The organism is Billgrantia hypersalina (assembly GCF_052584175.1).
This window is the reverse complement of sequence record NZ_JBMIQI010000004.1, coordinates 1-112988: the sequence shown is the minus strand read 5'-3', so window position 1 is coordinate 112988 and position 112988 is coordinate 1. Positions and strand designations below refer to the sequence as shown.

Here is a 112988-nt window from a genome sequence, read left to right as displayed (position 1 = left end):
AGGAAGCCGCATTGCCCCCGGCACTGCCATCGCCACTGCAGGCGGACTACAAGCGCCGCATGAAGGCACTCAAGCGGGTAGTGCACGAGCGTGCCGAGACGCTGGGACTGGCCCCGGAAGTGTTGATGCGCCGGCGTGATCTCGAAGCCCTGATAACGGCCGACCTGGCCGCTGAGCCGCTGCCTCTACCCGGTGGCTGGCGTGGCGAACGGCTCGCGGCCCCCCTGCAACAAGCGTTGGATGAGGTGAATGTCGAATGACCGATAATCGCATGCAAGGCGACAAGCTGCTTTGCGAGATCTACAGAAGTCCGCGCAAGGACGAGATGTACCTGTATGTCGACAAGCGACAGGGTCTCGCCGACGTACCTGCCGCGCTGCTCGAGCGCTTCGGCAAGCCGGCACCGATCATGACCCTGGTCCTGACGCCGGAAAAGCCCCTGGCGCGCGCCAAGGCGAGCGATGTCATGGCGGCGATTCGTGACAAGGGCTTCTACTTGCAGATGCCGCCGGCCAAGGATGAGTACCTGCTCGATCTGTATCGAACACCCACTGAGGCGCGCTACTGATCATGCGTGAGCGGTTCTGGGAGCGCTTCGATCTCGAGGAGCTCACGGCCGAGGAGTGGGAGGCGCTGTGCGACGGTTGCGGCCAGTGCTGCCTGCTCAAGTTCCAGGACGAAGACAGCGGCGATCTGGCGGTACTCGGCGTGGCCTGCGAGCTGCTGGATATCGAGAGCTGCCAGTGCAGCGATTATCCCAATCGGCAGGCCCGGGTGCCGGATTGTGCTCGGCTCACACCGCAGCGCGTCGATGAATTCCGCTGGCTGCCGAAGTCCTGCGCCTATCGGCGCGTTGCGGAGGGGCGACGGCTGGCCGGCTGGCATCCGTTGATTTCCGGCGACGCGGCGCGAGTCCATCGCAAGGGAATCAGCGTGCGCAGTTTCGCCATTTCCCAACGGGACGTGCCCGAGGAGGAGCTGCAAGATCACATCATCGCCATCCTTCCGATCGATGGCTGAGTCCGGCGTGAGCGCGCCTGCACACGTAACCGAAGACTTGAGACCCGGCTCAGGCCGGGTCTTCCCGCCCTGGCCCTCAGGCCTCGTCGGCGAGGCCCAGCGCCCAGAGAATGAAGGCATCCTGTCGTGCGTTGTCATGCCATGCCTTGAAGCGGCCCGACGCCCCGCCGTGGCCTGCCGCCATGTCGGTGCGTAGCAGTATCGGGCCCCGGGCCGTCCCCATTTCGGTCAACCGGGCGTAGAGCTTGGCCGGCTCCCAGTAGGGGACCCGTGAATCGTGCCAGCTGCCCTGCAGGAACAGGGTGGGGTAGGGCTGGGGCGAGAGGTTGTCCAGCGGCGAGTAGGCGCGAATGCGCTTGCGCGCGTCCGGCTCGTCGGGGTTTCCCCATTCGGTATATTCGGCGGTAGTCAGCGGCAGGTCGGGGTTCTCCATGGTGCGCAGGACATCGACGAAGGGTACGTCGAGAACGGCGGCGCAGAAGGCCTCGGGCGCTAGGTTGAGGCTTGCCCCCACCAGGAGCCCCCCCGCACTGGCTCCATAGGCGGCGATGCGCTCGCCATCGCTGAAACGCTGCTCAACGAGCGCATTGCGTGCGGCAAGAAAGTCGCGAAAGCTGTTCTCCTTGTGTTCCAGCTTGCCGGCCAGATACCAGGGTTCGCCCCGGTCGCCGCCGCCTCGGACATGGGCGACGGCAAAGGCAACGCCCCGTGCGAGCAGTTCGAGCCGGGCGACCGAGAACCAGGGGTCGAGCACCTCGCCGTAGGCGCCGTAGCCATAGAGCAGGGTGGGGAGCGGCGTGCCCGCGAGGTCGGCGCGCATCACCACAGACACCGGTATCCGTTCGCCATCATGGGCGCGAGCCCAAAGGCGCTCGCAGCGAAGCTCCTGCGGCTGCAGATCGCCATAGATCGGCTGGGCCTTGAGCAAGACGCGCTTATCGCTGTCGAGGTCGTGCTCGAACCAGCGTACCGGCATGACAAACGACTCTTCGCGCAGACGCAGACACCGGCTGTCGAAATGCGGCACGTCACCGAGCATTACGCTGCAGGGCGATTCCGGCAGTGGCAACCGCTCGTCGCGCCCGATGTCATGCCCTGCGTCGAGTTCGACGATACGGATGCGAACCTGGGCCTCGTCATGGTCACGCTCCGTGATGGCCAGGCCCCACTCGAACGCCTCGACCCCTTCGAGCGTGGTATCGTCGCGGTGGTGGACCAACGGCTGCCACTCGCCTTCAAGGTCATGTTCATCGACCCTGTCCAGACGAAAGTGCGGTGCGTTGCGGTTGTGCAGCAAGTAGAAGTGTCCGGGGCGATGTTCCACTCCGTACTCCACGCCCTTCTCGCGCTGGCGGAAGCAGCGGGGCGGCTGCTCCGGTGCCAGGGCCGGGAGCAGATGGCACTCGCTGGTGTCCTTGGAGGCGCTCTCGAGTACCAGCCACTGGCGGGAGCGGGTCTTGCCGAGGCCGAGCCAGAACTCGGGGTCGTCCTCGCGCAGTATCATCGTTGGCTCGCCGGCCTGTCCCTCGTCGAGGGGCAGGCGCCAGATACTGTCCGGGCGCTGTGTGGCGTCGTACCGAGTAAAGAGAAGAGTGGCGTTATCCTCGGCCCAGGTCAGTTCGGGGCCGATCTCTTCCAGCAGCAGGTGCGGCTCGCCGTCCGGCAACGCCTTGAGATAGAGCGAGAAGCGTTCGTCGCCACTGGTATCTTCGGTCCAGGCCAGCCAGCGTTCATCCGGAGACAACGCCATGTCGCCAAGCTCCAGATAGTGCTGTGCCGCGGCGCGTGCCTCGAGATCGAGGAAAGGCGTTGCCTCGTCCGCATGGCCGTTACGGTGCCGCCACCAGACCGGATAATCGGCGTCGGCTGTCGTCTCGCTCCAGTAGGTGTAATGGTCCAGCGCGGTACGCAGGCCGTGAACAGCCAGTTCGCGGCGCGCGAGGTGGCCGTGGTACAGCCGTTCCACCAGGCCCTCGAGTGGCGCCATCCAGCGCTGGTACTCTGCGTTGGCCGCCTTGAGGAAAGCCGAGACCTGCGGATCGTCGCGATCCTCCAGCCAATGCCATTCGGGATCGTTGTCACGTCGAAATCGATCGACCGGGGAGAGGTGGAACTCGGCGTTGATCGTGGAGGGGGGCAAACGATGAGGCGGCTGTGCTTTCATTGGGTCGGGTGTACCATACTCAAGGTGACTTTCCATCCTGTACGATCCGTCAAGGAACGGGCGTAGCGCAAGAATGAGGTATCGATGCTGACATCCGATTCGATGTCCCTACTATGGCTGACCTATCTGGGTTTGTCGCTGATCGTCCTGGTGTCCGGCTATCTGGGATTGGCCTTTCTGCCACGGCTGCTGCGACTGCCGATTACCTGGGCGGTGGCGGGCATTCTCTGGATGCCGACCCGTTTTCGGTTGCCGCTGGTCGAGGAAGGGGAATTCTATACCGGCATGGCGCCGGCTGTGGTGGTGGCAGCCATCGCCGTGCTCGAGCGCAACGCCTCGGTGCTGATGTCGTCCGGTCTGCTGGTCGCTGCCGGGGCCCTGCTGGGCATGGCCCTCGGCATCCTCCAGGTATGGCTGCTGCGGGCCGGTGGTGCGCCGGAACAAGAGGCGAAGGAAAGGAACCGGGACGAGCGAAAGGGCAGGAAGCAGGACAATAACAGAAGGCGCGAGGGCCACGGCGGCGGGCAACCGCATGCGCCGCGCAAGCGCCGGGAGCCGAGAGTCGGCTAGGGAGCCCCGATGGGGAGGGAGTGCAACAAGGTGTGGCGCTGGCTGTTGGTATGGGCCGGATGCCTGGTCATGTCGAGCCATCTCAGTGCCGCGCCGGTCGAGGAGCATCCGGAGATCCGGGTCATCATTGACGTCTCGGGCAGCATGCGTCGCAACGATCCCGATCAGCTTGCCGCCGAGGCACTGGACCTCCTGGTGGCGCTGGTGCCAAGCGGGGCCAGGGCCGGCGTCTGGACCTTCGGCGAGCGGGCGGCCAATCCGCTGCCGCCGTCGCCGGTCAATCCGGAATGGCGTGGTCGCGCCAGAGCCTTGGCGCCGCTGCTGGTCGACTACCAGCAGTACACGGATATCGAATCCGCGATTCTCGAGGCGGCTGCGGGGGAGCCAGGCGAAGGTCAGCGCCATCTGGTTCTGCTCACGGATGGCATGATCGACCTGCCCGACTGGCGCGGCCGCAAGCCGGCCGTCGACCAGGCGTCGCGGGCCGCACTGCTCGACGACCACGGTCCGCGGCTGGTCGAGGACGGCGTGGTGGTGCATGCCATTGCTTTTTCGCAAGAAGCCGACCTCGAGCTGATCGAGCGCCTGGCGCAGATGACGGGCGGGCTCTCGGCAGCGGTGGTTGACCCCGGCGCTCTGCTGGGCGCCTTCACCGATATCGTCGACCGTATCTTTCCCAGTGACCGAGTGCCGGTCACCGACCAACGCTTTCTCATCGAGCCCGGTCTGCGTGGCTTTACTGCGTTGCTGTTCCGTGGCGAAGAGCCCGTGACGCTGGTGGCACCGGATGGCACACGCTACTCCGCCGATTCACCCCCGGAGGGGGCAGAGTGGCGCAGCGAGTCGCGCTACGACCTCGTCCATGTGCCCAATCCACAGCCAGGGCAGTGGCGACTGGAAGGCGCACCGAGTCAGGATAGCCGCATCACCGTCGAGTCGCCTCTGAGTCTGCAGATGACCGAATTGCCGGCCACTCTCTATCTGGGCTTCGAAATGCCGGTGGAGGCCTGGCTGGCGAGAGATGGAGAGGTGGTTGCCGCCGACGAGCTGCCTGCTCACCTGAGGCTGAACGCCGAACTGCATGACGCAGCGGGGTCGGTGCAGTCGGCCGTGGGGCTGAGACAGCAGGAGGAGCGCTTCGTCGGTATGCTGCCGGCCCCGGCCCTGACCGGCACGGCTCAGTTTGTGGTGCGTGCAGAAGGGCAGGGCTTTCGCCGACAGCGCGTCCAGCCGGTGAACACCTTGCCTGCGGTCTCGGCACGCCATGACGAGACCAATCAGCGCGTTCTTCTTGAAGCCGAGCATCCCGCGCTCGATCGCGACAACACGCGCCTCTACGGCCAGCTGCAAGGGGTCCATCTCGCTGCCGAGCCGGTGGCCGAGCGACGCTGGAGCATCCCCCTGCCCGAGTTGGATATGGCCCTCAGCGTGCCACTCATACTGCGCGGTGAGGTGACCCTGGAGGGCGAGACGCATGAGTTGCATCTGCCGCGCCTGATGCTGTTCCCTTCGGTGGATACGGCAATCGATCGGGTGGATGCCAGCCCGGCGCTCGAAGTGACCCGCTTTCACGAGGAGCTGGCGCCGGTGCGCGAGTCTCGCGGGGCCTCGCGGACACCGTTGCCGGAGCCGGTCGAGCGGATCATTCAGCAAATCCAGGAACTGCCTGCGGTGGCGCAGGAGCGCTGGCGGGAGTGGCACCCCCTGCTGGTCAACCCTCTCGAAGCCGCCATGCAGGATCCGAGAAAGGCCTGGTTGCTGGCCGCTGGGCTACTGTTGGTGCTGCTGATAGGGTGGCGTAAGTCATTGAGGCAGCGTCGCGCCCGGCCGCGGGAGGAGCCGCATGTGTGAGCTCCTGGGCATGAGCGCCAACGTGCCTACCGATATCTGCTTCAGCTTCACCGGCTTTCTACACCGCGGTGGGGGCACCGGGCCGCACCGTGACGGTTGGGGTATCGCCTTCTACGAAGCCGGAGGCTACCGCGACTTTCGCGACCCTCACCCTTCGGTGCGCTCGCCCATCGCACGGCTGATTACCGACTATCCCATCAAGTCGCATATCGTCATCAGCCATATTCGTCAGGCCAACGTCGGCCAGGTGCGTCTGGCCAATACCCACCCCTTTACCCGCGAAATGTGGGGCAGAACCTGGTGCTACGCCCATAATGGTCAGCTCCAGGACTGGCAGACCCTGCCGCTCAGCTTCTACCGCCCGGTGGGCGATACCGACAGCGAACATGCCTTCTGCTGGCTGCTCGCCAACCTGCGCGAGGACTTCCCCGAGGCGCCCGAGCTCGCGGCATGCGATGCCGTACTGGGCGAGCGGCACCAGGCGCTTTGGGAGCGACTCCATCGCCTGTGCGAAACGCTGAGAGCCAAGGGCGTATTCAACATGCTGCTGGCCGATGGCGAATTTCTCTACACGTACTGCTCGACCAAACTGGCGCATATTACGCGCCGAGCGCCGTTCGGCAGCGCAGAACTTTCCGACGCCGAACTCACGGTCAATTTCGCCGAGCACACCACCTGTCACGATATCGTCTCGGTGATCGCCACCGAGCCGTTGACCAGCAACGAGGCGTGGGTTCGCATGATACCGGGTGAACTTCTGGTGTGGCGGCAGGGCCGCATCGTGGCCCGGCTGGTTGAGGCATCCTCTCTCTCCCGAGTCTGAGGTACCTGTTGGTCAACTTGCCTTTCTTACTGTTTTTGCCCAGCTTTGTACCCAGAGATGTCAACTTCCGCTGGCTTGGTGCGGCATGAACAATCGTTTGAATCGTTCGTTTTACAGCTATGCGATGCGTGGTATATCGTTAGGGTTTAGCCAGAACAAGAACTGTCGAGCTCGAGGTGAGCGACCGAGTCGACGATGCTGTGGAGATAGCGCCAATGAGTGAGCAAGCCAACGCCGGTATTCTCAACGGTCCCGAGCTGCAAGGCATGGAGAAGTACCGTTCGCTGATGGACGTCTTCCACGAAGCGGTCACACGCTTTGCCGATAATCCGGCGTTCTCCTGCATGGGACAGACCCTCACCTTCAGCGAACTCGATCGCCTTTCGAGAGATTTTGCGGCCTGGCTGCAGAACGAAACCGGGCTGCAACCAGGCGATCGCATCGCCATACAGCTACCCAATGTGCTGCAGTTTCCCGTAGCGGTGTTCGGTGCCCTGCGTGCCGGGCTGGTGGTGGTCAATACCAATCCGCTCTATACCGAGCGAGAGATGGCTCACCAGTTCAAGGATTCGGGCGCAAAGGCGATTCTCATACTCGCCAACATGGCGAGCAAGCTCGAGAAAGTCCTCGATCGCACCGATATCGAGCACGTGCTGGTCACCGAACTCGGCGACATGCACGGCTTCCCCAAGCGCTTTCTGATCAATGCCGTGGTCAAGCACGTCAAGAAGATGGTGCCGGCCTACTCGCTGCCGATGGCGGTGCCGTTCCGCCAGGCGTTGAAGGACGGGGCCTCTCGCCAGCATCGCGCCGTCGAGCGCGAGCTGGACGATATCGCGGCGCTGCAGTACACCGGCGGGACTACCGGCATGCCCAAAGGGACCATGCTCACGCACTGCAACCTGGTGGCCAACATGCTCCAGGCAGATGCGGCCATCGGGCCGGGTCTCGAAGAGGGCAAGGAAGTGATCATCGCGCCGCTTCCGGTCTATCACATCTATACCTTCACCGTGAATTGCCTGTTCCTGATGAAGACCGGCAATCATTCGATCCTGATCACCAATCCGCGCGACCTGGACAATTTCGTCAAGGAATTGCAGAAGCTCAAGTTCACCGCCTTCATCGGGCTCAACACATTGTTCAATGCGCTGTGCAACCGGGAAGATTTTCGCAAGCTCGACTTCTCGCGCCTGCACTTGACCATTTCCGGCGGCATGGCGCTGACCAAGGCGGCGGCAAACCGCTGGAAAGAGGTAACCGGATGCTCCATCGCCGAAGGCTACGGGCTCACCGAAACCTCGCCGGTGGTGAGCTTCAACCCCGTCGACGGCATCCAGCTCGGCACTATCGGCAAGCCGGTGGCGGGCACCACGGTCAAGGTCGTGGATCACGAGGACAATGCCCTGCCGCTGGGCGAACCGGGTGAGCTCTGCGTCAAGGGGCCACAGGTGATGAAGGGCTACTGGAACCTGGACGACGAGACCGCCAAGGTGCTGACCGGGGATGGCTGGTTCCGCACCGGCGACATCGCCGTGCTGCAGGAAGACGGCTATATCAAGATCGTCGATCGCAAGAAGGACATGATCCTGGTCTCGGGGTTCAACGTCTATCCCAACGAGATCGAGGACGTGGTCGCGACGCACCCGGGCGTGGTCGAGTCGGCAGCGGTGGGGGTGCCCGACGAGAACAGCGGCGAAGCGGTCAAGCTGTTCGCGGTCAAGCGGGACGAGAGCCTGGACGAGAAGAGCCTGCGTGAATGGTGCAAGACGCAGCTGGCGGCCTACAAGGTACCCCGGTACGTCGAGTTCCGCGACGAGCTGCCGAAGACCAATGTCGGCAAGGTACTGCGGCGCCAGCTGCGCGACGAACAGAACGAAAAGTAGTACCGCGGGAAATTGGCCGACCCTCGACCCGCGGCGTTACAATGACCTGCCCGCTCCGGAACGCCGGAGCGGGCAGTCTTTCTTGGCGAGAGGATAGCCGTGAGTACCGCAACCCGAACTGGTTCCCCCAATGCCCAGGACAGGGCAGAGCTGGAGCGCCTGGAGGGTGCCCTGGAGGGGGTCATGCTACGTGACCGCGAGGCACTGGCGCGCAGGCTGAACGGCTTGAAGCGTCGCCTGCGGGAAGGCAAGCCGGCAGACCGCGGTTTGGCCGAGGTGGCACGCAGCGTCGAGCGTTCGGCGGCGCTTGCGGCAAGGCGGACGGCGCAACGGGTAGCCTTCAACTACCCGCCGGAGCTGCCGGTAGTCGAACGCCGCGATGACATTCTCGCCGCCTTGCGCGACCACCAGGTGGTGGTAGTGGCCGGCGAGACCGGCTCGGGCAAGACCACGCAGCTGCCCAAGTTGTGTCTCGAGCTCGGTCTGGGTCGCCGTGGCCTGGTCGGCCATACCCAGCCACGGCGCCTGGCGGCGCGCTCGGTGGCTGCGCGCCTGGCCGAGGAACTCGAAGTGCCGCTGGGCGAGCAGGTGGGCTATCAGGTGCGCTTCACCGATCAGACCGGCGACGATACGTTGGTCAAGCTGATGACCGACGGGATCCTGCTGGCCGAGACCCGCCACGATCCCGAGCTGCGTCGCTACGAGACGATCATCATCGACGAAGCCCACGAGCGCAGCCTCAACATCGATTTCCTGCTCGGCTACCTCAAGCGCCTGTTACCCCGACGGCCCGACCTGAAGGTGATCATCACCTCGGCCACGATCGACGTGGCACGCTTCGCCGAGCACTTCGCCTTGCCCGGCGCCGATGGCGAGCCGGTGCCCGCCCCGGTCGTCGAGGTCTCGGGACGCACCTATCCGGTGGAGGTGCGCTACCGTCCGCTGGTGCGGGAGGCCGATGACGAAGAAGACCGCACGTTGCAGGAGGGCATTCTCCACGCGGTGGAGGAAATCGAGCAGGTGGAGCGTGAAAAGCGCTGGTTTCATGGGCCGCGCGACATTCTGATATTCCTGCCCGGCGAGCGCGAGATACGCGAGACCGCCGATACCCTGCGGCGTGCCGATCTCAAGGGTACCGAGATCCTGCCGCTCTATGCGCGTCTCTCGAATGCCGAGCAGAACCGCGTGTTCGCTGCCCACGCCGGGCGACGCATCGTGCTGGCCACCAACGTTGCCGAGACCTCGCTCACCGTGCCGGGTATCCGCTATGTGATCGACCCCGGCCTGGTGCGTATCAGCCGCTACAGTTATCGCGCCAAGATACAGCGCCTGCCGGTGGAGCTTGTCAGCCAGGCCAGCGCCGACCAGCGCAAGGGCCGCTGCGGACGCGTGGCCGAGGGCGTGTGCGTCCGGCTGTATGATGAAGAGGATTTTCTCTCCCGTCCCGCGTTCACCGACCCCGAGATCCGCCGTACCAACCTGGCGTCGGTGATCCTGTCGATGCTGTCACTGGGACTCGGCGACATCGAACGTTTCCCCTTCGTCGACCCGCCCGACACGCGCTTCATCAAGGACGGTTTTCGCCTGCTGTACGAACTGGGGGCGGTGGACGAGGGCAACCGTCTGACCCCTTTGGGGCGCAAGCTCGCTCGGCTGCCGATCGACCCCCGCCTGGCCCGTATGGTGCTGGCCGGTGCCGAGCAGGGCGGGTTGCGCGAGGTACTGATCGTGGTTTCTGCCTTGGCCGTGCAGGACCCGCGCGACCGACCGGCGGAGAAACGCGAGGCCGCCGATCAGGCCCACCGCCGCTGGCACGACCCCGATTCCGACTTCGTGGCACTGCTCAATCTCTGGCAGGGCTTCGAGGCAGCCCGCGAGGAGCTCTCGGGCAACCGCCTGCGGCGCTGGTGCAAGGAGCACTACCTCAACTACCTGCGACTGCGCGAATGGCACGATACCTTCCGTCAGCTGCGCCAGTTGCTGCGCGACATGGAGATCGAGGTGCCGCCGCCCGTGGCGCTTCCCGAACCCCAGGCCGGAGGAAAAGAGGAGGACCCGGCGCGGCAGCAGGCACGCCGGCAGAACGCCGTGCAGTTGCACAAGGCACTGCTCACCGGACTGCTTTCGCACCTGGGCATGCTGACCGAAAACCGCGAATACCTGGGTGCGCGCAACCGCAAGTTCGTCATCCATCCCGGCTCCGGACTGGCGAAGAAAACGCCCAAGTGGCTGATGGCCTTCGAACTCGTGGAAACCACGCGACTCTACGCGCGCACGGTGGCGAAGATCGAACCGCAGTGGATCGAGCCCGTGGCCGGACATCTGGTCAAGCGCAGCTACAGCGAACCCCACTGGGAGATGAAGCGCGCCCAGGTCGTGGCCAAGGAGCAGGTTACGCTTTTCGGCCTACCCATCGTGACCGGCCGCAGCGTGCATTACGGTCCTATTGCGCTGCGCGAGGCGCGTGAGCTGTTCATTCGCCGGGCCCTGGTGGAAGGCGAATTTCGCACCAAGGGGGAGTTCTTCGACTACAATCGCGCTTTGGTGGAGGAGGTCGAGGACCTCGAGGATCGGGCTCGCAAGCGTGACATCCTGGTCGATGAAGAGACGCTGTTCGCGTTCTACGACGAGCGGATTCCCGAAGACATCGTCAACGGCAAGGGTTTCGAGGCGTGGCGCAGGAAGGCCGAGGCCGAGGAACCCGGTATTCTCAAGTTCGACCGCGCCGCACTGCTGGCACGCGAGGCGAAGGAGGTCACCGAGACGCAGTACCCCGACGAGCTGATGCTCGGTGGGGTGCGCTACCCGCTCGAGTACCGCTTCGAACCCGGCGCGCCGGATGATGGCGTGACCCTGACGGTACCCGCGGCGATGCTGCCGCAACTACCTCGGGCACGGCTCGAGTGGCTGGTACCGGGGCTATTGCGCGAGAAGTGCATCGCCCTGCTCAAGTCATTGCCCAAGGCGATTCGCCGCCAGGTTGTGCCGATCCCCGACTGGGTCGATGCAGCGCTCGAGACGCTCACGCCGGACGACGTGCCGCTCACCGAGGCCCTGGGCGAGTTCCTGCGCCGACGCACTGGCGTGCGGGTGCATCCCGACGACTGGCGTACCGCCCAGCTCGAGCCGCACCTGTTGATGAACCTGCGTGTGGTCGATCACGAGGGCAAGACGCTGGGCCTAGGCCGCGACGTGCGCGAGCTCGAGCGGCGTTTCGAGGCCGCCGCGAGCGAGGGCGCACGAGCGCTGGCCGCCGAGGTCAGCGACGCGCCCGACATCGAAGGCCTGCCGGACATGCCATTGCCGGAATCTCGGGTCACTACCCAGGCGGGCATCCGGGTCGAGGCCTATCCGGCGCTGGTACCCGAGGGCGGGGCTTTTCGCGTCGAGCTGTTCGACCACCCCGGCAAGGCCGAACAGGCCCATCGCCGTGGCGTGGTACGGCTGGCCATGGCCCGCCTGCCGGACCAGGTGCGCACTATCCAGCGGCTCAGGGGGCTTGAGGCCTGCGCGCTGTTGTTCACCAAGGTGGGCAGCAAGCGCGAGTTGATCGACGATGTGGTTGAAGCCGTCTTTGCTCGTGCAGTGGCCGCGTCACCGCTGCCGCGCTCGGCCGCCGAGCTCGAGGCGCGGCTCGAGGCGACCCGTGCCGAGCTGGTGCCCACTGCCGAAACGCTGGTGGCGACGCTCAAGCCGGCGCTCGAGGGCCACCTGGCCGTGACCAAGGCGCTCAAGGGCAACCTGAACCTGGCCCTGGCCCTGGTATACAGTGATCTAAAGGCGCAGATGCAAAGGCTGGTGCATCCCGGCTTCGTCAGCGAAGCGGGCAACTGGCTCGAGGAATATCCGCGCTACATGGAGGCGGCCCTGATTCGGCTGGAGAAGGCCCCGCGCGAGCGCATGCGCGATCAGATGTACATGCAGCAGGTCCAGGATTTCGAGGCGCGCCTGGCGGCACGGCGCGAGAGCCAGCGCCGCGGCGGCCACGAGGATCCCGAACTGGTCGAGTTCGGCTGGTGGATCGAGGAGTTGCGAGTGTCGCTGTTCGCCCAGCAGCTGGGTACCCGCATGCCGGTTTCGGCCAAGCGTCTCGAGCGGCGCTGGGCGGAGCTGACAGGGCACGGCCAAGGCTGAACCTGGCGTGCCGATAAACGAGACATGAGGCATCGGCTTGCCGATGTCGAGCCAGCGGCCAGGCGGCCGCATGAGGGAGATGATGATGACAGACGTCGTGATTACCGGTACGGGACTTTTTACGCCGGAGCACGCCATCGATAACGATGCCCTGGTCGCCTCGTTCAATGCATGGGTGGACAGCGAGAACGCACGTCACGCGGCCGCCATCGAAGCGGGCGAGCGCGAGCCGTTGCCTTATTCCAGCAGTGAATTCATCGTCAAGGCGTCCGGTATTCATAGTCGCTACGTGCTCGATGCCGAAGGTATCCTCGACCCCGAGCGCATGCGCCCGCGACTGCCGCAGCGCGGCAACGACGAACCCTCGCTCCAGTGCGAGATGGGCATGGCCGCGGCGCGCCAGGCGCTCGCGACTGCCGGCGTCGCGCCCGGCGAGATCGACATGGTGGTGGTGGCTTGTTCCAACCTGGAGCGAGCCTACCCGGCGGTGGCGGTGGAGCTCCAGGCTGCCCTGGGCACCTCGGGCCACGCCTTCGACATGAATGTGGCGTGCAGCTCGGCGACCTTCGCCATCGACCTGGCAGCAGGCGCCATACGCGGAGGCAACGTCAAGCGTGCCCTGGTGGTCAGTCCCGAGATCTGCTCGGCCCATCTTAACTTCCGTGACCGCGACAGCCACTTCATCTTCGGGGATGCCTGCACTGCCATCGTGCTGGAGGAGGCCGAGCTTGCCACTGCCGAGACCCGCTTGGAAATCCTCGGCACCCGCCTGGCCACGCGCTTTTCCAATGCCATCCGCAACAATGCCGGTTTCCTCAATCGGGTCACCGACAGCGACCCCCTGGCCAGCGACAAACTGTTCGTGCAGGAAGGGCGGCGGGTCTTCAAGGAAGTCTGTCCCATGGTGGCGGCGCTGATCAACGATCACCTGGCCAGCCTGGGGCTCTCCGGCAGCGACCTCACTCGCCTGTGGCTACACCAGGCCAATCGTCACATGAACGACCTGATCGCTCGGCGGGTCCTGGGTCACGAGCCCGAGCCCGAGCAGGCACCGATCATTCTCGACCGCTATGCCAATACCAGTTCGGCGGGGTCGATCATCGCCCTGCATTTACATCATGCCGACCTGGCCTCGGGCGATATCGGGGTGGTCTGCTCGTTCGGTGCCGGCTACAGTGCCGGCTGCGTGGTGGTGCGTCGCTTGTGACGTGTCGCTCTAGGAAAATCTTCAGGAGACCTGGCCGATGGTCATGAAGCAGACCGGCTTGTTCACTCGCACCCTCATCATGCTGGCCTCCCTGGCCATGCTGGCGGGCTGCGCCGGGAGGGTGGCCGTTGAGGATCGCCACCCCGACGATCCCTGGGAAGGCTTCAACCGCCGGGTCTTCGTCTTCAATGAAGCGGTCGACCGGGCGGTGCTCAAGCCGGTCGCGCGCGGCTATCGAACCGTTGCGCCGCAGCCGGTGCAGACCGGAGTCGGCAACTTCTTCTCCAACCTCGGTGAGATACGCACCACGCTCAACAGCCTGCTGCAGGGCAAGCCGGCCAATGCAGGGCTCGCCACGTCACGCTTCCTGATCAACTCCACCGTGGGGATCGCCGGCCTATGGGATTTCGCTACCCACATGGGCATCACCGCCGAGGAGGAGGATTTTGGCCAGACGCTGGGTGTCTGGGGGTTGAGCGAAGGGCCCTACCTGGTGCTGCCGCTGCTGGGGCCGAGCACCGTGAGGGATACCTCCGGCTTGCCGGTTGACATATATACCTACCCGCTGACCTACGTCGAGGACGAGACGGTGCGCCTCAGCCTGACCGCGCTGCGCATCATCGATGTGCGGGCCGGATTCCTCGAGCAGGAGGAGATGATCCGCGGGGATCGCTATTCTTTCATTCGCGATGCCTACCTGCAGCGCCGACGCTTCGAGGTCAGCGATGGCGAATTGGGTGACGACCCCTTTGCCAGCGACGAGTTCGACTTCGACGATGCCGAATTCGACGATGGCGATTTCGACGTCGACGCCTTGGACGATGACGCCTTCGAAGAAGAAGTCGAGAGTGACGATGCCGACTTCGCCGATTGAGGTCTGAGCCGATGGATGCTCCCAAACCGCTGATCGGTGTGCTCGACGAGCCCGGTGCCTATCGCGATGCCCTGGCAGATACCATCGCCCGTGATGGTCTCGCAGTGTTCGCGGCTGAACGCCTCGAGGACCTTCCTGCGGAGACGGCACTGGTGGTGGCTCATGCCCAGACGGTTCCCAGCCTGGCGTGGTCGAGCCTGACGGAACGATTGCCCACCGTCGTGGTCAGTGATTCACGTCTCGATGCCGATCTTCTTACGGCAGTCGACGTGGGGCTGGTGGACTATGTCGTCGAGCCGATGCGCCATGGTCAGTTGCTGCGCCGGATGATTCGCAAGGCGATCGAGCTGAAGCGGCTCGAGGATGAGCGCAACCGGGACCGGGAGCGTCTGGCACGCCTCAATTCGCACCTGGAAGAGCTCAACGAGAGCCTGGAAACGCACCTGGCGCTGCTGCGACTCGACCAGCAGGCGGGCGGACACATCCAACGCAAGCTGCTGCCGCCGCACCCGCAGACCATCAACGGCGTAACCTGCGACTACTGGCTGATTCCTTCGCTCTACCTGTCAGGGGATTTTCTCGATTTTCAACGCTTTGACGATCGCTACACGCTGTTCTATTTTGCCGACGTGTCCGGCCACGGGGCTTCTTCCGCCTTCGTCACCGTCCTGCTCAAGTACCTGTTCAATCGCTGGCTCGGCGAAAGTGAAACCTGCCAGCCCGAGGAGTTGCCGGCAAATTGGCTGGCAGCGCTCAACCGGGAATTGCTGGATACCGGTATCGGAAAACATGCCACCTTGTTGATCGGTGTAATTGACCGCCAGACTCGCGAGCTTCACTATTCGCTTGGCGCTCAGCTGCCCAAGCCCCTGTTGGTGGCCAACGGTACGGTGCTCGAGCTGCCGGGGGAAGGCATGCCGGTAGGCCTCTTCCCGAGCGTGGAGTATCCACGTTTGCGGTATACGCTACCGTCGAATTTCCGGTTATGGTTGTGTTCGGATGGAATTTTGGAGTGCCTGCCGGGCGACACGCTCGACGCGCGGCTCAGGGAACTCGAGCAACGTGTACTGACCTGTACTACGCTGGAGCGGCTTCGCGACAGCCTGAAGCTGGACACCCCCCGCGACATCGATGCCGAAGGGGATGGTGGTGACCAGGAACTGCCCGATGACCTGACGATCATGATGTTGAGCGGATTTGGCAATGACCACGAATGAAGGCCGCGTTCAGGCGGCGTTCGACTCCGGTGTCTTCGTGCTCAAGCTGTGCGGCGACGTACGCTTGACGCTATGCGCGACGCTGGATACCCAGGCCCAACAGCTCGCTCGTACCCCGGGGCTGCAATCGCTGATTATCGACTTGCGCGAGGCCACGAACGTGGACTCCACCGCCCTGGGTTTCCTGGCCAAGGTGGCCATGGCGGTCAAGGATCATATCCACTACAAGCCCACCATCGTGGTGGACAACCCCGACGTCAAGCGCATGCTCGAGGTCATGGGCTTCGCCCAGTTCTTCGCCATGGTCAACGCACCGCTCACCGAAACCTGTGAACTCTGCGACTTGCCCGAAATCCCGGCCGACATGGAGGCAATGCGCAAGCGGATACTCGAGGCGCACCGTATCCTGATGCGCATGAACGAGCATAACCGGGAGGAATTCCAGCCGCTGGTCGAAATGCTCGAGTCCCAGGAAACCTCACACAGCGACAGGGGCTAGGCTTATCTCGGCCGGGCAGGCATGGCGGCTTGCGCCATGCCTGCCGCCCGACCGTAGAGCGCCGCTCATGCCTGACGCAACTCACCCAGCAGTTTTTCCAGCTTGCGCTGATCCTCGGCGAACTTGCGTATGCCCTCGGCCAGCTTCTCGGTAGCCATGGCATCCTCGTTCATCTCCCAGCGGAATTCGGCTTCATCCTGGGGCTCCGGCGGCGAGGTCTCGGCGCCGGCCGGGTTCAATCGGCGTTCGAGTCGGTCGTGGCTTTCGGCCAGCTCACCGAGCAGGGCAGGGGAGATGGTCAGGCGGTCGCAGCCGGCCAGCGCCAGGATTTCGCCGGTGTTGCGAAAACTGGCGCCCATCACGATCGTCTTGTAGCCGTGGCCCTTGTAGTGCTCGTAGATACGCTTGACCGACTTGACGCCTGGATCGTTGTCGCCGGTGAAGTCGGCATCGGGCCACTTCGCCCGGTGCCAGTCGAGGATACGGCCGACGAAGGGCGAAACCAGCGTGACGCCGGCGTCGGCGCAGGCCTGGGCCTGGGCGAAGCTGAACAGCAGGGTGAGGTTGCAGTGAATGCCCTCCCGCTCCAGCTGGCGGGCGGCGCGAATGCCTTCCCAAGTCGAGGCGATCTTGATCAGGATGCGCTCGGGGCCGATGCCGTGGCGGTCGTAGCGCTCGATCAGCGCGCGAGCCCGGGCCAGGGTGGCTTCGGTGTCGAAGGAGAGGCGGGCGCTGACTTCGGTCGATACGTAGCCGGGTACGAGGCTGCTGATTTCGCTGCCGATGTCCACCGCCACGGCGTCCAGGGCGTCGTCGATGTCGGTGGCCTGACGAGCTATCTCACCCAACCGCTCGCGGCGACCTTCGTGCTGGGCGGCCTGCAGAATCAGCGAGGGGTTGGTGGTCGCATCGGTCGGCTGGAAACGACGGATGGCATCGATATCGCCGGTATCCGCCACCACGGTGCTCATCGTCTTGAGTTGGGAAAGCAAGTCCTCTGCCATGGCTTATGCTCCTCAGGGTGATAGGGCCACTTTAGCAACTGAGCAATAAGGGGAACAGGTGTAGGCAAGGTCGGGCAGGACATAAGGAGTTGCGCTATGATTAGCCTCCTAGCTTTCTCGTGGATGCCCGACAAGGAGTTGACTTGGTCCTTTCCCCTCGACGCCTGGCACTGCTCGTGGCCATCAACACGGCGTTGGCTCCCTTCGCCATCGATGCCTATCTGCCGGCGATGGCAGCGCTGGCCGACAGCATCGGCGCCAGCATCCACCATACGGAACTCTCCGTCAGCATGTTCATGGCCGGCTTCGCCATCGGCCAGCTGTTGTTCGGCCCGGTATCCGATCGGCTGGGGCGCAAGCCGGTGCTGCTCTCGGGGCTGGTAGTGTTCCTGCTTGCCAGCCTCATGCTGGCCACGGTCGGTTCGCTGACCGAGTTACTGGCCTGGCGCTTCGTGCAGGCATTAGGAGGGGGAGCCTGTGTGGTCAACTCGGCGGCCATCGTGCGCGACTGTTTCAGTGGACGCCAGGCGGCGAGCGTGATCTCAACCATGGCCATGATCATGATGCTGGCGCCGTTGGTGGCGCCCCTCGTTGGCAGTGGGCTGCTCTACCTGGCCGACTGGCGTCTCATCTTCGTGTTCCTGGCCGGCTACGCCGTCTTCCTGCTGTGGCTGATGTCCACCCGGCTACCCGAGACGCGCGATCCGAATCAGCCCGTGGCGTCGTTTCGCCAGGTGTTGCTCAACTACGCCAGCGTGCTGAAGCATCGTGAAGGCCTGGGCTACATCTGCGCGGTGGCGGCTTCCTTCGGCGGCTTGTTCGCCTTCGTTACCGCCTCGCCCTATGTCTATATGGGGTATTTCGGCTTGTCTCCCGCCACTTATCCCTTCGTACTGGGCGCCAATGTCATTTTCATCGCGCTCTCCAACCGGCTCAACATCTACCTGCTGAAAACCCGCGCGCCGCTGCGAAACCTCACCCTGGGTCTCGGCGTCCAGCTGGCCGCCGCCCTGGCCCTGGTGGCGGCGGCCGCATCCGGGCTGGCGTCGTTGCCGGTAGTCGTGGCGCTGGTCATGCTCTACTCGGGCATGATCGGGCTGATCTCGCCCAATGCCATGGCGCTGCTGCTGGACCAGTTCGGCCACATGAGCGCCACGGCAACGGCACTGATGGGGGCGGCCAAGTTCGGCGCTGCGGCGCTGGCCGGGATGATGGTCGGCGCCTTCGAGATCGAGAGCCTGTGGCCCATGGTGGCGACGATGCTTGCAGCTTCGCTGTTTGGCAATGTCATGCTGGCGCGATTGGCCGGTCGGGTCGTGCATGCCTGACGCCTGGTGGCAATGGCTCGACATGTCGCCGGTCGCCTGGTTCGGCTGCGCATCGGTGCTCGCCCTGGGGGCTTTCGTGCAGCGTGCTACCGGCTTCGGGCTGGCGGTGGTCGGGGCTCCCCTATTGCTGATGATCGAGGCGCGGCTGGTGCCGGTGACCCTGGTGCTGTTCGGCCTCACCGTGTCGTTGCTGATGGTGCGTCATTATCGCCATGAAATCCGTATTGGCGAGATCGGCTTCGCCCTGCTGGGGCGCTTGCCGGGAAACGGGCTGGGGCTGTGGCTGCTGCTCGCCGCCCCCATGGCGATACTGGAGAAGCTGATCGCCTTCAGCGTTCTGTTTGCCGTGGCGGTGACGCTGTTTCGCTTCAGCCTGCCGGTCAATCGCGTCAGCCTGTTCGGTGCCGGCGTGGCATCGGGCATCTTCGGTACCGTGGCGGCCATCGGGGGGCCGCCCATGGTGCTGCTGATGCACGGTCTTTCGCCGGATCGTCTGCGCGGCATGCTGTCCGCCTTCTTCGTCATTACCGCCAGCCTGACCTTCGCCACCCTGGCCCTGGCCGGCCAGGTTCGATTCTGGCACCTGGGCCTGACGCTTACCTTCCTTCCCGCCGTACTGGCCGGCAATGCGCTTGCCGACCGTATTGCCCACCGCCTCGACCGGCGCCTGCTCCAAGGGGCATCGCTCGCGCTGTGCACGCTGGCGGCGCTTGGTCTGTTGATGAGATGAAGCGATAAAGAACGGTCACATTGTCATGAAGCTGTCATGGAGCTGGGGCATCGTATGCCGTGCAAAGGCTAGATACCTTTCTCATCGACAGGAGTGACTCGCATGAACCGCACCATCAAGAGCCGTGTTTTCAAGACCACGATCGCCGCCGCCGCCATCATGGGCGTGGTGGGTGTCGCACAGGCCCGCGATCAGGTCCGCATCGTCGGCTCCAGTACGGTCTATCCGTTCTCCAGCTACGTAGCCGAGGAGTTCGGTGCCACTACCGACTATCCGACACCGGTCATCGAGTCGACCGGCTCTGGTGGTGGTGCTCGCCTGTTCTGTAACGGGGTTGGCGAGGGCACGCCGGACATCACCAACTCGTCACGTCGCATGAAGGCTTCCGAGTTCGAGCGTTGTGAGGAGAATGGCGTCACCGACATCACCGAGGCCTTCATTGGCTACGACGGTATCGCCTTCGCTCAGTCGGCCGACAACGAGCCGATGCCGGTAACCCTCGAGCAGATTTTCCTGGCCGTTGCCGCCCAGGTGCCGCAGGACGGCCAGCTGGTCGATAACCCCTACACCAACTGGAACCAGATCGACGACAGCCTGCCGGATCGCGACATCGTTATCGTCGGACCGCCCACCACTTCCGGTACTCGTGATGCCTTCGAGGAGCTGGTGCTCGAAAAAGCTTCCGAGGAGTTCGAGGAGTACGGCGGCGAGCACTACTCCGACGTTCGTACCGACGGCGCCTGGGTCGACGGCGGTGAGAACGACAACCTGATCGTCCAGCGGCTGACCCAGGATACCGATGCCTTCGGTGTCTTCGGCTACTCCTTCCTGGAAGAGAACCACGACGTATTGATCGGTTCGACTATTGACGGTGTTGAAGCCGGTCCGGAGACTATCGCCAGCGGCGAATATCCGGTGGCTCGCTCGATGTTCTTCTACCTCAAGAACCAGCATGGCGATGAAGTGCCGGCCATGTACGAATATGCCGACCTGTTCATGAGCGAGCAGATGATTGGTGATATGGGCTACCTGAAGGGCATCGGCCTGATCCCGGCAGCTGAGGATGCACGCGCCGAGGCTCGCGAGAAAGTGGCCAACCGCGCCAAGCTCGAGCTCTCCGACCTGCAGTGATCGGAGGCGCTTGAAACAACTTCGAGGCCGACAGCTAGCGCTGTCGGCCCTCGTCGTATCCGGTGATACGGTAACGAAAGGCTTCGAGAGACACTCAATGCAGACCAACCAAACCCTGCTGCTCTTTTGCGCCGCGCTTCTGGCGATGGGAGGGCTGGCTTTCTTCCTCGGCCGCACAAAGGCGGCCCGCACGCGAGCGGCAGGTACCGCCATGTACGCACAGCCTGGCCAGTACGCCTGGTTTGCGGCGCTTTCTACTGCCGGGCCGGCCTTGCTGCTGGGGGCCGTGGCCGCATTCCTGCTACAGCTTCTGGGGGCCGAAATTCCCACTGAAATGGTGATGGCGGCCAGCCTGGCGGTGGCTGCGGTGGGAGCAGTCGTGGGCATCGCCCTGGTGAAACCTGACTTTCATGCTCGGCAGGCCATCGAGAGAGTCATCGTCTGGCTATTGGCAGGCGCCGCGCTGATCTCGATATTCACCACCTTCGGCATCCTGCTCTCGATTATCTCCGAGGCACTGCGTTTTTTCCGCCTGCATGGCTTCTGGGAGTTCATTACCGGCACCGTATGGGCGCCGGGTAACAGCTTTCTGGCGGCAGCCGGTCGTGCTGAGGATGCCAGGAGTGCGGCCCAGTTCGGTTCGGTACCGCTGTTTGCCGGCACTTTCATGATCACTGCCATCGCCATGCTGGTGGCCATACCCGTGGGCTTGTTATCGGCCGTCTACATGGCTGAGTTCGCGCCCACTCGCGTGCGTACGGTGATGAAGCCGGTGCTGGAAGTGCTCGCCGGCATTCCTACCGTGGTCTATGGCTTCTTCGCGGCCATTACCGTGGCACCACTGATCGTGGCACTGGCTGCGGCGCTTGGCATGAAGGCTTCGTTCAACAACGCCCTGGCGCCGGGGATCGTCATGGGAATCATGATCATCCCCTTTATCTCATCGCTCTCCGATGACGTGATCAATGCCGTTCCCGACAGCATGCGCCAAGGCTCGCTGGCGCTGGGCATGACGCGAGGTGAAACCATTCGCCACGTGGTGATTCCCTCGGCGATGCCGGGGATCATCTCGGCCTCGCTGCTGGCGGTATCGCGTGCCCTGGGCGAGACCATGATCGTGGTGATGGCTGCGGGCATGCGCCCCAACCTGACGGCCAACCCGCTCGAAGAGATGACGACCGTGACGGTACGTATCGTGGCGGCCTTGACCGGCGATCTGGAGTTCGAGAGTGCCGAAACGCTTTCCGCGTTTGCTCTCGGGCTGGTGCTCTTCGTCGTGACGCTCACCCTCAACTTGGTCTCGGTGATCATGATTCGCCGTTTCCGCGCCAAGTATCGTGTGAATAACCTTTAAGTCCGGAGCCAAGAGATGAGTCAATCCTTCGACGAGATCAGTGCCCAGTTACGGCGAAGGCATCGCCGCTCGGCGCGCCTCAAGTGGCTATCGCTCGGTGCCCTGGGGCTGGCAGTCGCCTTTCTGGTGCTTTTCTTCGCCGACATGTTGAGTAAGGGGTTGCCGGCCTTCCAGCAGACGCAGCTGCTGGTCGAGATCGATTACAGCGAGCAGGCCAGCCAGATGCCGCCTGCGGCTCTCGACGAGGAGGTACGTGATCTTGTCAGTCGTGGCTGGCTGCGTACGCTGCCGCGCCAGATGCGAGACAACCCGGAACTGCTCGGCACCACACGCAGTGAGTGGGTGCTGGCCGACGGACAGGTGGACCAGTATCTCAAAGGGCACGCGAATCGTCTGCGCGACGATGCCCGCGAGCGCGTCGATCGCTTGGTCGCTGAAGGCAGGGCGGAGCTGAAGTTCAACACGACCTTCTTCAACCGCGGTGACTCCAAGATGCCGGAACTGGCAGGAATCATGGCGGCAGCGGTGGGCACGGTGATGACCATGCTGGTGACGTTAGCCGTCGCGTTCCCGATTGGCGTGATGACGGCGGTCTATCTCGAGGAGTTCGCGCCCGACAATCGCTTCACCCAGCTCATCGAGATCAACATCAACAACCTGGCGGCCATTCCGTCTATCCTTTTTGGCCTGTTGGGCCTGGCGATCTTCATACAGTTCTTCGGTATGCCGCGCTCGTCGCCGCTGGTGGGGGGCATGACACTGGCGCTGATGACGCTACCGGTGATCATCATCGCTACCCGGACGGCCCTGCGCAGCGTACCCGATTCGATTCGCCACGCCGCCTTCGGCGTCGGCTGCTCGCGCTGGCAGGTGGTGCGCGACCACGTGCTGCCGCTGGCCATGCCGGGCATCATGACCGGTTCCATCATCGGCTTGGCACAGGCCATGGGTGAGACGGCACCGCTGATCATCGTCGGCATGGTTGCGTTCATACCGGACGTGGGGGCGAGCTTCACCAACGCCGCGACCGTACTGCCGGCACAGATATTCACCTGGTCCGGCGAGCCCGACCGCGCCTTCATCGAAAGAACCGCGGGCGGGATTCTGGTGCTGCTTTCGGTATTGATCTTCCTTAACGCCACCGCTGTCGTATTGCGCAAGAAATTCGAGCGCCGCTGGTAGGGCTAACCGAGACAAACACACCGATGAACATCCAAGTTTCCGAGCGGAGTATCCCCCCCATGTCACAGTCCCAGACCGGTCAGCCGGTGACTCGCAACCGGGATGCCAACCACGACTTGAGCATACGCGTGCGGGATCTCAGCCTCTGGTATGGCGATACCCAGGCGTTGAAAAGCCTCAACATCGACCTGTACCAGAAGAACGTCACGGCCCTGATCGGCCCGTCGGGCTGCGGCAAGTCGACTTTCCTTCGTTGCCTCAATCGCATGAACGACTTGATTCCCGGCGTGCGCGTCGAAGGGCTGGTGGAGATGGACGGCCGCGACATCAATGCACGCAAGATGGACGAAGTGGCGCTGCGCCGTCGTGTGGGCATGGTGTTCCAGAAGCCCAACCCCTTTCCCAAGTCGATCTACGAGAACATCGCCTATGCGCCGCGCATGCACGACTTGGTAGGACGCAAGGCCGAGCAGGACGAGCTGGTGGAGCGCGCGCTGCGGGATGCGGGCCTGTGGCAAGAAGTCAAGGACAAGCTGCACCAGCCGGGGACCTCGCTCTCGGGCGGCCAGCAGCAGCGTCTGTGTATCGCCAGGGCCATCGCCGTGCAGCCCGACGTGATCCTGATGGACGAGCCGACCTCGGCGCTCGACCCGATCTCCACCGCCACCATCGAAGACCTGATGGACAAGCTCAAGAAGCAGTTCACCATCGTCACGGTGACGCACAACATGCAGCAGGCGGCGAGGGTGGCGGACTATACCGCCTTCTTCCACCTCGGCGAGATCATCGAATACAACGACACCAAGACGATGTTCTCCAACCCGGCCACCAAGAAGGCCGAGGACTACATCACAGGGCGCTACGGCTGAGGAACCGCTCATGACACGCAAGCGCGTGCTGTTTCTGTGCAATGCCAACTCGGCTCGCTCGCTGATGGGAGAGGCGCTTCTTCGCCATATGGCGGGGGAGCGTTTCGAGGCCTTCAGCGCCGGCACCGAGCCCGACCGCCCCCACGAGCTAACCTTGGCGGCGCTGCAGAAGCAGGGTATCGAGACACAGGGGTTGGCCAGCAAGCCTCTCGAGGCGTTCGAGGGCGAACACTTCGATACCGTAATCACACTGTGCGACAAGGCCCAGCAGGCCTGTCGCGACTGGCCGGGTGGTACCGAAGAGCGTCTCTTTTGGGATATTCGGGACCCGCGCCTTATCGGACGTGCGGATGCCTATGAACAAGCCCTGCTGGAGATCAGGCGTCGGCTCCAGCTGTGGCTGGCGGCCCAGGCGCGCGGTGACGCGCCGCACTAAGGAAACACCGGCCTGGGAGGCGGGCGTCTCGCCCGCGCCTGGCTTTGCTGCCTTCCGCCTTCCTCGAACTGTCATCTATACCTGTTACTAATGTTCCCCGCGGGGCGGCTGACTCTGGCCGTGCTGGAAATAACCAACGCGCGGGGAGCGTATGAAACGATTCCAAGACATGACGGTACGGCTCAGTTGGTCGCTGGTGCTGGTGGCCTTCGGCGTACTGATTCTGGGCGCCGGGGGGCTGGGCCTGGTCTCCAACCACATGAGCCGCGATGCCTTTGGCACGCTCAACCGTCTCAACGTGGAGCAGGCCGGCGCGCTCAACCGCACCTACACCAGCGTGCTGCAGGCGCGGCTCGACATGGACCGGGCCGCCGAACTGATGCGCACACCGGCCTTCGACCTGCCGGGCCCGGTACTCGAGCGTGCCAGGGGAAAACTCGCCGAGGCCGAACTCGCCTTTCGGACATTTCTGGACATACCCATGGCCGAGCAGCGCCAGGCGGACATTGAGGCGCTTTCGGGGCGCTATCAGTCGCTGGTGGGCAATAACCTGAAACTGCAGCTGCTGCTGCTCGAGGATGGCGACCATGCCGGTTATCGTTCCGGGCAGTCCCGCGTCAACGACAGCGGCCAGGCCTTCATCGAGACGGCCGATGCCTTCCTCGCCGCATCGGCTGCCCAAGGCGAGGCCCTGACGCAGCGCTTCGACCGGCTGGCCGACGGGATGACCTGGGCGATCCTGGGGGCATTACTTATTGCTGGCATGATGATGGCGGGTGTCATCTGGGGCGTTACGGTCAACGTGATCCGGCCGCTGCGTCGCATCGTCGAGCACTTCCAGCGCATTGCCAAGGGCGATCTGGCCGCCCCAATCGAAGTGAGGGGACGCAACGAGATCGGCCAACTGTATGCCGAACTCGCCACCATGCAGCGCTCTCTCATCGAGACCGTAGGTTTTCTGCGCAGCGGCAGCGACAGTGTCCACAGCGGAAGCCGGGAGATGGCCGGGCACAACCAGGCACTGGCGGCGCAGACCCGCCAGCAGGCCGTGGCACTCGAGCAGACCGCCGCCAGCCTGGAGCAGATGACAGCGACCGTCGCCAGCAATGCCGAGAGCGCACGGCAGGTAGGCGAATCGGCCGAGGCGGCGGCGCAACGTGCCCGGGAAGGCGAGGCGGTCATCACACGTTTCGTTGCCACCATGAACGAGATCCATCGCCGTTCCGATGAGATTGCCAGCATCGTTGAGGTCATCGAGGCGATTGCCTTCCAGACCAATATCCTGGCCCTCAATGCCTCGGTGGAAGCCGCCCGAGCGGGAGAGCAGGGCAGAGGGTTCGCCGTGGTGGCCAATGAGGTGCGTGCCCTGGCGTCGCGCAGCGCCGATGCGGCTCAGGACATCCGCCAGCGCATCCAGGCCTCCCAGGCGAGCGTGGCCGAGGGCAATGGCCTCTCGCTGCGCGCCGCCGAGCACACCCGAGGCATCATCGAAGCCATCGAGCGCGTGGATACGCTGATGGAGCAGGTCGTACACGCCTCTGCCGAGCAACGGCTCGGTATCGAGGAGGTGAATCGGGCCATGGCGCAGATGGAGGGTTCCACGCGCGACAGCAGATTGCTGGTGGAGCAGGCCGCAGCAGGAGCCAGGGAGCTCGAAGTTCAGTCGCTGCGCATGCAGGAGCAAGCCCAGCGCTTCATCCTGCCTGTTGCGCATGAAACGAGCCGGTGGGCCGGGTATGCCGTGGCGGCACGGATCGAAACCGAAGGTGATGCCGGAGCGTGGCGGGGTGGCGTTTTACCCACTATCACGGATCAGGACCGTCTGGCGCGGCGTGCCGAGGGCGTACTGGAGCCGGCCTGAGGTGGCCGCCGAGCGTGCAATGCAGATGGAAAGCCTGATCCAGCATGGACTGACATGAGTTTGACACATTTCCTCTATATATATGTAATGGCATATATATTGGGAGTCTGACAATGCCCAAGCCGAGAGTTCTCTTCTTGTGCAACGCCAACTCAGCGCGCTCATTGATGGGGGAGGCGCTGCTTCGCCACATGGCGGGCGACCGCTACGAAGCCTGCAGCGCCGGTACCGAGCCGGACAAACCCCAGGCGCGGGCTCTAGCCGCCCTGCAGAAGCAAGGCATTGCGACAGAGGGGCTTGCCAGCAAGCCCCTGTCCGATTTCGATGACGAGCACTTCGCCGCAGTGATCGTACTCTGTGACAAGGCGCAGCAGGCCTGCCGCCATTGGCAGGGGAGCAGTGACGAACAGCTGTATTGGGACATACGCGATCCCCGCCTGCTGGAGCGTGAGGATGCTTATGAGCAGGCCTTGGGAGAAATTCGCCAGCGCTTGTCGCTGTGGCTGGCGGTCAAGGAACGCGAGAACCTGCCGCAACGTTGACGGCAATCACAAGGCCTGTCACCACTTTTTTAACCGGAGGACGACATGACCATTCGTATCGGCATCAACGGCCTCGGCCGCATGGGGCGCCTCTCTCTGCGCTGCCTGTGGCCCCACGTGGAGCGCGGCGATGTCGCCATTACCCATCTCAACGATCCCGGCGGCGATGCGGCGACTTTCGCTCATCTTCTCGAGTTCGACTCGGTGCATGGCCGCTGGACCCCTGGTAAAGGTTTTCACGTTGAAGAAGAGGTGCTGGTGATCGATGGCCAGCGCATTTCGTTCAGCGGCAACCGTGAGCTGGGTGACAGCGACTGGTCGAACTGCGACGTGGTGATCGAGGCTTCCGGCAAGATGAAAAGCCGGGACAAGCTGCAGCCCTACCTGGACCAGGGCGTCTCCCGGGTGGTGGTGACTGCGCCCATGAAGGAGAAGGGTGTGCTTAACGTGGTGATGGGCGTCAATGACGACCTTTACGACTCTTCGGTGCATCGCATCGTCACCGCGGCGAGCTGCACCACCAACTGCCTGGCGCCAGTGGTCAAGGTAATACTCGACACCTTCGGCATCCGCCACGGCTCGATGACCACGGTGCATGACATCACCAACACCCAGTCGATCCTCGACACGCCGCACAAGGACTTGCGCCGGGCACGGGCCAACAGCCAAAGCCTGATTCCCACCACCACCGGTTCGGCGAAGGCGATCACCGCCATCTTTCCCGAGCTCGAGGGCAAACTCAATGGCCACGCCATCCGCGTGCCGTTGCTCAATGCCTCGCTCACCGACATGGTCTTCGAGCTGGAGCGCGAAGCGACGGTGGAGGAGGCCAACGCTGCGCTCAAGACCGCCGCCAAAGGCGAACTGGCGGGCATCCTGGGCTACGAGGAACGCCCGCTGGTCTCGGTCGACTACCGTACCGACCCGCGCAGCTCGATCATCGATGCCCTGTCGACCATGGTAGTGAACGGCACGCATCTCAAGCTCTACGCCTGGTACGACAACGAATGGGGTTACGCCAACCGCACCGCCGAGCTGGCCCTGAAGGTGGGCCGTGGCTGAGTCACTGGCCGCGCGACTGCGCGGGCTGCCCTTCGAGGTTCGCCAGTACCTGCTGATCACCGGCAACTACTGGGCCTTCACGCTCACCGACGGCGCACTGCGCATGCTGGTGGTACTGCACTTCCACCAGCTTGGCTACTCGCCGCTGCAGGTGGCGATGCTGTTCCTTTTCTACGAGGCCTTCGGCGTGGTCACCAATCTGGTGGGGGGCTGGCTGGGCGCACGCCTGGGTCTCAATCGCACCATGAACGTGGGCCTGGGGCTGCAGATCGTGGCCCTGGCCATGCTGACGGTACCCGCCGCGGCCCTGACCGTGCCCTGGGTGATGGCCGCCCAGGCGCTCTCGGGCATTGCCAAGGACCTCAACAAGATGAGCGCCAAGAGCGCGGTGAAGGTGCTGGTGCCCAAGGAGAGCGCCAGCGCCCAGAGCGCGCTCTATCGCTGGGTGGCACTGCTTACCGGCTCCAAGAATGCGCTCAAGGGGGCGGGGTTCTTCCTCGGCGGGCTGCTGTTGACGCTGATCGGCTTTCGCGGCGCGGTGATCGCCATGGCGCTGATGCTCGTCGCGGTGCTGGTCATGTCGCTGTTGCGCTTGAAAGCCGACCTGGGCCGCCAGAAGCGCAAGCCGAAGTTCAGCGAGGTATTCTCCAAGTCACGGGCGATCAATGTGCTCTCGGCTGCTCGGCTGTGTCTGTTTGCCTCGCGGGACGTGTGGTTCGTGGTGGCGCTGCCGGTCTTTCTCTACGACCAGCATGGCTGGAGTCACTGGACGGTCGGCGGGCTGCTGGCGGTCTGGGTGATCGGCTACGGCGGCGTACAAACCCAGGCGCCGCGCCTCACCGGCCTGATCCGGGGCGGTGCGCGCATGACCACCGCGTCCTGGGCCCTGGCGCTGGCCGGGCTGCCGGCGCTGCTGGCCTTGCTGCCGTTGGCCGAGGTCGGTTGGCTGGTGGCGGGGCTTCTCGCCTTCGGCGTGCTCTTTGCCATCAACTCGAGCTGGCATAGCTACCTGATCGTTCACTACGCGCGTGCCGATGGCGTCTCCATGGACGTCGGCTTCTATTACATGGCCAATGCCATGGGGCGGCTCGCCGGAACGGTACTCTCTGGGTGGCTTTACCAGTTCTTCGGGCTGGCTGCCTGCCTGTGGGTTTCGGCAGCGCTGGTGGCAGCCAGCGCGGCGTTGGCGCTGGCTCTGCCGCGTCAGCATGCATGACGTAGGAAGTGCGCTTCGGATATGCCGGGCAGATAGAGTAGAATACCTCTCATTGACATGCCGATCAGGATGGATAGTTGCCTTGAACCCTTTGGATGCCGTACGTGTCTGCAAGTGCCTGGCCGATGAGACACGCTTGATGCTGGTGCTGTTGCTGCTGCGTGAGGGCGAGTTGTGCGTCTGCGAGATGACCCATGCCCTGGAAGAGTCGCAACCCAAGGTCTCGCGGCACCTCGCCCAGCTACGTAACTGCGGGCTGCTCAATGACCGTCGCGACGGCCAGTGGGTCTACTACGGGCTGATGCCCGGCCTGCCCGATTGGGTCACGTCCATATTCGCTGCTGCCGCAGAGGGTGAGGCGAGTCGCTTGGCGTTGCTTCAGGCGCGCCTGGAGACGATGGGCAATCGTCCCGACCGACGCCTGGCCATGTGTTGAAGCGCTGCTACGTTTCCTTGTTTCCAGAAGGAGGCGGTGTTCTCCCGCTTCGTTCCCCTCGTTGATCTTTCCGTTCATGCCCGCGCTGCTGTTGCTTCTGGTAGCGCGCGATCGCATTGCCATTAGCCAATTGGACCAGGAGGTCGATTTCCTCGTCGCCTAACGGCTTACCTCGTTGGCAAGTCATTTTTGTCACTCCTATCTCTGGAGCAGAACTAGCCCAGCAGAGGGGCCGGGTACCAATGTGGCACCCGGCCGCCCTGGGGTTCGTCGTGATGCAGCAGTTCGCTGCAGGTCGTGTCGGGTCATATCAGGGCCTGGCGCACCCTCGCCGATATCCATTCGCTGACGATTACCGTCGCCAGGATGACGATCAGGATGGTGGCGACCTGGGACCAGGCCAGTGTGCTGATCGATGACTCCAGCTTGAGGCCGATGCCGCCGGCGCCGACCAGGCCAAGGATCGTGCTCTCGCGAATGTTGATGTCCCAACGGAACATGGAGATGCCCCAGAATGCCGGCAGCACCTGGGGCACGATGCCGTAATGGATTACCTGGGAGTGTCCGGCACCGGTTGCGGTGACGGCTTCGATCTGGTGCGCATCCGTCTCCTCGATGGCTTCGTAGAGAAGCTTGCCGACGAAACCTATCGAGCGCAGGGCAATCGCGACGATACCTGCCAGAATGCCGGGGCCGATGATGGCCACCAGCAGCAGCGCCCAGATGAGGGAATTGATAGAACGCGAGGCGACGATCACGAACAATGCCGCAGGGCGCAGAAAAAGCCGTGAGGGAGTGGTGTTGCGGGCCGCCAGGAACGCCACCGGGACGGCAAGGATGACCCCGCCTAGAGTGCCCAGCGTAGCGATGTTCAAGGTGTCCCACAGTGGCATGAGCAGCTCCGGCAGGTAGCTCAGGCGCGGCGGAAACATGCGGCCGCCGATATCGGCCGCCTGGGCGGGGGCATCGGCGACGAAGACCCACATGGTGCCTTCGTTCATCAGCTGCCAGCACCAGACGAACAGGGCAACCAGAGCCAGCCAGCCCATCCACAAGGCCAGACGGCTACGAGGGGTACGAAAGGTCCAGACCTGACCATAGTGGGTCGGTTCACCGGCGCTCGGCTTGAGTTGAATCATTGCAGGTACTTCCTTAGATGACTGGAGCTGTACTCGACCAGCATGACGATGGCGATCACGATCAGCAGGATGGCGCCGGCACTGTCGTATTCGTAGCGGTCGATGGCGGTGTTGAGCGTGGCCCCGATGCCGCCCGCCCCGACGATGCCGATCACGGCGCTCTCGCGAAAGTTGATATCCAGCCGGTAGAGCGACAGCCCGATCAGCCGCGGCATGACTTGCGGTTGAACCGCATAATGAACCAGCTGCCACCAGCTGGCGCCGGTGGCACGTATCGCCTCGGCCTGACTGGCGTCGATCTCTTCGATGTCATCGGCCAGCAACTTGGCCAGGAAGCCGATCGAGGCGAATGCCAATGTCACGAAACCGGCGAAGGGACCGAAACCGAACATGGCCACCAGAAAGATGGCAATGATGATCTCCTGAAGGGAGCGACTGACCGCTATGATCGAGCGGCACACCAAATAGACCGGCGGCGGCACCAGGTTGCGTGCCGCTCCGATGCCGATGGGCACCGAGACCAGAATGCCTACCACGGTGGCGGTCAGGGTCATGGTCAAACTTTCGATCAGACCCTGCTGGATGTCACGCCAACGGCTGGTGAAATCGGGTTGCAGAAAGCCCTGGACGAAACGGGCGCCTCGCTCGAGACCTTCTATCACGCGCACCCAATTGACCTCTACCGAGCCCAGGGCCAGCACCAGATAGGCGACGACTGCCAGTTGCAGGAACCATCGCCAGCGTCGGTCGGTGATGAGCTGGGGCGGACGTTTCCATTGGCGGGGATAGTACGCAGTGTGAGTCATCGGGCGACCCCAGCCAGGTGTAGCTGGGACTCGGTTTCTGCTGCCCGGTCCTCTTCGTGCTCCTGACGCATGGCGGTCCAGTCCTCGGTGCCATATATCGTCGTGAGTACGCTCTCGTCCATGGTGTCCGGGTGGCCATCGAACACCACCTGACCGGCCCGCAGCCCAATCAGGCGATTCATGAACTGCTGGGCCAGCGGCACGTCGTGGATATTGACGATGGCCGGCAAGTCGCGCTCGGCACATATTTCGATGAGCAGGCGCATGATCTGGCGGCTGGTCTTGGGATCGAGGCTCGCCGTCGGCTCGTCGACGAGCAGCAGTTCGGGCTCCTGGGCCAGGGCGCGGGCGATGCCGACGCGCTGGCGCTGTCCGCCGGAAAGCGCGTCGGCGCGCTTGTCGGCATGTTCGAGCAATCCCACCCGGTCGAGAAGGCGATACGCGTTTTCGACATCCCTGCCGGGAAAGCGGCGAGTGAAGCTGCGCCAGAAGGACACGTAGCCCAGCCGCCCGGAGAGCACGTTCTCCATCACGGTGAGACGTTCGACCAGGGCGTATTCCTGGAAGATCATGCCGATCCGTCGGCGTGCCTGGCGCAGTGGTGTTCTTCCCAGCGTGGTGAGTTCGAGCTCACCGAGGTGGATCTGCCCCGAGGAGGGCTCCACCAACCGGTTGATGCATCGAATCAGCGTGGATTTACCGGCGCCCGAGGGTCCGATGAGACCCACGACCTGGCCTCTCGGTACCTGTAGTGACACTTCGCGCAAGGCGGCATCGCCGGTGGCGTAGGTTTTCGAAAGCTCTGTAATCTTTAGCACGGAGGCACCTTCTCGAAGCACGGGGCGACCGGCTGACCGGTCGCCTCTTCGACCCGGCAGCAGGCCGGGTCAGGTTGGCCGTGGGCGGCTCAGTTACAGTCGTATTCCACGCCATTGGCCTCATCGATCTGGCGAATGACCGACCAGTGCTCCTGGAAGGTGATCGGGATGAACTGGTTTTCGCCGCTGCGACCGAACTCCTCGGCCAAGGCAGAGCCTTCCCAGTCGAAGCTGAAGAATGCCTCCTGGATCGACTCCTGCAGCTCCGGGGCAAGGTTATGGACGGTGCCGTAGCCGGTGGTGGGGAACGTATCGGACTGATAGAGCACTTCGACCTGATCGGCATTGATGACGCCGCGATCGATCATGCGATCCTTCACCGAATTGGCAATAGTCGCTACCTCGTAGTCCTGGTTGGCGACACCGAGAACCGAGTTGTCATGCTTGCCGGAAAAATCGACCTGGTAATCTTCGCCGGAGACCATGTCGAATTCCGATAGCATCAGGGCGGTGGGGGCCTTGAAGCCGGAGTTCGAGGTTTCCGAGGTATGGGTCAGGGTGCGGCCGCGAATATCCTCCACTTCGCGAATGTCCGAGCCCGGATGGGTGATGATCTCCATCTCGTAGCCGAACGAGCCATCCTCGGCGGCCATCATGGCGAAGGGGCGGAAGCCGGCACAGGCCACCGCCAAGGGATTGGAGCCGGTGTTGAAGCCGGCGACATGCAGGCGACCGGCTCGCATGGCTTCGATCTGGGCGGCGTTGGACTGGACCGGGAAGAACTGTACCTTTTTGCCGGTCACCGACTCCATGTGCTCGAGGAATCCGGCCCAGACTTCCGCATAGACGGCGGGGTCTTCGACCGGCGTATAAGCAAAGACCAGTGTGTCGGGATCGAGCCACTGCGAGCTGTCCTCGGGGATATCGGCGACCAGGTCGCCGTTGTTGTCTTCGAAACGCTCGCTGAGTTCGAAAGCGGCTTGTGCGGTGAAAGCGGCGGTCAAGGAAGCCAGCGCAACAGCAGTGGCTGCCATGTTACGGGTCTTGGTCTGCATGGAGGTTTCCTGCGTTGTGTCGTTGGTTGACGTGCGCAGGAATAGGGTGGACCAGGAAAATGACACGATGGTGTCGCCGTTGTTTCATGAAAATGACAAGCTCAGCGGCGATCATCCATGATGGAATCTTGGGCAACATTCGGGCAGATCAATGAACCAGACCGCTGTAACGGGACGCATCCGAGAAGTCTTCCAGGCCTTCCTGCTGCTGGGGCTGACGTCCTTCGGTGGGCCCATTGCTCATCTCGGCTACTTTCGCACCGAGTTCGTGGCGCGGCGCAAATGGCTGGACGAACAAGCCTATGCCGACCTGGTGGCGCTGTGTCAATTCCTGCCCGGCCCAGCCAGCAGCCAGGTGGGATTCGCCCTTGGATTGATGCGTGCCGGCCCCTGGGGCGCTGCCGCCGCATGGCTGGCCTTTACGTTGCCCTCGGCCCTGGTGCTCGTGCTGTTTGCCTATGGCGCTGCCGTCATGGAGGGGGCGGTTGGGCGTGGTGTCATCCATGGGCTCAAGATCGTCGCCGTTGCCATCGTGGCGCACGCCGTTTGGGGAATGGCGAGGAACCTGTGCCCCGATCGTCAGCGGGCTACCATTGCCTTGGCGGCAGTACTCATCGTGGTGCTGGTAAACGGCCCGCTGGGCCAGGTGGGAGCCATGATGGCCGGGGGGCTGGCCGGCATCTGGCTGTGTCGCGGCCAAGCCATGAGTGCTGCGAGCCATCTGCATCTCCCCATATCCCGCACTGCCGGTGGGGCCGCCTTCGTGCTGTTCGCTGCTCTATTGGCAGGGCTGCCGCTTCTTGCATGGAGTACGAGCGGCCAGACGCTGGAGGTAATGGACGCCTTCTATCGCGCCGGGGCACTGGTGTTCGGCGGTGGGCATGTCGTGTTGCCATTACTCGAAGCTGAAGTGGTGCAGTCCGGTTGGGTGAGCTCGGATGCCTTCTTGACGGGCTATGGTGCCGCGCAGGCGGTTCCCGGGCCGCTTTTCACCTTTGCCGCTTATCTTGGCAGCGTGTTGGAACCAGCCCCCAATGGTTGGGTTGGTGCGATCATTGCGCTATTGGCCATTTTCCTTCCCGGGATGCTGCTTCTGGTTGCGATACTGCCGTTCTGGTACACCTTTCGCCAATTGGCGGCCGCCCAGGCCTTGATGCGGGGTGCCAACGCCGCCGTTGTCGGCATTCTGGGCGCCGCGCTGTACCAACCCGTATGGACGAGCGCCGTTCTCGGTCCCTACGATTTCGCGCTGGCACTGACGGGCTTCGTGCTGCTGGGCGTATGGAAAATGCCGGCCTGGGCCGTGGTCCTCATCGTGGGCTCGGGAGGGCTGGCGATCAGCTTGCTATCGGCGGCAGCTGGTGGCTGATTGCCGGCTACGAAGGGGTTTAACCCGTTGGGTTACATTTCTGCTTGCACCCAGCGGATCGGCTGATAGTCCAGTTCACCCTGGGGAGGCTGGCCGTCGCGCACCGACAAGATACGCAGCGTCCAGGTCACTTGCTTGCCCGCCAAAGGATGGTTGCCGTCCAGCATGGCGCCGCGTTCGGTCAGCCCCACGACCTTTAGCGAGAATTTGCCACCCTGGCCGCCCGGTGTCAGCGTCATGCCTTCCCGAATTTCCCTATCCGGCGGCAGGTTCTCACGCACTGCCTCGAAGACCAGCTCCGGTCGATGGGGGCCATAGGCCTGCTCGGGCGTCAGCGTCATGCGGATCTCGTCGCCTGCCTGGCGCCCCTCCAGCGCCGCTTCCAGCGCTGGCAGCATCTGGCCTGTACCGTGGACGTAGCGTAGTGGATGGCTGGGTGTGGAGGTGGCGATGTTCTCGCCAGTCTCGTCCACCAAGCGGTACTCGGCCGTCACTTCGCTGAAGCTGCTGATGCGCATCATGTATTTCTCCTCTTCGGAGCAGAGCTCGAGTCGGCGGTGCCGACAGTACTCAATGGTTTCGACGATGCGAGGCACCGGGCGGCGTCAGTTGGGTGGGCTGGCTCTCCTTGTCGCGACAGGCGACACAGATTTCCAGATGGGCGGCACTGAGACCGGCGGCCTCGAGTCGCTGGCACATTTCGGCGACGGTGGTGTCAGGGGTAAAGACATTGCCGCAGATTCGGCACGTCAATGGCAGTAGCGCTATCTCACGTTTGCCATAGGCGTCCTCTCCGTGAGCTGCGTGATGCGTCCCCTCACTAGTGCCTTCCTGGTTCCTGCTCTCTATTCCAGTGGTTACATCGAGCGATGCCCACCAAGCCAGGTCATGCTGCAACTGGCGGTTCGTCAGGTCGATGAGTAGTTGCCAGAGCTTTTGTTCGGGCCGTGATGCACCGTTAGCCGTAGCAATTCCCTGTTGCATCCTGCCAATCGCGGGAAGAGTGATCTCACGTACCATGGCGTGAAGGTCTCGCAGCATCTCGAGTGCCGCGTACGGCGGCGCGCTGCCGGAAGCAAGCGCATCGTGGGGCTGCGCCTCCTGCCAACGACTCAGCACCCAGGCCAACCACTGCAAGTTCAACCCCAGGTGATCGGGAGAGTCATGAAAGTCCGATGACTTTATGAGCTGATGGCGATGATAGAACGCTTCGATCCTGTGGCAACCGCGTCCTGCGTCGTTCTCATCAATATACGTCATCAGGTTGAGGGGGGCCGGTGCCGGGGGCATCAGGAACAACCTGCTGTAGCCGAGCAGTAATTGCTGTGACGAGGCGATCCCGGACAGGGCCTCGTCGAAGCGGTTCAGCCAAGCCTCGCTCAGCGAGGGAAGCTGAACGGCGAGTTCGTGGAGATCGGGTACGAAAGCCTCGTGCAGGTCCTCGAGGCTCAACCGGTGAGTCGGCATCATGAAGGCTTTCGACAGGCACAGGTAGAGTTCTGCCGAGGCCAGCGGGTCGGTGGCGTTCAACATTGCCCCTCCAGGTGGAGGGCCCGCCCGGTGGGCGGGCCGTGGGTACGTGACTAACCTCGAGGGTTCAAGTCGCCAGGGTTGGCTGTTCCCCACTGCTGCTTTCACGCATGGTGTGGGGCATGTCCCCGAGATTGAGGAACTTCTCGCCGAGCAAAAACAGCACCAGGCACAGCGATACGCCGATGAGGGTCAGCGACCACTCGGTGGCGGAGGGGGTGTAGCCGATCAGATCGGGAGACCAGGTACCCTTGAACAGCGGTACTACCTGGCCACCGACCACGAAAAAGAAACGCTCGGCAAACATCGCCAGGCTGACAAGGAGTGCAGCCGCGACCTGCACCCCAGTGCGGTTACGCAGCCCACCGAGGAGCAGCGCGAAGGGCAACAGCAGGCCGACGATCAGTACCGTCAGGTAGAGCCCGGAATCGAGCAGGTAATCGGTCCACACCAAATTGATCTCCGGGTTGTTGCTGTAGAGCCCGGTGATGGCGCGCACCGCGACAAAGAGCAGCGTGGCACCGATCAGCGCGGCGAACAGTTTGGGCAGGGCGCCTGTCAGCAGGCTCTGCAGTGCCTGTGGCATGGTGCCCCGTCGGAAACCGTAGACCAGGTAGGTGAAGAACAGCAGCATTGCCAGGCCACTGGTCACGCCGGTCACGTAGAAGTAGACCGGCATCAGCGCATCGAACCAGAAGGGCCGCATACTCATCATGCCGAAGATCAGCGCCAGGTTCCCGCTGGCCAGCAGCACGCCGATGAACGAGGCGATGCCCACCTGTCTGGCGGTTCGACTGTCCCAGTGGCCGCCCTGTAACTTGCTGAATTTCCATAGCAGGAACAGCAGGTCGAGGGAGTAGAAGACCCCCATCCAGAACATCGCCGACTGTACCTGCAGGTTCAGCGGGATGGCCCACAGCATGCGGAACACATTGCCGAGTTCGAGGGCCAGTACGCCCATGCCCGAGATCAGCGTGACGAAGGCCAGGAAGATGCATCGCTTGGCCACGGGGTAGTATTGCTTGAAGCCGAATACGAGGGGCAGTGAAGCGATCAGGCCCAGTCCCGACGATGCCAATGCGAAGTAGACGTAGGTCGCGATGGGCTGGCCCCACGGCAGGGTGGAGCTGGTATTGAAGGCGGTGTGGCCGTTGGCCATGAGCTGAGCCAGGGCAAAGCCCAAGCTGGCCAGCAGGACCACGCCGGCGATCACCAGCAGCCCCGAGCCTAGCGGCCCCTGAACGCTATTGGCCTGAGACAGGCGCTTCATGCGGGTCATCGACACGTTCATGCTTCGTTCTCCCTATCGGCAGGGGTGAAAGCCGGTACGCCGGCGCCGGCGCCGAGATAATAGACCTGAGGTCGGTTACCGGTGTGGTCCTTGAGACGCACCCCGTGCTTGTCTCCAATCAGCTGGTTGACCCGGCTCTCGGGATTGTCCAGGTCACCGAAGTAGCGTGCCTTGGGGGCACAGGTGCGGACGCAGGCGGGCACGTACTCCTTGAGTTCGGGATCGTCTTCGTCGAGATCGACCACGCCTTCCGGCGCATGGCGCACCTTGTGGTAGCAAAAGGTACACTTGGAGACCACGCCGGGAGGCTGGATGCCGATGCCGCGCTGCCAGTCTTCCTCCGGGTTCTGGTAAGGCGGGCTCCATAGTTGGCCGTTTTCGCTCGGAAACGTCTCGCGGATGTCGGGTTCGATCAGCGGTTTCTCGTCGGCATAGAACCGAACGCCGTAGGGGCAGGCGATCATGCAGTACTTGCAGCCGATGCACTTGTTCCAGTCGACGAAGACGATGCCGCCGGCATCGGGGTCCTTGTAGGTGGCCCGGGTCGGGCAGACGTGCACACAGGAGGGGTTCTCGCACTGCATGCAGGGGCGCGGTAACCATTTCATCTGTCCGCTGGGGTTCTCGCCCGCATTGTAAAAAAGCACATCCTGCCAGCTCTCACCCGGCAGGGTATTGTTCTCCATCGAGCAGGCGGTGGTGCAGGCCTGACAGCCGGTACACTTGTCCAGGTCGATGACCATTCCCCATTTTGCCATTTCGTATCCTCCAGCCTCGCTAGGTCAGGTATCCAGGTTCAGGCGCGTTCCAGCCTGACCTTGCCGGTGTAGTAGCTCGCAAGCCCCGATATCGGGTCCGACACGTTGGTGGTGATTTCGCTGGAATTGCCTGGTCCACGCCCCTTGGCCCAGCGGCCCTGAGCCCAGTGGCCGAACTCGAAGGGCAATACCAGGGTGTCGGGACGGTGCGAGGCCACAAAGCGGCACTCCGCCTCGATGCTGCCGATATCGGACACGATGCGGACGCGGTCGCCGTTGCTGATGCCGCGCTCACGAGCCGTCTGCGGATGGACTTCCAGATAGACGGTGCCTCGGCCACCGACGATGGGCTGGTGAACCATCATTTGCTGGGGGATGTTGGCGCCACGGCCCTCGGCGTGGAGCGGCGTCTTGGGGGTGACGAAGTAGAGGTCGCCATCGCCACCACTGTGTACCGGCTCGACCCACTGCACCAGGCCGGCTCGCTCGCGGGGGATACCCAGCTCTCGCTCGATGTACTCGGCATGCTGCTCCAGATACCCGGAGCGCACTTCGAACTTGCCGGAGGGGGTCTTGAAGAGGTGCTCCTTGACCTCCTCCGCGCTCATCCGGCGTGAATAGCGCTGGCCATCCCACTCGTAGAATTCGCCGCGGATCTGACGCCAGCGATAGGGCTTCTTGTACCAGACGCCCTTCTCCTTCCAGCTTTCGAAGTCGTTGACCCCGTTGTCGCCCGGGTCGTCGGCGAAGCCGGCGGCCAGATGGCGAATGTAGTTCTCGAGATTACCGAGCTCGCGGTAGTAGTCGCCCATGGGGCCCTCGATGCGCTTGCCCAACTCGATGATCACGTCACCGTACATCTTGGTGTCATGGATCGGTTCCACGGCCGGCGTGCGCAGTTCGGCCATGGGCCAGCCCTCGAAGGGGTAGGTGGGAACGTCCTGAGTGCGCTCCAGATAGGTGCAATCGGGCAGCACGATATCGGCGTTCATGGCCGTCTCGCCGGGGAAGGGCGAGGTATCGATGACGAAGACGTCCTTGAGTGCCTCTTCCCAGACTTGCGGGTTGGGTGCGCTCCAGATGGGGTTGGTGTAATAGAACATCGCCGTATCGAGGGTATAGGGATCGGCATCGAGATGGTTGCGGGCGCACTCCTGCATCATGTTGCCGACCATCGGCCAGCGATCGGTGCCTTTCATGTCGATGCGCGGCTGCTGCTTCCAGGCGCCGTTGCGCGCATAATCGTCCTGGTAATCCTCCACCTCGACCGGCAACTTGCCGTAGGAAGGCCCCACCTGGTAACCCAGCCCGCCTTCGGCGAACAGCGAACCGACCAGGGCATTGAGGCTGTGAATCGCCATGCCGTTGTAGGTACCGTTGGAGTGGCCGGTAGCACCGCGCTCGAACAGCGCCACTGCGGGACGGGTGGAGCCGAACTCCATGGCGGTACGACGGATGTCGGCGGCGCTGATGCCGGTGACGGACTCTGCCCACTCCGGCGTGCGGTCCTTGAGTTCCTGATTCCACCAGTCGGTGAGCCCATGGACCCACTTTTCCTCGAACGAGCCAGGACGAATCCGACGGCCCTCCACGAAGCGCATCGCAGAGTCGCTGAAGTCGCCGACGAAGTCTCGCTCCCACAGCCCCTCGGTGAGAATGACATGGGCGACGGCCAGGGCAAAGGCGCCGTCGGCACCGGGCTTGATGTAGAGCGCGCGGTCCGAGGCAGCCATGGTCGGGTTCATGCGCACGTCCACCGTGGTCACCCGCGTCTTGGGGCTCTTGGTGCGCATGTGGCCCCACATCTGCATCACGTTGTTGTAGGGGCGGAAGGCCTCGAGGAAGCTGGCCCCTATGATCAGCAGATAGTTGGTGTTGCGATAGTCGTAGGAGCTGTAGGAATTGTTGCCGTCAGTAGCATGCTTGGCTTTCTTGGAACCGTCGGCGCACATGGACGAGTGGCCGATGGCGGCGTTCGGCGTGCCGTAGAGCTCGCCGAAGGGATACTGGATGCCGGCATCCGAGGCTCCCCAGCCTCGTCCGTAGAACATCGCGAAGCGGTGCGACTCCTCGCGTCGGCGCAGGTCGTTCAAGCGCTCGGCCACGGTGTCCAGGGCCTCTTCCCAGGTGATCGGTACGAAACCGGGATCCTCGTCGCGGCCCTTGTTGGGGTTGGTACGCTTCATCGGCCCCTTGAAACGGTCCGGATCGTAGAGAAAGTAGCTACCAAGGTGCCCCTTGGGGCAGAGCTTGCCGTTGGAGATGGGGTTGTCGCTGGTGCCGTAGATGGCATGCACGCGGCCATCGGTGGTGTAGACGTCGATGCCGCAGCGCGCTGGGCACTGGGCACAGACGTTCTTGGTCACCACTGTTTCGCCCCTGGGTGCCTGGGCACGCGCTTCCTTGACCTGGGTAAGTCCCGTCAGGCCGCTAATGCCTGCCGTTACGGCACCGGCTGATGCGCCCACGGCTGCGGAAGATTGCAGGAAGCGTCGTCTATTGATCAGTGTCTGGAACAGTCTCATCGGTTCTCCCTCGGAGTGCTCATCGTGTCGGTCGTGGATCATCCCGATCCGTCGTTGTTATCTGGGCTTAGTCGCAGGCGTTGCGGGCGGGTCATCCGAACAGGTCATGGAAGCTCTCCTTCATCAAGGCGTCCTCTCGCCGGCAGGCGGGGCACCGGGGTGAGTCGCTGTCGAGCGAATGCGCCATGGCGGCATAGCGACGGCCGCATTCGAAGCACTTGGCGTAGCTTCCTTCACGCAGGATTCGAGGGAGGGAATCGACACCGCTTGAGTTGGTAAGGGCATGACTCGGACAGGCCGAGATACAGTGTCCACAATCGAGGCAGGCAGCGGGGTCGAAGCGCAGCTCACCCCTTTCGGTTTCCTCGAGTGCCTGGGTAGGGCAGACACGGGCGCAGACACCATGACCAAGGCAGGCATCCGGATCCAAACTGATCTCCGTTAGTGCTGGAGGCGATAGTTCGGCGAGTTCGCCAGTGGTGGTCAGATGACGTTGTAGCCGGCGTGCCCTGGGTGCATTGTCATGGGCCTCGATGGCGGGTGGTGATGGTGGGGGAGACCCCATCAACAGCGCACGACGGCTAACGGCGTAAACGGGGCTCTGATAATCGCCGTCAGCTGGCGCAGTGATGACACGGCACAGTATTTTGGCGTGTTCCAGCCACATGTCGCTTTCAGCCACAGGAGCCGCCAGGCAGCCCTGGCAGCCTTCGGGCAGATGCAGCTCCATCTCTTTGGGCATTGCCCTCACCCTCAGCCAGGCGAGCTGGTCCGGACCCAGGCTGCGCAGACAATGCAGGCGCTTCAGGCTGTGCTCGCTGCGGGCGCGGTGGCAACCCAGCCGTAGGGGTTGGCCTGCTGGCTGGGCATCGGTGAGCTGAGACACTTCCGTGCTGACCAGCGCTTCGGTGGGACAGGCCGCGACACATTGGGTACAGCCGTGGCAGGCGTCGCTTGCCTGTAGCAGGGAATCGCCCCCGTCTTCTTGAAAAAATAGCGCTTCGGTCGGGCAGGCATCCCGGCAGCGATGGCAGTCGAGAGGGTGAGGTGGCGCCTGCAGGCAGCGAGATGCGACCCAGTAAAAGCCGGATACCGAGTAGCGGAGCATCTTCGGTGTAGTGTACGAGGGGTTGGGCGTCTGTGGCATAGTGGTCTTGCCGTGTGCATTGTTATATTTATATGCGAATCAGCATATGTCTATTCGGTAGCTTGGCAAAGGCTAGGACGATTTGCCACATCGCTTAGCCCAAAGTGTAACCAGATCTTTATGCAGGTTTGTCCTGGATCAATTTATTGGAACAGCCCGGAGTGACGCATGGCAGTACTGGTAGAGGCGACGACAGTGATTCTGAGGGCGACGGCAGTCGAGGAACGCATCGCTGGGGGTTGGGATGCCCTGAGGACTTGTCTACCCGAGCGGGGCGTCTGCGCCGATGATGAGTTGGTCAGTATCAGCCTGCTCGAGCCAGTCGAGGTACGGTGCCTGGTGGAGCGACTGGTATCGCTGGGCTTGAGCTTCGACTGGGAGGGTGATTTCGAGGATATCGCTTTCGCCGACCAGAAGCGTGGACTGATCACCCCTTGCGACTGGCTGGTCTTCGAGACGGTGAATATCGGCATCGGTGGCACGCCACCCAGCGTGGCGATCTGCCGCCTGGCCGGCAGCCACAGCCACGAGTTGCGGGTGCCGGACGGCTGGCGCTATCAGGGCTCTTTCAGCGAGACGTTCGGCGCAGAGGGTATCGGCAGGGAGTGGGAGGCCTCAAAAGGGTAGCCTCCCCTACCCCACACCGCAGAGGAGTTATTATGGCAGCAGCATGGCTTCGATCTTGCCGCGGTCCGGCACGCTGCCGCTGTGAACGAGCTTGCCGTCGATGGCCACGCCCGGGGTCGACATGACCTTGTAGCCCATGATCGCGGCCGGGTCGGTGACCTTTTCCACATCGACCTCTATGCCCAGTTCACCGGCGACGGCCTGGATCTGCTCGGCGGTGTTGACGCATTTCTTACAGCCGGTGCCCAGCACTTCGATCTTTTTCATGATGATGCTCCTCTCAGGTCAGTATTCCGCTGAACAGCCAAGGGCTCAGCAGGTTGATCAGCCAGCCCACGACCATGAAGTTGGCCAGCAGGATGACGAAGATGATGCCCAGCAGGCGCCACTGCATGACCTGCTTGAGCATGATGAACTCGGGGAAGCTGGCGGCCACGGTACTCATGCAGAACGCCAGGGTAGTGCCTACCGGTAGCCCCTTGAGGATCAGGCTCTCCATCACCGGGATCACCCCGGTGGCATTGGAGTAGAGCGGCAGGCCCGCCAATACCGCAGCGGGGACGTTCCACCACTGGCCGCTGCCCAGGTTGTCGGCGAACCAGCCGTCGGGCACGAAGCCGTGAAGGGAGGCCCCCAGGCCGACGCCGATGATCACCCACTTCCAGATCCGTCCGACGATCTCCTTGAGCTCGTCGCGGGCGAAGACGTGTCGAACCTTCAGGGTGAGCGTGGATGTTTCGGGGGCAGGCTCGTCCTGATGAGGTGTCTCGGCGGCCTGTCGGTAGGCCTTGGCGGCGAACTCCTTGAGCCAGCGCTCTGCCTTGAGAAGGTCCAGGATCATGCCGCCGCCGATGCCCACAATCATGCCGATGGCGATATAGACCAGGGTGAACTCCCAGCCGAGCAGGCTCCAAAGCATGATCACCGCTACCTCGTTGATGATCGGCGAGGTGAACAGGAAGGCCATGGTGATGCCCAGCGGAATCCCGGCGCTGGTGAAGCCCAGGAAGAGCGGGATGCTCGAGCAGGAGCAGAAGGGGGTGATGGCGCCGAAGCCGGCGCCCAGGCCGTAGCCGGCGAAACGGTTCTTCTGCTGGATATAGTGCCGGACCCACTCGAGATTCAGCGACGCGCGCGCCAGGGCGAGGACGTAGATCATCACGACTAGCAGAGCGAAGATCTTGGTGGTGTCCTCGACGAAGAAGTGCAGCGAGCTGCCAAGCTTGCTGGCCGGATCCAGGCCTGCGAGGTGATAGATCAGCCAGTCGGCCAGCCAGGTAAAGACATCCAGCATGTCAGTGACTCCCGTGTCAGTTGCGTCTCTCCTTAGAAGACGCAGGTCCGGGCAAAAGGATGCTGGAGATCTCGTTTCTATCTGAGCCCCATATTTCTCTGAGACTTGGGGGCTGAGCTTTATGGCTCGAGGGCGCGATGGCAGCAGAGTCGGCCGCTGTCGTCGAAGACGATCCCGCACTGCTCGATCAGCCGCTCGCGCAGTCGCTGCCTGGCGCGACGCAGCCTGGCCTTGGTGGCCGGCAGGCCAAGATCATGGAGAGAGGCGTAATCGGCCTGTCGCAGGCCCTCGAGGTCGCACCGTTTCAGAATGTCGCCATCCTCAGTGGAGAGGTGGGGCAGGGCGAGGGCGATGCAGTCGGCTAGGCTGTCCACGGGATCGGTCGGCTCGACATCGACCGCGACGTCGAGCGGCTCTCCCGCCAGCAGGCGCCCCGAACGACGCTGCTGGTCGATCCACTGATGGCGGGCAACCTTCAACAGCCAGGCCCGTGGCGACTCGAGCTCGCAGAAGCGCTCGCGGTGCGTCAGCGCCTTGGCATATACGCCCTGCAGGAGGTCATCGGCGGCTTCCCGGTCGCCGCAGTGCCTGAGCAGGAAGCGCCTGAGCGCCCGATGATGGGCCTCCCAGGCGGATTCGATGCAGGGCGCAGCCGCCATGGCTACAGCGCCTCCAGTGCCAGGGCGATGCCCTGCCCGCCGCCGATGCACAGGGTAACGATGCCGCGGCGTTCGCCGTTGCGCTGCATGGCATGCAGCAGGCGGGTGGTCAGCACCGCGCCGCTGGCGCCGATAGGGTGGCCGTGGGCAATAGCGCCGCCCTCTGGGTTGACAATCTCTTGCGGCAGCCCCAGTTCGCGCTGGCAGGCCAGGGCGATGGCGGCGAAGGCCTCGTTGATCTCCACCCGCTCCAAGTCGCTCACCGACCAGCCGGCCCGCGCCAGCGCCTGCTTCACCGCTGGCACCGGACCGATGCCGAAGTAGTCGGGCTCCACGGCACCGACGCCGAAGGCCACCAGCCGGGCCATGGGGGCGAGGCCCTGCTTCTCGGCCCAGTCGCGCTCGGCGACGATCATCGCCGCCGCGCCGCTGTTGAGCCCCGGGGCGTTGCCGGCGGTGATGGTACCCTCCTTGCGGAAGGCGGGCTTGAGCCTCGCCAAGGACTCGGCGGTGGTATCGCCGCGGTTGTGTTCGTCGCGGGCGAAGGTGGTGGTGCCCTTGCGGCTGGTAAGCTCCACGCCGGCGATCTCGGCGTCGAAAAGGCCGGCCTCCTGAGCCCTGGAGAAGTTCAGCTGGGAGCGCAGCGCCCAGGCGTCCTGGTCGTCGCGGGAGATGGCGTAGCGGCTGACCAGATCCTCGGTGTGCCAGCCGGAGTGCTTGCCGCTGAAGGCATCGTTGAGACCGTCGAGCAGCATGGTGTCGTGCATGGTCACATCGCCCATGCGCGCCCCCCAGCGGCCCTGGGGCAGCACATAGGGCGCGCGATCCATGTTCTCCATGCCGCCGGCAATGGCGCAGTCGGCCATGCCGCTCCAGATTTCCATGGCGGCGCTGGCGATAGCCTGGGCGCCGGAACCGCAGACACGGTTGACGGTGAGCGCCGGTACCTCGACGGGCAAGCCGCCGGCGATGCCGGCCTGGCGTGCCGAGTTCATCTTGCAGCCGGCCTGGATGACATGCCCCATCACCAGCGACTGCACCTTGTCGGCGGCGAGCCCCGAGCGGGAGAGGGTCTCCTGGATGACCCGCGCGCCCAGGTCCGGGGCGGGTGTGTCCTTGAGGCTGCCGCCATAGGTACCGATGGCAGTGCGGACGGGGTTACAGATGACGACATCGCGGGCTGACATGGGCGCTTTCCTCGTGGCGTGGAAGAATGGGTCTTGCTCGGCCATGCAATCAGCTATAGCACCGCCTCGTCCGCCGGGCTATGACCCATATCAAGCCAACTCAGTGGGCATCACGAGGGACTATCAGTACGGGACATTGGGCGCCCCGCGCCATGGCCTCGGCAGTGCTGCCGAGCAGCAATTCCTGGATACGGTTGCGCCCTCGCTTGCCGATCACGATCAGGTCGGCGTGTTCGCGTTTGGCCTCCTCGATGATGGCGCGTCGTGGGTCGCCGTCCAGCACACGAGTCTCGAGGCTCTCGATGCGTTCGGCGATACTGTCCAGGTGGCGCTGGGCGTCGGCGATCTCGCGATCGCAGCCCTCGGACGCGCAGGTGGCGGTCACTGCCAGGCGGCGCTGGAACTGCGGGGCGAGCCGTGCCGCCAGGGCCTCTGCGCCACCCACGGCATCGGAACCGTCGGTGGCAAGCATCAGCAGCCGGGAGTCGGCACCGACCAGCTCGTCGGCCACCGGCTCGAGCCACAGCGGCTGTGCGGTCAGGCGGGCGGCATCGAGCGCCGTGCTGCCGAGGAAGAACTCGTGCAGGCGGTTGTGGCCGCGGCAGCCCATCAGCAGCAGGTCTGCGCCCCGCTCGCGGGCGGCCTCGGTCAGGGCAGCGCCGGGTTCTCCGCTGCGTACCTCGGTGTCGATGGTGAGCCCCGGAGCAGCGAGATCGCCGGCCAGCTCGGCCAGCTTCGCCTCATAGTGGGGGCGATGGGTCTCCTCGGGGGTGGCGGGGTAGCGCGAGCTGAGCACGTGGACCAGCGTCACCCGCTCGGCCCCCCAGGCGCTCAGCGCCTTCAGGCGCGCCTGCAGCAGCGGCCAGGCGGGGGAGAAGTCCACGGCGACCAGGATGTACTTGAACATGGTGTTACTCCTTGGAACGGGTGGGGGAGGCCCCATCCACGAAGAGATGCCTGAGGCCCAGGAAACCTTCCACGTCGACCCGCAGGCCCTGGTCGATCAGCGTCGGATCGATGTACAGCGTCAGCCCCTCGAGCTCGAGGCGCGTATAGCGCGCCGGCGCATCCGGCGGCCCGGCCTCGGCCACCGCGATATCGGCCCCGCCGCCACAGCAGCCGTGGCGGGGCGAGAGGCGCAGCGTGGCCACACCCCCTTGCTGTTGCAGCCACTCGCGGGCCCGGGCGGTGACCTCGATGGCCATGGCTCAGCCTCGCGCCTCCGAGGTGGTCGCAGCGTCGCCCGCCGGAGCGCCGGCCGCCGGGAAGTGGCTGCGGGTATTGTTGGCGATGCGCACCAGGGCCAGCATCAGTGGCACCTCCACCAGCACGCCCACCACCGTGGCCAGGGCGGCGCCGGACTGCAGGCCGAACAGGGCGATGGCGGCCGCCACGGCCAGCTCGAAGAAGTTGCTGGCGCCGATCATCGCTCCGGGGGCGGCCACGTTGTGGGGCACTTTCCAGGCCTTGGCCCAGCCGTAGGCGATGAAGAAGATCAGGAAGGTCTGGATGATCAGCGGGATGGCAATCAGCACGATATGCAGCGGCGCCTCGAGGATCACCTCGCCCTGGAAGGCGAACAGCAGCACGAGGGTGATGATCAGCCCGATGGGCGTGATCGGTCCTACCTTCTTCATGAAGACGTTGTCGTACCACTCGATGCCGCGGCGGGCGATCAGGGTGCGCCGGGTCAGGTAGCCGGCCGCCAGCGGAATCACGATGTAGAGGAAGACCGACAGGGCCACGGTGTCCCAGGGCACCTGGATATTGGAGACACCGAGCAGGAACACCACGATGGGGGCGAAGGCGAACAGCATGATCAGGTCGTTGAGGGCGACCTGCACCAGGGTGTAGGCGGCATCGCCACGGGTCAGGTAGCTCCAGACAAATACCATGGCGGTGCAGGGGGCGGCGCCGAGCAGGATGGCGCCGGCCAGGTACTGGCTGGCCAGGTGCTCCGGAATCAGTGGGCGGAACACCACCATCAGGAAGAACCAGGCGATGGCGAACATGGTGAAGGGCTTGATCAGCCAGTTGACCGTGGTGGTGATCACCAGCCCCTTGGGCTGGCGGCGCACGCCGAGTACGGCCGAGAAGTCGATCTGCGCCATCATCGGGAATATCATCGCCCAGATCAGGATGGCCACCGGAATCGATACCTGGGCATATTCGAAGCGCGAGAGCGTCTCGGGCACCGTCGGAGCAAACTGGCCCAGTAGCACGCCGGCGACGATGGCCAGCGCCACCCACACGGTAAGGAAGCGTTCGAATAGGCCCATACCCGCTGTAGCGCTGGGCGCCTGAGTGTCCTGGTTTGCAGTCATGGCAACATCCGCAGAGAAGGAGCGAAGAGGTCGTTTGGCTCTCTTGGCGTACGCCAAGTTTGCCAAGCATTATATGTGGATTACCGTATATCCTCAATCCGTCCCGATACTCAGTCAGCGCTCGGCGCATTGCGCTGTGAAGGATCGCGAGCGAAGGCAGGAGAAACCCGGTTGGGATCCTTCAGCTCCCGCTGGCGTGCCGCTGCTTCGCTCCACCACTCGAGCTGGCCCAAGGTGCGGCCGAAATAGCCGTTCCAGCGCTCGGCATCGTCAGGGAAGTTGCCGTCCGCATCGAGTGCGTCTTGGGCGCGGGGGACGTGAACCATTGCTGACACGGGTAGGCAACCCAGCTCAGCGAGAAAGGTTCGCATGGCTACGGCGGCACGGGCGCCCCCCCACTGACCGGCCGAGTAGGTAACGATGGCGCTGGGCTTGAAGGCGAACAGCGAACTGCCGAAGTGGTTGAGCAGATGGGAGAGTGCGGGGCTCATCGAGTGATTGTACTCGGGGCTCACCATCACATAGCCGTCCGCCCGCTCGATCTTCTCCGCCAGGACAGCCAACTGCTGCGGAACCTTGGACTTGCCATAGGCAAAATGCGGCTTGAAGGTCGGGGCCAACTCGATGTCGAGCGGGTCGATCAATTCCACCTCATGACCGCTCTCGCGCAGCAATGCCACACAGGCAAGGGCGACACGAAGACCGAGCCTGGCGGGTGCGGGTGGGGTGCTGTCACGTGCCGAGCCGAGGAAAACCAGGAAATGCGGCATGCGGAACTCCTTGTATTTTCATAATCGGATGCTTGTCACTCTACCGGGTTCGCGCCAATGTACCCTCTTTGCTTGTAGCAGGAGAGGCTCTTGTCTGTTGCGCATTTGCGGCTCGATGGCGTTGGCATTGGCACGCTGAATGAGATCGAACTCCATATCGAGCCCGGCGAGGTCGTTTGTCTCTCTGGCGCCAGCGGTTCGGGCAAGAGCCGGTTGCTTCGTGCAGTGGCCGATCTTGAGCCCCATGAGGGCGAGGTGTGGCTGGGGGGGGAGGCGCAATCACAGGTGCCCGGCCATGCCTGGCGGCGCCGGGTAATGATGGTGCCGGCCGAGAGCCAGTGGTGGGCCGAACGCGTCGGTGAGCATCTGCCGCGCCCGAATGACGCGGACCTCGCGGCACTCGGCTTCGAGCGTGACGTGCTCGACTGGGAGGTGGCGCGACTCTCCACCGGCGAGAAGCAGCGTCTCGGGCTGCTGCGCGTCGTCAGCCGTGAACCTCGTGCGCTATTGCTCGACGAGCCCACGGCCAACCTCGATACGGAAACCGGCGAGCGCGTGGAAGCCTGGCTGACCGCGCGCCTTCGCAAGCGCGGCTGGCCAGCGCTGTGGGTCGCCCACGATCACGGACAGATCGCACGTGTGGCCAGCCTCCACTGGCGAATCTCGAACGGTTGCCTGGAGCGGGTGGGGGTCGTATGAGCGTGATCGAACTTTCCTGGTGGCAACTGGCGCTGGCGGCACTGATGGTCGTGCTGCTTGCCGGCTGCACGGCCGCCATGCGGCTGGGCATGAGCCGCAGCCTGCTGGTCGCGGCACTGCGTACCGTTGTGCAGCTGGCGCTGGTCGGCCTGGTGCTGGAGGCATTGTTCTCCGCCGAGCGATTGCTCTGGGTCGTGATGATGGCGCTGGCGATGCTGCTGGTCGCCGGACGCGAAGTAATGGCGCGGCAGAAGCGTCGCCTGCTGGGTGGCTGGTCCTTTGGCATCGGTACGTTGTCGATGTTTCTCTCGTCCTTCACCGTCGCCGTCCTGACACTGACCGTGATCATCGGCCCCGAGCCGTGGTATCGCCCCCAGTACGCCATTCCGCTGCTGGGCATGATGCTCGGCAATACCATGACCGGCGTGGCCCTGGCGCTGGATCGCCTGACCGACACGGCTTGGCGCCAGCGCGCCGTGATCGAGAACCGCCTGATGCTCGGCGAGCCCTGGCAGGTGGCCATCGGTGACATCCGGCGCGAGGCGATGCGCAGTGGGCTGATGCCGATGATCAACGCCATGGCGGCCGCGGGCGTGGTCAGCCTGCCAGGCATGATGACCGGCCAGATACTTGCCGGTACCGCGCCGGGCCTGGCGGTGAAGTATCAGATCCTGATCATGTTCGCGATCACGCTGGGTACCGGTTTTGGCACCCTGGCGGCAGTGGCGGTGGGCAGTCGACGCTTGTTCGACAAGCGCGAGCGGCTTCGGCTCGACCGGCTTTCGATGCCCCGATAACGAATAAAGCCCGCTTCGGTACCGAAGCGGGCTTGGTTCGCGCTGGGACGCCGCTCAGTCGATCAGCTCGATCGCCACGGCGGTGGCCTCACCGCCGCCGATGCACAGGCTGGCGATGCCGCGCTTGCCGCCCTTGGTGCGCAGGGCGTGGATCAGGGTAGCGATGATGCGCGAGCCGGTAGAGCCGATGGGGTGGCCCTGGGCACAGGCACCGCCGAAGACGTTGACCTTGCCATGGGGAATGTCGAGTCCATCCATGGCCAGCAGGGTAACCACGGCGAAGGCTTCGTTGATCTCGAACAGGTCAACGTCGGAAACGCTCCAGTCGAGCTTCTTCAGCAGTTTCTCGATGGCGCCTACCGGGGCGATGGTGAACTCGCTGGGGTGCTGGGAGTGGGTGCTGTGACCCAGCATGCGAGCCAGCGGCTTGGCGCCGAGCCGGTCCGCCGCCGCCTGGCTCGACAGGATCAGCGCCGAGGCGCCGTCGGAGATCGAGCTGGAGTTGGCCGCGGTGATCGTGCCGTCCTTGGCGAAGGCGGGGCGCAGTGTGCGGATCTTGTCGAGCTTGGCCTGGAACGGCTGCTCGTCGTGCTCGACGACACTCTCCCCCTGGCGGCTGGTGACGGTGACAGGCGCCATCTCGGCGTTCAGGTGGCCGGCGTTGGTGGCCTCCATGGCGCGCTCGAGCGAGGCGATGGCGAAGTCATCCAGGCGCTCTCGCGAATAGCCGCGCTCGGTGGCGATGTCCTGGGCGAACACGCCCATCAGCTTGCCGGTCTCGGCGTCCTCGAGGCCGTCGAGAAACATGTGATCCTTGAGCTCGCCGTGGCCCAGGCGATAACCGGTGCGGGCCCGCGTCAGCACGTGCGGGGCGTTGGACATCGACTCCATGCCGCCGGCGAGTATCACCTCGCCGCTGCCGGCACGAATCAGGTCGTGGGCCAGCATGGTCGCCTTCATCCCCGAGCCGCACAGCTTGTTGATGGTAGTGGCGCCGATGCCGTCGGGAATGCCGGCCTGGCGCATGGCCTGGCGGGCCGGGCCCTGCTTGACACCGCCTGGCAACACGCAGCCCATGATGCCTTCGTCGATGGCGCTGGATTCGATGCCGGCGCGCTCGATAGCGGCGCGAATGGCGGTGGCGGCAAGCTCAGGGGCCGTGAGGCTTGCCAGGCTGCCCAGCATGCCACCCATCGGCGTGCGGGCAGCAGAAAGAAAAACGATATCGTTGGGGCTGCTCATGGTGACGGTCTCCTGTCGAATCTTGCGTTGTGCTTGTCGTCATCGAGAGCCGGCCATGACAGGGCTCTCGGTCATCTCGTGGGCATGCTCTGCAGTCTGTTGCGTTGACCTGCTAGCGCCGCTGTGCTTTTCTCAAGATCAACCAAGCAAGCGCTAGTGTAAACCCGATGAATGTCGTTAACGAGTCCCCTCGCCGTAAGGAATTGACCCGCCTGGCTGCCCAATTGTTCGTTCAGGAGGGCTTCGACCGCACGACGGTGCGAATGCTCGCCCAGGAGATGGGCATCAAGTCCGGTAGTTTGTTCCATCACTTTCGCGATAAGCAGGAGATTCTGGCGGCCGTCATCGAGGAGGGCACCCAGAATGCCCTCACGCTGGCTCGACAGGCCCTTGAGGAGTGCGGCGATTCGGCCAGCGAGCGCCTGCATGCCATGGCACGTGCACATCTGGAGACGCTACTGACCGACCGTAACGCTCACGTAGTGGCGCTCTACGAGTGGCGACGGCTGGACGCTGCGGCGCGCGACCATCTGAGCCACCTGCGCGATGCCTACGAGGCGCTGTGGGAACGGGTCATCGACGAAGCCCTGGAGGCCGGGCTGGTCCATGGTGACCGCTTTCTGGTATCGCGTTTCGTCATGGGTGCCTTGAACTGGACGGTGCGCTGGTACGACCCTGAAGGACCGCGCAAGCCCGAGGACCTGGCCCACGAGCTGGTTGCCATGATTGCCCCTTCCACCCACGTCCCGCCTGGGCAGTCGACCAAGGTCTAGCCCAGCTCCCTCCTCTCGGGGGTTGCCCTGCCCACGCTTTGCTTCTAGCTTGTACCGAGCGCTTGCTAGGTTGACGCTTACGTCAACTGCATCTAAAGCAGAAGGAACGACCGAGAGCCAGCCCGGCGACCTGCCAAAGTCTGGCGGGTCCCAACAACAAGCACAAACCGGTACAAGAGGGCAGTCCATGAGCACCCAACAGCTTCCCGAGTATTCCGCGTATCTGGAGCGTTTCTCCATCGATGAGGTCATCGCCCGGCTCGATGACCATGGCGATGGCAAGTTCAACGCCTTCGAGTCGTGCTGCGGTCGTCACCTGCGCGCCGGTCGCGGCGAGGTAATGGCGCTAATCCACGAGGACACCCAGGGCAACGTGAACCGGCTCACCTATGCCGAGCTCGAGGAAAGGAGCGCCAGGCTTGCGGGCTGGTTCGCCGAACGCGGACTTGGTGTGGGGGATCGCATCGCCTGCATGCTGCCGCGCTCGCCGGAACTGCTGGTCGCGGTCCTGGCCACTTGGCGCATCGGCGCGGTCTACCAGCCGCTCTTCACCGCCTTTGGCCCCGATGCCGTCGATTATCGCCTGGGGCGTGCCGATACCAGGCTGGTGATCACCGACCATGCCAACCGCTTCAAGTTCGACGGCCTTTCCCAATGCCCGCCGGTGCTGGCTGTGGGCGGCCCGAGCGAGGGGCACGCTGCGGACCTCGACTGGAGCGGAGCGTTGTCGCACTCGCCGGTACAGGCCAATCCGCCGCGGCTCCCACCCGAGGCGCCCTTCCTGCAGATGTTCACCTCGGGCACCGTGGGCAAGCCCAAGGGGGTCGCGGTGCCGCTCTCCGGCATGCCCGCCTTCGCGCTCTACATGGAGCTCGCCATCGACCTGCGCGAGACTGACCGTTTCTGGAACATGGCCGACCCCGGCTGGGCCTACGGCCTTTACTACGCCATCGCCGGGCCGCTGCTGCTGGGCGTGACCACGCATTTCTGCGAGGCGGGTTTCAGCGCCGAAGGTGCGCTCGCGTTCATGCACCGACATCGCATCACCAACTTCGCCGCCGCCCCCACCGCCTACCGCCTGATGAAGGCCTCGGGGCTGTTCGACGATGCCCACCGGAGCCTCGAGTTGCGTGTGGCCAGCTCGGCCGGCGAGCCGCTCAATACCGAGGTGGTGACCTGGGTCGAGCGCTCCCTGGGCTGCCCGGTCATGGACCACTACGGCCAGACCGAAACCGGCATGACCTGTTGCAACCACCATGCTCTAGAGCATCCCAAGCACGTCGGCGCCATGGGGGTTCCGATGCCGGGCTATCGCCTGGCTATCCTCGATGCCGAGTACAATGAACTGCCCCCGGGGGAGCCGGGCGTACTGGCGGTGGATATCGAGCGCTCCCCGGCCCACTTCTTTGCCGGCTATACCTGGCAGGAAAAGCATCCCTTCGCCAACGGCTACTACCTGACCGGCGACGTGGTGATCCGCAACGAGGACGGCACCTTCCAGTTCGCCGGTCGCGACGACGACATCATTACCACTGCCGGCTATCGGGTGGGGCCCACCGACGTGGAAAATACCGTCATGACCCATCCGGCGGTAGCCGAATCCGCCGCGGTGGGGCAGCCCGACGAGATTCGCGGCGAGATCATCAAATCCTATATCGTGCTGCGCGAAGGCTTCGAGGCGAGCGACGAACTGGCCGATGAGATCCGCCAGCGTGTGCGTGAGCGGCTCTCGACACATGCCTTCCCGCGGGTGATCGAGTTCGTTGACACCCTGCCCAAGACCCCCAGCGGCAAGATTCAGCGCTTCAAGCTGCGTGCCGATGCCGCCGACAAGGCGGAAGCCGGTGCGCCGGCAGCGAAATGAACCGGGAGATACCTGAATGCAAGTGAAGGACCGTACGTTTCTGATCACCGGCGCCGCCTCCGGACTGGGGGCGGCCACCGCCGAGCGCCTTGTCGCAGGCGGTGGCCGAGTCGTGCTCTGCGACCTCAGCGATGCCGTCGAGACCCATGCGGAAACACTCGGCCAAGCCGCCCGCGCGGTGCGCGGCGACGTGACATCGGCCGAGGACATGCAGGCGGCGGTGGACGCCGCCGTCGCGCTCGGCGGGGAGAGTGGGCTGGCCGGGGTCGTGCACTGTGCCGGCGTGGTCAGCGTGGCCAAGCTGGTCGATCGCGAGGGTAACCCCGCCGACCTCGAGGCCTATGCCCGCACCGTGCAGATCAACCTGGTGGGAACCTTCAACGTGATGCGCCTGGCCGCTGCTGCCATGGCAGAGAATCCTCCCGGCGCGGACGGCGAGCGCGGCGTAATCGTCAATACCGCCTCAATCGCCGCATTCGATGGCCAGGTGGGCCAGTGCGCCTATAGCGCCTCGAAGGCCGGCGTGGTGGGCATGAGCCTGCCGGCGGCGCGTGAACTGTCGCGTCATGGCGTTCGCGTGATGGCGATTGCGCCCGGCGTGTTCCAGACGCCCATGATGAGCGAGATCCCCGACGAGGCCGCCAAGGCGCTGGCGGCATCGGTGCCTTTTCCCAAGCGCCTGGGCCATCCCGACGAATTCGCCCGCCTGGCCGAGCAGATCATCACCAACACGATGCTCAACGGCGAAGTGGTGCGTCTGGATGGCGGTATTCGCATGCAGTAAGCGTTGGCGGCAGTGCCTTGGCAGGTCCTGGTCGGCAAGATAGCGTAGGGCCCATCATGAGACGCAGGACAAGAACAGGGGAACGTCCAAGATGGCCCGCCAGGAAACCGGCTCCGACCTACAGCTCGACAGCCAGCTCTGCTTTACGCTGTACTCCACCTCGCTGCTGATGATCAAATTCTACAAGCCCCTGCTCAAGGGGCTCGGTCTCACTTACCCCCAGTACCTGGTGCTGCTTACCCTGTGGCAAGAGGACGGCCAGGGTGCCGGCGCCATCAGTCGTCGCCTGAAAACCGACACCGGCTCATTGACTCCCGTCTTCAAGCGCCTGGAGGCCGAGGGTCTCCTCCAGCGGGTGCGTAGCCGGCGTGACGAACGCGTCGTCGAGCTGTTTCTCACCGAGCAAGGCAGGGCGCTGCAGGCCCAGGCGCAGGAGATACCCGATTGCGTGGTCATGGCCAGCGGCCAGTCCCCCCAAGAGCTGGCCGAGCTCCAGGTGAGGCTAGAGGCGCTGCGCACGCGCCTGGAGGAGGCTATGCCTTGACCGGCACGCCAGCCAGTCATCGCGGCTGTATTCAGGTTTGCCTGGCGCGCAAGAAATAGCCGCGCTGTTTGTTGGTCCCGTTGTAAATAGGGCGCCATTACATTGACCTAACCTGTTTGAAAAACAGGATTCCTTCTGCTTTCTCTTCTCCTGCACACTGGCTTGGAAGTCTTGTCAGGGTACGTTTTTCGCGAATTCCAGCGGGTACGTTATCGCGAGGAGCTGCGTCGGGTTGGGACGGCGTGAGTTCCTGAAACGAGCGCTTGACTCTCAGTCGCTTGCAGGCTAGTTTCAAACACATGTTTGAAAGCGGTCTCGCCGCCTTCTCGTAACCGGCTTCAGGCGACCTTTTGACTAGGCGACCTTTTGGAGAGTAGAGATGCCCGATTATCAGGCCCCCCTGCGCGACCTTCGTTTCGTGATGGATGAGATGCTGGACTATCCCGCCCATTATGCCCGCCTGCCGGGCGGCGAGGAGGCGACGCCCGACGTGGTGGCCGCCATTCTCGAGGAGGGTGCGCGTTTCGCTCGCGAGGTGTTGTTGCCGTTGAACCAGAGCGGCGATCAGGAGGGCTGCCTGCTGGAAGGCGGAGAGGTCAAGGCGCCCAAGGGTTTCAGGGAGGCCTACCAGCAATTCGTCGAAGGCGGCTGGCCGAGCCTTGCCGCGGACCCCGCGCACGGCGGGCAGGGGTTGCCCCATTCGCTGGCCATGGCGCTCAACGAGATGATCTGCTCCACCAACCTGGCCTGGGGAATGTATCCTGGGCTATCCCACGGTGCCGCCGATGCCCTGCGCCATCATGGTACCGAGGAGCAGCAAGCCACCTATCTCACCAAGCTGGTGGAAGGCGTGTGGACTGGCACCATGTGCCTGACCGAACCGCACTGCGGTACCGACCTGGGCTTGATCAAGACTCGCGCCATGCCCACTGCCGACGGCGCCTACGAGATTACCGGCACCAAGATCTTCATTTCCGCCGGCGAGCATGACATGGCGGAGAACATCGTGCATCTGGTCCTGGCCAAGCTGCCGGACGCGCCGGAAGGTTCCAAGGGAATTTCGCTGTTCGTGGTTCCCAAGTTCATGCCCGACGCCGAGGGCAACCCTGGCGAGCGCAACGGGGTCAGCTGTGGGGCGCTGGAGCACAAGATGGGGATTCACGGCAATGCAACCTGCGTGATGAACTTCGATGCCGCTCGTGGTTTTCTGGTCGGACCGCACAACAAGGGGCTGGCGTGCATGTTCACCATGATGAACGCCGCGCGCCTGGGCGTCGGCATTCAGGGGCTGGGCCTGACCGAGGCGAGTTTCCAGAATGCTCTGGCCTATGCCCGGGACCGGCTGCAGATGCGTGCGCTTTCCGGCCCCAAGGCCCCGGAGAAACCGGCCGACCCGATCATCGTGCACCCCGATGTGCGCCGCATGCTGCTGACCCAGAAAGCCTTCGCCGAGGGCGGGCGCATGCTGGTGCTGTACACCGCCCAGATGCTCGATATCGTCGAGCACGGCCAGGACGCCGCCGAGCGCGAGCGCGCCGAGACCCTGCTCAGCCTGCTGACGCCAATCGTCAAGGCGTTCCTCACCGAGGTGGGCTTCGAGGCGACTAACGAGGGCGTCCAAGTCTTCGGTGGCCACGGCTTCATCCAGGAGTGGGGTATGGAGCAGTTGGTGCGAGACTCCCGCATCACGCGTCTTTACGAGGGAACGACCGGCATCCAGGCACTCGACCTGTTAGGTCGTAAGGTGCTGATGAGCCAGGGCGAGAGTCTGAAGGTGTTCACCAAGGAGATCCACAAGTTCTGCAAAGCCGAAGAGGGCAACGGCGAGCTTGCCGAATTCGTCGGCCCGCTGGCCAAGCTCAACGCCGAGTGGGGCGAGCTCACCATGGGCATCGGCATGAAGGCGATGAGTGATCGCGAGGAAGTGGGCGCGGCCAGCGTCGACTACCTGATGTACTCCGGTTACGTGACGTTGGCCTATCTCTTCGCTCGCGCGGCGAAGCAGGCGCGGGCGGCGCTGGCTGCTGGCAGCGATGACGCCGCTTTCTATGAGGCCAAGATCCATACGGCGCGCTTCTATTTCCAGCGCCTGCTGCCGCGCACCCTGGCTCATGCGCGCATGGTCCAGGCCGGTGCCGAGCCGCTGATGGCGCTGTCACCGGAGGCGTTCGGCCTCGGCTTCGAGATCTGACACAGGGCATCTCTCTCGGTCAGTGCGACTGATCGGTGTCTTGCGGCGGGCAAAAGCCCGCCGCTTTTTTGTTTCCACGAAAAGCGATAGGCGTCAGGCCGGCCGCTGACGGCCGGCCGTGATCGTTTCATTCACAAAGCGTAGAGAGCGGTATATTTCGGTCGACCTCGAAGCCCGAAGGAAGCTCGGCTGCGGGGTCGTGCAGCCAGGCTAGCAGGTCCATTTCGGTACGTTCGCGTCGCGTATAGCGCGTCAGCATGTGATAGCCGTCGGCATAGAGTGCCAGCCGGATGTCCTCATCCAAGGGCAGGCGCTGCAGCAGTGCGCAGTAGGCCTCCATGGGAATGATGTGGTCTTCATCGCCATAGAGAATCAGCGAGGGAGAAGGGAGCTCGGCTGCGGCGTCGAGTGCCAGCCCCATGGTGCGCGTCAGGCCATAGAGGGTATCGACCCGGGCGCTGCGCAATATCAGCGGGTCGTTGGCCAGCCGTCGCTTGATCTCCTCATCGTCGGTGGGCTCGATGCCGAGGTGACGGGTGGTGCGTACCGAGAAGCTGGCCTGGGGCATCAGGCGCACGCCCAACCATAGTCCGAGGCGCTGGTACCAGGGCATGGTCTCCTCGCTCCAGACGGCGGGGGAGATCAGGACGCTGCCGTTCACCGGAGCCGGTTCGTCGGCGGTCATCGCCAGTAGGGTCACGGCAGCTCCCATGCTCTTGCCGAGCAAGTAGAGCGGTGTGTCGGGATAGCGCTCGCGCAGCAGTTGCGCGAGTAGAATGACGTCATCACGCAAGCGCTCGTGGCCGGGCCATAGCCGGCGCTGTTCGGTGGTGCCGAAGCCACGCTGGTCGTGGGCATAGATTTCGATGCCGTGTGCCGTGAGGGCATCGGCCAGGAGCTCGAAGCTGCCGGCATGATCATTGAAGCCGTGAACCGCCAGCACTACCGCCGCAGCTTCGCCCCGGGCTGGCCAGTGGCGCAGCGGCAGACGGTAACCATCCTCGGCAATGACCTGGAAGGGCGTCAGCTGTGGCGCAGTGTGGCCTGGGCCTGGAGACTGCAGTACCGGGGTGGCGCAACCAACCAGCAGGAGTGCCAGCGCGAGGGAAAGCCAGCAGATATCGCCAGGCCGCCTCATGCTGGTGCGGGATAGCCCAGAGAGTGGCGCAGGCGTTCGGCGTGGTTTGCCACCCAGGTTCGGTCGATGGGCCCCCAGTCGGTGATAGCGTACTGTCCGCTGTTGTGGCGTAGGCCCGGGGTGGCCTTGAACTCGCATCGTACGTCCAGCTCCTCGAGTGCCTTGAGCGTATCCTGGGCGGTACGCCGGGGCATACCGGTAGCCGCGACGATCGCCGGCACGCTGGCGATGCCCTGCTCGATCAAGTGGGCGAGATAAAGACGACGATAAAAGCTGGATTGGGTCTTGCTGAGTGCCATGGTATGCCTGCGGTGGATGGCCAGAGGAATGCTTCCGGTTCCTAGCATACGTACGGCGCTGGCTTCCCTCCAGCTGTGGCAGGGTGCCGGAAACGAAAGTGTCTCCTACAGTGAGGGGCAGATGGAGCCAAATGCTATCCCGGCGGAAACCGACCCGTCAGGGTGGAACAGGGAGGAGGCAATGACCGTTAGACAGGTGGACAAAACAGCACTGCTGGCCCAGGTGGGGCGTTGCATGTTCGGCGAGCGCGTGGTGGTCGAGAGCGAGGGCAAGCGCTTCTCGGCCCGCATTCAGCATGTGGGAGCCACAGGCGTGAAAGTCGTACCCGAAACGACCCTGCTGGAACACGAAGGGGAGCCTGGCGACCTCAACGGTGTCACCGTCGCCTATGACGACATCCGCGAAGTGGAGGTAGACGGCATTACCTATCGCTTGGAATAAGGGAGCCGCCCCATGAGGGGCTAGTCGTCTCGCTCCGCATGCGAGGCGAGCCGCTCCAGCGCGCTCTTGAGCCGCGGGTCGTCGACATCGGCGGCACAGGCCGATATCTCGTCGGCGGCAGGTGAGGTGAGTGTGCGAACCTGCCTCGGCGGTACCTTGAGCGGCTTCACGGGCCGTACTTTCAGGCTGAACCCGGTGACTGCGCCGAACGCCGGCAACTGATGCAGGAGCTCGAGCAGGCGCGGCTGCTCGTAACGCAGCCAGGTCAGCCAGACGGCTCGGTCCGTGAGCAGCGTCAGCTTGCCGTCGCGGTAGCCACCCACGTACACGTGCTCACGTACTTCTTCCGGCAAGTGCTCGCGCAGGTGCTGTTGCGCCTGGGCGATCAGTCTCGCCGTACGCATCAGCGGTGCCAGCTCGCCGTTGCCTCCCAAGAGACGAGACATGGGCTGGGCTCGTGAGCGCTTAACCTTTATACTCATGGGCTTGTTTCTCATCCGAACCAACACGCCAAGCCTAGCACGCTCGGAGAACAGCGACAGCATGCCCGCCGCCCAGCCCCAGGAACATAGCGTCGCCAGCCCGTCGGCTGCGACGACGCGCTGCCGACAGCGTTCACGCTGGTGGCTGGCGGGGCTGCTGGTCAGCTGCCTGCTACCGGCAGGCCTGAGCCAGGCCGAAACGTTGCGCCTGGCCGAGCGGGTAGTGCACACCTGCATCCTCGCCCCGACGCTGATGCGCGCCCGCTGCCGCTTCGTGGCTCGCCGGCGTGCCTTGCCCTCCTGGCCGCGTCGCCGCCCTCTGGCCCGGGTGCATCGCGTCGCTCCGCCGCGCGCGACACAGCCGTCGCCTCGTTGGGCAGCCGCCCATGACGTCCTGACCCGCCGTGGTCCGCCTCGCGTTAAACGTTTCTCCGTTGCCACCACAAGCTGCCGGTGACGGCTGGTTCCCGCCAGTCCTGCATAGCGCCGGCTGAACGCGACACGCAGATATGGACGATCCATGATCAATTCATTGTTACGCAAGGTCGTCGGCTCCAAGAACGACCGCGAAGTCAAGCGCATGCAGCGCCAGGTGCTGCAGATCAACGCGTTGGAGCCACAGTTCGAAGCGCTCGACGATGCCGCGCTCCAGGCGCGAACCGAAGAGTTCCGTGAGCGTCTTGCCAAGGGCGAGAGTCTCGATACCTTGTTGCCCGAAGCCTTTGCCACAGTGCGCGAGGCCGGCAAGCGCGTGATGGGCATGCGTCATTTCGACGTACAGATGATCGGCGGCATGACGCTGCATCGCGGACGCATCGCCGAGATGAAGACCGGCGAGGGCAAGACGCTCGTGGCCACGCTGGCGGTCTATCTCAACGCTCTCCCGGGCAAGGGCGTGCATGTCGTGACGGTGAACGATTACCTGGCGCGCCGCGACGCCGAGTGGATGCGCCCGTTGTACGAATATCTCGGTCTCACCGTGGGCGTCATCTACTCGGGGCAGACCTCCGAGGAGAAGCGCGCCGCCTACGCCTGCGACATCACCTACGGCACCAACAACGAGTACGGCTTCGATTATCTGCGCGACAACATGGCGTTTTCGCTGGAGGACAAGGTTCAGCGGGGGTTGAACTTCGCCATCGTCGACGAAGTGGACTCGATCCTGATCGACGAGGCGCGTACGCCCCTGATCATCTCCGGCGCCGTGGATGAAAACACCGAGCTCTACAATGTGGTCGATCGCCTGGCGGCCCAGTTGGAGAAGGGCGAGGTCTCCGAGGATGCCGACGCTCCCGTCAGCGGGGATTTCGTGCTCGAGGAGAAGCACAAGCAGGTCGAGATTACCGAGGCCGGCCACAGCAAGGTTGAAGAGCTGATGCGTGCCGAGGGGCTGCTTGGCGAGGACGACTCGCTTTACGCCGCGCAGAACCTCAACTTGCTGCACCATATGCACTCCGCCCTGCGCGCGCGCCACCTTTACCACCGCGACGTCGATTACATCGTGGCCAACAACCAGGTGGTGATCGTCGACGAGCACACCGGCCGTACCATGCCGGGGCGCCGCTGGTCCGAGGGGTTGCATCAGGCGGTAGAGGCCAAGGAGGGGGTGCCGGTACAGCGCGAGAGCCAGACGCTCGCTTCCACGACCTTCCAGAACTACTTCCGCCTCTACGACAAGCTGGCCGGCATGACCGGGACCGCCGATACCGAAGCCTTCGAATTCCGCCAGATCTACGGCCTGGACGTGATCGTCATCCCCACCAACCGGCCCCTGGTCCGTCGCGATCTCAACGACCTGGTCTACCTGACGGCGGAAGAGAAGTTCGAGGCGATCATCGACGACGTCAAGACCGAAACCGAGGCTGGCCGGCCGGTCCTGGTGGGTACCGCCTCCATCGAAACCTCCGAGTACCTGGCGGGGCTGATGAAGCAGGCGGGGCTCAGCTTCAACGTGCTCAACGCCAAGCAGCACCAGAGCGAAGCCGAGATCATTGCCCAGGCCGGGCGCCCCGGTGCCATCACCATCGCCACCAACATGGCCGGCCGCGGCACCGATATCGTGCTGGGCGGCAATTGGGAAGCCGAGGCGGCCAAGCTCGAGAACCCCACCGAAGAGCAGATCGACAGGTTGCGCGAGGAGTGGCGCGCGCGCCATGAGTCGGTGCTGGAGGCAGGGGGCCTGCACGTGATCGGCTCGGAGCGCCACGAGTCGCGGCGTATCGACAATCAGCTGCGTGGGCGTGCCGGCCGTCAGGGCGACCCGGGTTCGACGCGCTTCTTCCTCTCGATGGAAGACAGCCTGATGCGCCTGTTCGGCTCCGATCGCGTACAGCGCATGATGAAGGCGCTGGGGCTGGAACGTGGCGAGGCCATCGAACACAAGATGGTCACCAACGCCGTGGAGCGGGCGCAGAAGAAGGTCGAGAGTCGCAACTTCGACATTCGCAAGCAACTACTGGAATACGATGACGTGGCCAACGACCAGCGCCGCGTGATCTACGAACAGCGCAACGAGATCCTGGCCGCCGAGGACGTATCCGAGAACGTGTCGGGCATTCGCGACGAGGTGCTCGACCTTGCCGTCAGCGATTTCGTGCCACCGCAGAGCCTGCCGGAGCAATGGGATCTGGCCGGCCTGCAAGAGCATCTTAAAACCGAGTTCAATCTTGATGCTCCGGTGGTGGAATGGTCCGAGCAGGACGAGCGTTTCCACGAGGAGCAGCTGCGTGAACGCCTGCACGAGATGCATCGCCGTATCTACCAGGAAAAGATCGATACCGCAGGCGTCGAGCTGATGCGTCGCTTCGAGAAGCAGATCATGCTGCAAGTGCTCGATACGCGCTGGAAGGAGCACTTGCAGTCGATGGACCATTTGCGTCGTGGCATCCACCTGCGCGGCTATGCTCAGAAAAACCCCAAGCAGGAGTACAAGCGCGAGGCCTTCGAACTGTTCCAGGCCCTGCTGACCAACATCAAGGCCGACATAACGCGCGTCACCAGCCATGTGAAGGTGCGCAGGCCGGAAGAGGTCGACGAGCTCGAGCGGCAGCGTCGCGAGGCGCTGGAGCGCGAGAAAGCCGCCGCGGCGAGTCGTCACGATGCGCTGGAGCTTGCCGAGGGCGAGGCCCAGAGTGCTCCCGCAGCGGCTTTGGCTGCCGATAGCCGGCCCGTGCGCCGCGAAGGGCCCAAGGTAGGACGCAACGATCCTTGCCCGTGTGGCTCGGGGAAGAAGTACAAGCAGTGCTGCGGCCAGCTGAGCTGATATGACCACTGGCGCGAGCGTATGGCTTCGCTCCGTGCGCCTTGCGCTTCATCTCGCTCGACGATTGGGTTGTACCGATTAATTGAGGAGTAGCTTTCCATGGCAGTGGGTGAGACAGACTTTCCGGCCATGCCGGCCATCGAGGGGCTGCGCCTGGGTACCGCCATGGCCGGCATCAAGAAGCCGGGGCGGCGCGATCTCGTGGTGATCGAGATCGCCGAGGGAGCTCGGGTGTCGGGCAGCTTCACCCGCAATGCCTTCTGTGCTGCACCGGTCACGGTGGCCAGAGAAAACCTGGCAGAGTGCCATTCGCGCAGTGAGGGTGCGCGCCTGCTGGTGATCAACACCGGCAACGCCAATGCCGGCACCGGCGAGGTCGGCCTGCGTGATGCCCGTGCCACTTGTGCCGAGCTCGCCAGGCTCGGTGGCGTGGCGGAGAACGCCGTGCTGCCATTCTCCACCGGTGTCATTGGCGAGCCGCTGCCCATGCAGCGTTTGCTCGGCGGGCTGCCGGCGGCGCTGGAGTCGCTGGGCTCTGGCAGCGAGGCCTGGCGACAAGCCGGCGAGGGGATCCTGACCACCGATACACGGCCCAAGGGGGCCAGCGTGACCCTGGCGCTGGGCGATGACACGGTGACCATCAACGGCATCAGCAAGGGGTCGGGCATGATCAAGCCCAACATGGCCACCATGCTGGCCTTCGTCGCTACCGATGCCGCCATTGAACAGCCGTTGCTCGATTCGCTGCTGCGCGAAACGGTGGAACGCTCGTTCAACTGCATTACCGTGGATGGCGATACCTCGACCAACGACGCCTGCGTGCTGATTGCCACCGGGCGTGGTGCCACGGTCGCCAGCGACGAGCAGGTCGCCGTGTTCCGCAACGGCTTGCAGCGGGTCATGACCGAGCTGGCCCAGGCCATCGTGCGCGACGGCGAGGGCGCCACCAAGTTCGTCACGCTGCAGGTGGCGGAGGCGGCGAGCCGCCAGGAGGCGCTGGAGGTGGCCTTTACCGTGGCTCACTCGCCGCTGGTCAAGACGGCGCTGTTCGCTTCCGACGCCAACTGGGGGCGTATCTTGGCGGCGGTGGGCCGTGCCCCGGTAAGCGATTTCGACGTCAATCGCGTGACCATCGACCTTGGAGACGTCCGCCTGGTGGAGCATGGCGGCCGCGCCTCGAGCTATACCGAGGAGGACGGCAGCCGGGTGATGCGCGAGGCGGAAATTACCATCCATATTGCCCTGGGGCGGGGTGGGGAGGGCGCCACGGTCTGGACCTCCGACCTGTCCCACGACTACGTCAGCATCAACGCCGACTATCGCAGCTAGGCGCGTGCCGCGACGGCAGAACCATACTCCCGCGCCGATCGGTCGGTGCGGGCCAAGCGGGTAGGAGCCAATGAACGTAATGGTGAAGAGAAGGGTGCACGTGGCGGCTGCTGCCATCATCAGCGCCGATGGCAAGAAGGCGCTCATCGCTCGCCGTCCCTCCAATGTCGATCATGGTGGTCTTTGGGAATTTCCCGGCGGCAAGCTGGCGCCCTACGAGACCGGGCTTGAAGGCCTCAAGCGTGAGCTCCACGAGGAGTTGGGCGTGGAGATCAAGCGGGCCCAGCCGCTGATTCGCATCCACCATGAGTACCCGGACAAGCATATCCTGCTTGACGTTTGGCAAGTGCACGAGTTCAGCGGTGAGCCGTTCGGACGAGAAGGGCAGGCGGTACGCTGGGTGCCGCTCGATGAGCTGGTCAACTATCCGTTCCCGGCGGCCAACCTGCCGATCCTGCAGGCCGTGATGCTGCCAACCGAGTTTCTGATCACCGCCGAGGAGTCTGATGAGGGCGTCTTCGACGCCTGCCTGGAGCGGGCCTTGGTCGAGGATGGCGTCCGCCTCGTGCAGCTGCGTGCCAAGACCCTCGACGAGGCGGCCTACCTGGCGCGTGCGGAACGGGCCCTGGCGTTATGTTGCCAATATGGCGCCCGTTTGCTTCTGAACGCCGAGCCCGAGCTGATGGAACGGGTCGATGCCCACGGCATTCACCTCACCAGCGAGCGGCTCATGCGTCTTGAGCGTCGTCCCATCGCCGAGGACAAGTGGTTGTCGGCGTCGACGCATGATCGCAAGCAGCTGAACCAAGCTGCCCGGATCGGCTGCGATTTCGTCACGCTATCGCCGCTGCGCACCACGCCGTCGCACCCTGAGGTGGCGCCGATGGGCTGGCACGACTTCCAGCAACTGGTGGAGCGCGCCGCCATGCCGGTCTTCGCCCTGGGCGGCATGACCCGCTTCGATGCCAATCATGCCCGCGCCGTTGGTGCCCAGGGTATCGCCTCGATTCGAGATTTCTGGAAAGCTCCTGGCGCCTGAGCTTGATCGTAACGCTATAAACCCACCGTATGCCAAGCTGCTGCGGTGGGTTTTTCATTACCGTCCGACCAAGCGATAAGCCCTTTTAGGCCTGATGCCTGGATACATCAATCCCGATAACGCCGGGTCAGGTCGCCATAGGCGTCGATGCGGCGGTCGCGCAGGTAGGGCCAGATGCGCCGCACGTCCTCACCGCGTCGCATGTCCAGCGTGACCAGCAGGCGCTCGGCTTCGGTACCGCCGTGAGCCAACAGCTCGCCCTGGGGGCCGGCGACGAAGCTGCCACCCCAGAAGTCGATACCATCGCCGACGCCGGAGTGGTCCGGCTCGTGGCCGACGCGATTGGCCACGATCACCGGCACCCCGTTGGCCACGGCATGGCTGCGTTGGATCAGGGTCCAAGCATCCTTCTGACGCGCTTTCTCGGCGTCATCGTCGGACGGGCTCCAGCCGATAGCGGTGGGATAGAGCAAGACTTCGGCGCCGGCCAGCGCCATCAATCGTGCCGCTTCCGGATACCACTGGTCCCAGCACACCAGCAGCCCCAGTCGACCCACCGAGGTGTCAATGGGCTGGAAGCCCTGCTTGCGGCTGTCGTCCTGGTCGCCGGGAGCGAAGTAGAACTTCTCGTAGAATCCAGGATCGTCCGGGATGTGCATCTTGCGGTAGACGCCCACCTGGCCGCGGTCACAGTCGTAGACCACGGCAGTGTTGTGATAGAGCCCGGGGGTACGGCGCTCGAACAGCGAGCCGACCAGCACGATGCCGAGTTCGGCCGCCAGGGCGGCAAGCCGCTGCCCGGTGGGGCCGTCCAGCGGCTCGGCCAGGTCGAACAGCTCGGTAGCCTCGTACTGACAGAAATAGTGCGTGGCATGCAGCTCCTGGAGCAGCACCAGCTGGGCACCGGCGGCCGCCAGCTCGCGAATGCCGGCTTCGCTCTCCGCCAGGCTGCGCTCCTTGTCCGGCCAGGCAGATTGCTGGACCAGGCCGACCTTGAGGGTGCGGGTCATGATGTTTCTCCTTGCTGTGTAGCGGCGCTCACGCTGCCCCGTGGGAGCTGCATGGTGAGGCAGTGCAGGCTGCCGTGCTGGCGGATCACGCTCAGGCAATCGATCGGCACGATGTCGCGGCCCGGAAACGCCTTGGCCAGGGTGGCAAGTGCCCGGCTGTCGGCGGCATCGCCATAGACAGGTACAAGTACCGCAGAGTTCACGATAAGAAAGTTGGCGTAGGTGGCCGGCAGCCGGTGGCCGTCCTCCGGGTCGAAGCAGGGGCGCGGCCAGGGTAGCGGCACCAGGCGATAGGGCTCGCCATTGGCGCGGCGAAACGCCCTTAGCTCGGCTTCCATGGCGGCCAGGGCCGGGTAGTGCGGATCGGTTTCGTCGTCGCAGCGAACATAGGCGATGGTGGCGGGATCGCAGAAGCGCGCCAGGGTATCCACGTGGCTATCGGTGTCGTCACCCTCGAGGTGACCGTTGGCCAGCCACAGCACCCGTTCGATGCCGAAGTCCGCCTTGAGCATGGCCTCCATCGTGTCGCGGTCGAGGTGCGGGTTGCGGTTGGGGTTGAGCAGGCAGGCCTCGGTGGTGAGCAGGGTGCCTTCGCCATCGGTGTCGATGGCGCCGCCCTCGAGAATGATGTCGTGGCTTTCTACCGGGCAGGCGTAGACCCCGGCCTCGGCCAGGCGACGGGTCAGCCGGTTGTCGCGTCCGGCCTCGAACTTGCCGCCCCAACCGGTGAACACGTAGTCGAGAAGGACGGGCCTGCCGTCGCGTTCGATGGCGATGGGCCCGTGGTCGCGCGCCCAGGTATCGTCGGCCTCGACCACTGCCAGCTGCAGGCGCGAGGCGTCGACCCCGAGATTGCTGAATCGCTGTTCGAGGTGGGCTTGGGTGGCGACATCGGGAACGGCGATCAGCACGCTCTGGTAGCGCGCGATGGCCACCGCCAGTGCTTCCATGGTGGCCTCGATGCGTTCGAGCAGCGATGCCCAGTCGCTGGTCGGGCTGGGCCAGGTGAGCTGGACGGCATCCTGCGGATGCCATTCGGGAAGCAGGCGGTTGGCCATGGTCGTAAGCCTCGTGAGTCGCGTCATGGGCGGTGTGGGCACCGAGTCGCGCAATGTAGGGTCGTACCGCCAATGTTGCAAGCCTCAGGCAACCCACACGCACCCGATGCAGCGCAGCGCAAAAAAACGTACCATGGCCACCTCTGACAAGGAACGCGATGATGCTCGACCGTCTGCCACTGCTGATCGGGTTGCGCTATGTGCGCGCCAAGCGCCGCAACCACTTTATCTCCTTCATATCCCTGACCTCCATGCTGGGCCTGATGCTGGGCGTGGCGGTACTGATCCTGGTGCTCTCGGTAATGAATGGCTTCGATCACGAATTGCGCACGCGCATTCTCGGGATGGTGCCGCATACCAAGATCGAGTCGCGCAGCGGCCTGGTCGAATGGGAGGCCTTGGCCGAACGACTGATGCAGCGTGAGCGAGTGATCGGCGCCGCCCCCTACGTCGAGCAGCAGGGCATGTTTTCGGTCTCCGGACGCAACGAGGGCGCCATGGTCAACGGCATACATCCCGAATGGGAGGATCGTGTGTCGATCATTGACGAGCACATGCGCCAGGGCAGCCTCGACGATCTCCAGCCAGGCGAGTGGAACGTCGTGCTGGGCTCCCTGCTGGCCCGCCACCTGGGGGTCGGCGTCGGCGACCGTGTCACACTGCTGGTGCCCGAGGCCTCGATTACCCCGGCCGGCGTCTTTCCTCGGCTCAAGCGCTTCACTGTGAGCGGTATATTCAGCGTCGGCGCCGATCTCGACGCCAACCTGGCCTATGCCAACATAGAGGACATGCAGACCCTGGCGCGCCTGGGCGACGCCGTTGGCGGACTGCGCCTCGAGCTTGACGACTTGTTCGTCGCCGGTGCCGAGACGCGTGCGATCGTCAACGAACTCGGTTCCGCCTACCGCGGTATCGACTGGACCTTTTCGCATGGCAACCTGTTCCAGGCGATCCAGATGGAAAAGCGCATGATCGCGCTTCTGCTCACGGTGATCATTGCCGTGGCCGCCTTCAACATCGTTTCGACCCTGGTGATGGTCGTGACCGACAAGCACGCCGACATCGCTATTCTGCGCACCATCGGTGCGACGCCGCGTTCGATCATGGGAATCTTCGTGGTCCAGGGCCTGGCGATCGGGGTGATCGGCATCGCCATCGGCGTGGGGCTCGGCGTCCTGCTGGCGTTGACCGTCTCGGACCTGATCGGCTGGGTCGAGTCGGCGCTCGGCATCCAGTTCCTTGACGCCGGGGTTTATTTCATCAGCGATTTGCCGTCACGCCTGCATTGGGATGATGTGCGCGATATCGTTGCCGCCGCCTTCGGCCTGACCTTCCTGTCCACGCTCTATCCGGCCTGGCGCGCCTCGCGCGTGCAGCCCGCGGAGGTGCTGCGCTATGAGTGATTCGGCTCTCGACAACCAGGCAAGCCCCGTGCAGCGAACTGCCAGCGGCAAAGTGATGCTGGCGTGCCGCGACCTGACCCGCATTTATCGCGAAGGCCCTCAGGACGTCACGGTCCTCGATGGCTTGTCACTCGAGGTTCGAGCGGGGGAGCGCATTGCCGTGGTGGGCAGCTCGGGTTCGGGCAAGACCACGCTGCTGAATCTGCTGGGAGGGTTGGATCGCCCCACGCGCGGTGAAGTGAGTATCGCCGGGGAGTCGCTGCTCGACCTGGGCGAGGCTGCCTTGGGACGCTTTCGCAACCGCCACATCGGCTTCGTCTACCAGTTCCACCATCTACTGGCCGAGTTCACGGCGCTGGAGAATGCCGCGCTGCCGCTGATCATACGTGGCCAGCGCAAGAAGGCCGCCGAGGCGCGGGCCCGGGAGCTGCTGGAGAAGGTGGGTATCGCGCATCGGGCGGACCACAAGCCGGGTGAGCTGTCGGGGGGGGAGCGACAGCGCGTGGCTATCGCCCGGGCGCTGGTCACCGACCCCAGCCTGGTGCTGATGGATGAGCCGACGGGCAACCTGGATCAGAGTACCGCCGCCAGCATCCTGGCGCTGATGGACGAACTGGCCCGCACCACCGATTGTGCCTTCGTCGTGGTGACCCATGACCTCTCGCTTGCCGCTCATCAGGATCGGGTCTTGAAGCTGGACGGGGGGCGGCTCAGCGAGCAGCCGTGATGGTTGGTCGGCAGGTTGGCGGGACACCTCCGATCACCGACGTCAGAGGTGCAAATCGTCCCTTTCCGCTCTTCGCAGGCGGCGCTTCAGGGCTCGCCGCTTCCAGTTGCGCGAGATGTGCCAGCGCCAGATCAGACGCACCATCAGGTTTCCCAGCACGGCCAGCACCACCGCCGTCACCATCGAACCCAACGCCAGGGCCGGCAGGATGTCGGCCATGCGCTCGGCGATCCAGCGGGTCGAAACGCGGGTGGGCGCCTCCCGTGCCGGCGTGTCCATCAACCAGGTGCCGATCCAGTAGTTACCGTAGAAAACCAGCGGCATGGTCAACGGATTGGTGATCCACACCAGTCCCACCGAGAGCGGTAGATTGCAGCGCAGTACCCAGGCGCCAAGCGCTGCGACCACCATCTGGAAGGGAATCGGCAGCATGGCGCTGAACAGGCCCACGGAGAATGCATTGGCCACGGTACGCCGGGTGAGCACCCATAGCCCGGGATCGCCGATCATGCGGCCCAAGAAGCGCAGCGAGGGCTGGCGTCTGAGCGTTTCGGGATTGGGCATGTAGCGCTGCAGGAATCGGCGCGGCATGACGAATGGCTCGCTGCTTCGGGACCCGGGTATTATCCATGGTTGGGTAGCGACCCGCCATGATGCGCTGAAAACGGCTTGATAACCGAGGCGGGCCACGGCCGGAGGAAGGGACCAAGGGAATGCGAGTGGGTGTGGCGATGCCGCTGGCGCTGGCGGCGCTACTCGGTGTGGTGCTGGGGCGTTGGGCACCGGCCGGGCTGTTCGAGGGATGGGCGCTGGGCCTCTTGCTCCTGCTCGGGTATGGGCAGTGGCGCGGTATCGGACTGGGTGCGCTGGTTGCCGTGACGGCGATCCAGGTGCTGCTGGCCCAGGGAGCCGTGCTGCCCAGCGGTTTGCTGGGAGCCGATCTCGCGCTGGAGGGACGCATCGAATCCGTCGAGGATGAGGGTCGCCTCAGTCGACTGACGGTGCGCGTGGACAGCTGCGCTCCGCGGGATCCCGACCGACTGTCGTGCAATGCCCTGCGCCGGGTGCGGCTGAGCTTCTTCGAGGCGCCGGCCATCGCCCCCGGCGAGCGCTGGGCCATGACCGTGCGGCTGCGGCCCCCCGCGGGTTTCGCCAATCCCGGTACCTTCGACTATGGGGCCTGGTTGTGGCGCGAAGGGATCCAGGCGACCGGCTATGTGCGCAGCGAGCCTGTCGCCGAGCGGTTGGCAGCGGCGCCGCCGTCGCTGCGTGCGCGAGCGCTCGACCACCTCGATGGACAGGAGCTTTCGCCGCTGGCCCGCCGCTGGTTGGCTGCGCTCACCCTCGGCGCAGGCGAACGGCTCGAGCGCGCCGACTGGGACCTGCTCAACGCGTCAGGCACCACCCATCTGGTCGTGATTTCGGGGCTTCATGTGGGGCTGGCAGCGGCCTTCACGCTGATGCTGGCTCGTGGCCTGGCTTGGCTGCTCACGCCTCGCCGGTGGCGTTTGGCGGTATGGCCGTGGTGGTTGGCGGCGGCGGCTGCCGTCGGTTATGCCTGGCTGGCAGGGCTTCAGCCGCCAGCCATGCGCGCCATGATCATGACCCTGGTTGGGCTATGGGTGGCCAGCGGGCGGCATGCGCCCGGTCCATGGCAGGCCTGGTGGCTGGCGTTGGGTCTGGTCGTGCTCGTCGATCCCCTTTCGGTCTGGCGGCCTGGGCTATGGTTGTCGTTCGTCGCCGTGGCGTTGCTGGTCCTGATCTGGCAGGGCCGACCCCGGCCGCGGGGAGCGATCGGCTGGGGCTGGGCGGTGCTGCGTACCCAGGCGCTGCTGGCACCGCTGATGGCCGCAGCAGTGCTTCTGGCATTCGCACGGCTGGCGCCGGCAGCGCCGCTGGTCAATCTGGTGGCGGTGCCGCTGGTGAGCAGCCTGCTGGTGCCGCTTGGCCTGTTGGGATGGCTGCTTGCTCCGTTGGCCTTGATCGGCGATCTGTCCTGGTGGCTGTTCGAGCGCATCACTTGGCTGCTGGTGAGTCTACTCGAGCTTGCCGTGGCGTACCTGCCCCTTTGGTGGCCCTCTGCCGAGAGCGTCCTGCCCTTGGCGCTGATGCTGGCCCTGATGGCATTGCTTTGGGCGCTTCCCGGCCTGACGAGGGTGCTGCGGGTGGGAGCGACCCTGCTGCTGCTGCCAGCCATGCTGGGGCTCGCGCCTGGTCTACCCCAGCAAGGGATGCTGCAGGTCAGGGTGCAGGATGTCGGTCAGGGCCAACTCATCGAGCTTCGTAGCACCCGCTACCGTCTGCTCTACGATAGCGGCCCGCGTTTTGCCTCGGGCTTTGCTCCGTTAAGTTCGCTTTGGCCGATAGGCCAGCATTTCGATGAGGTCATGGTCAGTCACGACGATATGGATCATGCCGGCGGCGTCGAGGTGCTTGCCGGGCAGCATACGGTGGGCAGATTTCTGGCCCCGCGCGGGGTCTCGATCGGCGTACCCTTCGAGCCTTGTCGGCGTGGGCAGGCCTGGCAGCGCGATGGCGTCTCCTACCGCGTTTTATGGCCGCCCGAGGCAACGCGAGATCTTTCCAGCAACGACCGTTCCTGCGTGCTGGAGGTAACCGCTGGTGAGGATAGATTGCTCATCACGGGAGATGTCGGCCGCGAAGTCGAGCGCCGGTTCCTGCGCGATGCCGAGCTGCCGCTGACGCTCCTGATAGCCGGCCATCACGGCAGCCATACCAGTTCCGGCCCCCAGCTGGTGCAGACGCTGGCACCGTTGCATGTCGTATACAGTGCAGGGCGTCACAACGCCTTCGGGCATCCCCATGACGACGTGGTGCGACGCTTTCGGCGTATCGGGAGCTGCCAATGGAGTACGGCGCTGGACGGCGCCGTGACTTTTTGGCTTGGTGGTGAGGAAGGTGTTTCATATCGCTCCGCCCGCCGCTTGCCCTGGCGCCGTGGCGGTGTCGAAGGGCGCTGCCATGCGGTAGAATCGCGCCATTGATCGCAGCGGCCGTTGCGAGAAGAGGGGAAGCCGATGGACATGATGGACGCGCTCATCGCCGGTGGCTGGCTGATGATTCCGCTGCTGGGGTGTTCACTGCTGGCGACGGTGATCATCATCGAACGCCTCTGGACCCTGCGCGCCAAGCGCATCGCTCCCTTCGGCCTGGGGCAGGAGGTGTGCTCGCTGGTGGCACGTGGCCAGATCAACCTTTACTGGCTGGAGGGACACTCGCCGCTGGGCGGTGTACTGGCCGCTGGATTGCGCAACGCCAGGCTGGGGCACGAGCAGGTCAGGGCGCGGCTGCAGGAGGCCGCCACCGCCGTCATACATGACATGGAGCGCTTCCTGAGCCCGCTGGGCACCATCGCCGCCATCACTCCGTTGATCGGGCTGCTGGGTACCGTGGTGGGCATGATCGAGGTGTTCGCGGTCATCGTCTCCGCGGACGGTGCCAGCCGCACTGCCGACCTGGCCGGCGGCATCTCGCGTGCCCTGGTCACCACCGCGGCGGGACTCACCGTGGCGATACCGGCCCTCATGTTCCATCGCTACTTCCTGCGGCGCGTCGAGGACATTACCGTGCGCATGGAGGAGCAGGCCGGCCAGGTGGTGGAGTTCCTTGCCCATTACCGCGGCGAGGTGGGGTTCAGCGAGCAGCATGATACCAAGCGCCACGTCTCGGGGGCACGCAGCCCGTGAAGTTCGCACGTCGGCGTCGCGATCCGGTAGAGGTCAACCTCACGCCGCTGATCGACGTGGTCTTTCTGCTGCTGATCTTCTTCATGGTATCGACGACATTCGAGACGCGACAGGCGCTGGAGCTCACGCTTCCCGAGAGTGTCGCCGGGGTCGAACTGGAAAGATCGCCCGTGACTCTGGTCGTAACTGCGCAAGGGCACTACCGCCTGGGCGAGCGCGAGCTAGGCGCCGCCGAAATGAAGCAGGCACTCGCTGCCGAAGCCGACCAGGCCAGGCAGCACGGCCTTGTGCTCGAAGCCGATGCACGAGCGGTACACGCCGACGTGGTGCGGGCACTGGACCAGGCAGGCGCACTCGGTATTCGCCAGGTACGCATCGCGACACGAGAAACTCAGGTAACTTCCATGCAAGCGGAGACACCGTGACTCAAGACCGGACCCAATATTCGGGCTGGGCCCTCTACAAGCAGCTGCTGGGGTATGTCAAGCCTCACTGGATCTCCTTCGCCCTGGCTATCGTCGGCTATGCGCTGTATGCCGCATCGAGCACCGCCCTGGCGGAAATGATGAAGCGGCTGATCGATGGCATACAGGATCCGGATGCGGCCTTTCGCCTGTTCCTGCCGCTGTTCGTGGTGTTCATGTTTGCCGCCAGGGGGCTGGGGACTTTCCTCGGCACCTATTTCATGAGCAACGTGGCGCGCAACGTGGTGCATGCGCTGCGCTGCAACGTTTTCAACCACATGCTGCACTTGCCGGGGCGTTTCTTCGACTCCCATTCCAGCGGGCACCTGGTGTCGCGGGTGACCTACCATGTGGAGCAGGTCACCGGGGCCGCGACCAACGCCATCACCATTCTGTTGCGAGAAGGGTTGTTCGTGCTCGGCCTGCTGGGCTACCTGCTGTGGACGAACTGGATGCTGACGCTGTTGTTCCTGGCAGTGACGCCTCTGATCGGGGGCGTCGTGAGCTATGCCAGCAAGCGCTTTCGCCGCATTTCACTGCGTATACAGGACTCCATGGGGGACGTGACCCATGTGGCCTCGGAGGCCCTCACGGGGTATCGCGTCGTACGTACCCATGGCGCCGAAGCCTATGAAAAGGCGCGCTTCGCCCAAGCCAGCGATTACAACCGCCAGCAGAAGATGAAAGAAGCCTTGACCAAGGCGATCAGCACGCCGGTCATTCAACTGTTGATCGCCGTGTCGCTGGCCGTGCTGGTTTGGCTGGCGATGTCACCGGCGCTGCTGGCCGACATGACGCCCGGTGAGTTCGTCGCTTTCATCACCGCCGCATCGCTGATGGCCAAGCCGGTGAGACAGCTCACCGAGATCAACAGCGAGATCCAGAAGGGCATTGCCGCGGCAGGCGAGTTGTTCGGCTTGATGCAGGTACCGACCGAACCCGACGAGGGAACCCGTGAGCCGGGCCGGCTCGAGGGGCGAATCGAACTGCGCAACGTCCGCTTCCGCTATGGCGACGACCAGCCCGACGTGCTCAAGGACATCGATGTCGCCATTGCGCCTGGCGAGATGATCGCCATCGTGGGGCGCTCGGGAAGCGGCAAATCGACCCTGGCCGGCCTCCTGCCGCGCTTCTACCGCCCCACCTCGGGCCAGGTGCTGATCGACGGCGTCCCCATCGACGAGTACCGCCTGGCACCGCTGCGCCGCCAGATCGCACTGGTGTCGCAGCAGGTCACCCTGTTCAACGCCAACGTGGCCGACAACATCGCCTACGGCGTGCCGGAAGCGGACCGCGCTGCCATCGAGACGGCGGCGAAGGCAGCCTATGCCCATGAATTCATCGAGCGCCTGCCGCAGGGCTACGACACCCTCATTGGTGACAACGGCGTGATGCTCTCCGGTGGCCAGCGCCAGCGTCTGGCTATCGCCCGGGCGATCTTCAAGGACGCACCGCTGCTGATTCTCGATGAAGCGACCTCTGCGCTGGATACCGAGTCGGAGCGCTATATTCAGCAGGCGCTCGAGGTGGTCTGCCGAGGCCGTACCACGCTGGTCATCGCGCATCGACTCTCTACCATCGAGCGGGCCGACCGCATACTGGTGATGGAGCAGGGGCGGATCGTCGAGCAGGGCAGCCATGCCGAGCTGCTGGCCAGCGACGGCGCCTACGCCGCGCTACACCGGCTTCAGTTCCAGGAAACCGCGGCGACATGAAGCTGGGGCTGGGCGAGCGCTGGCTGCACGCAGCCTACGACGGGGCGGCCTGGCTCGCGTTGTTCAGGCCTCTCGAGGCCCTCTACCGGTGGGCGGTGGCGCGTCGCGCTGCGGCTTATCGTGAGGGGCGTCGTGAGATCTGGCGGGCGACGGTACCGGTCATTGTGGTCGGCAACGTGACCTTGGGCGGCACGGGCAAGTCGCCGCTGGTGGCGTGGCTGGGCCGCTATCTCGCGAAGCGGGGCTGGCGGCCGGGCATCGTGTCGCGTGGCTATGGAGGCAAGGCAGGGCGGCACGAGGGCTACCCGCTGCATGTCACCCCGGAGACGCCCAGCACCGAGAGCGGCGACGAGCCGCGCATGCTGGCGCGTCTGACGGGGCTTCCGGTCGTGGTCGATCCCGATCGCCCGCGTGGCGCACAGGCACTGCTCGAGCAGGGCTGCGACATCCTGCTCAGTGATGACGGCCTGCAGCACCTGGCGCTGGGGCGTGACCTCGAGCTGGTCGTGGTGGATGGCCGTCGCGGCTTCGGCAACCGGCGCTGTCTTCCGGCTGGCCCGCTGCGTGAACCCCTGTCACGCCTGGCCGAGGTGGATGCGGTGTTGATCAATGGGGCTCCGGCCTTTGCACCGCCGGCGGGTGCCTGGACCTTTCAGCTGGTACCGGCGCGTTGGCGTAACCTGAAAGATGGCGAGACGTGGCCCCTGGAACCGCCGCCTTTCCCGGGGCCTGTGCATGCCGTGGCGGGGATCGGCAATCCTGGGCGCTTCTTCACGACCCTGGCGGCCTTGGGCGTGGAGGCACAGCCGCACGCCTTTCCCGATCACCATCGTTTCTCGGCTGAGGAGCTGGATTTCGGCGACGACCTGCCGCTGGTGATGACGTCCAAGGATGCCGAAAAGTGCGACGGCCTGGCACTCGTTAATGCCTGGGTGCTGGAGGTGGAAGCCGCGCCGCCTGCAGACTTCGTGGCCTGGCTGGACAGACGCCTGGCAGGGCTGCGATAACCTGATGATGGTGGGCATGATATGCGGCGAGGCATCAGCCAGCTTTGCTCGACTCAGCCCCGACACGATCGTGACGATAGAGGTGAAACGATGGACAAGGAACTGCTGGCCATGCTGGTCTGCCCGCTGTGCAAGGGCAAGCTCAAGTACGATCGCGAAGCCCAGGAGCTGCGCTGTCACTTCGATGGACTGGCCTATCCGGTGCGCGACGGCATTCCCGTCATGTTGCCGGAAGAGGCGCGCCGTATGGACGTCGACGAGAAACTGCCGGCCTCGCCGGGGCGTACCGGAGAGACATGATGGCGCGGGATAATGCCTTCATCGCGGTCATTCCGGCACGCTTCGGCTCCTCGCGCCTGCCGGGCAAACCCCTGCTCGACATTGCCGGTGAGCCCATGGTGGCGCATGTCTGGCGACGGGCGAGCGAGAGTCGTGCCAGTCGCGTGGTGGTCGCAACCGACGATGAGCGCATCCGCGACGCCTTGCAGCCGCTGGGTGCCGAGGTGGTAATGACCCGTGCCGAGCATCCCTCTGGCACCGATCGGCTGGCCGAGGTGGCCGAGCTGCTCGGGCTTGGCGAAGATGCCGTGCTGGTCAATGTTCAAGGTGATGAACCGCTGATTCCGCCGCGATTGATCGACCAGGTCGCAACGCGTCTCCTCGACGATCCCGGCGCCTCGATCGCTACCCTGGCCGAGCCTATCGCCGACGTCGAGGTGTTGCTTAACCCGAACGTGGTCAAGGTGGTACGTTCACTCTCCGGGCGTGCCCTGTACTTTTCCCGTGCCCCTATCCCCTGGGACCGTGCAACCTTCGCCACGCGCCCCGAGTGGCTCGAAACCGATGCCTGGCTGCGCCACATCGGGCTCTATGCCTACCGCGCCGGATTTCTTGCCGAATACCGCAACTGGGCGCCATCGCAACTGGAGCAACTGGAGCAACTCGAGCAGCTTCGAGCACTGCACTACGGCCATGCCATCCAGGTGGCGCTGGCGGCTGAGCCCAATCCGGCCGGGGTCGATACGCAAGAGGATCTGGAGCGCGTCAGGTCACTACTGAACGGCAAGTCGTAAGGAGGGAGGATGCGCGTTCTATTCGTCTGTCTTGGCAACATCTGTCGTTCACCCACCGCCGAAGGCGTGTTTCGACGTGAACTGGAGGTGGCAGGGCTGGCGCATCGTGTCGAGATCGACTCTTGCGGTATCGGTGGCTGGCATGTCGGCGAGACACCGGATTCGCGTGCCGCCGCCGCCGCACGCCAGCGTGGCATCGACCTGAGCGAACTGCGCGCGCGCCAGCTGTCAGCCGAGGATTTCCAGCGTTTCGACTACCTGCTGGCCATGGATCACGACAACCTGGCAGCGCTGGAGGCCCAGTGCCCTGATGGTTGCCGGGCTCACATTGGCCTGTTACTCGACTTTGCCGGTCACCATGACCGTGCCGTACCTGACCCCTATTATGGCGGCGAGCGGGGCTTCGAGGAGGTCCTGGATCTCATCGAGTCCGCTTCTCGCGGACTGGTCGAGGAGATCGCCCGGCGGCTCGAGGGGCAGCGACCTTGAGCGATGCCATACGAATCGACCATGATCTGGCGGCGTCCAATACCCTGGGGCTGCCGTGCCGTGCCGAACGGTTCGCCGCACCGGAGGCGCTCGGCCCGCTGCGCCGGCTGCTGCGCCAGTCGGCCGAGCGTGGCTGGCCGCTGACCCTGTTGGGCGGGGGCAGCAATCTGATCCTGCCCGAGCGTTTGCCGGGGCTCGTGTTGCAGCCAGCGCTGCGTTACTGGTGGCTGGAACGGCGCAGTAGCGACGTACTGGCCCATGTCGGGGCGGGTGTCGAGTGGCATTCGCTGGTCATGGAACTGGCCAGTCGAGGCTTATGGGGCATCGAGAACCTGGCGTTGATACCGGGTTCCTGTGGCGCTGCACCGATTCAGAATATCGGCGCCTACGGCGTCGAGCTGTGCGATGTCATCGAGGCCGTCCACGTGCTTAACGCGGAGAGCGGACATGGCGCGGTGCTGACGCCCGAGGAGTGCGCCTTCGGTTATCGAGACAGCATCTTTAAAAGGGAGTTGGCGGGCAAGGCAGTCATTACCGGCATTGTCCTTCGCCTTTCGCCGCAGCCTTCGCCCCGGCTGAATTACGGCGACCTGGCCCAGCGGGTAGGGGCGCGGCCGGGTCCGCTCGAGGTGGCCCAGGCGGTCGGCGCCATTCGGCGCGAAAAGCTGCCCGACCCGGCCAGACTGGGCAATGCCGGAAGCTTCTTCAAGAACCCTGTCGTCGATCGGGAGCAGGCCGCCGAATTGCTGTCGTCATGGCCCGACATGCCGCATTTCGAACTGTCCGACGGAAGAGTCAAGCTGGCGGCCGGTTGGTTGATAGACCGCTGTGGGCTCAAAGGTTGGCGTTCGGGACACTTTGGCGTTCACGACCGCCAGGCCCTGGTACTGGTGCATTTCGGTGGCGGTGATGCCCGGGAGCTGCTGACCTTCGCCGACCGTGTGGCCGAGGAGGTCCACTCACGCTTCGGTGTGGTGCTGGAGCGTGAGCCCAGGCAGGCTGGGTTCATCCGATAAACGATACAGAAGGGACGAAAAGGCCCGCGCATTGCGCGGGCCTTTTGCTTGCGGCATAGGGCCTAGCCCTGATTGCCTTTGTGCGCCTCTTGTTCGCGCCGACGAATCTCACGCGGGTCGTTGTGCGCGCGACGGCGTCGCCGTGCAGCGGCTGGTGTCTCTTCGGTCGCTCCTTCCAACGGCTTGGGCGCATCGGCCTTGGCCTGTTCCGGCTGCGACGGCTCGCCACCGGGTTGCTGGGCCTTGACCGGCTCGGCAGGCTTCTCCACCGGCTTGGGTGCGTCGGCCTTGGCCTGTTCCGGCTGCGGCGGCTCGCCACCGGGTTGCTGGACCTCGGCCGGCTCGGTGGGCTTCTCCACCGGCTTGGGCGTGTCGGCCTTGGCCTGTTCCGACTTCGACGGCTCGGCGGGCTTCTCCACCGGCTTGGGCGCGTCGGCCTTGGCCTTTTCCGACTTCGACGGCTCGGCGGGCTTCTCCACCGGCTTGGGCGCGTCGGCCTTGGCCTGATCCGGCTTCGGCGGCTCGGCGACCGGCTCGGCGGGCTTCTCCACCGGCTTGGGCGCGTCGGCCTTGGCCTGTTCCGGCTTCGGCGGCTCGGCGGGCTTCTCCACCGGCTTGGGCGCGTCGGCCTTGGCCTGTTCCGGCTTCGGCGGCTCGGTACCGGGTTGCTGGGCCTCGACCGGCTCGGCGGGCTTCTTCTCGGTCTTGGGCGCGTCGGCCTTGGCCTGTTCCGGCTTCGGCGGCTCGGCACCGGGTTGCTGGGCCTCCACCGGCTCGGCGGGCTTCTTCTCGGTCTTGGGCGCGTCGGCCTTGGCTTGCTCAGCACCGGGTTGCTTGGTCTCACTCGGCCTGGCTGTCTCGGCCGCGGCCTGTTCCGGTCCGGCCTCTACCTCCTGCTGGGCCGCCTCGGCCTGTAGGCGCTTCTGCTCGGTTTCGGCCTGGGGATTGATGGCGTGCTGGCGCGAACGGTTACGAGGATTGTTGCGGGTCCGCTTGGGCTTGCCATCATCGGCTTTGGTCGGTTCGGCTGCCTGTTGCTCGGCAGGCTTCTCCTGAGGCTCGGCCTTCTGGCGACGGGGAGCTTCATCTCGGCTGCGCGGCTTGCCCTGTCGACCTTCATCGGCGGTTTGTGGCTTCTCGGCACGTGTCTGGCCGCGGCCGCGGCCGCCACGGCTCTCGCTGCGGCTACCTGTACCATCCTGACGAGCGTCCTGACGCGTGTCGGAGCGGCTATTCTCCTGCTGGGACTGCTGACGAGACTGTCCGCGTTGGCTGCGGCCTTCTTCCTGGGCCTCGCTGCGCGGACGCCGACGCTGGCGACCACCGTTGCGTTCGCCACGATCTTCATCGCTGGTGCGAGCCTGTGGCGGGCGAGTCGTCGGCTTGCGCGGTTCCGCTGGCGCCGGGGGCTCGCTTTCGGCACCGCCGAGCAGTCTGCTGACCCCCTTGAACAATCGGCCGAGCACGCCGGCAGCGGCCGGGGCAGGGGCGGGGGCGGGAGCGGGAGGAGACGGCGGCTGGGGCACAGGCTCCTGCTGGAGGGAGGCCGGTGCCGGCTCGTTGTGTATCACCGTCTTGACGGCCGCCTCGGTGCGGATGACCGGCTTGGTGATGCTCATGTCCGGTTCCTTGCCAATCTCGGTGTCTACCGAGAGCTCGAAACTGGACTTGTCCTGGTCGCCTTCCTCTTCGACATGGTCGTCCCGAAGTCGCTGCACGTCGTAGTGCGGCGTATCCATGTCGGGGTTGGGCAGCACCAGCACGCGCACGCCTTGTCGCTTCTCGATGTCGGCAAGTACCGCGCGCTTCTCGTTGAGCAGGTAGGTGGCTACCGGCACCGGCAGGATGGCACGGATCTGGGCGCTGCGCTCCTTCATGGCCTCTTCTTCGATCAGGCGCATGATCGAGAGCGACAGCGAGCGCACGTCGCGAATGGTGCCTTGACCGTTACAGCGCGGGCAGACGACACCACTGGTCTCGCCCAGCGATGGACGCAGGCGCTGGCGCGACATTTCCATCAGCCCGAAGCGGGAGATGCGGCCGATCTGAACCCGCGCGCGATCCAGCTTGAGCGCATCGCGCATGCGATTCTCGACTTCGCGCTGGTTGCGCGCCGGGCTCATGTCGATGAAGTCGATGACCACCAAGCCACCGATGTCGCGCAGGCGCAGCTGGCGGGCGATCTCGTCGGCTGCCTCGAGGTTGGTCTGCAGCGCAGTTTCCTCGATGTCGCTGCCGCGCGTCGCGCGTGCCGAGTTGATGTCGATCGAAACCAGTGCCTCGGTGTGGTCGATGACGATGGACCCACCGGAGGGCAGCTTCACTTCCCGCTCGTAGGCGGTCTCGATCTGCGATTCGATCTGGAAGCGCGAGAACAGCGGGACTTCGTCGGCGTAGAGCTTGATCTTCTGCTGGTACGAAGGCATGACCTGGCGTATGAAGGTCAGTGCTTCTTGGTGCACCTCGGGGTGGTCGATCAGTACCTCGCCGATATCCTGGCGCAGGTAATCGCGCATGGCGCGAATGATGACGTTCGATTCGCGGTAGATCAGGAAGGGAGCGGGACGCTTACCGGCTTCTTCGGTGATCGACTCCCATACTTGAACCAGATAGTCGAGGTCCCACTGCAACTCTTCGCTGCTACGACCGATGCCGGCGGTGCGCACGATCACACCCATCTTTTCCGGCACCGTGAGCAGGCCCATGGCTTCCTTGAGCTGGGTACGCTCGTCTCCCTCGATGCGACGCGAGATCCCGCCGGCACGCGGGTTGTTGGGCATCAGTACGAGAAAACGGCCGGCCAGGCTGATGAAGGTGGTCAGCGCCGCACCCTTGTTGCCGCGCTCCTCCTTGTCGACCTGGACGATGACTTCCTGGCCTTCCTTGAGGACTTCCTTGATGCTGGGACGTCCCGAAGCCTCTTTTAGAAAATATTCACGGGAGATTTCCTTGAGAGGCAGGAAGCCGTGGCGATCGGCACCGAAGTCGACGAAGGCGGCTTCGAGAGAAGGTTCGACGCGGGTGATCTTGCCGCGGTAGATATTGGCTTTCTTTTGTTCCCTGGCACCGGATTCGATGTCCAGGTCGTACAGCCGTTGTCCATCGACCAGCGCGACGCGCAGCTCTTCCGGCTGGGTCGCATTGATGAGCATCCGTTTCATGTTGTCTCGCAATCTGGACGCGCCGGTGGGCATCGAAGAAGGCGAACCTCTGGGTGCTGCGTGCTTGTGCTCAGCGCATGTCGCGGATGCACAGTGGCTCCCGATCGTGCCGGCACCCGAAGGGGGCCCAGCACGACATGATCATGTTGAGTACGCGGCGGAGGCAGGACATGTCTCGGTGGGGCTACTCCCATCCGGCCCTGCGGTCACCGCCAGACACCTGGCATTCATCGATTCGCCAACGCCGGCCACCGGCACGATGTTGAACGATTCCCGTGGCCACCGCTCGCCTTCGCTGGGCGAGCCGGGATCCGGGCGTGGCGTCACTACTTGTCTTAACTTGTCACTCTTTCACTCGACGGCGGCGGGACCCATGTTCGGGGTCGTCGCGGCCCGATTTCGTCGCTCCGGCCTGCGTGTCTGACGTGCAGGCGCCATGGGACCGAAGGGATCCATCCGAGCGAGCTGGCAATATAGCAGTATTGGCTTTCGCCAGCAATTGGCGCAGTGGGCCTTCGAGTGCGTTAGAATGCTGGCTCACAACAGTTTTTCAGCAGGAGTGTCATGGCCGAGGGGCGCGACGTACAGTGGGTGGAAGTGGGTGAAGGCCAGTCGGGCCAGCGGGTGGACAACTTCCTGATAACACGCCTGAAAGGGGTGCCGCGAACACTGGTCTACCGCATTGTGCGCAAAGGCGAGGTGCGGGTGAACAAGAAGCGGGTAAAGGCCGACTACCGTCTGCAGGTAGGCGACTTGGTGCGTATACCGCCGCTCAAGCTGGCCCCCCGCGAGGCGGTCAGGCAGGTCAGCGAGGGGCTGCGCAACCTGCTGGCCGGCAGCGTCCTGGTGGAGGGGCCGGGCTGGCTGGTGCTCAACAAGCCGGCGGGGCTGCCCGTGCACGGCGGCAGCGGCGTAAAGATCGGCCTCATCGAGGCGCTGCGCCAGGTGCGCGAGGATCTCGATTTCCTCGAGCTGGTGCATCGCCTCGACCGCGACACCTCGGGCTGCCTCCTGCTGGCCAAGTCACGCCCGGCGCTGCTCGCGCTCAACGAGGCGCTCAAGCACCACCAAATGGACAAGCGCTACCTGGCGCTGGTGGCGGGACGCTGGCCCACACGGCGGGAGTTCGTCAGCGCCCGGCTCGACCGCTATGACGCCGGCAACGGCGAACGCCGGGTACGCGTGGATGCGGCGGGCAAGGTGGCGCGCACCCGTTTCGCCGTACGCGAGGCACTGCCCAGGGCTTCTCTGATCGAGGCCGAGCCGGTCACCGGACGCACCCACCAGATCCGGGTGCATGCCGCCCATGCCGGTCATCCTCTGCTCGGCGACGACAAGTACGGCTCTCGAGAAGGTGAATCACTGGCGAAGGCTTTGGGCCTGTCGCGCCTGTTCCTGCACGCCGAGGCGCTGACCTTTCCCGAGCCGAGCAGCGGCCGGCCGGTGCAGATTCGTGCGCCTTTGCCCGACGAGCTCGAGGCGGTACTCGCTCGTGCCCGTGAGGCCCGCTGAGCCTACCTCTTCACGATACTTCGACCGGAGCTGCAATGCGCTACCGACTGGTGATATTCGACTGGGACGGGACCCTGATGGATTCCGTGGCCCGTATCGTGGCGTGCATGCAGGCTGCGGCGCGCGAGGCCGGCTGGGGGTATCTGGAGGAAGCTGCCGTGCGCGACATTATCGGGCTGGGACTGCCCGAGGCCATCGACCGGCTCTGCCCGGGTATCGATGCTAAACGCTTCGAGCTGCTGCGCAGCCGCTACGCCCATCATTTCGTCGAGGGCAACAGCACTCCCATGTCGTTCTTTGACGGTGTCGAGGCCGGCGTCGCGAGACTCCGCGAACTGCAGCCGCGTCGCCTGGCGGTGGCAACCGGCAAGAGCCGGCGTGGGCTGGACCGTATCTTTCGGGAAACCGGCAGTGCGGACTGGTTCCACGCCAGCCGTACCGCCGACGAGACGCGCTCGAAGCCCCACCCCCAGATGCTCGAGGAATTGTTGATCGAGCTCGACGTGCCGGTCGCAGAGGCGGTGATGGTGGGCGATACCGAATATGACCTGGAGATGGCGCGTGCCCTGGGCATGGATCGTGTGGCGGTGACCTGGGGCGTCCATGCTCCCGAAAGGCTGGCGGCGAGCCATCCTGTCTATACTGCCGAGGCGGTGACGGAGCTGTTTGACTGGCTGAATCAATAGCGGGTGAGAGGGAAGACGAGCCGATGAGCGACGACAAGCGTCAAGAGGACGACACGCGGGAAGAGGGAAGCGAGCATGAGGACCGTTGGACCCAGGGGCCGGAACTGACGCCCGAGCAGGCCCGCGAGGCGCGCCGACCGAAGCGCGAGAAGCCCGAGCCCTCGGCGGAGAGTGCCGAAGCGCTGCGCGAACGGCGGCATCTGGCGCAGCAGGAAATGCTCGACCGCTGGATCAATGGGGTGCTGGTCGAGCAGCGTCGTTCGCGGCGCTGGAAGCTGTTCTTCCGCTTCCTCTTTGCCGCCCTGATCCTGGCCGCGTTGGCGGCCACCTTTTATAGCCTGTTCGGCGATCCGACTCGTGAGCCGGAGCGACAGCACCTGGGCGTGGTCACGGTGCGCGGCGTGATAGACAGTGAGTCGCCGGCCAGCGCCGAGCGCATCATCGAGGGGCTGAATCGCGCCTGGGAGGCGGCCAATGCCGCCGCCGTGGTGCTGCATATCGATAGCCCCGGAGGCAGTCCGGTGCAGTCCCAGCGCGTTTACAACGAGATCCTGCGACTGCGCGAGGAGGGCGACAAGCCCATCATCGCGGTCATCGAGGATGTCGGCGCCAGCGGTGCCTATTACATGGCCGCAGCAGCCGACGAAATCATCGCAGCGCCGGCCAGTCTGGTGGGGTCGATCGGCGTGATCTTCGCCAGCTTCGGTTTCGAGGAGGCGATTGATCGCCTCGGCATCGAACGGCGCGTCTACGTCAGCGGCGAGAACAAGGGCTTCCTCGATCCTTTCTCGGAAGTGGCGCCGGAAGAGCGCGAGTTCTGGCAGACGGTCATGGATACCACCCATCGACAGTTCATTGAGGCCGTGCGCCTCGGCCGCGGCGAGCGTCTGGTCGAAGACGAGCAGCTCTTCACCGGCCTGATCTGGAGCGGCGAGCAAGCGCTGGAACTGGGTCTGATCGACGGTATCAGCAGCCTCGATGCCCTGAGCCGCGATCTGTTCGGCGATGTACGACTGCACGACTACACGCCGCAGCTGGATCCCTTCGAGCGGCTGAGTCGGCAGTTCGGTCGTGTGGCGGCGGAGTGGGTTGGTGTGCCCTCGAGCCGCTCGCCGGTACGCTACCAGTTGCCCTGATCGCCCAGCGGATCGAGGCCGCGCTTCATAGCAACGTGTAGACGCTCTTGTAAAGTTGTCGTTGGCCAGGGGGCAGGACCCTCTGGCTGTTGCTATTGCCTACGTTGTATTAGTCAACAGGAAGGCGTGTCCACGAGGCGGGCAGTTTCGTTAGGTGGGTGTTCTCCTGACATAGCGTACCTGAAGTTTGCCCGCGCAAGCGGATAAAACCCAACCTGAGAGATGAGAAAAACACTCTTTTCATTCACATAAACATATCTCATATTATGCAATATTAACGTTTTGCTACATTTCTACACTTATCATTCGGGGGTGTATGTGGCGCCTTATCTTCGCAATGCCGCCATGGGTTCCTTATTGTCGAGTATCGGGCGGCTTTACTCTTTATTAAGCCTGGAGCAACGGCGGCGACTGGCGCGCCTGCAAATACTTGTCATCTTGATGGCCTTTGCAGAACTCGTCGGTATTGCTGCCATTGGGCCTTTCATGGCGGTGGTGGGCGACACGAGCCATTTGGAAGGAGAGGGAGTCCTGTCGGCAGTCTATGTTTGGTCAGGTGCTGGTGACCCAACAACGTTTTTATTCTGGTTGGGGGTCGGTGTAATGGGTGTGCTTGCCCTCGCTTCAACAGTTTCAATCTTCACTACATGGAAGTTATCTCTTTATTCGCAGCAGGTGGGTGCTGAGCTCAGTACTCGACTTTTCAAGCATTATATGCAGCAGGATTGGCTTTTTCATTCTGGTGGAAGCAGTAGCGAGCTAACCAATAAGCTCGCTCAAGAGTGTCGCCGCATCAGTGATAACGTTCTTACTCCGCTTATGCAAATGAATGCCAAGTTAGTGATGGCCTTGTTCATAGTGGTTGCCATATTTTTTTTCAATCCTTGGGTGGCCATGTCGGGGTTGGTATTGTTTGGACTGGTATATTGGGGCTTGTATCATATTGTTAGGCGAAGATTGGTGGCTAACGATCGATTGATCAGTTCAACCAATCGTTTGCGCTTCAAGCTGATGAATGAGGGGTTTGGCGGTATCAAGGATACGCTTCTATTATCACGCCAGGCTGAATTCAATCGTCGATTTGAAAAAACCAGTCGTGAACTGGGGCGCGCGAAAGGCGTTACCAAGGCACTTAGCCATTCTCCTCGATATTTCATGGAGCTTGTTGCCTTTGGAGCAGTTATAATGCTGGTGCTTTATCTCCTGCTGACCCACCAAGGCGATCTCGGGGCCATACTTCCGATCCTCTCGGTTTATGCCATGGCGGGTTTCAAGTTGTTACCTGCCTTCCAGCAAATTTACAGCGGGTTGGCTACGGTCCGCGGCAATATCGCCTCATTTGAAGCCTTGAGCGAAGACCTGGAGGCAAGCCAGGCGGTATGCAAGAAGGAGCCGGCAGAGGAACTGGCGAAATGGGTGCCGCGAAAGGCCATACGGCTGGAAGAGGTGACTTTCCGATATCCAGGTAAAGAAGAGGCAGCCCTCGATAGAGTCGACCTGACAATACCGGTCAATAGTGTGGTAGGCCTGGTGGGCGCCTCCGGTTCCGGTAAAAGCACTGCCATCGATGTGCTCCTGGGCTTGATCCAGCCCGAACAAGGTCGGCTTACGCTTGATGGGGTACCTGTTTCAGCGGAGCGTTGCCGAGCTTGGCAGAAGAGTGTCGGTTTCGTTCCGCAAAGCATATTTCTAGCGGACGCCAGCATTAGAGAAAACATCGGTTTCGGATTACCTCCTGAGCAAATCGACGATGCAAAGATTGCTCGCGCCGCTCACATGGCCCATCTCGATGAACTGGTGAGCCGATTGCCCGATGGTATGGAGACACGTGTGGGGGAGCGAGGTGTTCAGCTATCCGGCGGTCAACGGCAACGTATCGGCATTGCACGGGCGCTCTACGACGATGCTGAAGTTCTCATACTGGACGAGGCGACGAGTGCTCTTGATGGTATCACAGAGCGCCTGGTTATGGATGCTATCCATGATTTCTCTGTCAAGAAAACGATTATAATGATCGCCCACCGTCTCGCAACGGTAAGATCCTGCCGTCGTATATACCTTATGGACTCGGGGCGTATCATCGATAGCGGTACATACGAAGAGCTCGTGAGGAGAAACAAGACGTTTCGGAAGATGGCTGAACACGCCTGATTGTATATCGAGAAGTGTCGATAGAAATACTGTTCAAGCTTTTATAATAATTATATTCATGTCGCTTGGTTGAGTTCGCTCAACGCTGTATGGCGGCATCTTCGATAGACGCAGGAGGGGTGGGATGAAGAAAACTAAAAGAATAATCAGGTCTGTCCTGGGCAAGGCAGGAGTCGAAGTGAGGCGAGTGGTTGGTAATCGATTATACGACCTTGCTGAAACTGAAGGGCACCCCATTGAAGCGGTTTATGCCTCGCGTGGAAAGCCTTGCTTGGTGAGGGTTCCCCTGACGCGCATCGTAACGTTTGGCTACAGTGCATTTTCCTTGGGCTCCGGAGGGGGACACCCCTTCCTCAAGGCGCTGGAGGAGTATGAAAATGGTAACCTCGTCCCTGGCATTGGCTGTAGCTTGCGCCGTTTCTATGAGCTGTATCGTCCTTCGTCAGCAAGCGAGTTGATGGGGCTGGACGATCCTAGCTACACCAGGTTCAACGAGTTGCCGGCGCTTTCCGCGCCGCCACTTTGGGAATGGCAATCTCCTGATGAATATTGCACCTATATAAAGAGCATCCACGAGAAGGAGGATGTGGAGCAAGGGGCTAGGTTCGGTGCCTTTGCCGGAGGAAGCCAGTTTGGCCCCGTGGAGGAAAGAAAGCTTTTTGTCGAATACCGCCGATTGGTAAGGCTGTACGAGTCGATAAAGAGCAGGGGCTTTAGCAAAGCTGATGGTGATCCCATCGCAGGAGTGGCCCTGGTCAACGAAAATGACTGGTTGATAGCCCTCTCAACGGGGCAGCATCGCATTGCCTGTCTCGCTGCCCTAGGCTACGAATCCGTCATCGTAAAATTACTGGTGACCAAGGCGCCGGCGGGGCTGATGTTGAGGTCGTGCTATCGACATTTTCCCACCGTCGTCAACGGTTACCATGCTGGTGAAGAGGCTCTCGACATTTTCGATCGGATCATGGCGAGGCGGCCGCCGAAGGCGGCGCAACCCTGGCTGGAGTATTGCCGTCAGCATGAGGCGGCAATCCCTGAAAACAGAACAGAACTCATGAAGGTGTGAAGCCGCCAGGTACCGTTTCGTCCTTGGGGTTGCGTCTCGTCCCGTGAGTCCTCATGGTGACGTGCGGCGTCTGTTGCGCAGCGACCTTATGTTTGCAACGGGTCGAGACCTGCCTCGCGCAGCATTTCACACAGTCGGATCAGCGGCAGGCCAATGAGGGTGTTAGGGTCATCTCCCTCCAGTTTCGAGAACAGGGTGATGCCCAGCCCCTCCATGCGAAAGCTGCCGGCGCAGTCCAATGGCTGCTCGCGCTCGATGTAGCGGGCAATCTCCTGCTCGGCGAGCCGGCGAAAGACCACCTCGTAGCGTTCATGGCAGACCCGGTGGCTCGCAGCGTCGGTATCGATTAGCGCCAGCCCGGTGAGGAAGGTCACGCGGCGTCCGGAAAAGCGAGCCAGCTGGGCTCGGGCCTGGGCATCGTCGCCGGGCTTGCCGAGTACCTCGCCGTCGAAGACGGCAACCTGGTCGGAGCCGATGATCAAGTGGTTCGGGTAGTGCTTGGCAACCTGGCTGGCCTTGGCCAGCGCGAGGCGATGCACCAGCGCTTCCGGTGTCTCCCCGAAGTGTGGTGTTTCATCGATATCGGGGCTCTCCCAGGCGTAAGGCAGGCCTAGCCGGTCGAGGAGTTGGCGGCGCCAGCGGGAGCCGGAAGCGAGAACGAGTCGAGGCATGGAACGCTCCTGCAGTCATGAGGGGAGTACTCGGACACTGAAGTATTGTAACCTGCTGAGATAGCGACTTTGACAGGAACAGGGCGAGTGCCTATCATTGCGCGCCTATGTTGACCTCACGACTTCCCTACAGGGTCGAGCCCTACCGGCTCGCGGCCCGCGCCGAAAGCCTCTCCGGCCTGATGGCGCTCGACCGGTTCGAGCGCCTGGCCGCGCAGGTCGGTGCACAGACGGGCGACTGCCAGGTATGGTTCGATTTCGGTATCGATGCCCAGGGACGTCGCGAGATACGCGGCCGTCTCGAAGCCGAGTTGCAACTGCCGTGTCGGCGTTGCCTCGAGCCGATGGCGCAGCATGTCGAAAGCGAATTCCTGCTGGGCATGGTGTCGAGCGACACGCTGGCGGCGGAGCTGCCGAGCACCCACGAGCCGGTGCTAGTGGAAAACGAACAGCTGAACCTGCTGGAAGTGGTCGAGGATGAGCTGATCCTCAGTCTGCCCCAGGTGGTTTACCACGACGAGGCGCATTGTCGCGTCTCGCGCGACCAGCTGAGCAGCGGCGAGGAGGCCGTAACCAACGAGCCGACTCCCGCGAGTCCTTTCGAGGTGCTGCGGCGCCTCAAGGACAAACCCTGATTGTTTTATCGTCTCACTTCGGAGTGACACCCATGGCAGTTCAACAGAACCGTAAGACCCGTTCCAAGCGCGGCATGCGTCGCAGCCACGACGCGCTGAGCGCGCCGACCCTGTCCCAGGACAAGGAAACCGGTACTACCCACCTGCGCCACCACGTCTCCCCGGACGGCTTCTACCGCGGCCGCAAGGTCGTCGACGCCTGAGTCGACTCGTTTCGGTGACCATCGGCACCTGAACGTGCGGATTGCCATCGACGCGATGGGCGGCGACGCCGGTCCCGGCGCTGCCGTTCACGGAGCGGCAGTTGCCATACAGGCATGGCCGGGGCTGGAAGTCGATCTGTTCGGCCCTGGCGATCAGCTGTCTGTCGAGCTCGAGAACCTGCCGCGGCATCTCGCCGCGGCCGGTTCGCATTTGTCTGTCCGTCATGCGCCTGGCCAGATCCGGCAGGACCAGCGTCCCACCGATGCGCTCCGGCGCGGCGGGGATACGAGCATGGCATTGATGCTGGCACACGTGGCCAACCAAGGCGCCATGGCGGGTGTCAGTGCCGGCAATACCGGGGCATTGATGGCCCTGGCCCGACGTGCCTTGGGCACGGTGGCGGATATTCCGCGTCCGGCGATCTGTACTGCCATTCCCACGCGCGGGGATGGGCGCTGCTACTTGCTCGACCTGGGGGCCAATGTTGATGTCGCTGCCGGGCGGCTGGTCGACTTTGCCCGCATGGGCGAGGTGATGGCGCGACATGTGGATGGCCTCGCACGCCCGCGGGTAGCGCTGCTCAATGTGGGCAGCGAAGGTACCAAGGGTAGCGACACGGTACGTGAAGCGGATGCGTTGCTGGCTGAATTGGGTTCGCTGAACTATATCGGCTTTGTCGAGGGAGACGGTATCTTCGCCGGCTACGCCGATGTGGTGGTTTGCGATGGTTTCGTCGGCAATGCGGTGCTCAAGGCCAGCGAGGGGCTGGCACGGATGTTGATCGATCGTGTCCAGGCGACCTTCGAGTCGCATTGGGGCAGCCGCATGGTCGGCGCACTGGCCAGGCCGGCGCTGCGTCGGTTGAAAAGCGAGCTCGATCCCGTGCGCTACAATGGCGCCAGTCTGTTGGGGCTCGACGGCATCGTGATCAAGAGTCACGGCAGTGCCGATGCCACTGGCTTTTCCTATGCTGTGTTGCGGGCCGCCCAGGAAGTCAGTCGGGGCTTGCCGGCCAGGCTCTCCCGGGAGTTGGCGGCCGGCGCTGATAGCACTCAACAAGAGTAATGGTGAACGAAATGACTCAACCCCTTGCCCTCGTCTTTCCCGGGCAAGGCTCCCAGCAGGTGGGTATGCTGCGGGAGCTGGCGGAACGCTATAGCGTCGTGCGGACAACTTTCGAGGAAGCCGCCGATGCCTTGGGCTATGACTTGTGGAAAGTCGTTCAGGAGGGACCCGATGAGGCGCTCAACGCCACCGCCTGTACCCAGCCGGCGCTGCTGACGGCCAGCGTTGCGATCTGGCGTGTCTGGCAGGAGCTGGAGGGGCCGCGTCCCGGCGCCATGGCGGGCCATAGCCTCGGGGAATACAGCGCCATGGTATGCGCTGGCGTCATGGGCTTCGCTGACGGCGTGAGGCTGGTACGACTGCGTGGCGAGGCGATGCAGGAGGCGGTGCCGGTCGGGCAGGGTGCCATGGCGGCCATACTCGGTCTGGACGATGCCGTTGTGGAAACGGCCTGTGCCGAGGCAGCGCAGAACGAGGTGGTGGCAGCGGTGAACTACAATGCGCCTGGCCAGGTAGTGATCGCCGGTGACAAGGCGGCTGTCGAGCGCGCCATTGCCCTGTGTCAGGAGGCGGGCGCCAAGCGTGCCATGTCGCTGCCGGTTTCCGTGCCCTCGCACTGTGCCCTGATGCGTCCGGCCGCAGAGCGGCTCAAGGCGGCCATGGCCGATCTCGACATGCGTCCGCCCCGCTATACCGTTTACCAGAATGTGGACGCCCAGGCTCATGCCGATGTCGAGACCCTGCGCACGCGCCTCGTCGAGCAGCTCTATCAGCCGGTGCGGTGGACATCATGTGTCGAAGCGATGGTGGCAGGCGGGGCCACGGTCTTCATCGAGTGCGGGCCGGGCAAGGTGCTCACCGGGCTAGGAAAGCGCATCGCCAAGGGCAGCAAGGGGCTGGCGGTCAACGACCCCGACAGCCTCGAAGCAGCACTGGGTCTGGCACGTGAAGCGGTTGGCCAATAAAGCCGAACCGATAGAGCGGGCCAGGCAGCGCAAGGCGGCACAATGACAAGGAGGGGCATCGAGCCCCAGTTTCAAACAGCATTCGGAGCGGGAACAGGTTATGACCAGCGAACGCAGAATCGCATTGGTGACCGGAGCAAGCCGTGGCATCGGCCAGGCCATTGCCCACGAGCTCGGGCGTCAGGGTCGCGTGGTGATCGGCACGGCTACCACCGAATCCGGCGCGGCCAAGATCGACGAGGACCTGCGTGCCAACGGTATCGAAGGTGCCGGCAGGGCGCTCGACGTGACCGACCAGGCCAGTGTCGATGCGCTCATCAAAACCCTTACCGAGGAGTTCGGGGCGCCTACCATTCTGATCAACAATGCCGGCATCACGCGAGACAATCTGCTGATGCGCATGAAGGAAGACGAATGGGACTCGGTGCTCGACACCAATCTCAAGTCGGTCTATCGCGTCACCAAGGCGTGCCTGCGCGGCATGACCAAGGCGCGTTTCGGACGAATCGTCAGCATCAGCTCCGTGGTAGCGACCATGGGCAATCTCGGCCAGACCAACTATGCTGCCGCCAAGGCCGGCATGGAAGGCTTTACCCGTGCGTTGGCGCGCGAGGTGGCGTCTCGGGCGATCACGGTCAATGCGGTTGCGCCGGGCTTCATCGCCACCGACATGACGCGCTCATTGCCCGAGGAACAGCACAAGGCGCTGCTGACCCAGATCCCTCTGGCACGCCTGGGTGAACCCGAGGAAATTGCTGCCGCCGTCGGCTTCCTGGCGAGTGAGAACGCCGGCTACGTCACCGGCGAAACTCTGCAGGTGAACGGTGGCATGAACATGCGTTGAAGCTCCCGCTGGTCGGCGGTTGCGCCGACAAGGGGGCGTCTATAAACTACCCGCAGCTTGAGTTTGCGGACCAAACGGCTGGTCATCTGAACGGCTAACTTGAACGACTGGAGTACGTATAATGAGCACCATCGAAGAGCGCGTGAAGAAGGTTGTGGCCGAGCGCCTGAACGTCAAGGAAGAGGATATCCAGAATAGCTCCTCCTTCACCGAGGACCTGGGCGCCGACTCCCTGGATACCGTCGAGCTGGTCATGGCGCTCGAAGAGGAATTCGATACCGAAATTCCCGATGAGGAAGCCGAGAAGATCACCACCGTTCAGGAAGCCATCGATTACGTCAACGCCCATCAGTAAGGGCGCGGTCGTTACCGCTTGCTGAGGTGAGGGCCTTTCGCAAGGCCCCGGAAAAGCCGTCCTGATCCAGGACGGCTTTTTGCTTGGTATCGCAGCCGCGCTGCCCAAGCATGGAGCATGTCCGGTATAATGCGCGCAATGACGGCCTGCGGATGGGTCGTGCCATGAAGGTTGTCTGGAGGAATACTGATGGCTCGTAGAGTTGTGGTGACCGGGCTGGGGCTGGTCACGCCAGTGGGCAACACCGTCGAGGAGAGTTGGGAGAATATTGTTGCCGGCAGGAGCGGCATCGCTCTCATCGAACATTTCGATGCCACCAGCTTCAATACGCGCTTCGGCGGCTCGGTCAAGAACTTCGACATCAGCCCCTACCTGAACCCGAAGGATGCGCGCAAGATGGACCTGTTCATCCAGTATGGGGTGGCAGCGGGCGCCCAGGCCATCAGCGATGCAGGGCTCGAATGCACGGAGGAGAATGCCGAGCGAATCGGAGTTGCCATCGGGTCGGGCATTGGCGGGTTGCCGATGATCGAACACAACCACAATGCCCTCAATAAAGGCGGTGCGCGCCGTATTTCTCCCTTTTTCGTTCCTGGATCGATCATCAACATGATCTCCGGCAACCTGGCCATCCAGCATGGTTTCCGCGGCCCCAACATTGCCATCACCACCGCCTGTACCACCGGCACGCACAACATCGGTTATAGCGCCCGTACCATCGCCTACGGCGACGCCGACGTGATGATCTGCGGTGGCGCCGAGATGGCGACCACGCCGCTGGGCCTGGGCGGTTTCTCCGCCGCCCGGGCGTTGTCGACACGCAACGACGATCCCAAGGGGGCCAGCCGCCCCTGGGACCGTGACCGCGACGGCTTCGTGCTCTCCGATGGGGCCGGTATCCTGGTGCTGGAAGAGTACGAGCATGCCAAGGCGCGCGGGGCCAGAATCTATGCCGAGCTGACCGGCTTCGGCATGAGCGACGATGCCTTCCACATGACCGCACCCCCCGAAGATGGCAGTGGGGCGGCACTGTCCATGCGCAACGCGATCCGCGATGCGAAAATCGACCCCGCATCGGTGGATTACATCAATGCGCACGGGACTTCGACTCCCGCTGGCGACCTGGCTGAGACCCGTGCCGTGAAGAAAGTCATGGGCGAGGCGGCCGGCAGTGTGGCGGTGAGCTCCACCAAGTCGATGATCGGCCACCTCCTGGGCGCTGCCGGTGCCGTCGAGGCGGTCTTCTGCATCCTGGCGATTCGCGACCAGGTGGCGCCGCCAACGATCAACCTTGACAATCCCCAGGAGGGCTGCGATCTGGATTACGTCCCGCACGCAGCGCGCGAGATGAAGATCGACGTTGCGCTGTCCAACTCGTTTGGTTTCGGCGGGACGAACGGTACCCTGGTCTTTTCCCGGTTGCGTTGAGCCAAGCGGAAGGTTCGACGCCGATGGATAAATTGCCGGTCGACGACCGTGGCCTGGCGTATGGCGATGGGTTGTTCGAAACCATCCTGGTGCGTGACGGCAAGCCGCTGCTCTGGCAGGAGCACGTGGCCCGCCTGTCGCGCGGATGCGAGCGGCTTGGCATGCCCATGCCTCTTGCAGACGAACTCGACAGGCTGCCGGCACTCGCCGGGCCAGGACTCAAGGTGCTCAAGCTCATCCTGACGCGCGGCAGCGGAGGGCGTGGCTACCTGACTCCCCCACGGGCTGTGCCGCGCCTGATATGGCAGGTGGGCGATTTCGCACCCCTGAAGTCGCACTGGGAGACGGGAGTTCGGGTGCGTCATTGTCGGTTACAGCTGGGTATCCAGCCTCTTCTGGCCGGGCTCAAGCATCTCAATCGGCTCGAGAATGTGCTGGCACGCAGCGAATGGAACGACACCGACATCGCCGAAGGTATCCTCTGCGACAGCCAGGGGCACCTGGTCGAAGCCACTTGTATGAATCTGTTCTGGCAGTGGCAGGGACGTCTGCAGACGCCGAGTCTGGAAGGCGCCGGCGTGGCGGGTACGCTGCGGGCGGCCTTGATGGAACGCCTGGAGATTCAGGAAGTCAGTATGAGGCCGGAAGCGCTGGTCGACGCCGAGGCGGTGTGGCTCGGCAACTCTGTCCAGGGGATCTGGCCCGTCGTTCGCCTGGACGCAGCCGACGGTGCCATGCTGCGCAGTTGGGCGCTGGGCGGCGTTCACCGTGTGCTGCAGAGCGAGGCCCATGAGTTGCTGGGCTACCCAGTCGTCGAACATTGAGCTGCGAACAGGCCGGGCGAAGCGAACGGCGCGAACCGTCGCCGCAGTGAAGAGTTGGTAACGAGGAAGGCGCATGCTGCGTTTGCTTAAGTTGTTGGTGGTCTTGGTTATCGTGGCAGGCGTGGCGAGCTTCGCTGGCTACCGCTATTGGCAGGGTCGGCTCGAAGCTCCCATTGCCGTGGACGAGCAGACGCTCTATGAAGTGCCGCGCGGTGCGGGTTACAACCGCGTGATCTCGGACCTGGAAGAACGCGGCCTGCTAGAGGATGAGTGGGCGTTCCGCCTGCTGACGCGAATCGAGCCCGACACGGTACCGCGGTTGCGGGCCGGCGAGTACATGCTCGAGCCGGGCATGAGCGGACGTGAGCTGATCGAATTGCTCGGCAGCGACCAAGTCGTCACCTACCCACTGACCATACCGGAGGGTTGGACTATCCGTCAGATGCGCACGCGTCTCGAAACGGCGCCCAAGCTGGAGAATCGGACCCAGGGGCTTGGTGACGAAGAAATCATGGCGCTGCTGGACCGTGAGGGGCGTCATCCCGAAGGGTGGTTCTTTCCTGATACCTATCGTTATCACAAGGGCATGAGCGACCTCGATATTCTGCGCCAGGCACTGGCACGCATGGAGCAGGTACTGGAAGAGGTATGGGAAGAGCGCCGTGACGACCTGCCGATCGATACGCCCTACGAGGCGCTTATCATGGCATCGCTGATCGAGCGTGAAACCGGAGCTCCCGAGGAGCGTCGAGAAATTGCCGGCGTGTTCAAGCGGCGTATGGAGCGCGGCATGCGCCTGCAGACCGATCCTACCGTGATTTATGGCATGGGCGAGCGTTACGCGGGGCGTATCTCCCGCGCAGACTTGCAGGAATCGACGCCATACAATACCTATACGATCGACGGCCTGCCGCCGACGCCCATCGCCATGCCGGGGCGTGCTTCCCTCGAGGCCGCTGTTGATCCGCTGCCAGGCGATACCCTCTATTTCGTGTCGCGAGGCGATGGAACACACCACTTCTCGCGCAACTTGCGCGAACATAACAATGCCGTGAATCGTTATATCCGCAATCGCTGATCAACCCACTGAGCGCATGCCGGTGTGCGGCCGGACCTACAGGAGCCCCGATGCAACAGCGTGGACGCTTCATCACCCTGGAAGGGGGGGAAGGAGTCGGCAAATCGACCAACCTGTCATGGGTGGCCCATTGGCTGCAAGCCCGGGGCGTCGAGGTGGTGCTCACTCGCGAACCGGGCGGTACGTCACGTGCCGAGGCCATCCGTGAGTTGCTGCTCTCACCGGAGGCCGACGAACCCCTTGATGACGACGCTGAGTTGCTGCTGGTGTTCGCCGCCCGGGCACAGCACTTGGCGCAGCGCATTCGGCCTGCACTCGCGCGCGGCGCCTGGGTGCTTTGCGATCGTTTTACCGACGCCACCTTCGCCTACCAGGGCGGCGGCCGCGGCATCGATCCTGAGCGTGTCGGCGAGCTGGAGCGCTTCGTACAGCGTGGGCTAGAGCCCGACCTGACGTTGCTCCTCGACATGCCGGTCGAGGCGGCCCAACGACGCCTTCAGAGCCGTCTGCAAGCGCGGGGGCAGGGACGTGACAGATTCGAGCAGGAGCACGCGGCCTTTTTCGAGGCCGTGCGTCGGGCTTACCTGGCACGGGCCGAAGCGGCGCCGCAACGGATGGCCGTCATCGATGCCGATGCATCGCTTGACGCCGTGCAGTCAAGACTTGCGGCCTGCCTTGAGGAGCGCCTCGGCCCATGGCTATGAGCGAGCCCACGCCAGCACGCCCTCTGCCGTGGCACGCGCCGCTTTGGCAGCAGTTCCTGACGTTGTACCGCAGCGCTCGCTTGCCTCATGCCCTGCTGCTCTCCGGACCCCATGGGGTGGGCAAGCAGCGCTTCGCCGAGGCGCTGGTTGGCTACCTGCTTTGCCGCACCCCGGGTGAGGTGGCCTGCGGGGAATGTCACGGGTGTCACATGCTGGCCTCCGGCTATCATCCCGACCTGCTGCGTGTTTCACCGGAAGAGGGCAAGCGGCAGATTCGTATCGACCCCATCCGCGAGGTCAACGCCTTCGTCGCCCAGACGGCTCAGCAGGGCGGCCACCGCGTGATCGTGCTGTCGCCGGCCGAAGCGATGAACATTGCCGCCGCCAACGCGCTGCTCAAGAGCCTCGAAGAGCCGGGCGAGCGTACCCAGTTCGTGCTGTTGGCAGACGTACCCTCACGCATGCTGGCCACCATTCGCTCGCGTTGCCAGCACTGGAGCCTGCCGCTACCGGTACCGGAGCAGAGCCTGGCGTGGCTGACCGAGCAGCTGGGTAGTCGTGACGAAGCCGCATTCTGGTATCAGGTCTCGGGTGGGCTGCCGCTGCTGGCGGCCGAACTGGCAACGCCCGAGTCGAGGACGCTGCGCAAGCAACTGCACGAGACGTTCGATGCCTTGGTGCGCGGTGCCGAGCCCGTGGCCGAGGCGGCCCGTCTCGACCGCCAGTCGCTGGAGTCGATCCTGTGGTACGGTATTGCCTGGCTCGAGGATCTCATTCGTCTGGGGCTTTCCGGGGAGGCAGCGCAGGTCCGCAATCCCGATCTGCTGCCGCTTTATCGCCAGGCTGTGAAGAACGCCCGGGTACAGGACTGGTTCCGGCTGCTGGACTTCGCTCGCGAGCAGCGCCGCTTGCTGGCTGCTGGCGGCAATCCCAACCCTCAGCTGGTCATCGAGGCCTGGCTGGTTCGCTGGTCGACCCTGCTCCGCTCCTAAGCCAGGGTGAAAGGGAGGATAACGAATGGCACCGCAGAAGGCCCTGTCGCTGACGATTCAGGATGAGCAGACGCTGCTCTCCGCCTATATGCCGCTGCTGGAGCGGGGCGGTATCTTCGTGCCTACCCGTGAGCGCTACGAGCTGGGCCAGGAAGTCTACCTGTTGCTGGCCCTGCCCGGCGAAAGCGAGCGGGTGCCCGTCACCGGCCATGTCGTCTGGGTCTCGCCCGATGGCGTGGCAGGGCGCCGGGTGCCGGGCATCGGTATTCATTTCAGCCCCGAGGATCAGGGCGTGCGCGACCGCATCGAGACTCAGCTGGCAGGGCAACTGGACAAGGGTGTGCAGACCTACACGCTCTAGCGCAATCGATGCAAGGCGCGTTGAAGCGCTACCGCACCATCCCCAACAGAACGGCGCCCAGCGCCGCGGCGCTCAATACCGCAGCACAGCCATAGGTCAGCCACTTGTTGCGCCCGTCGCGGCCCAAGCGCAGGTCGAACAAGCCATGTCGGATGCGGTGCGCGGCGTGAAACAGCGGCAAGCAGACCACTGCCCCGACGAACAGGATGCCTGGCAGGCCGAACAACAGCGCGCGGGCGCGTTCGGCATCGAGCGAAATGATGCCGAGCGGAGCCAGCAGAGCGAGGAATAAAATAGCGGCAGGGGCGATGACGGCGAAGCAGACGCCGCCCGCGCTGAACAGCCCCCACCACAGCGGTTCGTCATAGGCCTGGCGGCGTGCAGCGGGCTTTTTCATCGAGGGGCTCCTACGAACAGCCACAGGAAAAGCAGAAGGACCACCACCACGCCAGCCCACTGGCCCGCCACGATGGCCTGGCTGGGCAAGGCGTGGCCCGCGATTCGCAACGGCATGACGCGAGGGAAGAGCTGAAAGAAGGTCCAGGCATGGTACAGGCTCGCCAGCAGGGCCAGCAGGTTGAGCAGCAGTACCGGCGGAGAGCCCATGAAGCCCAGCCAGCCCAGCCAGGGCGCGTCTCCCCGCAGCAGGGCAATGATCCCCGCCAGCAGGCAGGCGACAAAGAACACCAGCGGCAGCACCGTGGCTTCCCTCAGCATGTAAGCTAAGAAGTAACGATGCTTGAGCCACCAGGTTCGCTTGAGCGTCGGAAATGTGTCGGACGGCTTGCGCATGTTTCCCCCTATCCCTTGAACAGCGCGATCAGTGTGTGCTTGGCTGCTTCCACCTTGCCTTGATTCACCGCGGCTGCGGGGTCCACGTGTTTAGGACACACCTCGGAGCAGAAGCCGACGAAGGTGCAGCTCCAGACCCCTTCGTGCCGATTGAGCTCAGCCATGCGTTGGGGCTTGCCGTGGTCGCGGCTGTCCAGGTTATAGCGATGGGCGAGGGCGATGGCTGCAGGGCCCAGAAATTCGGGATTGAGCCCAAACTGGGGGCAGGCCGAATAGCACAGGCCGCAGTTGATGCAATTGGAGAACTGCTTGTAGCGAGCCAGCTGCTCAGGTGTCTGACGATGCGTCTCGCCGCCGTTCGCTGCCTTGTCGATCAAGTAAGGCTTAACGGCGGCGAGATGCTCGAGAAAGACTTCCATATCGACCACCAGGTCGCGTTGCACCGGGAAATGTGCCAGCGGTTCGATGCGGATTTCACCCGGGTAGTCACGCAGGAACGTCTTGCAGCCCAGCTTGGGAATGCCATTGACCATGACGCCGCAGGAGCCGCAGATGGCCATGCGGCACGACCAGCGGTAGCTCAAGGTGCGGTCCAGCATCTCCTTGACGTGATTCAGGGCATCCAGCAACGAGGTATTTTCGTCGACCGGCACTTCGAAATCCTGCCAGTACGAACCCTCTTCCTGCTCCGGCAAGTGGCGCCTGATACGGATCGCCTTGGTATTCATGAGCGGGCTCCCTTGTCGGCATCGGCTTGGGTATGGCCGGCCTCGCCATAGGCACGGACGGCAGGGGCGGAGAAGCGTACGTCGACATCTTGCCAGTTCAGCTCCGCCGGCGCGTCGCCGCGGTGGTAAACCTGGCTATGCTTCAGGAAACGGGAGTCGTCGCGCTGCTGCATGCCGTCATCGAGGCGCTGGTGAGCACCGCGGGACTCGCGTCGCTCCAGCGCGCCGAGGCAAGTCGCTTCGGCGATGTCCAGCCCGAAGCCCAGCTCGATGCATTCGAGCAATTCTGTGTTGTAGATTTTGCTGGCGTCATGCACGCGTACCTGGCGATAGCGCGCTCGTAGCTTCCGGACGGTTTCGAGAGCCGCCTGCATGCCCTCCGTGGTGCGATAAATGCCGCAACCCGCCTCCATGGTCTGGATCAGTTCGCGCTTGAGGGCGACCCAGTCCTCCGTGCCGTTGGTATCGCACAGGCTGGCCAGCGCCGCCTGCTGTCGTTGCGCCTGTTCTTCCAGCAACCTTGGATCGGCGAACGCCTGCGCTGCAGCGCGCCGGCTGGCTCGTTCGCCTGCCAGTCGACCGAAGACCAGCAGTTCGGTAAGCGAGTTGGAGCCGAGTCGGTTGGCGCCATGCAGGCCGACCGAGGCGCACTCGCCAGCGGCATACAGTCCCTGCACTCGGGTTTCGCACTGTGCATCGGTCTCGATACCGCCCATGGTGTAATGCACCGCCGGACGGATGGGGATGGGCTCGTGCACGGGATCGACATTGATGTAGGACCTGGCGAGCTCGCAGATAAAAGGCAGCCGTTCGCGCAGCACGGCCTCGCCCAGATGACGTAGGTCCAGATAGACCACATCGCTGCCGGCAAAAGTGCCGGTACGGCCCGCCTGCTGCTCCTGCCAGAATGCCTGGGAAAGCTTGTCCCGAGGCCCCAGCTCCATGTACTTGTTCTGCGGTTGGCCGAGCGGCGTTTCCGGGCCGAGCCCGTAGTCCTGCAAATAGCGATAGCCATCCTTGTTGAGCAGGATGCCGCCTTCACCACGACAGGCCTCGGTGATCAGGATGCCGGAACCCGGCAGGCCGGTGGGGTGGTACTGAACGAATTCCATGTCGCGCAGCGCCACGCCGTGGCGATAGGCGAGGGCCATGCCGTCGCCGGTGACGATGCCGGCGTTGGTATTGAAGCGAAATAGCCGGCCGGCGCCGCCGGTGGCCAGCACCACGGCCTTGGTGCGCAGCAGGGCCAGTTCGCCGGTCGCGACCTGCAGCGCGACGACGCCGACTACGGCGCCGTCGCTGACAGCGAGATCCAGCACGAAGTACTCGTCCAGGCGCTCGATCTCGGTATATTTCATCGAGGTCTGGAACAGCGTGTGCAGCATATGAAAGCCGGTCTTGTCAGCGGCGAACCAGGTACGAGCGGTTTTCATGCCGCCGAAGCGCCGCACCTGGATGGAGCCGTCGGCCTGGCGGCTCCACGGGCACCCCCAGTGTTCCATCTGCACCAGTTCCCGGTGGGCGTGACGAACGAAGTAATCGACAACGCCCTGTTCGGCCAGCCAGTCGCCGCCGGCAACGGTATCGTCGAAGTGGGCCTGCAGACTGTCCTCCGGGCTCGTCACGGCCGCTGCGCCACCCTCGGCGGCCACCGTATGCGAGCGCATGGGATAGACCTTGGAGAGCAAGGCGATGCGCTGCGGGCGGCCATCTGCCTTGGCCTGTTCGGCAGCGGCGATGGCGGCACGCAAGCCAGCGCCGCCGCCTCCCACGATGACGATATCGAAATCTCGTTGCTGCATGCTCTCTCCGTTTCCAGGCCTTGCGCCGGCGTAGCCGTCGTGGCGCGTTATCGCTTCGCAGACTAGCACTCGCTCTGTGCGTCAGCTATCGGGCGCCTGCGGGCTTGCATGCTTTTCTTGATCTATATCATTCAGCTGTTTGAAAGTCTTTGGCCTATCTGTTGTGTGTTTTCTTTCGCCCGTAACCTGTTAAACAGGCGCGCCGTTGGCGATGCCTCAGCCTGTCCACATCAGCCACAATAAGGGTCGGCTCATGTTGTCCGAATGGATGTCTCGCTTCTCCTGGAAAGCCCTGGCGCCACTGCTGGTTGCACTGCTGGTGGCGCTTTTGCCGGTGCCCGTGGGGCTGCCGCCGCACGCCTGGTACTTCTTCGCCATTTTCCTGGGCTGTGTGGTAGGGCTCATATTCGAGCCACTGCCTGGCGCCGTCATTGGCCTGATCGGGGTAACGGTGGCGGCTCTCCTTGCTCCCTGGGTACTGTATTCTCCAGAACAGCTGTCCGTGCCTGGCTTCAACGCAGCCAACAGTGCCTTTGCCTGGGCCGTTTCGGGATTCAACAATTCGGTGGTCTGGCTGATCTTCGGCGCTTTCATGTTCGCCCTTGGCTATGAGAAGACAGGTCTTGGTAGGCGCATTGCGCTGTGGTTGGTAAAGACCATGGGGCGTCGCACCTTGACGCTGGGCTATGCAGTGATGATCGCCGACGGCATCCTGGCACCGTTCACGCCCTCTAATACTGCGCGAAGCGCGGGCACGATCTATCCCGTTCTGCGCAACCTGCCTCCACTCTACGACTCCCGACCCAACGACCCCAGCATGAAGCGCATGGGCAGCTTCCTGATGTGGACGGCCATTGCCTCGACTTGCGTCACCAGTTCGCTCTTCCTCACCGCCTTGGCTCCCAACCTGCTGGCCATTGCTCTGACAGAGACCGCAACCGGGATTCGTATCGGCTGGGGCGAGTGGTTCCTGGCGGTGGCACCGGCCGGCATCCTGCTGCTGCTGCTCGTACCTTTGCTGTGCTATTGGCTCTGCCCCCCGGAAGTGAAGTCGGGCAGTGCGGTGTCCGACTGGGCGGAAGGAGAGCTCAAGGCACTGGGACGCCTGACACGCAACGAGCTGCTGCTCGTCGTGCTGGTGCTCATCGCGCTGCTGTTGTGGATCTTTGCCGGCGATGTTATCTCGGCATCGCTGGTGGGATTGATCGTGATCTGTGCCATGCTGCTGTTTGGTATCGTCAACTGGAACGACATACTCGACAACAAGGCGGCCTGGAATACCTTCGTCTGGTTCGCCACCCTGGTGGCACTAGCCGGCGGCCTCAGCCAGGTGGGCTTCGTTGGCTGGTTCGGTGACCTGGTCGGGGCACGCATCAGTCACCTCGACCCGTTGGTGGCGATGCTGGCCTTGACGGTGATCTTCTACCTGTTGCACTACTTCTTTGCCAGCGTCACCGCCCACGTCACGGCGCTGCTACCCGTCATGCTCGCTGCCGCCTCGGGTATCCCCGGTATCGATATGCACATGTTCGTGCTGTTGCTGCTGCCGACGCTGGGCTTCATGGGTATCTTGACGCCCTATGGCACCGGGCCGAGCCCCGTCTACTACGGCAGCGGTTTCTTGCCTGGTCCGCTGTGGTGGCGCCTTGGAGCTGTCTTCGGCCTGTTGTTCCTGCTTGTCTGGCTGGCGGTTGGCCTGCCTTGGTTGCTGCTCATTCTGTAGCCGGCGAGCTCGGCGGGCACGCCACTCCACGTCGACGTGGAGTGGCGTTTTCGTATACTCTGCACCTCCCCCTGAACGTTGCAGAGGAAGACGCCGCCGCCCATGTTCGTCGACTCCCATTGTCATCTCGATCGCCTCGACCCGACGACTCACGACGGTAGTCTCGCTGCCGCCCTGGAGGCGGCCCGGGCGCGTGACGTGCGTCAGTTTCTCGCCATTGCGGTGACCCTCGATGACGTGCCGGCCCTGGCTGAAATCGGCCGCGAGCACGCTGACGTGGCGATCTCTGCCGGGGTGCATCCCCTGCATCTGCTCGAACGCGAACCCGACGTCGAAGCCATCAAGGAGACGGCGGAACGTTTCGACGTCGTGGCGATCGGCGAATGCGGTCTGGACTACCATTACCTTGACAAGACACCCGAGCGGGTGCCGTCGCGGGAGGTTCAGTGCGAGCGCTTCCGGTGCCAGCTGGTGGCCGCCACCGAGCTGGAACTGCCCGTGATCGTGCACACCCGTGAGGCGCGCGAAGACACTCTGGCGTTGATTCGTGAGCACTGCGATCCGGCCATAGGAGGCGTACTGCATTGCTTTACCGAGGATCTCGAGATGGCGCGGGAGGCGGTGCGTCACGGCTTTTACATCTCGTTGTCGGGCATCGTCACCTTCCGCAATGCCGAGTCGCTGCGCGAGGTGGCGCGGCGGGTGCCGCTCGACCGGCTGCTGATCGAGACCGACAGCCCCTATCTTGCCCCGGTACCGTATCGCGGCAAGCCAAACGAGCCGGCCTGGGTGGTGGAAGTGGCCGAGTGCATCGCCAGCGAGCGCGGTATCAGCGTCGACGAAGTTGCCATGCAGACCACTGCCAACTTCTATCGGCTGTTTCGCCATGCCGCACCCGAAGTTTCCGCCGAGACCCGCGATGTGCTTGCCCGGGCCGGCTTGGTATAGCGGTACGGCACAGATTCATATCGAAGGTGCAAGCATGAACCTGGATCCTCTGCTCAATCACATCGAGTCGGATGGCGCCATTCCCCCGCTGGATCGCTGGCAGCCAGAGCGGGTGGGGGAGATGGACCTCGAGATCGCCGCTGACGGCCGCTGGTTCCACGAAGGCAGCGAAATGACACGACCTCGACTGGTCAGGCTGCTCTCGACCTTGTTGCGCCGTGAAGAGGATGGCCATTACTACCTGGTCACGCCGGTGGAGAAGCAGCGCATCCGCGTGGCCGATCGTCCCTTCGTCGTGGTCGATGCCGAGCAGGATCAGGCGGGGGACTGGTGGCTGACGACCCATGTAGGTGATCGTGTGCGGCTGGATGGCGAGTACCGCCTGCAGCTGAGTGCCACCCCCGATGACCTCCAGGTGCCGGAGGTGCCGGTCCGCTTCGGCCTTGCCGCCCGCCTGGGGCGTAACGTCTACTACCGCCTGGTGGAGCATGCCGAGCAGCGCTTGACGGAGAGCGGCGCGCTGGCGCTCGGGCTGACCAGCATGGGGGTATGGCAACCGCTGGGCGAGCTTCCCGCCGAGGCCACGTGAGGCTGACCGAGGAGCAGCGAGCGGTCGTCGAGCATGGCGTCGGTCATGCACGGGTGGCGGCGGTCGCGGGAGCCGGTAAGACGACGACCCTGGTCGCTCGCGTCCTGCACCTGCTGGCGCGAGGCGTACCGGCAAATCGAATCCTGGTATTGATGTTCAACCGTTCGGCGCGCGAGGACTTCCAGCGCCGGCTGGTCGAGATGGCGCCGGCCGGGCAGCGTCTGCCGGACGTGCGCACCTTTCATTCCCTGGGGCATCGCCTGACCGCAAGCCTCACCCGTTGGGGTGCGCTGGCACCACGCCGGCTGATCGCCGCCGACTGGCAGGTGGAACGCCTGCTGCGCCAGGCGACACTCGACGTCTTGGAGGACGGCGACCGGCGCGAGATGGCTCTTGAAGCCGACACGCTCGAAGCGCTGGCACACTTTTGCGGTCTGGTGAAGGCCGAGATGGTGCCTGCCGCCGATTTGCTGGATCGCCTCGATGACGATGAGGGTAGCGAGCACTTCGCCGAGACCTTCGAGCGATTCGAGGCGCTGCTGGCCGACCATGCCCTGATGACCTACTCGGACCTGCTCTATCGCCCCTTGCGTGCGCTGGAGGCCGACCCCGACCTGTCGCGGCGGGTCCAAGGCTTTCTCGATCAGGCGATTATCGACGAGTACCAGGACATCAACCAGGCCCAGTTGCGCCTGTTGGCATTGCTCGCCGGTCGCGAGGCCGACGTGATGGCAGTGGGAGACGCCAACCAGTGCATCTACGAATGGCGTGGTGCGCATCCCGACACGATGCGTGAGCATTTTACCGCCACCTTCGGTGCGGCGACCGACTATCCGCTCTCCTTGACGTTTCGTCATGGCCATTCGCTGGCGTTGCTGGCCAACCATGCCATCGCCGCCAACCGGCGCGGCCCTGACCAGCTGTGCCTGGCGGCACCCGGCAATCCGAGGACCCAAATCGCTGTCGAGCAGGGCAGCGCCGCGCTGCTGGCGACCCTGGCGCGCTGGGGGCAGGCCGGAAGAGCGTTGAGCGAAGCCTGCTTGCTGGTGCGCAGCTGGGCGCTGTCGGTACCGGTGCAGCTGCAACTGCTCCAGGCCGGCCTTCCGTTCCGTCTGTCTCGGGAGGATCGCTTCGTCTTTCGCCTGCCGCTGGTGCAGGCGCTGGCCGGCTACCTGCGCCTGGCGCGTACTCCCGTCCTGTTGAACGATCCGGCGCACCTGCTGCGGCTGCTCGAACAGCCTACGCCGTTCGTGGCCCGGGAGCGTCTCGTTGCCCTGGCGCAGCGCCTGGCAGAGACGCAACGCTACCCTGAGCGCGATGACCCTCTGTTGGTCGGCCTCAAGCCCATGCAGCGCCGCAACCTGAAACGGCGCTGGGCGTTGCTGTGCGAACTGCCGCGTCTCGGCGGCTGGGCCCCGGCGCGCCTGCTGGGCCACATCGTCGAGTCGCTGGATGCAGAAAAGGTCCTCAAGCGTGCCGCTGCGCGTCGCGAGAAGGGCGAGGAGGACGTGCGCCTGCTCGACGTACTCATCGAGCAGGCCGGGGAGGCCAGTGATATCGATGCCTTCATCGAACTGCTGGAGCGCCCCGTCGAGAACCATGCCGACGGGCTCCTGATCACCACCGTACATGGTGCCAAGGGGCTGGAGTGGCCGCTGGTCGTGGTGGCAGGGGTCAACGAGGAGGATTTCCCTCACTACAGCCGCGACAATCCGCTTTCGCCCGAGCGCCTGGAAGAGGAGCGGCGTCTGTTCTACGTCGCCGTGACCCGGGCGCGGGAGCGCCTGTTGTTGCTGCATGACAGTGGTGACCACCGTCCTAGCCGCTTCATCGTCGAGACGGCATGGGAGGATTGCCGTCAAGTGGCGACTCGATTGTCGAGTCCAGGTAAAGAAGTCGCTCCCTTGGCGGTTTCTTCACCCACTCTGGTCGCACGCTATCTCAGTGCCGTAGGGGCCGGCGGGTTGACTCTGACCCAGCGCTCGCCAGTGGTCGGGGAGCCGGCGGGAGCCTACACGCCACAGCCTTACCAACCAGGGCAGCGATTGCGCCATGCCGTCTTCGGCGAGGGTGAGGTCGTGGTAGTGGAGGGAGACCCCGCGGATCCGGTGATCGAGGTCAACTTCAAGCAGGCCGGTCGACGTCGCCTGTTGGCCTGCCGGGCTCCCATCGAACTACTCTCCAACGAGAGGGGGCTGACGGAAGCTCTTCAGGGAGAACGCACATGAGCCAGGTATTGACCACGGCCAAGCAGCTGGCCGACTCACTGCAGGGACACCAGCCGCCAAAAGTGCTTGACTGCCGCGCGAGGCTGGGCGACCGCGATGCCGGGCGTCGCCTGTGGGAGGCCGGGCACGTGCCCGGTAGCCTGCATCTCGATCTTGATCGTGATCTGGCCGCCGCACCTGGCGAGAGGGGGCGTCACCCGCTGCCAAGTACCGAGGCCTTTACGGCCACGTTGCAGCGATTCGGTATCACGCCCAGCGTGCCGCTGGTGGTGCTGGATGATATGAGCGGGCAGTTGGCCGCGGCGCGAGCCTGGTGGATGCTCGCCGTATGGGCGAGGCATCCCGAGGTGCGGGTGCTCGACGGTGGCTTGAGAGCATGGCAGGAGGCGGGCGGTGAGCTGGTGCTGGGCCAGGAGGCGCTGCCTGAGCCGAGCCGCTGGCAGCCATGCTACGAGGAAAGTGCCTTGATGAGTGCCGACGAGGTCTTCTCGGGACGGGAACTCAAGGTAGATGCCCGCAGCGAAGAGCGCTTTCGCGGTGAGGCCGAACCCATCGATCCGGTTGCGGGCCACATCCCCGGTGCGACGTGTCGTCCCAGTCGCATGAACCTGGCCGAAGATGGGCGTTTCAAGGCGCCGCTGGCCCTGGCGGCCGAACTCCCCCGTGGCGAGGCCCTCGTATCCTACTGCGGCTCCGGCGTGACCGCCTGCCATAACATTTTGGCCTATGCCATTGCCGGTATGCCCTTGCCTCGGCTCTACCCAGGTTCGTGGAGCGAATGGATTCGAGACCCATCACGCCCGGTGGCGCGCGCCTGATTACGCTAGGATTGTAGTACGCAGTTCTCGACAGGTAGCGTCAACCGCTGGGTAAAAGGAATCGTCAGGAAAGGAAATCCGGGGGGAACGACGATATGAACTTTGCGCTCATCGGAGCCGCCGGATATATCGCGCCTCGTCACATGCAAGCCATCAAGGATACGGGACATACCCTGGTGGCCGCCTACGATATCAACGATTCGGTAGGCATCATCGACTCCATCTCCACCGATTGCGCCTTCTTCACCGAGTTCGAGTATTTCATGGAGTACGCCTGGCGGCTCCGGCGGCAGAAAAAGAAGGCCATCGATTACCTGGTGGTCTGTTCCCCCAACCACCTGCACAGCGCCCATATCTCCGCTGGCCTGCATCTCGGTTGCGATGTAATTTGCGAGAAGCCCCTGGTATCGACCCCGGCACAGCTCGATGAACTGTGTTGCATCGAAGAGGAAACCGGCCGTCGCGTCTACAGCATCATGCAGCTGCGCCACCATCCTGCCATTCATGAGTTGCGCGACAAGGTCCTGGCCGAGCGGCGAGAGGGCCAGTACGACGTCGAGCTGACCTATATCACGGCGCGAGGCCCCTGGTACCTGGCCAGTTGGAAAGGGGACCCGCGCAAGTCGTTCGGTGTCATGGCCGAGATCGGGATCCATTTTTTCGACATGCTGCACGTGATCTTCGGTGAGCTGAAGGAACACGTGCTGCATTACCACGACGAGCACAAGGCAGCCGGTTATCTCGAATATGAGAAGGCGCGGGTCCGCTGGTTCCTCTCCATCGATGCCGAGGACCTGCCCGAACGTGTGCGCCGCCAGCATTCGACCTATCGCAGCATCACCTGTGACGGCGAAGAGTTCGAGTTTTCCAGCGGTTTTACCGATCTGCATGTCGTCAGCTATCGCGAGATCTTTGCCGGCAGGGGATTTGGCATCGAAACCGTGCGCCACTGCCTCGAAACCGTCCATCAACTGGGCCAGGCAAGTCCGGAAGCCCCCCGCGAAGGCGAGGCGCATCCCTACCTGGACAACCTCGAGCCAATACGCTCGGCTGCCATTTCCGGACGGGGCTGAGGGAGAGCGCGTGGATTACATCGACCTTGCCACCCAGCAGGCCCGTATCAAGCCACAGTTGGATACCGCCATTCAGGCGGTACTGGCGCATGGTCGCTACGTCCTGGGGCCTGAAGTGGACGAGCTGGAACGCCGACTGGCCGACTATGCGGGCGTTGCCCATTGCATCAGCTGCGCCAACGGCACCGACGCACTGCAGATCGCACTGATGGCGCTCGACATCGGCCCGGGGGAGGAAGTGATCCTGCCTGGTTTTACTTTCATTGCCAGCGCAGAGAGCGTCATCTTGGCCGGTGCCCGGCCCATCTTCGTCGATATCGATCCTGATACCTACCTGATCGATCCTGCCCGGGTCGAGGCGGCGCTTACGCCTCGAACCCGCGCCATCATGCCGGTTTCGATGTTCGGCCAGTGTGCCGACATGGAGGCACTCGGGCAGCTGGCGCGCCGGTACGACCTGGTCGTGGTGGAGGATGCGGCCCAGAGCTTCGGGGCCACCCGGTATGGACGACGCTCCTGCGGCCTGTCGCGCATTGCCTGTACCAGCTTTTTTCCCAGCAAGCCGCTGGGCGCCTATGGTGATGGTGGTGCGCTATTCACCGACGACGACACTCTCGCGGAAGCGGTGCGCCTCGTGGCACGCCACGGAGAGGCGCGTCGCTATCATCACACCCGCCTTGGCATGAATAGCCGCCTGGATACACTCCAGGCCGCCATCCTGCTGGCAAAGCTCGAGCTCTTCGACGAGGAGGTGGCGCTGCGCCAGCAGGTGGCCAAGTACTATGACCGGCTGCTGGACGAGGCGGGGGCCCTCCATATGATTCCGCGTATCGCCCCGGGCAATCGTAGCGTTCATGCTCAGTACAGCATCCGAGTGCAGCGGCGAGATGACGTGCGCTCGCGCCTGTCCGAAGCCGGCGTGCCGAGCGCCGTTCATTACCCGTTGCCACTCAATCGACAGCCCGCGATTGCCGACCCCGAGTGTCACCTGCCTATCGCCGAGGCGGTGTGTCAGGAGATCCTCAGCCTGCCGATGCATCCTTATCTCGAAGCCGGTCAGCAACATTACGTGGTTGAGGCTTTGCTCAATGCCCTGGCCTGACCCCTGTTCCATGACTAACGAAGAAGGGCGTACCGCAAGGTACGCCCTTCGTATGCAAGCGCTGGTTTCGAACTTCTGCCTCACATGTTGGGGTAATTGGGTCCGCCACCGCCCTCCGGCGCCACCCATTGGATGTTCTGCGCGGGATCCTTGATGTCGCAGGTCTTGCAGTGCACGCAGTTCTGGAAGTTGATCTGGAAGCGCGGCTTGCCGTCATCGTCCTCGACCACTTCGTAGACCCCGGCCGGGCAGTAGCGCTGGGCCGGCTCGGCGTACTTCGGCAGGTTCTCGCGAATCGGAAGTGCCGGATCCTCCAGCCGCAGGTGGCAGGGCTGGTCCTCCTCGTGGTTGGTGTTCGATAAGAACACGGAGGAGAGCTTGTCGAAGGAGAGCTTTCCGTCTGGCTTCGGGTAGTCGATCTTCTCGAATTCGTTGGCCGGCTTGAGGGCCGCGTGGTCCGGCGTGGTGTCGTGCAGGTTGGGCAACTTGCCGCCCAGCAACTGGTTGGCGAAGTTGTAGGCGCCGCCGCCTACGGTGCCGTACTTGTGGATCGCGGGGCCGAAGCTGGCGGTCTCCTTGAGCTCGGCGTAGGCCCAGCTCCGCTCCCATTTCTCGCTGAACGCCGTGAGGTCGCGACCGCCCTCGTCGCCGCCGGCGATCGCCTCGAAGACCGTCTCGGCCGCGACCAGGCCGGACTTCATCGCCGTATGCAGGCCCTTGATCTTGGCGAAGTTCAGCGTGCCGGCGTCGCAGCCGATCAGCAGGCCGCCGGGGAAGGTCATCTTCGGCAGGCAGTTTAGGCCGCCCTTGGCGATGGCGCGTGCCCCGTAGGCCACGCGCTTGCCACCCTCGAGATGTCTGGCCAGCACCGGGTGATGCTTCATGCGCTGGAACTCGTCGAAGGGCGAGAGCCAAGGGTTCTGGTAGGCAAGGTCAACGATCAGGCCAACTACCACCTGATGGTTCTCGGCATGGTAGAGGAACCAGCCGCCATGGGTGTCCATGGGCAGCGGCCAGCCCGAACCGTGCAGTACCAACCCCGGCTCGTGCTTCTCCGCCGGGATGTCCCACAGCTCCTTGAGGCCGATGCCGTAGTGCTGGGGGTCTTTGCCAGCGTCGAGCTTGAAGCGCGAGATCAGCCCCTTGCCCAGGTGGCCACGGGCCCCCTCGGCAAACAGGGTGTACTTGGCGCGCAGTTCCATGCCCGGCATGTAGCTGTCCTTGGGCGTACCGTCGGCGGCCACGCCCATGTCACCGATGAGGATGCCGCGAACGGTGCCATCCTCGTCGTGGATCACTTCCTGGGCGGCGAAGCCGGGGAAGACTTCGACGCCGAGTTCCTCGGCCTGCTCGGCCAGCCAGCGGCACAGGTTGCCGGCACTGATGACGTAGCGCTTCATGTCGCCGCCAGTGTTGTGCATGCTCTTTGGCACGAGTGCATTGGGCAGTTTCTGGGCCTTTTCGGCATCCTTGAGCAGGTAGACTTCGTCGCTCGTGGCGGGCGTGGTCAACGGTGCACCACGCTCCTCCCAGTCGGGAAAGAGTTCCTGGAGCGCACGTGGCTCGAAGACCGCACCCGAGAGGATATGAGCCCCGACCTCGGAACCTTTCTCCACGACGCAGACGGAAAGCTCCTGACCTGCCTCTTGAGCTTGCTGCATGAGCCGGCAGGCCGCCGTCAGCCCTGATGGGCCGGCACCGACGACGATTACGTCGAACTCCATCGAATCGCGTTCTACTTGCTCTGTCATCCGGTTGCTCTCCCCTCGGCTTCGTCGTCGGAAATGATGACACCAACGTCGAAAGAAAATAAAACGGTCGTTTGCTTCTCGATATTCTACATGATAGGCATAATAAACGACTCAGGACACCCCTACGATGGCTATGTTTCACAACCTGGCGCCGGGCTAGAGAGGGGATTGTTACTGCTGGCCGGTTCAAGGTAGTCGCTGATCTTTCCTGCAAGTGCCGGGACTTGGCGACTTCAAAACCAGAAGTTTCTTCCATCGAACCAAGCGAGGACACCATGAAAGTACTCGTCGCGGTCAAACGCGTCATCGACTACAACGTCAAGATCCGCGTCAAGCCGGATCACTCCGAC

At 63.8% G+C, this 112988-nt stretch carries 107 protein-coding genes and 1 pseudogene (1 of these 108 running past the window's edge); 74 read left to right on the top strand and 34 right to left on the bottom strand.

All coding sequences use genetic code 11. From position 1 onward, the window contains the following. The 3 genes in view from rnd to ACOJCM_RS02680 are tightly spaced (at most 2 nt apart) and all read left to right on the top strand, a layout consistent with a single transcriptional unit that may run on beyond the window. Window positions 1–260, top strand: partial view of a ribonuclease D gene (rnd, locus tag ACOJCM_RS02690; protein WP_445210526.1) — the 3' end only. 871 nt of this gene lie to the left of the window's left edge; the window shows 260 of its 1131 coding nt (coding positions 872–1131); the start codon falls outside the window, past its left edge; its stop codon occupies window positions 258–260. Next, on the top strand, window positions 257–568 hold the full coding sequence (locus ACOJCM_RS02685) for a YcgL domain-containing protein (RefSeq protein ID WP_445210525.1): 312 nt from the start codon (window positions 257–259) through the stop codon (window positions 566–568). Before rnd ends, ACOJCM_RS02685 begins: the two co-directional genes overlap by 4 nt. 2 nt (window positions 569–570) lie before the next feature. Further along, on the top strand, window positions 571–1020 hold the full coding sequence (locus ACOJCM_RS02680) for a YcgN family cysteine cluster protein (RefSeq protein WP_445210524.1): 450 nt from the start codon (window positions 571–573) through the stop codon (window positions 1018–1020). A gap of 76 nt (window positions 1021–1096) precedes the next feature. Here the strand turns inward: ACOJCM_RS02680 and ACOJCM_RS02675 are convergent, their stop codons facing one another. Next, complete coding sequence (locus ACOJCM_RS02675) at window positions 1097–3184, bottom strand: S9 family peptidase (protein ID WP_445210628.1); 2088 nt, start codon at window positions 3182–3184, stop codon at window positions 1097–1099. An 84-nt stretch (window positions 3185–3268) separates the two neighbouring features. Between ACOJCM_RS02675 and ACOJCM_RS02670 the strand changes: the two genes are divergently transcribed. The 9 genes from ACOJCM_RS02670 to ACOJCM_RS02630 all read left to right on the top strand — a co-directional run bounded on the left by ACOJCM_RS02670 (window position 3269) and on the right by ACOJCM_RS02630 (window position 16242). Further along, the gene (locus ACOJCM_RS02670; RefSeq protein ID WP_445210523.1) at window positions 3269–3754 is read left to right on the top strand and encodes a hypothetical protein; all 486 of its coding nucleotides are present in this window, start codon (window positions 3269–3271) and stop codon (window positions 3752–3754) included. Window positions 3755–3763: 9 nt separating this feature from the next. Then, entirely contained in the window at window positions 3764–5605 is a 1842-nt protein-coding gene (locus tag ACOJCM_RS02665; RefSeq protein ID WP_445210522.1) for a vWA domain-containing protein, read from the top strand. Beyond that, the gene (locus ACOJCM_RS02660) at window positions 5598–6428 is read left to right on the top strand and encodes a class II glutamine amidotransferase (RefSeq protein ID WP_445210521.1); all 831 of its coding nucleotides are present in this window, start codon (window positions 5598–5600) and stop codon (window positions 6426–6428) included. Before ACOJCM_RS02665 ends, ACOJCM_RS02660 begins: the two co-directional genes overlap by 8 nt. 215 nt (window positions 6429–6643) lie before the next feature. Then, window positions 6644–8311 (top strand): AMP-binding protein, encoded by a 1668-nt coding sequence (locus tag ACOJCM_RS02655; RefSeq protein ID WP_445210520.1) that lies wholly within the window; start codon window positions 6644–6646, stop codon window positions 8309–8311. Window positions 8312–8410: 99 nt separating this feature from the next. Then, complete coding sequence (gene hrpA / locus ACOJCM_RS02650; protein ID WP_445210519.1) at window positions 8411–12445, top strand: ATP-dependent RNA helicase HrpA; 4035 nt, start codon at window positions 8411–8413, stop codon at window positions 12443–12445. Between the two features lie 85 nt (window positions 12446–12530). Then, window positions 12531–13652, top strand: a complete 1122-nt coding sequence (locus ACOJCM_RS02645) for a beta-ketoacyl-ACP synthase III (protein WP_445210518.1) — start codon at window positions 12531–12533, stop codon at window positions 13650–13652. Between the two features lie 37 nt (window positions 13653–13689). After that, complete coding sequence (locus tag ACOJCM_RS02640; protein WP_445210517.1) at window positions 13690–14526, top strand: MlaA family lipoprotein; 837 nt, start codon at window positions 13690–13692, stop codon at window positions 14524–14526. Between the two features lie 11 nt (window positions 14527–14537). Then, a complete protein-coding gene (locus tag ACOJCM_RS02635) occupies window positions 14538–15743 on the top strand; it encodes a PP2C family protein-serine/threonine phosphatase (RefSeq protein WP_445210516.1) in 1206 nt (401 codons plus the stop codon). After that, the gene (locus ACOJCM_RS02630) at window positions 15730–16242 is read left to right on the top strand and encodes an STAS domain-containing protein (RefSeq protein WP_445210515.1); all 513 of its coding nucleotides are present in this window, start codon (window positions 15730–15732) and stop codon (window positions 16240–16242) included. The genes ACOJCM_RS02635 and ACOJCM_RS02630 overlap by 14 nt, the downstream gene beginning before the upstream one ends. Before the next feature lie 65 nt (window positions 16243–16307). Here ACOJCM_RS02630 and tal read toward each other — a convergent pair whose 3' ends face one another. Further along, on the bottom strand, window positions 16308–17246 hold the full coding sequence (tal, locus tag ACOJCM_RS02625; RefSeq protein WP_445210514.1) for a transaldolase: 939 nt from the start codon (window positions 17244–17246) through the stop codon (window positions 16308–16310). A gap of 143 nt (window positions 17247–17389) precedes the next feature. Between tal and ACOJCM_RS02620 the strand changes: the two genes are divergently transcribed. The 12 genes from ACOJCM_RS02620 to ACOJCM_RS02565 all read left to right on the top strand — a co-directional run bounded on the left by ACOJCM_RS02620 (window position 17390) and on the right by ACOJCM_RS02565 (window position 29393). After that, window positions 17390–18574 carry a multidrug effflux MFS transporter gene (locus ACOJCM_RS02620; RefSeq protein WP_445210513.1) on the top strand — a complete coding sequence of 395 codons (1185 nt, stop codon included), beginning with the start codon at window positions 17390–17392 and terminating at the stop codon, window positions 18572–18574. Beyond that, on the top strand, window positions 18567–19304 hold the full coding sequence (locus tag ACOJCM_RS02615; protein WP_445210512.1) for a sulfite exporter TauE/SafE family protein: 738 nt from the start codon (window positions 18567–18569) through the stop codon (window positions 19302–19304). The genes ACOJCM_RS02620 and ACOJCM_RS02615 overlap by 8 nt, the downstream gene beginning before the upstream one ends. Window positions 19305–19406: 102 nt before the next feature. Beyond that, the gene (locus ACOJCM_RS02610) at window positions 19407–20435 is read left to right on the top strand and encodes a substrate-binding domain-containing protein (protein ID WP_445210511.1); all 1029 of its coding nucleotides are present in this window, start codon (window positions 19407–19409) and stop codon (window positions 20433–20435) included. Between the two features lie 97 nt (window positions 20436–20532). After that, on the top strand, window positions 20533–21789 hold the full coding sequence (pstC, locus tag ACOJCM_RS02605) for a phosphate ABC transporter permease subunit PstC (RefSeq protein WP_445210510.1): 1257 nt from the start codon (window positions 20533–20535) through the stop codon (window positions 21787–21789). 15 nt (window positions 21790–21804) lie between these two features. Beyond that, window positions 21805–22971 carry a phosphate ABC transporter permease PstA gene (gene pstA / locus ACOJCM_RS02600; protein WP_445210509.1) on the top strand — a complete coding sequence of 389 codons (1167 nt, stop codon included), beginning with the start codon at window positions 21805–21807 and terminating at the stop codon, window positions 22969–22971. 59 nt (window positions 22972–23030) lie between these two features. After that, window positions 23031–23840, top strand: a complete 810-nt coding sequence (gene pstB, locus ACOJCM_RS02595; RefSeq protein WP_445210508.1) for a phosphate ABC transporter ATP-binding protein PstB — start codon at window positions 23031–23033, stop codon at window positions 23838–23840. Window positions 23841–23850: 10 nt separating this feature from the next. After that, the gene (locus tag ACOJCM_RS02590) at window positions 23851–24276 is read left to right on the top strand and encodes an arsenate reductase ArsC (protein WP_445210507.1); all 426 of its coding nucleotides are present in this window, start codon (window positions 23851–23853) and stop codon (window positions 24274–24276) included. A 151-nt stretch (window positions 24277–24427) separates the two neighbouring features. Next, the gene (locus ACOJCM_RS02585; protein ID WP_445210506.1) at window positions 24428–26137 is read left to right on the top strand and encodes a methyl-accepting chemotaxis protein; all 1710 of its coding nucleotides are present in this window, start codon (window positions 24428–24430) and stop codon (window positions 26135–26137) included. 113 nt (window positions 26138–26250) lie between these two features. Further along, entirely contained in the window at window positions 26251–26679 is a 429-nt protein-coding gene (locus tag ACOJCM_RS02580; protein ID WP_445210505.1) for an arsenate reductase ArsC, read from the top strand. Between the two features lie 45 nt (window positions 26680–26724). After that, window positions 26725–27741 carry an ArsJ-associated glyceraldehyde-3-phosphate dehydrogenase gene (locus ACOJCM_RS02575; protein WP_445210504.1) on the top strand — a complete coding sequence of 339 codons (1017 nt, stop codon included), beginning with the start codon at window positions 26725–26727 and terminating at the stop codon, window positions 27739–27741. Next, window positions 27734–28957, top strand: coding sequence for an organoarsenical effux MFS transporter ArsJ (gene arsJ, locus ACOJCM_RS02570; protein ID WP_445210503.1), 1224 nt, complete (start codon window positions 27734–27736; stop codon window positions 28955–28957). Before ACOJCM_RS02575 ends, arsJ begins: the two co-directional genes overlap by 8 nt. Window positions 28958–29096: 139 nt before the next feature. After that, the gene (locus ACOJCM_RS02565) at window positions 29097–29393 is read left to right on the top strand and encodes a metalloregulator ArsR/SmtB family transcription factor (protein ID WP_445210627.1); all 297 of its coding nucleotides are present in this window, start codon (window positions 29097–29099) and stop codon (window positions 29391–29393) included. A gap of 305 nt (window positions 29394–29698) precedes the next feature. On the opposite strand, the gene phnE (ACOJCM_RS02560) is transcribed toward ACOJCM_RS02565, so the two are convergent. From phnE (ACOJCM_RS02560) to phnD, 4 genes are all read right to left on the bottom strand, one after another. After that, window positions 29699–30532: a phosphonate ABC transporter, permease protein PhnE gene (gene phnE / locus ACOJCM_RS02560; RefSeq protein WP_445210502.1), complete on the bottom strand. Its 834-nt coding sequence runs from the start codon at window positions 30530–30532 to the stop codon at window positions 29699–29701. After that, window positions 30529–31338, bottom strand: a complete 810-nt coding sequence (gene phnE, locus ACOJCM_RS02555; protein ID WP_445210501.1) for a phosphonate ABC transporter, permease protein PhnE — start codon at window positions 31336–31338, stop codon at window positions 30529–30531. The genes phnE (ACOJCM_RS02560) and phnE (ACOJCM_RS02555) overlap by 4 nt, the downstream gene beginning before the upstream one ends. Beyond that, window positions 31335–32156, bottom strand: a complete 822-nt coding sequence (gene phnC, locus ACOJCM_RS02550) for a phosphonate ABC transporter ATP-binding protein (RefSeq protein ID WP_445210500.1) — start codon at window positions 32154–32156, stop codon at window positions 31335–31337. The genes phnE (ACOJCM_RS02555) and phnC overlap by 4 nt, the downstream gene beginning before the upstream one ends. An 89-nt stretch (window positions 32157–32245) precedes the next feature. After that, window positions 32246–33211, bottom strand: coding sequence for a phosphate/phosphite/phosphonate ABC transporter substrate-binding protein (gene phnD / locus ACOJCM_RS02545; RefSeq protein ID WP_445210499.1), 966 nt, complete (start codon window positions 33209–33211; stop codon window positions 32246–32248). Between the two features lie 151 nt (window positions 33212–33362). On the opposite strand from phnD, the gene chrA reads away from it, so the two are divergent. Beyond that, window positions 33363–34580 carry a chromate efflux transporter gene (gene chrA / locus ACOJCM_RS02540; protein WP_445210498.1) on the top strand — a complete coding sequence of 406 codons (1218 nt, stop codon included), beginning with the start codon at window positions 33363–33365 and terminating at the stop codon, window positions 34578–34580. A 32-nt stretch (window positions 34581–34612) separates the two neighbouring features. On the opposite strand, the gene ACOJCM_RS02535 is transcribed toward chrA, so the two are convergent. From ACOJCM_RS02535 to ACOJCM_RS02510, 6 genes are all read right to left on the bottom strand, one after another. Continuing rightward, window positions 34613–35101, bottom strand: coding sequence for an FKBP-type peptidyl-prolyl cis-trans isomerase (locus ACOJCM_RS02535; RefSeq protein ID WP_445210497.1), 489 nt, complete (start codon window positions 35099–35101; stop codon window positions 34613–34615). 49 nt (window positions 35102–35150) lie between these two features. After that, entirely contained in the window at window positions 35151–36113 is a 963-nt protein-coding gene (locus ACOJCM_RS02530; protein WP_445210496.1) for a molecular chaperone TorD family protein, read from the bottom strand. A gap of 64 nt (window positions 36114–36177) precedes the next feature. Then, window positions 36178–37401 (bottom strand): NrfD/PsrC family molybdoenzyme membrane anchor subunit, encoded by a 1224-nt coding sequence (gene nrfD, locus ACOJCM_RS02525; protein WP_445210495.1) that lies wholly within the window; start codon window positions 37399–37401, stop codon window positions 36178–36180. Beyond that, window positions 37398–38159: a 4Fe-4S dicluster domain-containing protein gene (locus ACOJCM_RS02520; protein WP_445210494.1), complete on the bottom strand. Its 762-nt coding sequence runs from the start codon at window positions 38157–38159 to the stop codon at window positions 37398–37400. The genes nrfD and ACOJCM_RS02520 overlap by 4 nt, the downstream gene beginning before the upstream one ends. 38 nt (window positions 38160–38197) lie before the next feature. Beyond that, entirely contained in the window at window positions 38198–40684 is a 2487-nt protein-coding gene (locus ACOJCM_RS02515) for a molybdopterin-dependent oxidoreductase (protein ID WP_445210493.1), read from the bottom strand. 91 nt (window positions 40685–40775) lie between these two features. Continuing rightward, the gene (locus ACOJCM_RS02510; protein ID WP_445210492.1) at window positions 40776–41831 is read right to left on the bottom strand and encodes a 4Fe-4S dicluster domain-containing protein; all 1056 of its coding nucleotides are present in this window, start codon (window positions 41829–41831) and stop codon (window positions 40776–40778) included. Between the two features lie 168 nt (window positions 41832–41999). On the opposite strand from ACOJCM_RS02510, the gene ACOJCM_RS02505 reads away from it, so the two are divergent. Beyond that, the gene (locus ACOJCM_RS02505; RefSeq protein WP_445210491.1) at window positions 42000–42458 is read left to right on the top strand and encodes a hypothetical protein; all 459 of its coding nucleotides are present in this window, start codon (window positions 42000–42002) and stop codon (window positions 42456–42458) included. 30 nt (window positions 42459–42488) lie between these two features. On the opposite strand, the gene ACOJCM_RS02500 is transcribed toward ACOJCM_RS02505, so the two are convergent. The 8 genes from ACOJCM_RS02500 to ACOJCM_RS02465 form a co-directional block, all read right to left on the bottom strand. Beyond that, on the bottom strand, window positions 42489–42725 hold the full coding sequence (locus ACOJCM_RS02500; RefSeq protein ID WP_445210490.1) for a thioredoxin family protein: 237 nt from the start codon (window positions 42723–42725) through the stop codon (window positions 42489–42491). Window positions 42726–42738: 13 nt separating this feature from the next. Further along, window positions 42739–43752 carry a permease gene (locus ACOJCM_RS02495; protein ID WP_445210489.1) on the bottom strand — a complete coding sequence of 338 codons (1014 nt, stop codon included), beginning with the start codon at window positions 43750–43752 and terminating at the stop codon, window positions 42739–42741. Window positions 43753–43871: 119 nt separating this feature from the next. Continuing rightward, window positions 43872–44411 carry an RNA polymerase sigma factor gene (locus ACOJCM_RS02490; RefSeq protein ID WP_445210488.1) on the bottom strand — a complete coding sequence of 180 codons (540 nt, stop codon included), beginning with the start codon at window positions 44409–44411 and terminating at the stop codon, window positions 43872–43874. A gap of 2 nt (window positions 44412–44413) precedes the next feature. Further along, the gene (locus ACOJCM_RS02485) at window positions 44414–45598 is read right to left on the bottom strand and encodes a thiolase family protein (protein ID WP_445210487.1); all 1185 of its coding nucleotides are present in this window, start codon (window positions 45596–45598) and stop codon (window positions 44414–44416) included. 100 nt (window positions 45599–45698) lie between these two features. Beyond that, on the bottom strand, window positions 45699–46505 hold the full coding sequence (locus ACOJCM_RS02480; protein ID WP_445210486.1) for a universal stress protein: 807 nt from the start codon (window positions 46503–46505) through the stop codon (window positions 45699–45701). 4 nt (window positions 46506–46509) lie between these two features. Beyond that, window positions 46510–46803: a CC/Se motif family (seleno)protein gene (locus tag ACOJCM_RS02475; RefSeq protein ID WP_445210485.1), complete on the bottom strand. Its 294-nt coding sequence runs from the start codon at window positions 46801–46803 to the stop codon at window positions 46510–46512. Window positions 46804–46806: 3 nt separating this feature from the next. Continuing rightward, complete coding sequence (gene arsB, locus ACOJCM_RS02470) at window positions 46807–47922, bottom strand: ACR3 family arsenite efflux transporter (RefSeq protein ID WP_445210484.1); 1116 nt, start codon at window positions 47920–47922, stop codon at window positions 46807–46809. Between the two features lie 110 nt (window positions 47923–48032). Further along, window positions 48033–48692, bottom strand: a complete 660-nt coding sequence (locus ACOJCM_RS02465; RefSeq protein ID WP_445210483.1) for an NADPH-dependent FMN reductase — start codon at window positions 48690–48692, stop codon at window positions 48033–48035. 90 nt (window positions 48693–48782) lie between these two features. Between ACOJCM_RS02465 and ACOJCM_RS02460 the strand changes: the two genes are divergently transcribed. Together ACOJCM_RS02460 and ACOJCM_RS02455 are read left to right on the top strand one after the other, a co-directional pair. Further along, window positions 48783–49391: an ABC transporter ATP-binding protein gene (locus tag ACOJCM_RS02460; RefSeq protein WP_445210482.1), complete on the top strand. Its 609-nt coding sequence runs from the start codon at window positions 48783–48785 to the stop codon at window positions 49389–49391. Then, complete coding sequence (locus ACOJCM_RS02455) at window positions 49388–50188, top strand: ABC transporter permease (protein WP_445210481.1); 801 nt, start codon at window positions 49388–49390, stop codon at window positions 50186–50188. The genes ACOJCM_RS02460 and ACOJCM_RS02455 overlap by 4 nt, the downstream gene beginning before the upstream one ends. Window positions 50189–50242: 54 nt before the next feature. Here the strand turns inward: ACOJCM_RS02455 and ACOJCM_RS02450 are convergent, their stop codons facing one another. After that, window positions 50243–51430 carry an acetyl-CoA C-acyltransferase gene (locus ACOJCM_RS02450; protein ID WP_445210480.1) on the bottom strand — a complete coding sequence of 396 codons (1188 nt, stop codon included), beginning with the start codon at window positions 51428–51430 and terminating at the stop codon, window positions 50243–50245. Window positions 51431–51597: 167 nt separating this feature from the next. On the opposite strand from ACOJCM_RS02450, the gene ACOJCM_RS02445 reads away from it, so the two are divergent. From ACOJCM_RS02445 to ACOJCM_RS02425, 5 genes are all read left to right on the top strand, one after another. Further along, window positions 51598–52203, top strand: a complete 606-nt coding sequence (locus ACOJCM_RS02445; RefSeq protein ID WP_445210479.1) for a TetR/AcrR family transcriptional regulator — start codon at window positions 51598–51600, stop codon at window positions 52201–52203. A gap of 187 nt (window positions 52204–52390) precedes the next feature. Continuing rightward, complete coding sequence (locus ACOJCM_RS02440) at window positions 52391–54067, top strand: AMP-binding protein (protein ID WP_445210478.1); 1677 nt, start codon at window positions 52391–52393, stop codon at window positions 54065–54067. A gap of 16 nt (window positions 54068–54083) precedes the next feature. Then, window positions 54084–54851: an SDR family NAD(P)-dependent oxidoreductase gene (locus ACOJCM_RS02435; RefSeq protein ID WP_445210477.1), complete on the top strand. Its 768-nt coding sequence runs from the start codon at window positions 54084–54086 to the stop codon at window positions 54849–54851. 91 nt (window positions 54852–54942) lie between these two features. After that, complete coding sequence (locus ACOJCM_RS02430; protein WP_445210476.1) at window positions 54943–55395, top strand: MarR family winged helix-turn-helix transcriptional regulator; 453 nt, start codon at window positions 54943–54945, stop codon at window positions 55393–55395. 379 nt (window positions 55396–55774) lie between these two features. Beyond that, window positions 55775–57586, top strand: a complete 1812-nt coding sequence (locus ACOJCM_RS02425) for an acyl-CoA dehydrogenase C-terminal domain-containing protein (RefSeq protein WP_445210475.1) — start codon at window positions 55775–55777, stop codon at window positions 57584–57586. Window positions 57587–57713: 127 nt separating this feature from the next. Here ACOJCM_RS02425 and ACOJCM_RS02420 read toward each other — a convergent pair whose 3' ends face one another. Both ACOJCM_RS02420 and ACOJCM_RS02415 read right to left on the bottom strand, forming a co-directional pair. Then, window positions 57714–58724: a lysophospholipase gene (locus ACOJCM_RS02420; protein WP_445210474.1), complete on the bottom strand. Its 1011-nt coding sequence runs from the start codon at window positions 58722–58724 to the stop codon at window positions 57714–57716. Then, window positions 58721–59023, bottom strand: coding sequence for a winged helix-turn-helix domain-containing protein (locus ACOJCM_RS02415; RefSeq protein ID WP_445210473.1), 303 nt, complete (start codon window positions 59021–59023; stop codon window positions 58721–58723). The genes ACOJCM_RS02420 and ACOJCM_RS02415 overlap by 4 nt, the downstream gene beginning before the upstream one ends. A 181-nt stretch (window positions 59024–59204) precedes the next feature. Here ACOJCM_RS02415 and ACOJCM_RS02410 point away from each other — a divergent pair, with 181 nt between their 5' ends. Then, window positions 59205–59465 (top strand): hypothetical protein, encoded by a 261-nt coding sequence (locus ACOJCM_RS02410; RefSeq protein WP_445210472.1) that lies wholly within the window; start codon window positions 59205–59207, stop codon window positions 59463–59465. 20 nt (window positions 59466–59485) lie between these two features. Here ACOJCM_RS02410 and ACOJCM_RS02405 read toward each other — a convergent pair whose 3' ends face one another. Further along, a complete protein-coding gene (locus ACOJCM_RS02405; protein WP_445210471.1) occupies window positions 59486–59911 on the bottom strand; it encodes a DUF721 domain-containing protein in 426 nt (141 codons plus the stop codon). 97 nt (window positions 59912–60008) lie between these two features. On the opposite strand from ACOJCM_RS02405, the gene ACOJCM_RS02400 reads away from it, so the two are divergent. The 4 genes from ACOJCM_RS02400 (at window position 60009) to ACOJCM_RS02385 (ending at window position 65577) form a co-directional block, all read left to right on the top strand. Continuing rightward, complete coding sequence (locus ACOJCM_RS02400; protein WP_445210470.1) at window positions 60009–60404, top strand: hypothetical protein; 396 nt, start codon at window positions 60009–60011, stop codon at window positions 60402–60404. Window positions 60405–60467: 63 nt separating this feature from the next. Then, on the top strand, window positions 60468–63209 hold the full coding sequence (gene secA, locus ACOJCM_RS02395) for a preprotein translocase subunit SecA (RefSeq protein ID WP_445210469.1): 2742 nt from the start codon (window positions 60468–60470) through the stop codon (window positions 63207–63209). A 99-nt stretch (window positions 63210–63308) separates the two neighbouring features. Further along, on the top strand, window positions 63309–64538 hold the full coding sequence (gene argJ, locus ACOJCM_RS02390) for a bifunctional glutamate N-acetyltransferase/amino-acid acetyltransferase ArgJ (protein ID WP_445210468.1): 1230 nt from the start codon (window positions 63309–63311) through the stop codon (window positions 64536–64538). Between the two features lie 79 nt (window positions 64539–64617). Then, a complete protein-coding gene (locus tag ACOJCM_RS02385) occupies window positions 64618–65577 on the top strand; it encodes a Nudix family hydrolase (protein WP_445210467.1) in 960 nt (319 codons plus the stop codon). Between the two features lie 107 nt (window positions 65578–65684). Here ACOJCM_RS02385 and ACOJCM_RS02380 read toward each other — a convergent pair whose 3' ends face one another. Continuing rightward, complete coding sequence (locus tag ACOJCM_RS02380; protein ID WP_445210466.1) at window positions 65685–66587, bottom strand: carbon-nitrogen hydrolase; 903 nt, start codon at window positions 66585–66587, stop codon at window positions 65685–65687. After that, window positions 66584–67645, bottom strand: a complete 1062-nt coding sequence (locus ACOJCM_RS02375; RefSeq protein ID WP_445210465.1) for an agmatine deiminase family protein — start codon at window positions 67643–67645, stop codon at window positions 66584–66586. Before ACOJCM_RS02375 ends, ACOJCM_RS02380 begins: the two co-directional genes overlap by 4 nt. Window positions 67646–67806: 161 nt before the next feature. On the opposite strand from ACOJCM_RS02375, the gene ACOJCM_RS02370 reads away from it, so the two are divergent. Together ACOJCM_RS02370 and ACOJCM_RS02365 are read left to right on the top strand one after the other, a co-directional pair. Further along, window positions 67807–69048 carry a lipoprotein-releasing ABC transporter permease subunit gene (locus ACOJCM_RS02370; protein ID WP_445210464.1) on the top strand — a complete coding sequence of 414 codons (1242 nt, stop codon included), beginning with the start codon at window positions 67807–67809 and terminating at the stop codon, window positions 69046–69048. Next, window positions 69041–69775: an ABC transporter ATP-binding protein gene (locus tag ACOJCM_RS02365; protein ID WP_445210463.1), complete on the top strand. Its 735-nt coding sequence runs from the start codon at window positions 69041–69043 to the stop codon at window positions 69773–69775. Before ACOJCM_RS02370 ends, ACOJCM_RS02365 begins: the two co-directional genes overlap by 8 nt. 42 nt (window positions 69776–69817) lie before the next feature. Here the strand turns inward: ACOJCM_RS02365 and ACOJCM_RS02360 are convergent, their stop codons facing one another. Beyond that, entirely contained in the window at window positions 69818–70366 is a 549-nt protein-coding gene (locus ACOJCM_RS02360; protein ID WP_445210462.1) for a DUF2062 domain-containing protein, read from the bottom strand. A 122-nt stretch (window positions 70367–70488) separates the two neighbouring features. Between ACOJCM_RS02360 and ACOJCM_RS02355 the strand changes: the two genes are divergently transcribed. The 9 genes from ACOJCM_RS02355 to murB all read left to right on the top strand — a co-directional run bounded on the left by ACOJCM_RS02355 (window position 70489) and on the right by murB (window position 79246). Continuing rightward, entirely contained in the window at window positions 70489–72780 is a 2292-nt protein-coding gene (locus tag ACOJCM_RS02355; RefSeq protein WP_445210461.1) for a DNA internalization-related competence protein ComEC/Rec2, read from the top strand. 33 nt (window positions 72781–72813) lie between these two features. Next, window positions 72814–73482 carry a MotA/TolQ/ExbB proton channel family protein gene (locus ACOJCM_RS02350; protein WP_445210460.1) on the top strand — a complete coding sequence of 223 codons (669 nt, stop codon included), beginning with the start codon at window positions 72814–72816 and terminating at the stop codon, window positions 73480–73482. Next, complete coding sequence (locus tag ACOJCM_RS02345; protein ID WP_445210459.1) at window positions 73479–73907, top strand: ExbD/TolR family protein; 429 nt, start codon at window positions 73479–73481, stop codon at window positions 73905–73907. The genes ACOJCM_RS02350 and ACOJCM_RS02345 overlap by 4 nt, the downstream gene beginning before the upstream one ends. After that, window positions 73904–75661 (top strand): lipid A export permease/ATP-binding protein MsbA, encoded by a 1758-nt coding sequence (gene msbA, locus ACOJCM_RS02340; RefSeq protein WP_445210458.1) that lies wholly within the window; start codon window positions 73904–73906, stop codon window positions 75659–75661. The genes ACOJCM_RS02345 and msbA overlap by 4 nt, the downstream gene beginning before the upstream one ends. Beyond that, on the top strand, window positions 75658–76668 hold the full coding sequence (gene lpxK, locus ACOJCM_RS02335; protein ID WP_445210457.1) for a tetraacyldisaccharide 4'-kinase: 1011 nt from the start codon (window positions 75658–75660) through the stop codon (window positions 76666–76668). The genes msbA and lpxK overlap by 4 nt, the downstream gene beginning before the upstream one ends. Window positions 76669–76758: 90 nt before the next feature. Further along, a complete protein-coding gene (locus ACOJCM_RS02330; RefSeq protein WP_445210456.1) occupies window positions 76759–76968 on the top strand; it encodes a Trm112 family protein in 210 nt (69 codons plus the stop codon). Further along, window positions 76965–77741, top strand: coding sequence for a 3-deoxy-manno-octulosonate cytidylyltransferase (gene kdsB, locus ACOJCM_RS02325; RefSeq protein WP_445210455.1), 777 nt, complete (start codon window positions 76965–76967; stop codon window positions 77739–77741). The genes ACOJCM_RS02330 and kdsB overlap by 4 nt, the downstream gene beginning before the upstream one ends. 9 nt (window positions 77742–77750) lie before the next feature. Further along, window positions 77751–78230 (top strand): low molecular weight protein-tyrosine-phosphatase, encoded by a 480-nt coding sequence (locus ACOJCM_RS02320; protein WP_445210454.1) that lies wholly within the window; start codon window positions 77751–77753, stop codon window positions 78228–78230. Then, window positions 78227–79246, top strand: coding sequence for a UDP-N-acetylmuramate dehydrogenase (murB, locus tag ACOJCM_RS02315; RefSeq protein WP_445210453.1), 1020 nt, complete (start codon window positions 78227–78229; stop codon window positions 79244–79246). Before ACOJCM_RS02320 ends, murB begins: the two co-directional genes overlap by 4 nt. A 62-nt stretch (window positions 79247–79308) precedes the next feature. On the opposite strand, the gene rne is transcribed toward murB, so the two are convergent. Then, complete coding sequence (gene rne, locus ACOJCM_RS02310) at window positions 79309–82407, bottom strand: ribonuclease E (RefSeq protein ID WP_445210452.1); 3099 nt, start codon at window positions 82405–82407, stop codon at window positions 79309–79311. Window positions 82408–82971: 564 nt separating this feature from the next. On the opposite strand from rne, the gene ACOJCM_RS02305 reads away from it, so the two are divergent. The 5 genes from ACOJCM_RS02305 to ACOJCM_RS02285 all read left to right on the top strand — a co-directional run bounded on the left by ACOJCM_RS02305 (window position 82972) and on the right by ACOJCM_RS02285 (window position 88958). Continuing rightward, window positions 82972–83919 (top strand): RluA family pseudouridine synthase, encoded by a 948-nt coding sequence (locus ACOJCM_RS02305; RefSeq protein WP_445210451.1) that lies wholly within the window; start codon window positions 82972–82974, stop codon window positions 83917–83919. 35 nt (window positions 83920–83954) lie between these two features. Beyond that, window positions 83955–84605: an HAD family hydrolase gene (locus ACOJCM_RS02300; protein ID WP_445210450.1), complete on the top strand. Its 651-nt coding sequence runs from the start codon at window positions 83955–83957 to the stop codon at window positions 84603–84605. Window positions 84606–84628: 23 nt separating this feature from the next. Continuing rightward, window positions 84629–85741 (top strand): signal peptide peptidase SppA, encoded by a 1113-nt coding sequence (sppA, locus tag ACOJCM_RS02295; protein WP_445210449.1) that lies wholly within the window; start codon window positions 84629–84631, stop codon window positions 85739–85741. A 318-nt stretch (window positions 85742–86059) separates the two neighbouring features. After that, complete coding sequence (locus ACOJCM_RS02290) at window positions 86060–87892, top strand: ABC transporter ATP-binding protein (RefSeq protein ID WP_445210448.1); 1833 nt, start codon at window positions 86060–86062, stop codon at window positions 87890–87892. 124 nt (window positions 87893–88016) lie between these two features. After that, complete coding sequence (locus tag ACOJCM_RS02285) at window positions 88017–88958, top strand: hypothetical protein (protein ID WP_445210447.1); 942 nt, start codon at window positions 88017–88019, stop codon at window positions 88956–88958. An 86-nt stretch (window positions 88959–89044) separates the two neighbouring features. Here the strand turns inward: ACOJCM_RS02285 and ACOJCM_RS02280 are convergent, their stop codons facing one another. After that, window positions 89045–89629, bottom strand: a complete 585-nt coding sequence (locus ACOJCM_RS02280; protein ID WP_445210446.1) for a Maf family protein — start codon at window positions 89627–89629, stop codon at window positions 89045–89047. Window positions 89630–89736: 107 nt separating this feature from the next. On the opposite strand from ACOJCM_RS02280, the gene ACOJCM_RS02275 reads away from it, so the two are divergent. The 12 genes from ACOJCM_RS02275 (at window position 89737) to ACOJCM_RS02220 (ending at window position 99084) form a co-directional block, all read left to right on the top strand. Then, window positions 89737–90264 (top strand): YceD family protein, encoded by a 528-nt coding sequence (locus ACOJCM_RS02275; protein WP_445210445.1) that lies wholly within the window; start codon window positions 89737–89739, stop codon window positions 90262–90264. A gap of 32 nt (window positions 90265–90296) precedes the next feature. Next, window positions 90297–90467: a 50S ribosomal protein L32 gene (gene rpmF / locus ACOJCM_RS02270; RefSeq protein WP_021820795.1), complete on the top strand. Its 171-nt coding sequence runs from the start codon at window positions 90297–90299 to the stop codon at window positions 90465–90467. Window positions 90468–90501: 34 nt separating this feature from the next. Beyond that, window positions 90502–91533: a phosphate acyltransferase PlsX gene (plsX, locus tag ACOJCM_RS02265; protein ID WP_445210444.1), complete on the top strand. Its 1032-nt coding sequence runs from the start codon at window positions 90502–90504 to the stop codon at window positions 91531–91533. Between the two features lie 11 nt (window positions 91534–91544). Then, window positions 91545–92498, top strand: a complete 954-nt coding sequence (gene fabD, locus ACOJCM_RS02260) for an ACP S-malonyltransferase (RefSeq protein ID WP_445210443.1) — start codon at window positions 91545–91547, stop codon at window positions 92496–92498. A gap of 100 nt (window positions 92499–92598) precedes the next feature. Then, entirely contained in the window at window positions 92599–93342 is a 744-nt protein-coding gene (fabG, locus tag ACOJCM_RS02255) for a 3-oxoacyl-ACP reductase FabG (RefSeq protein ID WP_445210442.1), read from the top strand. A gap of 121 nt (window positions 93343–93463) precedes the next feature. Next, complete coding sequence (gene acpP / locus ACOJCM_RS02250) at window positions 93464–93697, top strand: acyl carrier protein (protein WP_008956801.1); 234 nt, start codon at window positions 93464–93466, stop codon at window positions 93695–93697. A gap of 186 nt (window positions 93698–93883) precedes the next feature. Continuing rightward, on the top strand, window positions 93884–95125 hold the full coding sequence (gene fabF, locus ACOJCM_RS02245; RefSeq protein WP_445210626.1) for a beta-ketoacyl-ACP synthase II: 1242 nt from the start codon (window positions 93884–93886) through the stop codon (window positions 95123–95125). A 23-nt stretch (window positions 95126–95148) separates the two neighbouring features. Further along, window positions 95149–95949, top strand: coding sequence for an aminodeoxychorismate lyase (gene pabC, locus ACOJCM_RS02240; protein ID WP_445210441.1), 801 nt, complete (start codon window positions 95149–95151; stop codon window positions 95947–95949). A gap of 73 nt (window positions 95950–96022) precedes the next feature. Then, window positions 96023–97027 (top strand): endolytic transglycosylase MltG, encoded by a 1005-nt coding sequence (gene mltG, locus ACOJCM_RS02235; RefSeq protein WP_445210440.1) that lies wholly within the window; start codon window positions 96023–96025, stop codon window positions 97025–97027. Between the two features lie 50 nt (window positions 97028–97077). Further along, the gene (gene tmk, locus ACOJCM_RS02230; protein ID WP_445210439.1) at window positions 97078–97731 is read left to right on the top strand and encodes a dTMP kinase; all 654 of its coding nucleotides are present in this window, start codon (window positions 97078–97080) and stop codon (window positions 97729–97731) included. Next, window positions 97728–98723, top strand: coding sequence for a DNA polymerase III subunit delta' (locus ACOJCM_RS02225; protein ID WP_445210625.1), 996 nt, complete (start codon window positions 97728–97730; stop codon window positions 98721–98723). Before tmk ends, ACOJCM_RS02225 begins: the two co-directional genes overlap by 4 nt. 25 nt (window positions 98724–98748) lie before the next feature. Beyond that, window positions 98749–99084, top strand: a complete 336-nt coding sequence (locus ACOJCM_RS02220) for a PilZ domain-containing protein (RefSeq protein WP_445210438.1) — start codon at window positions 98749–98751, stop codon at window positions 99082–99084. A 28-nt stretch (window positions 99085–99112) separates the two neighbouring features. Here ACOJCM_RS02220 and frdD read toward each other — a convergent pair whose 3' ends face one another. Genes frdD through frdA form a run of 4 tightly spaced genes read right to left on the bottom strand, consistent with a single transcriptional unit; the run spans window position 99113 to window position 102406 of the window. Further along, complete coding sequence (gene frdD, locus ACOJCM_RS02215) at window positions 99113–99481, bottom strand: fumarate reductase subunit FrdD (protein WP_445210437.1); 369 nt, start codon at window positions 99479–99481, stop codon at window positions 99113–99115. After that, on the bottom strand, window positions 99478–99876 hold the full coding sequence (locus ACOJCM_RS02210) for a fumarate reductase subunit C (protein WP_445210436.1): 399 nt from the start codon (window positions 99874–99876) through the stop codon (window positions 99478–99480). The genes frdD and ACOJCM_RS02210 overlap by 4 nt, the downstream gene beginning before the upstream one ends. A gap of 8 nt (window positions 99877–99884) precedes the next feature. Further along, on the bottom strand, window positions 99885–100604 hold the full coding sequence (locus ACOJCM_RS02205) for a succinate dehydrogenase/fumarate reductase iron-sulfur subunit (RefSeq protein ID WP_445210435.1): 720 nt from the start codon (window positions 100602–100604) through the stop codon (window positions 99885–99887). Further along, window positions 100601–102406: a fumarate reductase (quinol) flavoprotein subunit gene (gene frdA, locus ACOJCM_RS02200; protein ID WP_445210434.1), complete on the bottom strand. Its 1806-nt coding sequence runs from the start codon at window positions 102404–102406 to the stop codon at window positions 100601–100603. The genes ACOJCM_RS02205 and frdA overlap by 4 nt, the downstream gene beginning before the upstream one ends. A gap of 253 nt (window positions 102407–102659) precedes the next feature. Here frdA and ACOJCM_RS02195 point away from each other — a divergent pair, with 253 nt between their 5' ends. From ACOJCM_RS02195 to ACOJCM_RS02165, 7 genes are all read left to right on the top strand, one after another. Continuing rightward, window positions 102660–104129 carry an anion permease gene (locus ACOJCM_RS02195; RefSeq protein ID WP_445210433.1) on the top strand — a complete coding sequence of 490 codons (1470 nt, stop codon included), beginning with the start codon at window positions 102660–102662 and terminating at the stop codon, window positions 104127–104129. Between the two features lie 102 nt (window positions 104130–104231). Next, complete coding sequence (locus ACOJCM_RS02190; RefSeq protein ID WP_445210432.1) at window positions 104232–105077, top strand: TatD family hydrolase; 846 nt, start codon at window positions 104232–104234, stop codon at window positions 105075–105077. Window positions 105078–105111: 34 nt separating this feature from the next. Beyond that, entirely contained in the window at window positions 105112–105666 is a 555-nt protein-coding gene (locus tag ACOJCM_RS02185; RefSeq protein ID WP_445210431.1) for a DUF1285 domain-containing protein, read from the top strand. Then, the gene (locus tag ACOJCM_RS02180; protein WP_445210430.1) at window positions 105663–107894 is read left to right on the top strand and encodes an ATP-dependent helicase; all 2232 of its coding nucleotides are present in this window, start codon (window positions 105663–105665) and stop codon (window positions 107892–107894) included. Before ACOJCM_RS02185 ends, ACOJCM_RS02180 begins: the two co-directional genes overlap by 4 nt. After that, complete coding sequence (locus ACOJCM_RS02175; protein ID WP_445210429.1) at window positions 107891–108712, top strand: sulfurtransferase; 822 nt, start codon at window positions 107891–107893, stop codon at window positions 108710–108712. The genes ACOJCM_RS02180 and ACOJCM_RS02175 overlap by 4 nt, the downstream gene beginning before the upstream one ends. 95 nt (window positions 108713–108807) lie before the next feature. Then, window positions 108808–109785: a Gfo/Idh/MocA family oxidoreductase gene (locus ACOJCM_RS02170; protein WP_445210428.1), complete on the top strand. Its 978-nt coding sequence runs from the start codon at window positions 108808–108810 to the stop codon at window positions 109783–109785. A 10-nt stretch (window positions 109786–109795) separates the two neighbouring features. Continuing rightward, window positions 109796–110887 (top strand): DegT/DnrJ/EryC1/StrS family aminotransferase, encoded by a 1092-nt coding sequence (locus ACOJCM_RS02165; RefSeq protein ID WP_445210427.1) that lies wholly within the window; start codon window positions 109796–109798, stop codon window positions 110885–110887. Window positions 110888–110967: 80 nt separating this feature from the next. Here the strand turns inward: ACOJCM_RS02165 and ACOJCM_RS02160 are convergent, their stop codons facing one another. Beyond that, a complete protein-coding gene (locus ACOJCM_RS02160) occupies window positions 110968–112638 on the bottom strand; it encodes an electron transfer flavoprotein-ubiquinone oxidoreductase (protein WP_445210426.1) in 1671 nt (556 codons plus the stop codon). A 275-nt stretch (window positions 112639–112913) separates the two neighbouring features. Here ACOJCM_RS02160 and ACOJCM_RS02155 point away from each other — a divergent pair. Continuing rightward, window positions 112914–112988: pseudogene (locus ACOJCM_RS02155) on the top strand (electron transfer flavoprotein subunit beta/FixA family protein); the annotation flags it as partial.

Coding starts and splice junctions, on each gene's coding strand:
- ACOJCM_RS02685 (WP_445210525.1), top strand. CDS start 257: ATGACCGATAATCGCATGCAAGGCGACAAGCTGCTTTGCGAGATCTAC.
- ACOJCM_RS02680 (WP_445210524.1), top strand. CDS start 571: ATGCGTGAGCGGTTCTGGGAGCGCTTCGATCTCGAGGAGCTCACGGCC.
- ACOJCM_RS02675 (WP_445210628.1), bottom strand. CDS start 3,184: ATGAAAGCACAGCCGCCTCATCGTTTGCCCCCCTCCACGATCAACGCC.
- ACOJCM_RS02670 (WP_445210523.1), top strand. CDS start 3,269: ATGCTGACATCCGATTCGATGTCCCTACTATGGCTGACCTATCTGGGT.
- ACOJCM_RS02665 (WP_445210522.1), top strand. CDS start 3,764: ATGGGGAGGGAGTGCAACAAGGTGTGGCGCTGGCTGTTGGTATGGGCC.
- ACOJCM_RS02660 (WP_445210521.1), top strand. CDS start 5,598: ATGTGTGAGCTCCTGGGCATGAGCGCCAACGTGCCTACCGATATCTGC.
- ACOJCM_RS02655 (WP_445210520.1), top strand. CDS start 6,644: ATGAGTGAGCAAGCCAACGCCGGTATTCTCAACGGTCCCGAGCTGCAA.
- ACOJCM_RS02645 (WP_445210518.1), top strand. CDS start 12,531: ATGACAGACGTCGTGATTACCGGTACGGGACTTTTTACGCCGGAGCAC.
- ACOJCM_RS02640 (WP_445210517.1), top strand. CDS start 13,690: ATGGTCATGAAGCAGACCGGCTTGTTCACTCGCACCCTCATCATGCTG.
- ACOJCM_RS02635 (WP_445210516.1), top strand. CDS start 14,538: ATGGATGCTCCCAAACCGCTGATCGGTGTGCTCGACGAGCCCGGTGCC.
- ACOJCM_RS02630 (WP_445210515.1), top strand. CDS start 15,730: ATGACCACGAATGAAGGCCGCGTTCAGGCGGCGTTCGACTCCGGTGTC.
- tal (WP_445210514.1), bottom strand. CDS start 17,246: ATGGCAGAGGACTTGCTTTCCCAACTCAAGACGATGAGCACCGTGGTG.
- ACOJCM_RS02615 (WP_445210512.1), top strand. CDS start 18,567: ATGCCTGACGCCTGGTGGCAATGGCTCGACATGTCGCCGGTCGCCTGG.
- ACOJCM_RS02610 (WP_445210511.1), top strand. CDS start 19,407: ATGAACCGCACCATCAAGAGCCGTGTTTTCAAGACCACGATCGCCGCC.
- pstC (WP_445210510.1), top strand. CDS start 20,533: ATGCAGACCAACCAAACCCTGCTGCTCTTTTGCGCCGCGCTTCTGGCG.
- pstA (WP_445210509.1), top strand. CDS start 21,805: ATGAGTCAATCCTTCGACGAGATCAGTGCCCAGTTACGGCGAAGGCAT.
- pstB (WP_445210508.1), top strand. CDS start 23,031: ATGTCACAGTCCCAGACCGGTCAGCCGGTGACTCGCAACCGGGATGCC.
- ACOJCM_RS02590 (WP_445210507.1), top strand. CDS start 23,851: ATGACACGCAAGCGCGTGCTGTTTCTGTGCAATGCCAACTCGGCTCGC.
- ACOJCM_RS02585 (WP_445210506.1), top strand. CDS start 24,428: ATGAAACGATTCCAAGACATGACGGTACGGCTCAGTTGGTCGCTGGTG.
- ACOJCM_RS02580 (WP_445210505.1), top strand. CDS start 26,251: ATGCCCAAGCCGAGAGTTCTCTTCTTGTGCAACGCCAACTCAGCGCGC.
- ACOJCM_RS02575 (WP_445210504.1), top strand. CDS start 26,725: ATGACCATTCGTATCGGCATCAACGGCCTCGGCCGCATGGGGCGCCTC.
- ACOJCM_RS02565 (WP_445210627.1), top strand. CDS start 29,097: ATGCTGGTGCTGTTGCTGCTGCGTGAGGGCGAGTTGTGCGTCTGCGAG.
- phnE (WP_445210502.1), bottom strand. CDS start 30,532: ATGATTCAACTCAAGCCGAGCGCCGGTGAACCGACCCACTATGGTCAG.
- phnE (WP_445210501.1), bottom strand. CDS start 31,338: ATGACTCACACTGCGTACTATCCCCGCCAATGGAAACGTCCGCCCCAG.
- phnD (WP_445210499.1), bottom strand. CDS start 33,211: ATGCAGACCAAGACCCGTAACATGGCAGCCACTGCTGTTGCGCTGGCT.
- chrA (WP_445210498.1), top strand. CDS start 33,363: ATGAACCAGACCGCTGTAACGGGACGCATCCGAGAAGTCTTCCAGGCC.
- ACOJCM_RS02535 (WP_445210497.1), bottom strand. CDS start 35,101: ATGATGCGCATCAGCAGCTTCAGCGAAGTGACGGCCGAGTACCGCTTG.
- ACOJCM_RS02530 (WP_445210496.1), bottom strand. CDS start 36,113: ATGTTGAACGCCACCGACCCGCTGGCCTCGGCAGAACTCTACCTGTGC.
- nrfD (WP_445210495.1), bottom strand. CDS start 37,401: ATGAACGTGTCGATGACCCGCATGAAGCGCCTGTCTCAGGCCAATAGC.
- ACOJCM_RS02520 (WP_445210494.1), bottom strand. CDS start 38,159: ATGGCAAAATGGGGAATGGTCATCGACCTGGACAAGTGTACCGGCTGT.
- ACOJCM_RS02515 (WP_445210493.1), bottom strand. CDS start 40,684: ATGAGACTGTTCCAGACACTGATCAATAGACGACGCTTCCTGCAATCT.
- ACOJCM_RS02510 (WP_445210492.1), bottom strand. CDS start 41,831: ATGCCACAGACGCCCAACCCCTCGTACACTACACCGAAGATGCTCCGC.
- ACOJCM_RS02505 (WP_445210491.1), top strand. CDS start 42,000: ATGGCAGTACTGGTAGAGGCGACGACAGTGATTCTGAGGGCGACGGCA.
- ACOJCM_RS02500 (WP_445210490.1), bottom strand. CDS start 42,725: ATGAAAAAGATCGAAGTGCTGGGCACCGGCTGTAAGAAATGCGTCAAC.
- ACOJCM_RS02495 (WP_445210489.1), bottom strand. CDS start 43,752: ATGCTGGATGTCTTTACCTGGCTGGCCGACTGGCTGATCTATCACCTC.
- ACOJCM_RS02490 (WP_445210488.1), bottom strand. CDS start 44,411: ATGGCGGCTGCGCCCTGCATCGAATCCGCCTGGGAGGCCCATCATCGG.
- ACOJCM_RS02485 (WP_445210487.1), bottom strand. CDS start 45,598: ATGTCAGCCCGCGATGTCGTCATCTGTAACCCCGTCCGCACTGCCATC.
- ACOJCM_RS02480 (WP_445210486.1), bottom strand. CDS start 46,505: ATGTTCAAGTACATCCTGGTCGCCGTGGACTTCTCCCCCGCCTGGCCG.
- ACOJCM_RS02475 (WP_445210485.1), bottom strand. CDS start 46,803: ATGGCCATCGAGGTCACCGCCCGGGCCCGCGAGTGGCTGCAACAGCAA.
- arsB (WP_445210484.1), bottom strand. CDS start 47,922: ATGACTGCAAACCAGGACACTCAGGCGCCCAGCGCTACAGCGGGTATG.
- ACOJCM_RS02465 (WP_445210483.1), bottom strand. CDS start 48,692: ATGCCGCATTTCCTGGTTTTCCTCGGCTCGGCACGTGACAGCACCCCA.
- ACOJCM_RS02455 (WP_445210481.1), top strand. CDS start 49,388: ATGAGCGTGATCGAACTTTCCTGGTGGCAACTGGCGCTGGCGGCACTG.
- ACOJCM_RS02450 (WP_445210480.1), bottom strand. CDS start 51,430: ATGAGCAGCCCCAACGATATCGTTTTTCTTTCTGCTGCCCGCACGCCG.
- ACOJCM_RS02445 (WP_445210479.1), top strand. CDS start 51,598: ATGAATGTCGTTAACGAGTCCCCTCGCCGTAAGGAATTGACCCGCCTG.
- ACOJCM_RS02440 (WP_445210478.1), top strand. CDS start 52,391: ATGAGCACCCAACAGCTTCCCGAGTATTCCGCGTATCTGGAGCGTTTC.
- ACOJCM_RS02435 (WP_445210477.1), top strand. CDS start 54,084: ATGCAAGTGAAGGACCGTACGTTTCTGATCACCGGCGCCGCCTCCGGA.
- ACOJCM_RS02430 (WP_445210476.1), top strand. CDS start 54,943: ATGGCCCGCCAGGAAACCGGCTCCGACCTACAGCTCGACAGCCAGCTC.
- ACOJCM_RS02425 (WP_445210475.1), top strand. CDS start 55,775: ATGCCCGATTATCAGGCCCCCCTGCGCGACCTTCGTTTCGTGATGGAT.
- ACOJCM_RS02420 (WP_445210474.1), bottom strand. CDS start 58,724: ATGAGGCGGCCTGGCGATATCTGCTGGCTTTCCCTCGCGCTGGCACTC.
- ACOJCM_RS02415 (WP_445210473.1), bottom strand. CDS start 59,023: ATGGCACTCAGCAAGACCCAATCCAGCTTTTATCGTCGTCTTTATCTC.
- ACOJCM_RS02410 (WP_445210472.1), top strand. CDS start 59,205: ATGACCGTTAGACAGGTGGACAAAACAGCACTGCTGGCCCAGGTGGGG.
- ACOJCM_RS02405 (WP_445210471.1), bottom strand. CDS start 59,911: ATGTCTCGTCTCTTGGGAGGCAACGGCGAGCTGGCACCGCTGATGCGT.
- ACOJCM_RS02400 (WP_445210470.1), top strand. CDS start 60,009: ATGCCCGCCGCCCAGCCCCAGGAACATAGCGTCGCCAGCCCGTCGGCT.
- secA (WP_445210469.1), top strand. CDS start 60,468: ATGATCAATTCATTGTTACGCAAGGTCGTCGGCTCCAAGAACGACCGC.
- argJ (WP_445210468.1), top strand. CDS start 63,309: ATGGCAGTGGGTGAGACAGACTTTCCGGCCATGCCGGCCATCGAGGGG.
- ACOJCM_RS02385 (WP_445210467.1), top strand. CDS start 64,618: ATGGTGAAGAGAAGGGTGCACGTGGCGGCTGCTGCCATCATCAGCGCC.
- ACOJCM_RS02380 (WP_445210466.1), bottom strand. CDS start 66,587: ATGACCCGCACCCTCAAGGTCGGCCTGGTCCAGCAATCTGCCTGGCCG.
- ACOJCM_RS02375 (WP_445210465.1), bottom strand. CDS start 67,645: ATGGCCAACCGCCTGCTTCCCGAATGGCATCCGCAGGATGCCGTCCAG.
- ACOJCM_RS02370 (WP_445210464.1), top strand. CDS start 67,807: ATGCTCGACCGTCTGCCACTGCTGATCGGGTTGCGCTATGTGCGCGCC.
- ACOJCM_RS02365 (WP_445210463.1), top strand. CDS start 69,041: ATGAGTGATTCGGCTCTCGACAACCAGGCAAGCCCCGTGCAGCGAACT.
- ACOJCM_RS02360 (WP_445210462.1), bottom strand. CDS start 70,366: ATGCCGCGCCGATTCCTGCAGCGCTACATGCCCAATCCCGAAACGCTC.
- ACOJCM_RS02355 (WP_445210461.1), top strand. CDS start 70,489: ATGCGAGTGGGTGTGGCGATGCCGCTGGCGCTGGCGGCGCTACTCGGT.
- ACOJCM_RS02350 (WP_445210460.1), top strand. CDS start 72,814: ATGGACATGATGGACGCGCTCATCGCCGGTGGCTGGCTGATGATTCCG.
- lpxK (WP_445210457.1), top strand. CDS start 75,658: ATGAAGCTGGGGCTGGGCGAGCGCTGGCTGCACGCAGCCTACGACGGG.
- ACOJCM_RS02330 (WP_445210456.1), top strand. CDS start 76,759: ATGGACAAGGAACTGCTGGCCATGCTGGTCTGCCCGCTGTGCAAGGGC.
- kdsB (WP_445210455.1), top strand. CDS start 76,965: ATGATGGCGCGGGATAATGCCTTCATCGCGGTCATTCCGGCACGCTTC.
- ACOJCM_RS02320 (WP_445210454.1), top strand. CDS start 77,751: ATGCGCGTTCTATTCGTCTGTCTTGGCAACATCTGTCGTTCACCCACC.
- rne (WP_445210452.1), bottom strand. CDS start 82,407: ATGAAACGGATGCTCATCAATGCGACCCAGCCGGAAGAGCTGCGCGTC.
- ACOJCM_RS02305 (WP_445210451.1), top strand. CDS start 82,972: ATGGCCGAGGGGCGCGACGTACAGTGGGTGGAAGTGGGTGAAGGCCAG.
- ACOJCM_RS02300 (WP_445210450.1), top strand. CDS start 83,955: ATGCGCTACCGACTGGTGATATTCGACTGGGACGGGACCCTGATGGAT.
- sppA (WP_445210449.1), top strand. CDS start 84,629: ATGAGCGACGACAAGCGTCAAGAGGACGACACGCGGGAAGAGGGAAGC.
- ACOJCM_RS02285 (WP_445210447.1), top strand. CDS start 88,017: ATGAAGAAAACTAAAAGAATAATCAGGTCTGTCCTGGGCAAGGCAGGA.
- ACOJCM_RS02280 (WP_445210446.1), bottom strand. CDS start 89,629: ATGCCTCGACTCGTTCTCGCTTCCGGCTCCCGCTGGCGCCGCCAACTC.
- ACOJCM_RS02275 (WP_445210445.1), top strand. CDS start 89,737: ATGTTGACCTCACGACTTCCCTACAGGGTCGAGCCCTACCGGCTCGCG.
- rpmF (WP_021820795.1), top strand. CDS start 90,297: ATGGCAGTTCAACAGAACCGTAAGACCCGTTCCAAGCGCGGCATGCGT.
- fabD (WP_445210443.1), top strand. CDS start 91,545: ATGACTCAACCCCTTGCCCTCGTCTTTCCCGGGCAAGGCTCCCAGCAG.
- fabG (WP_445210442.1), top strand. CDS start 92,599: ATGACCAGCGAACGCAGAATCGCATTGGTGACCGGAGCAAGCCGTGGC.
- acpP (WP_008956801.1), top strand. CDS start 93,464: ATGAGCACCATCGAAGAGCGCGTGAAGAAGGTTGTGGCCGAGCGCCTG.
- pabC (WP_445210441.1), top strand. CDS start 95,149: ATGGATAAATTGCCGGTCGACGACCGTGGCCTGGCGTATGGCGATGGG.
- mltG (WP_445210440.1), top strand. CDS start 96,023: ATGCTGCGTTTGCTTAAGTTGTTGGTGGTCTTGGTTATCGTGGCAGGC.
- tmk (WP_445210439.1), top strand. CDS start 97,078: ATGCAACAGCGTGGACGCTTCATCACCCTGGAAGGGGGGGAAGGAGTC.
- ACOJCM_RS02225 (WP_445210625.1), top strand. CDS start 97,728: ATGAGCGAGCCCACGCCAGCACGCCCTCTGCCGTGGCACGCGCCGCTT.
- ACOJCM_RS02220 (WP_445210438.1), top strand. CDS start 98,749: ATGGCACCGCAGAAGGCCCTGTCGCTGACGATTCAGGATGAGCAGACG.
- frdD (WP_445210437.1), bottom strand. CDS start 99,481: ATGAAAAAGCCCGCTGCACGCCGCCAGGCCTATGACGAACCGCTGTGG.
- ACOJCM_RS02210 (WP_445210436.1), bottom strand. CDS start 99,876: ATGCGCAAGCCGTCCGACACATTTCCGACGCTCAAGCGAACCTGGTGG.
- ACOJCM_RS02205 (WP_445210435.1), bottom strand. CDS start 100,604: ATGAATACCAAGGCGATCCGTATCAGGCGCCACTTGCCGGAGCAGGAA.
- frdA (WP_445210434.1), bottom strand. CDS start 102,406: ATGCAGCAACGAGATTTCGATATCGTCATCGTGGGAGGCGGCGGCGCT.
- ACOJCM_RS02195 (WP_445210433.1), top strand. CDS start 102,660: ATGTTGTCCGAATGGATGTCTCGCTTCTCCTGGAAAGCCCTGGCGCCA.
- ACOJCM_RS02190 (WP_445210432.1), top strand. CDS start 104,232: ATGTTCGTCGACTCCCATTGTCATCTCGATCGCCTCGACCCGACGACT.
- ACOJCM_RS02185 (WP_445210431.1), top strand. CDS start 105,112: ATGAACCTGGATCCTCTGCTCAATCACATCGAGTCGGATGGCGCCATT.
- ACOJCM_RS02175 (WP_445210429.1), top strand. CDS start 107,891: ATGAGCCAGGTATTGACCACGGCCAAGCAGCTGGCCGACTCACTGCAG.
- ACOJCM_RS02170 (WP_445210428.1), top strand. CDS start 108,808: ATGAACTTTGCGCTCATCGGAGCCGCCGGATATATCGCGCCTCGTCAC.
- ACOJCM_RS02160 (WP_445210426.1), bottom strand. CDS start 112,638: ATGACAGAGCAAGTAGAACGCGATTCGATGGAGTTCGACGTAATCGTC.